Here is a 115,343-nt window from a genome sequence, read left to right on the forward strand (position 1 = left end):
GTACCAATCGACTTATTCCGGCAAGAACATCAACACCATCGGGAAAAAGAACAGTGATTTCCAGGCTGCCACGTTCAACAGCAATTCACAGCCGCTGTATGTGATCGTGGATACCGAAGGAAAGGTGCTGCTACCTCCCACTGGGGCAAACTACGATGTGGATGCCTACAAAGCATATCTTCAACAAGGGATCGCCCTTTTCAACGACAAATAAGATACAATCAATCTATAACATGAAAACGATAAAAAATATTGCGGTCTTAACTTCCGGCGGCGACGCTCCAGGGATGAACGCCGCCATTCGAGCGGTAGTAAGAGCGGGTATATACAATGGGCTTCATGTCTTTGGAGTGCGCCGAGGATATGATGGGCTTGTACAGGGGGATATATTCGCAATGGATGCGAAATCTGTAGCGAATATTATTCAACGGGGTGGCACCGTGTTAAAAACGGCGCGAAGTGACGAGTTTCGGACGTACGAAGGTCGCAAACAAGCGTTTGAGAACATCACGAGACTGCATATTGACGCACTCGTAGTTATTGGAGGCGACGGCACTTTTACTGGTGCATCCAAATTTATTGAAGAATTCGATATCCCAATAATTGGTATCCCGGGCACTATTGATAACGACCTAGCGGGAACGGATTTTACAATTGGTTACGATACCGCAATAAATACCGTTGTTGACGCTGTCGACAAGATTCGGGACACGGCAGAGTCGCACGACAGGCTATTTGTTGTCGAAGTAATGGGGCGCGACTCGGGTTTAATTGCTTTACGATCTGGGATCAGTACGGGTGCCGAAGCGGTGCTCATCCCCGAGTTGCAGGTCGACTACGACGCCATCATGAAGCGTTTGGATAAAACAAGAAAGAACAAATCGTCTCGTATCATCATTGTAGCAGAGGGAGATAAAGAAGGTGGCCTGGTGGTGGCAGAACGCATACAAGAAAATTTCCCACATTATGATGTCCGACTTTCTATCTTGGGGCATATTCAACGGGGCGGAAAGCCGACCTGCATGGACCGGGTTTTGGCAAGCCGGCTAGGTGTTGCATCTGTGGAAGCTTTAATCGAAGGCCGACGTGGCGAAATGGCCGGACTTATCTGCGGACAAGTTCAGTTCACACCATTCAGCAAAGCGATCAAACATATTGACAAGATAAACGAAAACCTAACAAGAATCGTGGAAATCCTTTCTTTGTAAAAGGTGACTATAAGAAAAACGGTTACCCAAATAAGGTAACCGTTTTTCTATTTTATCTAAAATCCTATGCCATTTTTTCAGGACAAGAGATCGGAGATTTACTTTAAAACTTCTTGCAACTTCTCCTCCAATGCAGGTCCGCGAAGGTTGGAACCGATAATTTTTCCTGCGGGATCAATCAAGTAATTTTGTGGTATACCGCGTATAGCATATAACTCAACTACCGGAGACTGCCAGAATTGCAAATCCGATACCTGCGTCCATTGACCGAGTTTGTCATCTGCAATAGCTTTCATCCAATCTTCTTTCTTTCCAGGTCGATCGAGCGAAACGCCTAGCACAGTAAAATTTTTGTCTTTGAATTGGTTAAACGCTGCTACCACATTGGGGTTTTCCTGACGGCAAGGTCCACACCAGCTTGCCCAAAAATCAATTAACACATATTTACCGCGCAACGAGGATAAAGCAACATCCTTACCCGTGGTATCGGGAAGCGTAAAATCTGGCGCCATGGCACCTACAGCGAGTTTTTCCATTGATGCGATTTTCTCACCCAAACGTTTACCTAATGATGTGCTCTTTACGTTGGCGGATAGACCTTCAAAAGTTGGCTTAACAAAAGAGGTGACATTCTCGGGAGAGGCCAATTCATCCAAAATGGTTAAAGCGACATAGCTATTCGGATTGGCCTTTACAAATTCTTGATTTAATGCCTCTTGTCTTTCGTAAATAACAGCAGCTTTTTCTTGTAAACCTTGAATAAATGCCTCATCTTGCTTTTTCTCGTCTGGCGCTGCTTCGTACTCGGCATTTAAAGCCGCAAATCCTTGCTCAACTTCTTGGATAGCCCCTTTATACCGCGCGAAATCATCGTTGATGACATTTCCTTTGGCGACGGCCGATTCGAAATCACCTCCCTCGAAATGGATCACACCTTTCGAAAGATAGACCGTGTTCATCGGCGGACGTTCACCACTCGCTCGTAGCTGCGACATGGATTTCCCATCCGCAGATAAGAACAATCGCGCTTGGGTAGGCTCGGCGACTGTACCTTGATATTTGAATGCTCCATTGGTAAAAACGGCCGAATCAATCGTACCCTGCCCATTATCTTGGTATTGGATAAAAACCTTCGCCCCGTTCGGTGTGTTTCCAATTTTCCCGTTCAGGGTAAACTCCTCTTGCGCAAACAATAGCGCAGGAAACAAACCTACAGACATTAACATGCTCTTTTTCATATATATGTTTATTTAATATTTCTTTATTTGAAACCGCTTATTACGCTGTTACCACCGGCCGCTGGCACCGCCCCCACCAAAGCCGCCACCGCCAAATCCTCCAAAACCACCGCCGCTACCGCCGCTACCGCCGCCAAAACCACCACCGAAGCCTCCTCCTCCTCCTCCGCCTTTCCCAAGGCTACTTAACAATGACCACCAAAAAAGATCAGACGACCCTCTACCCGTGAGCACGCGCCCTCCTCTATTGCCTCCACCTCCGCCATTTTTGGAAATCACAGATATAATCACAACGATAATGATAATGATGACCAATACCGGAACACCTCCTCCATCTTTGGTTCGGCGATCTGCTTTTGGATTGGCCTTATATTCACCTTTGGTGTAAGCTATCAGCGCATCCGTCGCTTTATCAAGACCAGCATAATAATCTCCTTGACGGAAAGAAGGTCTGATTTCATTCTGTATGATGCGATGTGCTATAATATCTGGCACTGATCCTTCTACGCCATAGCCGGTTTGTATAGTGACTGTACGATCATCTAAAGCCGCAAGCAGCAGTAGACCATTGTTATTCGCTTTACTCCCTATACCCCACTTTTTAGCAAGTCTGACGCCATAATCAGCTACATCGTAGGCACCGGTAGAACGCACTAAAGCCACAGCTATCTGTGTAGAAGTTGTATCTTCAAATGCTAAAAGCTTGCGTTCCAAGGCTTGTACTTCTGCCGAACTAAGCGTACCCGTATAATCATTAACCAATCGATTTGGGGTCGCCGGAAATTCTTGCGCTTGAGCAAAAAAGAACGTTGTCAGCCACAGAAGTGCTAACGAAATGATATTTTTTTGGCCTTTAAAAAGACCAGTCGTTATTTGCATGAACCCTTAGTTTTTTCCAAAATGAATTTCGTCCGGAAGTTCGTTTATGTCATCCACTCCGCGGGGGTAGAAACGCTTCAATTGCTCTGCGGTGTGGTGTATGCCCGCGACCAATCCTTCCACCAGCTCCCCTTTTCTAAAGAACGAAGCCATCTGTTCTTTCGTATCGTCCCAAAAATTGGCATCTACCCGACGGCTAATGCCTTCATCGCCAATGATGGCAAATTCATGGTCTTCTGTCGCAAGATAAATTAACACCCCATTTTTTAGACGGGTCTTGTGCATATCCAATTTCCGAAAATAGCCGAGGGCTGCATCGACGACGGATTTGGCAGCAACTTTGCGATCCACTACGAGACGTATCTCTCCCGATGTTTGTCCTTCGGCAACGCTAATTGCTTGCACAATCTTATCTTGATCCGTTGTTGAAAATATTTCCATTGTTAGCAGTAAAAAAATGAATACAAACGCGTATAGCACCGTGAGCCACACATCTTAACAAAAGTGTCCGTTAAAAAGACACGCTTGGCGCTTTATCGGATCCTTCGGCTGCCTTAAATGTGCCTTTTGCCTTAAATCCGAACATGCTAGCCATAATATTATTCGGAAAGCTGCGAACGGTGGTATTGTAATCCTGAACGGCATCGTTATATGCTTTTCGCTCTACGGAAATACGATTTTCGGTACCTTCCAACTGCACTTGCAATTCTTGAAAGTTCGCATTGGCCTTTAGATCGGGATAGGCTTCTACACTTACCAGCAAGCGACCTATGGATTGGGACAGCGCATCTTGCGTTTGTTGAAAGTTTGCTATAGCCTCGTCTGAAAGGTTGGATGGATCGACATTCACAGAGGTCGCTTTTGCGCGCGCCTCTACGACAGCAGTCAGCGTTCCTTCCTCATGCTGTGCTGCTCCCTTAACAGTAGCCACCAAGTTAGGGATAAGATCAGCCCGGCGTTGATACGCATTTTCCACTTGAGCCCATTTCCCTTTCACATTTTCATCCTTGGAAACCATAGTGTTGTATCCACAAGAACTAAAAGAAAGGGCGGTAAACAGCCCAGCTAAAACAACTAGTAATCTTTTCATGTGTAAAGTTTTAATCTATTTTCTATAAAAATAATAAAAATGTTTAACAGTAGAAAGGACTAATCAAAGCCTATACCAAGCTTTCAAAAAAGATACACTTTGACAGACTTTGTGTAACTTTGCACATCCCGGGATAAAAACCCGGCCATATTGTATGCAGAAAGAAATTGAAATCGCTGTAGCACCCGAATTTATTCATGATATCGATTACCTGATCGAAGTGGGAAGCACGCGACTAAAGGTTGCTAAGGAACGTATTAAAGGCCATCACATCCGCAAACGATCGATTGACGCGCGTAGTCGCCAAGTGTTATACCGGTTACGTATTGTTTACTTTATCGACGAGCGTGACACCCCCAACATTCTTTCTACCACGATTAAAAAGGTAGATAATGCCCCTCCTGTGATTATCATAGGCGCGGGTCCGGCGGGGCTATTTGCTGCATACCGTAGCCTCGAGCGAGGTTTCAAGCCAATTGTCATCGAACGGGGGAAATCTGTTCAGGACAGAAGGCGAGATCTTGCACGGATCAACCGCGAAGGCCTGATCAATCCGGAGTCTAATTATTGCTTTGGCGAGGGTGGGGCAGGCACTTATTCAGATGGCAAATTATACACACGATCCAACAAGCGAGGCGACGTGCAAAAGGTCTTACAGATTTTTGTGCAACACGGTGCCACGGAAGACATCCTCGTTGATGCACGCCCGCATATCGGCACCAATAAACTACCGCATATTATCGAGGACATGCGAAACAGCATCCTGGAAAATGGCGGCGAGTTTAGATTTGACACGCGTGTGGATGATATCATCGAGTCGTTTGGACAGATACGCGGTGTGCGTACAGCTAGCGGGGGCATCATTACGGCAAACCACGTTATTGTGGCAACCGGCCACTCCGCACGCGATATATTTACGCTGTTTCAGCAGAAAGGCTGGCTGATTGAAGCTAAACCTTTCGCCTTAGGTGTACGCATTGAACACCCGCAGGCAATCATCGACCAAGCACAGTATCATACTGCTGTACGGCATGAAAACCTTCCTCCAGCCTATTATAGCCTAGTAGAGCAGGTAAATGGACGTGGGGTGTTTTCTTTCTGCATGTGCCCCGGAGGAATTATAGCCCCCTGTGCTACCGCTTCGGAAGAAGTGGTGGTTAATGGCTGGTCGCCTTCCAAGCGCAACAACCCACAGGCCAATTCTGGCACGGTTATTCAAATCAACATCGATGACGTTCCTGCAGCGGCAGCAGATCCACTCGCGCTTTTGGCTTTCCAAAAAGACATCGAACGGAAAGCCTATCAAGCAGGTGGTGGGAACCTTATTGCACCTGCCCAGCGCATGGTTGATTTCGTCGAAAGCCGTGTGTCGAACGATTTGCCCGAAAACTCATACAAGCCTGGCACCCGGAGTACGGACCTGAATGAGATTTTGCCCACCTTTGTTCATCAAGCATTGCGCGGAGCGCTGCCGCTTTTTGGAAAAAAAATGAAGGGGTATTACACAAATGAAGCCATACTGGTTGGGGTTGAATCGAGAACATCCTCCCCTATACGTATCCCTCGCGACAAGTTTAGCTTGCAGCACCCGGAAGTTGCGGGCCTGTATCCTTGCGGCGAAGGTGCGGGTTACGCGGGCGGTATTGTCTCAGCAGCGATCGACGGCATGAACTGCATCGATGCAATTCACATGTAGTGGACAATTGACATTCCTAAGTAGGGACAAGGACCTTAAACATATGGCTCATTGCACTACGAAAGAATTTCAAAAAAATATTGACAGATATTGCCCAAATGATTAACTTTGTACCACAATCAGCGAAAGTAGCTCAGTTGGTAGAGCACAACCTTGCCAAGGTTGGGGTCGCGAGTTCGAATCTCGTCTTTCGCTCCAAAAAAGCGCTCAATTATCGGAGAGCAATGAAAAAACCCCTTACTAGATAAGGGTTACAAAAAAAGGAGTGGGAAACAACGGTTTTCTACTCCTTTTTTTATTGTATATTAAACTACGCTTTAACGGAGATCAGCGATCACCCTATATCATCTCAAGTCCGAATCTTTACAAAATTCTGCCAGATCCTTTTTAGTTTTACGCAAGCTTTACTGTGCTGCTTGACCGAAAAGAGCAAAGATAAACTATAAACAGAAAAGGACAACCTTTCGAGTTGTCCTTTGTGGAGGCTACTGGATTCGAACCAGTGACCCTCTGCTTGTAAGGCAGATGCTCTGAACCAGCTGAGCTAAGCCTCCTTTATTATTCTGTGGAGAATACTGGGTTCGAACCAGTGACCCTCTGCTTGTAAGGCAGATGCTCTGAACCAGCTGAGCTAATTCTCCAAGCCTTTCGCTTATTGCGTGTGCAAATATAGGCGTAAAATCCGATATGCAAAACTATTTTTCAACTTTTTCCATCTACCATTAGCAATTATCTTACTTTCAGGCACATAATTTCATCTCTTAATCGTAGAATTTCCATGAAATTCCGAACCTGAAATTAGCATCGTTCATAGGGTAGCGTCTTACCGTGTAATATCCTTTTGGATAAACAAGTTGGTTGAAGAAATTGTAGGACACAAAGAGATTTACCCGATCGATGTTACCGGTGAACCAAAGGTCTCCAATTGGATAGGTAGAATAGTTGATGCCGACATTGTCATTATAAAACTGGCCGGCATTGATGGCGTAGGACGGAGATCGAAATGGCGTATTGAATCGTACATCCATGCCTAGTCTGAAATCCATCACATTGTAAAGCTTGTTGTTGTAGTAAAAGCTATGCCATGTGTAAAATTCGGGTGTGGCAAGTATATCTGGGGCATCCGTTTTTTGATACACCACCATATTGTCCAGATGGAAACGTCCTAGCCGGAAATTTTGACCAACCGAAACCTTTAACAAATTTAGATTCCCGGATTGATCTGGCGTAATCTGACGAAGCAAAAGTTCATCATTATCCGGATTATCGACTTCCCTGAAGTAGAGAAAATTGTCCATCAAAAAGTATTCAGCTTTTCCTGAAAATCCGATTTTTTTATTCTCGTAGGCGAATGAAAGATTTTGTGTTTTTGTTTTTGCGAAACTATTGCTCCATTGATGGTAGGTGTAATTCATCCTATCGAAAACCATCTCAGGCGATTTGTTCTGCGAATATGCGCCTAAATGAATAATCCCTGCGTTTTCGCTTACATATATATCCGCATTGGCTTCGTACAGGAAATCGCCGGCCTGCTGACCGACAACAATTTGGTTTACTGCCGCTCGCACATCCACGCGATCACTAAATTTGTAGCCCAACCGGCCTTTCACCATACTGTTTTGATAGAAATCTGATGTAAGGCTATCGCGATACCAAATCAAATCATTCTGAAAGGCCAAATCCAGCTTTGCTTCATTTTTGAAGACCCCTTTCCCCCGCAGATAAAAGCTGTAAGTAAACTCATTAGATATGGTGGTAACTGCTGTGGTATCATTAACAAGTTCAACATCACCGATAGGAAATGCACCACGCAAATCTGCTTCGTTTTTAAAAAAAATAAATTTACGCTGCCGTATCGATGAGTTGTGCGCGACCGTGTTGGTTGGATGTATTTCCATTTCGGGCGTGCCCGCATGAACGGTGTCCAAACGACCTAAGAAATAGGATTGACGAATAAACATGCCATTATCACGCCACCTATTATAGGGTCGAGTTGCATTTTGGCCCCTAAGTCTTGTTTCGTAACCCATATTGGCGGTGCTAGTGGTATCTTTAAAGACGTCTCCCCCGACAATGTTCTCATCAACAACGGACCCGTTTTCAGCTGCGTCCAAGTTATTAAACGTGCCATTTACCAATAGATTATAGCGCTTGTCTTTTGATTCATACCAACTAAAGACCGCGGCTTTTCGGTCGCTATAGTCTTGGTTGCGGTAATAGCCGTCCGTATTTGTGGCATGGTATTCCGCACCAATGTTCCACTGTGGTGTTATATTTTGTGCCAAACGAGCGCGGAAAACCTGATCATCGAAAAAGAAGCCCACGGCATATAGCTCCGAGTATCTCGCCCGAGCCCTGAAATATTGTATAGAATCGGGGTGTAGCAGGTATCGTTCCAGTGCATGGAATCCAGCCTGAAAACCGATGCTTTTGTTCGGATTGAATAGGAGATCACGAGTTGCTAGGCCATATGAGCCCAAATTTATGGATGGGTTCCAAGGTAGATTCTGTTTGTTGTAATACTGAAAGTTCACGTGTGAGGTATCGATCTGCACGGTACGTGTCGCCTGTTTCATCATCGCCAGCGTTGTATAGCGCACATACTTCGCAGTGAAGACCACGGAGTCCTTCTTATTGTCTTCTTTCGCACGTGCGGAATCCAGCGCGCTGCTGAATTCCTCTTCCACCTGCGCAGAAAGCCGTGATATCCCGGCCAAGGTTAACACACATAAAAAGAGAAACTGCTTGACGTATCTGTTCATGAATTACCTGCTCATCTTAAAACTATGCCAAAAATAAGGCTAAAATTCCCATTTACTGCAATGCGATCAATTCTTTTAAAATCTTTGTCATTTTTGGTTCTACAGCGGCGGCAACCTCAACAATTTCTTTTAGTGACACGGGCTTCAGGTCAGCATGAAAACCTTCATCTGTGATGACAGAAATGGCAAAGACCGGCAATCCCATGTGGTTGGCTACAATAACCTCTGGAACCGTGCTCATCCCAACGATATCGCCTCCAATAATACGCATGTACCGATACTCTGCACGTGTCTCCAAATTTGGCCCCGGTGCCGACACGTATACAACTTTATGTGCCCTTATTTTATGCTCATCCGCAATATCTAATGCTTGATGGATCATCTGCTTATTGTATGGCTGGCTCATATCCGGAAAACGCGGACCCAGATCGTCATCATTTGGCCCTCTCAACGGATTATCAGGTAGCAGGTTTATATGATCGTCGATGATCCCTATATCGCCCTTGAGCACGCTCGGGTTTAAGGAACCGGAAGCGTTGGATACAAATAGCTTTTGAATGCCCAAAAACTTCATGACGCGTATTGGGAACGTAATCTCCTGCATATTGTAGCCTTCATAAAAGTGTAGACGGCCCTGCATCGCCACCACATTTCTTCCACCAAGCTTACCAAAAATCAACTTCCCTGTATGGAATTCCACCGTCGAGATCGGGAAATTAGGAATATTGGCATACATCAACTGGTACTCAATCTCTATTTCACTGACCAATTTTCCCAAACCGGTACCTAGGATGATTCCAAATTCCGGTGTAAAATCGCCTATTTTACGACGAATAGCGCTAACTGTCTCTGTGATTAAATGATACATGGGTTGATAGATCTGTCTACTCAAACTTAGTTTATTTTTTCTTCTCACACAAGCCGGCGAAACCATCTAGCCGCCTGTTTAACAAAGATTAACCGAAAAACCAATTATTCTTCACGCAAGGGCGTTCTTCACCGAAATAAAAAAACGCTCAGGCAGCCTGAACGTTTTTCTTATTCATGATGAAAAAATCGATTACTTCTTTTCTAAACCTGCTGCAACCAACTCTTCCACATATGTCCTAACATTTTCGTTAGAGAAACGGGAAGTAACATCGAACGCGAAGGCATGCACCAACAGGATCCGAGCAGACTCTTCACCAATACCGCGGGCACGAAGATAAAACAATGCTTCATCATCAAACTGTCCCATGGTGCATCCATGCGAACACTTGACGTCGTCGGCGAAAATCTCCAGTTGCGGCTTGGTAAATACCGTAGACTTATCTCCGATTAGCATATTATTGTTTTGTTGAAAGGCATTCGTTTTCTGCGCATCTTCCCTTACGAAAATCTTCCCGTTAAAAACAGCCGTCGATTCATCTTGTGGAATATTTTTGTACCATTCATACGATTCGCAATGCGGCCTCATATGGTCTACAATAGTATGATTGTCGACAAATTGTCGCCCTGAAGTTAGGTTTATCCCATAGAGGTGAGATTCCACTTGTTCGGCATCCAAACGAACATTGATGTTGTGCCGAACGAAAGAAGCACCCGGCAAATTGCAGTTATAATTATTGTACAAACTATGCTGCATTTGGTAAATTTCTGTATGATGCAGGTAATTACTCGCAGCTTCAGAAACCTGCAGATAATAATGCTGCATTTTCGCCTGCTCGTTCAGCACAATTTCGGTAACCTTATTGTTTAGGTTGTTGGCCGTTCCTTCGAGCGTAATGAACGATTCAACAATTTCCACTTCTGCATTTTGCTCTAATACGATCAGGTTTCGAGTTTGTGCAAAGAAAGAGGCTTCGCTACTCGCTACATGCACAATATGAATGGGCTTTTGAACGACTTTATTTTTTGCAACCGATATGTATACCCCCGCTGTCTGCAGCGCTGTATTCAATTGCACGAAAACATTATCAGATTTATCGGCGTGCTGGGCATAATGTTTCTGAAAATTAGGCTCCGTATGGGCGTCCTCTATGGGCTTTACAACCAAGCCAATTTCATCTTCCAAACTTGAAAAAGCCAACACATATTGTCCGTTTACCAACACGACGCGGTGAGCATCCAAGCCAGGAATATCTGCTTTGCTCAAGTCAATGTCATCAATGGATACATCCGTATTGAGTACATAGTTTTTATTCGTTAAGCTATGTATGTTGGTGTATTTCCATTCTTCATTCTTAACGGTTGGAAAGCCCTCCTTTTCAAAACGAGCGAATGCTGTTTGGCGCATAGCGGTCAAGCTTGCAGGTTCGGGAATTGTTTCTAACGCATTAAATGAAGTAATGACCTGTTGATATAATGATGCTGCAACTGTTGTACTCATGTTATTTTTTATCACTCCGCTGCTTAAATTATCCATAGATAAATCCAATTATGCGGTTTGTGTATCATATTCTTTTAACCAATCGTAACCTTTTTCTTCCAACTCCAAGGCTAATTCTTTTGGGCCCGTTTTGACGATGCGACCATTGTAAAGAACGTGCACAAAGTCTGGAACAATATAATCCAATAGACGTTGGTAATGCGTGATGACAACGAACGCATTGTCGTTTGACCGGAGCTGATTGACACCGCTAGCCACGATACGTAGCGCATCAATATCCAACCCAGAGTCGGTCTCATCCAAAATGGCCAACTTCGGATTCAGCATCGCAAGCTGAAAGATTTCGTTACGTTTTTTCTCACCACCGGAAAAGCCTTCGTTCAACGAACGGTTTGCCAAGTTTGCGGAAAATTCCACAAGCTTTTGCTTCTCTTTCACCGTTTGCAAGAATTCTTTAGCTTCCATAGGAGGCAAGCCTTTATACGCGCGAATATCGTTGACTGCTGTCTTTAAAAAGTTAATATTGGATACACCAGGTATTTCAACGGGATACTGGAAAGCCAAAAACAAGCCCTCGCGCGCACGGTCTTCAGGTGCCAAATCCAATAGATCAACACCGTCTAAGAAGGCCGTACCGTTGGTCACTTCATAAGAATCCCGTCCTGCCAATACATTACCTAAGGTACTCTTTCCTGCCCCATTCGGCCCCATAATCGCGTGCACCTCGCCAGCTTTAACCTCTAAGTTTAATCCTTTTAATATTTGTTTGTCTTCTACAGACGCGTGTAAATTCTTAATTGATAACATGTTATTCCGTATTGCTTACTAACGTGCCAGCGTTCTAGGCTGCACCCGTCAACTATTTATATTTTATCCTACTGAACCTTCTAGGGAGATCGCCAACAGCTTTTGAGCCTCCACGGCGAATTCCATTGGTAGTTGGTTCAGCACCTCTTTTGCGTATCCGTTCACAATGAGCCCAACCGCTTTTTCTGAATCAATACCACGCTGATTGAGGTAAAACACCTGATCCTCACCGATTTTTGATGTCGTCGCTTCGTGTTCCAGCTTCGCCGTCCTGTTCTTGTTTTCAATATAGGGGAAAGTATGTGCTCCGCAGCGATCTCCAATCAACAAAGAATCACATTGGGTAAAGTTTCTAGCGCGATCAGCATGAGGACCAATCTTCACCAATCCGCGGTAGCTGTTGTGGCTAAAGCCTGCTGATATTCCCTTCGAAACGATTTTTGATCGCGTGTTCTTCCCCAAATGAATCATCTTCGTTCCTGTATCGGCAACCTGCTTATTCCGGGTCATAGCAACTGAATAGAATTCGCCCACGGAATTATCACCTTTCAGGATTACGCCCGGATATTTCCATGTAATGGCAGAGCCTGTCTCGACCTGTGTCCATGAAATCTTCGCATTGTCGCCTTTGCAGATACCTCGTTTTGTCACAAAGTTATAGATACCGCCCTTTCCATCTTTATCTCCCGGATACCAGTTTTGAACGGTGGAGTATTTAATCTCCGCATCGCGTTCCGCTATTAATTCAACGACAGCAGCGTGCAGTTGGTTTTCGTCACGCATGGGTGCTGTACATCCCTCTAAGTAAGAGACATATGCTCCTTCATCTGCCACGATAAGTGTGCGTTCAAATTGTCCAGTATTTTGCGCATTGATACGGAAATACGTGGACAACTCCATCGGGCAACGCACCCCTTTCGGAATGTAGACAAAAGAACCATCGGAGAAAACGGCAGAATTCAAGGCCGCGTAAATGTTATCCGTCTGCGGGACAACGGTTCCCAAATGTTTCTTTACAAGTTCTGGATATTCTTGTACCGCTTCACCAAAGGAACAAAAAATCACACCTTGTTCTTTCAGCTTTTCCCGAAAAGTGGTTTTTACAGACACCGAATCAAACACAGCGTCCACAGCAACTACACCCGCTAAAATTTTTTGTTCGTCCAAAGGTATACCCAACTTCTCGAATGTCGCCAACAATTCCGGATCCACTTCATCCATACTTTCCAATAGCTCTTTTGCTTTTGGAGCTGCATAATAAGACAAATCCTGGAAATCGACTTCCGGATTCTCGAAGTTTTGCCAAGTTGGCATCTTCATGGTAAGAAAATGGCGGAAAGCTTTCAAACGCCATTCCAACAACCATTCCGGTTCGTTCTTCTTGGCGGAAATCAAGCGGATAGTATCCTCATTAAGCCCTTTAGGGGCGATTTCCATTTCTATATCGGTTGTAAAACCATATTTATATTCTTCGAGCTCTAGCTCTTTCAGTAATTCGTCGTCTTTGGTACTCATTTCTCTTCCCCTTTAATTTATCGGCGATTCCTACCTCATTTTGGACAACAAAGATACAATTTAATAAGCAATTAACCTTATCACGACGCGCGGTAAGATGGGTATATTTGGCAAAAAAAATGACAAAACTCATTTTCAACCATTTTAACGCTGTGTACGATAAAGGTTTTTTTACATTTACATGATTGCAAATAGGCTAAATTGATAACACATGTCATCTTGTATGATTTTTACCTATAAGTTTATCGAAGACACAAGCCTTTATATTCGAAATAAAATTCCGTATGTTTACTGATTGTAAAATATTATATTCACTTCTAGCGAATAAAAATGCCCTATCAACCCGACAAAACAGATCTAAAGATCCTGAAACTACTACAGGAAAATGGCAGAATAACAAACTTGCAGCTGGCCTCCAGTATCGGTTTGTCTCCTGCTCCAACCCTAGAACGGGTGCGTAAGTTGGAGAATTCCGGCTTTATAAAAAGCTATCATGCGTTTGTGGATGAAGAAAAACTGGGTCTTGGCATCAAATCCTTCATACAGATTTCCTTGGATTTCCATACCCACAACGCCATACCCGAGTTTGTCGAAGCGGTAAAATCTATTCCAGAAGTAACAGAATGCCATCACGTGACGGGCAATTGCGATTTTATCCTGAAGGTTTATGTGAAAGATATCAAGGCCTACGAAGCCGTTATTATGGAAAAGATATCAAAGATTCCGTTTGTTAAGACGTTCCAGACGATGATGATCATGTCCACCAGTAAAAAGGAACCTATCGTTCCATTAGCATATTAAAATCAGCGATCGATGCAATCAAACGATGTAGCTTACGATGACTTGGCGCTGATACTTACTTGGCCGGATGCGACCATTCGAGGTGACGAGAAATGGATGATGTTTTTCAAAAAGATCGGATTTGTCAAAAACTTAAACTTTAAAGTAGGGCACACAGGCATTGTTATCATCAAGCGCGGAACCGGTGAGATGTTGTTTTATGACTTTGGACGCTACATAGCTCCACGTGGCTATGGGCGGGCAAGATCTAAATTTTCGGATCCGAGGCTAGAAATAAAATTCAAGGCAAAATTCGACAAAGATGGCATTAGCAACCTCACCGATCTTGTTTCCCAACTTGATCTGTTGAAGCAAGCCATGTATGGAGAGGGGATTCTCTACTTTTCCATCGCGCGGGGTATAAACTTCGAACAGGCCAAAGCCTATGGTGACGACTGTGTGCATCAAGGCACGTATCCTTATGGGGCCGTGGCAAAAAACAACAACAATTGTTCCCGTTTCATTACGCGTATGTTGATGCGATCATCGAAAGTATATAGCTGGAATCACAGCATCAACTTCCCCGAAACCATCAAAGCTAGCCCCATCAGCAATGTGGTCAATGCGGTACCGGACCGGATGATCTATGCCTTCACAGCCGATGATGGACTTCGACATTTTAAAATGAACCGCTGGCAATCGTTCGGTTTTCTGTTACGAAAACTGCGCGATAACATCAATAGAAAAAAAGCGGCTTTTCTGCCGAACGACTTGATTATTGGGTACATGGACTTTGCCTCTAAGCCCATTTCCGTACCCCTTGATGCACAATATTTAGGCGGCGTAGGCGACGGAGCTTGGTTTTCCGTCCAACCCACTGCCGATGAAAAGGTGCTTATCCAAAGATTTACCTCCAAAGGCGAGTTGGAATATGTCGTTTTAGGTGAGCCAATGGAGCCCGTAGATCTTGAATCCTCCTTCGAGATTACTTACGATAGCCACCTACTGTTTACGCATATACGGCAACAGGGAAGAAAAATTAGAATTAACCATGTGCAGAGACTCTCGCTAGAGAGCTACCAGTATAAAGGTCTCAAAGAGCGTTACGCTTAGCCCAATAGCCAATTTATAGGAGCCTTGCCGACCGAAGTGAGATAGGAATTGGCTTTGGAAAAATGTTTGCATCCAAAAAATCCTCTATAAACGGACAAAGGCGATGGATGGACGGATTTAAGGACCAAATGCCGGTTACTATCAATCAATATCGATTTCTTTTGCGCATAGCTGCCCCAAAGGATAAACACGACATGGTCACAACGCTGCGAAATCGCCTCAATAATTTGATCGGTAAATGTTTCCCAACCTCTTTTTTGATGAGACGCTGCTTGATGGGCGCGAACGGTCAAGGTGGCGTTCAACAACAATACACCCTGCTTGGCCCACGCTGTGAGATCGCCGGCAACAGGAGCCGTAAACCCAGGGATATCTGACTCCAGCTCAGCAAAGATATTTTTTAAGGATGGGGGCAGCGGCACTCCCTGCGGCACCGAGAAGGACAAACCATGTGCCTGTCCATCGTTATGGTAAGGATCTTGCCCAAGAATAACCACCTTAATGCCATCAAACGGCGTAAGTTTGAAGGCGTTGAACACCAAGTGCGCTGGAGGGAATATTTTTGTTGCCTTGCGCTCTTGCTGGACGAACAACGACAAATCCCGCATGAAATCTTGTTTTAAGAGCGGTTTCAATACAGGTTCCCAACTCGGATGATAACGTTCTGACATAACACAAATGTACAATTTTACAATTTTATCCGACGAACAAGTTGTATAAGCTCTAAAATAACCGGATATTTGTGGCGATATTCATTACTAAAGAAAAATTATCTATGTCAAATATCGTTCGCATTATTCTCGCCAGCCTGCTACTTATTGGAACGGTGGTTCTTTTCTGGTTTGGACACTGGGGGTTTGGTATCCTGGGAATTGTTTTCAGTATACTTGCTTGGGTAACCGTTTTCTTTAATGAAAACATGCTTTTGGCCCAATGGTTTTTGCGCAAGGAAAATATGCCGAAAGCTGAGCGCTGGTTAAAGAACATCAGAAATTACGAGAAACAGTTGGTATCGGCACAGCATGGCTATTACCACATGTTACTCGGCATCATGGAGTCACAGCGCGCCCCGTTACAGTCGGAAAAATTCTTCAAAAAAGCACTTTCTTTAGGATTGCATATGGATCACAATGTCGCTTTGGCTAAATTAAGCCTAGCCGGTGTCGCCATGGCCAAACGGAACAAACGGGAGGCAGAAAAATTGTTGGCTGAAGCGAAGAAGGCCGATAAAAACAAACTGTTGGCCGATCAAATAAAGATGATGAAAGACCAGATGTCTATGATGGATAAGCAGCAGTTCCGCTATTCCAGATAAAATATAAATGCGCCAAAGAAGTCCTGTATTTTACAGGACACCGACACACATCCACGCGGGAGGTTCGCTTACAAGTCGATCTCCTGTGTGATAAACTTCCCTTCTTCCGCGCTATCCTCAAAGACCAATAATAACTTTTTGGGTTTTTCCTTTTTCCAATTTGCATATTTTATGGTCAGTGGCACCGGAACATCCTCTTCGAATAAATAGTGTAGGTAATTTTGTTTATCCTCCATATGGATTAAAACCCTGCCCATTTTCAAGCTGGCAAATACATGCTGTTTTCCATCCATATCCATCACCTGCGTCGCAAATGTATTGAGTTTAAATTCCCTTTGATCAAGATGGTAGGAAATCAAAAACAGATCAATCGTTAAGGTATCATTATCCGAATCGATATGCACGGATTTTATATCGACCTGTATGTTATCCAACACATTGCCCGATTCCGCCTGCTGTGCTCGCACGAAACTGTTTGACACAGATAGGAAAGATAAACAAAGAAGCAAAATTCTCCTCATGACTATGACCTTAACCGATCCGCAGATTTAATCAATTTATTATCTTTCCGTATGCCGCTAATGGCCATCCCGAGAAAAATGACCGCTACGGGCAACAAAAAGAATCCCACACCGACATTTCCGGCCTGCAACCGCTGAGAAATTGCTCCCAGTATCGAATTTGCGGAAACAAACATCCAAATGCCCAGTAGCGCAATCAGCACAATTTCTATCCCGATGAAGATCAGTTGTTTCTTTCTATTTTTATAAAAGAAGACAATGACCAATGGGAAAAGAGCCGTTAGTGCGGCCATCAGGGCCTGAGGAATAGCAGCGCTTTCGCGACTCATCTCGTTATTGACCGAAGAGTAGACACCGGTCACAAATATCTGTTTGCCTAGCCCCACCAAGTCAATGAAACTGACGTAAGGAAAAATAAACAATCCTAGCAATGTTATGGTTGCGGCCAATAGCCACAGCGTTTGGATACGTTGAATCATAGTTTAACTTTAAACAGAATAACAAATATACTATAAACAATAATATAACCAATTTGATTGCCCATATACACAATAAAATTTTGTTGGAAACCGCTAGAAGGTATATTTTGGGTAATGAAATTGTTAGATTCTATTTTATGCCAAACAGCTTAACACACTTTTAGCTACCTTTGCACGGTGGAAAATCTCATGCAACGCTTTTTTATGGAGGTCTCGTACGACGGTTCGTTGTACCATGGCTGGCAGGTGCAAAAAAATGCGGTTTCCGTCCAGCAGCGCATCAATGAGGCCTTAGCCAAAATTCTACGGACGACGGTAGAAACTATCGGCGCCGGTCGTACAGATACCGGGGTGCACGCCAAACAGCTGTATGTACATTTTGATATCAAAGCGGGTCTAATCCCCGATGAAGATCGGTTTTTGCATGCTATAAATTCCCTGTTGCCATCAGACATCGCTGCGCTTCGGTTGGTGGAAGTACACCAGGATGCACATGCTCGTTTCGATGCCGTAGAACGTTCGTATGCATATCATATTCATTTTCGTAAAGATCCATTTCTGATCCGTAGATCCTGGCAGCTGCGCGACTATCCAGATGTGGCGAGAATGAACGAGGCTGCACATTACCTTCTGGGTACACAAGACTTTGGTTGCTTTTCCAAAAGTAATACCCAGGTTTTTACCAATATTTGTACGGTGAAACGTGCAGAGTGGGTGGAAAACGAGGAAGGATTGGTTTTCCATATTACGGCAGACCGCTTTCTGCGTAACATGGTGCGAGCAATTGTTGGCACCTTATTGGACATCGGACAGAAAAGGAAAGAGCCGTTATCTATGGTAGCGGTGATCCAAAGCAAAGACCGGGCACAAGCAGGCACTTCCGTACCTGCACATGGGCTTTATTTAACAAGAGTTGTTTATCCTTATATGCAATAGAATCTTGAACGAACAAAAAATTTCAGGTAAAACCTATGACAGCAAGTTGCTGAAACGCATGGCTTTTTACATGCGCCCCTATCAGGGTATATTTTGGGCATCTGTGATTTTGACGATCCTACTGGCCGCTGTGGCTCCAGCACTTCCGATGCTTATCGAATACACCTTGGACAATTATATCCTGAAACCCGATGCTGCCGGACTGACCCACATGCTTATTGCGATGTTGGCACTATTGATCTGCCAAACTATTATCCGCTACTACCATACCTTGGCAACCAACGTGCTGGGCCAAAATGTCATCCGTGATATTCGCATACAGGTATTCAATCACATCACGAATCTCCGTTTGAAATATTTCGACAATACGCCTCTAGGCAAACTCATCACACGCACCATTTCAGACTTGGAAACGATATCAAATATCTTTTCGCAAGGCTTGATACAGATCATCGGCGATTTGCTGCAATTGGTGGTTATTTTGGGGGTCATGTTTTATACAGATTGGACCCTGACCCTGATTGTGCTAGTGCCTATGCCTTTAATGGTATGGGCAACCTATATCTTTAAGGAATCCATGAAATCAGCTTTTGTTGATGTGCGTACCTGGGTCTCCAACCTGAATACTTTTCTACAAGAACATATTAGTGGTATGGCGATTATCCAATATTTCTCGCGCGAACGCCAAGAAATGCGAAAATTTGACCATATAAACCAAAAACACCGGGATGCCCATATTCGCGCGAACTGGTATTTTTCAATTTTCTTCCCTGTACTGGAAATTATCTTAGCCATTGCCACCGGCCTGTTGGTATGGTATGGATCAAAACAAATTCTCGCTAACGCAATATCTCCAGGTGTTGTCGTTGCCTTTCTGATGTACATCAACATGATCTTTAGACCCATTCGGGAATTGATTGATAAGTTCAATACCTTGCAAATGGGTATGGTATCTGCTGAACGCATTTTTGAGGTGTTGGATACAAAAGCGTTTACACCGAACGAGGGCACTTACCGTCCATCACAGATAGCAGGGCGTATTGAATTTCAACACGTTTGGTTCGCTTATAATAACGAGAAATGGGTGCTTAAGGATGTAAATTTCACCGTCAAACCGGGGGAAACGCTAGCTTTGGTCGGCGCAACGGGTGCTGGAAAGTCATCTACAATCAATATCTTGAGCCGCTTTTACGAAATCCAAAAAGGCCATATACTACTGGATGGTAAGGATGTTCGCACCTATGAACTCGGCTATCTCCGGAAGCATATTGCGACCGTCCTGCAAGATGTTTTCCTGTTTGCCGACACCATCTTTCATAACATCACCTTGCACAATCCTTCCATTACCTTGGAAGAGGTGGTGGAGGCGGCAAAGAAAGTAGGTGCTTACGATTTCATCATGCGTTTGCCAGGGGGATTCGATTACCAAGTACAAGAGCGTGGCGCTACCCTGTCTTCTGGGCAGGCTCAGCTTATATCGTTTATCCGTGCATTGGTGCATGATCCCACGATCTTGATTCTGGACGAAGCGACCTCCTCCATCGATACAGAAACGGAACTCTTGATCCAAACGGCGATAGATAACATGATGCAGGGACGTACCGCTATCGTCATAGCCCACCGTCTGTCTACCATTCAGAAGGCTGATAAGATTATTGTTTTTGATAAAGGGGAGATCAAGGAAATAGGAACGCATAGTGAGCTTCTGGCAATTGACGGCTACTACAAAAGGTTATATGATCTTCAGTTTAATTCGTTGAGTATATAGAAAAGTAATGGAGCAGATTGCATGGTAGAACACCATGCCGTTCTGCGCCATGCGTTTCAACTTGTGCCTAGTTAACCTATAGCCATTAACCAACTGCCACAGGTCACTAGGGCTTGATATCGTTAATTCGGGTGCATCATTTCGTGAATTTGGCGCATGTAGAATCCTTCATTCATGGATTTCGTGAAATCCATCCATTCGTCATGTGTGAACGTAAAAACGATCTCCCGTACCGGCGTGTTTAAAACTACCCTTGCCACACCATCTGGAAAACGAAAATATTCCTCAACCCCCATTTTCTCCTTGATGGCCTCCCAAAAGCATCGATATTGATGGGTGTCAAACGTCAAAAGAAAAGTTTGATGCCAGATGTAGCAATTTTTACAGTGTTTACAGTAGCTCACCGTTGTTGTTCCGTTTGTACTCAACATAGTGGATTGACACATATTTATTTTTATTTAAACCAAATATAAATAAGAATAATGGGTTTGCAAATTTTAATAAAAAAAAGGCCACATATTTTATGTAGCCTTTCATCTTTTTATAGATTATTTTAATTTAATCCACGTTTTTTCATCAAAAATTCTGGATCAGGATCTTTGCCACGAAAGGTTCTGTACATTTGAGCCGGGTTACCCGTACCACCCTTTTCCAAAATATTCCGCCTAAACGAAGCCGCTGTCCCAGCATCGTACAATGACTTTTCTTTAAATGCTGCAAAAGCATCGGCATCTAACACCTCTGACCAGATATAGGCATAATATCCTGCAGAATATCCTCCAGAGAAAATATGTTTGAAATAAGTACTTCTGTATCGTGGAATAATTGCATCCATCAATCCTATTTTTTGCATTGATGTTGCTTCGAAAGCATTTACATCATCAGGAATTGGTTTGCTAGCCGCGTGGTAATCCAAATCCAATAGCGATGCCGCCACATATTCTACGGTTGCAAAACCTTGATCGAACGTACCCGCTCTCTCCATTTTTGCAATTAGGGAGTCTGGAATTGCTTCTTTGGTTTTATAATGTTTTGCATATGATTTTAGCACTTCGGGATCTGCTGCCCAATTTTCCATGATTTGCGAAGGAAGTTCGACAAAATCACGCGGTACAGCGGTTCCAGCCAAGCTTCTGTAGCGCACATTGGACAGTAGTCCATGCAATGCGTGACCAAACTCATGAAACAAAGTCGTCGCTTCATCAAAAGTCAGCAACGCGGGTTCATCGCCAACAGGTTTGGTAAAATTACAAACAATAGAGATCACAGGAGCGATGCGCTTACCATTTTTTGTATACTGTGCACGGTATGATGTCATCCAAGCTCCACTATTTTTTGATTTGCGGGGGAAAAAGTCGGCATAGAGCAAACCCAAGTGTGATCCATCCCTATCTTTTACCTCATAAACCTCGACTTCGGGGTGATAAGTGGGCACATTGTTCAAAGCAATAAATGTTAAGCCATAAAGGTTATTGGCTGTTGCAAATGCTCCCTCCCGCACAGCTGGCAGGCTAAAATAAGGTTTTATCTGCGCTTCGTCCAATGCGAATCTCTCCATGCGGATCTTCTCCTGATAGTAGCGCCAATCATACGGTGCCACCGCAAACGTATCTTTATCTGCAACAATTTGCTTTTGAATATCAGCAGCTTCTTCCTTGGCCTTCTTCAAAGCTGGTGTCCATATCTTGTTCAGCAAGGCATACACATTCGCTGGGCTTTCTGCCATAGACTCTTCCAAAACATAGGCCGCATGAGACGCATAACCCAACAGCTTTGCCCTTTCGAGACGAAGATTGGCTATCTTTACCAGAACGCTTTTGTTATCGTGATCATTGCCGTTATTCCCCTGTTGCTGATAGGCTTCCCAAATCTGTTTGCGGAGCAATCGATTATCCGCGTATTGGAGGAACGGCATAACGGACGGGTTCTGTAGGGTAAATACCCACTTCCCTTCTTTTCCCCTCGCTTTGGCTTCGTCAGCTGCCGCGGCTTTCAGCCCTGCGGGCAAGCCCGCTAAATCGGCTTCCTTATCCACAACAAGTTCGAACGCGTTGTTCTCTGCCAACGCATTCTGCCCAAATTGTACCGCTAGCACCGAAAGCTCCGTATTGATTTCTTTTAACTTCTCTTTCTGCTTCACGGGAAGGTTTGCGCCTGCACGAACAAAATTCTTGAACGTTTCTTCCAGCAGCATGCCATCCTCCGCATCCAGACCAAGTGTACCTTTCTTTTCATAAACGCTTTTTACACGGGCAAAAAGCTTCTCGTTCAAAAATATTTCGTCTCTATGCGCAGAGAGTACAGGAGCGATTTCCTTGTCGATGGCCTGCAGGGAGTCATTGGTGTTTGCCCCGCTAACGTTACGAAAGACCGTATTTACGCTGTTTAATAATGTGCCAGCATCTTCCAAGGCAACGATCGTATTTTTAAAATCAGGTTCTTCCGAATTGTTAACAATGGAGTCTATTTCGAGCTTATGTTGGGCTAAAGCTGCGTGAAAGGCCGGCCGGAAGTGCTCATCTTTTATCTTATCAAAAGGAGGAACCTCGAACGGCGTATCATAATGGAGGAGTAACGGATTGTCAGTTTGTGGGGTTTTATCTTGATCTTGACAGCCCACTACAACCGCTGCCACAACCAAACAAAGGGGTAAGAATCTTTTTTTACTCATTACATCTAATTAAATTCCAGACAAAGATAAGGAATAGCTGTTGGTAAACATAAAACTTAGAGAGATTCCAATTTTGGGCATCAATTGACGTTTGTAACAGCCATAAAAGAAAGCTTGGCGTTATTTTTGAAAAGGGTGTTCTGTAAACTTGCTTAACAGGGATACATATAACGCATTAAAATTAAATAATATGATTGGAATAGTAGGAGGTGTCGGCCCACTTGCTGGACTGGACATCGTGCGAAAAGTGATTGACGAAACCATAGCGAACACCGATCGGGATCAGCTGCCGATTTTGCTTCATTCGCATCCGCATCGTATCAGTAATCCCACAGACTATTTGTTGGGAAAAGAAGCGCATAATCCTGCTTATGCTATCGTGGAAATTATCTCGGAATTGGAAAATGCTGGCGCAACTGTCGTAGCGATACCTTCGCATACGGCGCATGCAAAACGCGTCTTTGAGGTAATAGAACAAGAACTTGAACGCAAGAACAGTGCGGTAAAACTGGTACACCTAATCGAAGAGACCGCTTTGTTTATCAAGAGAAAATATGGCCATACCCGAGTTGGGATACTTGCAGGGACGGATTTAAAAAATAATGGTCTGTATCACCATATTTTGGCGAGCCATCATCTCGAAGTGATAGAACCTGATGAAGAGCTACAAGATAAAATACACACAGCTATCCACGACAGCACATATGGTATCCGTGCTGTATCTTCTCCCGTTAGCAATAGGGCGCGCAGCGAAATCATTGAGTCAATTGCAGCATTGAAAGAAAAAGGGGCGCAGTCCATTATTTTGGGAGATTCGTCCCTCCCAGACGCCATACCGGAAAAAGAAAGCGATGGCTTGCCTATCATCGACCCGATACGCATCCTGGCACGCGCCTTGGTGTCGGCATTGGCGCCATCGAAGCTGCAAGACGACGTGGCTAGTTCCCGATTGTAAGCCTTGGCGAATGGGCACTCAGCATTAGAAAAGCCTCTTCCACCAAGACTTGTGAATACCGATGTAAAGCTTCCCGCTATCTACTTTCAGGGGATAGGTAGGAATGAAATTACCCTGTCCTGCGTCGCCCCTACCGGTGGTTAGATCAAATCGATGTCGGTGAACGGGACAGACAATTTTCTTCGCTTCGCACCAACCCTGTGCTAAATCCGCGCCAGCATGGGGACAACGATTGCCAACAGCAAACAACTCTCCATCTTGCTTGACCAAGCAGATGACTTTGCCCGCTACCTTAAGCCTTTGCATTCCGCCTTCTGCCACCTGAACGTCGGATACCAAGTGCCAATCTTCTTTATCCATATTCGCTAAATATAAGGAGAATAGCTTAAGAGCCAAATAGCTAAATAAAAACGGGCTTTCGAATATCGAAAGCCCGTCGTCCATATGATTGCTCAAATTTCCTATTGGAATTTTTTCGCATTGATTTTTCTATCACCTTCTGATAGATATATCTTGCGCAACCGCATAGACTGCGGCGTTACTTCAATATATTCATCCGCTTGAATATATTCCATACATTCCTCCAATGAAAACTTGATTGCCGGAGCAATACGCGTGTTATCGTCAGATCCTGATGCGCGCATATTCGTCAGCTGCTTTCCTTTCGTAATATTGATTGTTAAATCATTATCTCGGATATGCTCACCCAATATCTGTCCTTCGTATATGTCTACACCTGGATCAACAAAGAAGCGACCGCGATCCTGTAATTTATCAATGGAGTAGGCGGTCGTTGATCCCGTATCCAAGGAAATCAATACCCCTGCCAAACGACCAGGGATAGTACCCTTCCAAGGCTCATAACCTTTCAAGCGATGTGCCATTACCGCTTCACCCGCTGTTGCGGTCAGCACGTTGTTACGCAGGCCAATGATACCACGTGAAGGAATAGAGAATTCTAGGTGTTGCATTTCACCTTTTGATTCCATGATCAACAATTCTCCCTTACGCTGGGTGACCAATTCGATAACTTTTCCAGATACTTCAGCAGGTACATCCACCACCAACTCTTCGATCGGTTCGCACTTTACGCCATCTATCTCTTTTACGATAACCTGCGGTTGACCAACTTGAAGCTCGTAACCTTCACGACGCATTGTCTCAATCAATACAGACAAGTGAAGGATCCCACGACCATATACCAACCAAGCATCCGGTGATTCTGTGGGAACGACACGTAAGGCTAGGTTTTTTTCCAACTCTTTCTGCAAACGGTCATAGATATGGCGTGACGTCACGAATTTACCCTCTTTACCAAAGAAAGGTGAATTGTTGATGGTGAACAACATGTTCATGGTAGGTTCGTCAATGTGCATCACCTCGAGTTGCTCCGGGTTTTCAAAGTCAGCAATGGTATCGCCGATCTCGAATCCGTCAATACCGACGACTGCACAGATATCACCGGCGTATACTTCGGAAACTTTTATGCGGCCAAGCCCCTCAAAAACCTGTAGTTCCTTCACCCGTGATTTCACGATCTTGCCATCACGTTTTACCAATGACACAGGTTGGTTTTCTTTGATCACGCCCCGTGCCACACGACCGATTGCGATACGACCAACGAAAGTAGAATAGTCTAGCGAGGTTACCTGCATCTGTAAAGTACCTTCAGAAATCTTAGGAGCAGGGATGTGCTCAAGAATCGCATCTAATAAATCAGTAAAGTCCGTTGTTGGTTTCTTCCAATCTGTCGACATCCATCCTTGTTTAGAGGATCCATACAATACTGGAAAATCCAACTGCTCCTCTGTAGCGCCCAAGTTAAAGAACAGGTCGAAGACATTTTCGTAAACCTCTTCGGGGCGACAGTTTTCCTTGTCAACCTTATTGACAACAACGATGGGTTTGATCCCAAGGCCTAAAGCTTTTCCGGTCACGAAACGCGTTTGCGGCATTGGTCCTTCAAAAGCATCCACCAATAGTACGACACCATCGGCCATTTTCAATACCCGCTCTACTTCACCACCGAAATCCGCGTGACCAGGCGTATCAATAATATTGATTTTGACATCCTTATATTTAACCGATACGTTTTTGGACACGATAGTGATTCCACGCTCACGCTCCAAATCGTTATTATCTAAAATAAGCTCACCTGCATTCTCGTTTTCACGGAACTGGTTGGTGAAATATAAAATCTTATCAACGAGGGTAGTTTTACCGTGGTCAACGTGTGCGATAATCGCGATATTCCTGATGTTTTGCATTGAGCGATACTGTATTATAAAAAATTCGAGGTGCAAAGATAATTATTTTGCACCTCAATTTTTTATTTTTTATATTATTATTTTATTACGTTTAGTTCTTTCCCCACTTTGGTAAACGCGCTGATGGCTTTATCGAGATGTTCCGTATCATGCGCAGCGGAGATCTGCACACGAATCCTCGCTTTCTCCTGTGGCACAACGGGGTAGTAAAATCCGATAACGTAAATTCCTTCTTCCAGCATTTTTGCAGCGAATTCCTGCGCTAACTTCGCTTCATATAACATGACCGGAACAATGGGATGGAAGCCGGCCTTGATGTCGAAACCAGCCTCGGTCATTTTTTCTCGGAAGTATTTTGTATTGGCCTCCAGCTTGTCGCGAAGAGTGGTCGTTTCGCTTAACATGTCTAAGACGGCAACGGATGCTCCAGCGATCGCCGGAGCCAAGGTATTGGAAAACAAATAAGGACGTGAGCGTTGGCGTAGCATATCAATGATCTCTTTGCGTCCGGATGTAAATCCGCCCGATGCACCACCTAACGCTTTTCCTAATGTGCCCGTAATGATATCGACGCGGTCGATCACGTCAAAAAGTTCATGAGTTCCCCTACCGGTCTTGCCGATAAAGCCCGAGCAGTGCGATTCATCAATCATGACCAACGCTTCGTATTTATCTGCCAAGTCACATATTTTATCTAATGGAGCCACCGAGCCATCCATCGAAAATGCGCCGTCGGTCACAATTAGTCGATGTCTTGCCCCTGCCGCCGCCTTCAATTGCGTTTCTAAATCGGCCATGTCACTGTTTTTATATCGAAAACGTTGCGCTTTGCAAAGACGTACGCCATCAATAATCGAGGCATGATTCAGTTCGTCTGAGATGATGGCATCTTCTGCGCCTAGCAGCGGCTCGAAAACTCCGCCATTGGCGTCGAAAGCTGCCGCATAAAGAATGGTATCTTCTGTCCCCAAAAACTTGGAGAGTTTAGCTTCCAGCTCTTTATGCACATCCTGCGTACCGCAAATAAAACGAACCGACGACATACCGTACCCATGACTATCAATTGCTCTTTTTGCAGCTTCCAGCACTGCCGGATGTGAAGACAGGCCCAAATAATTGTTCGCGCAGAAGTTGATCACCTCTTGGCCAGAAGCAACCTTGATGTCCGCACCTTGCGGTGTAACAATAATACGCTCTTGCTTGTATAAACCTGCTTCTTTTATCGCTGCAAGTTCTTTTTCTAATACGGGTTTTAATGTTTTAAACATGATAATTCGAAAGTAAAAATTCAAAAACAAAAAGTAAAACAGCTTTTACGAAACCCACACGATTAAGAAAACTCCTATTAAAGACCTTTCTATTTGCATAGGGAGCGGCTTGCTGTCAGCTAAGCACTTAGCTCTTGATCCATGCGAAGATAAAGCTATATTTCAGAACTACAACAGGAAATCGATTGCTCAAATTTACTCGTAGCGCAAGGCTTCCACCGGATCAAGCTTGGAGGCCTTGGATGCGGGGTAGTATCCAGATAGAATTCCCACGACAATACAGACAGTTAGTCCAAGCCCCATCCACTGCCAAGGAATGATAAAATCTGCTCCTAAAGCGAGTGCCAAGAGATTTCCGATGAGCATACCCAAGAGTATACCCGCAACGCCCCCTAACACACAGATGACGATCGCCTCCATCAAAAATTGTTTGCGGATCACATTGGGCGTGGCACCGATGGCTTTACGGACTCCTATTTCGCGCGTACGCTCGGTTACCGAAACCAACATAATGTTCATCAACCCGATGGATGCTCCCAGCAAGGTGATAAAAGCTATAATGATAGCGCCCATGGTCACATAGCTTAGGTTCTGCATGAGTATCTGCGCCACTGCATCCGACTTAACAATTTCGAAATCGTTGGTTTGTTTGGCATTTAACCCCCTTATTTTACGAAAGGTGGCAATTGCCTCTCCCTCGGCCGCCTCCATTTTAAATGGATCCGTTGACATTACGGTGATGACAAACGAAGGATTTCCGCGAGCCATCATGGCCCGTCCGCGCGAAAGGGGCACAAAACAGGCCTTATCCCCCCCAAAGCCCGCGCTAGACCCCTTGCTTGCAAGTACACCGATTACGGTAAACCGATCTCCTCCCAACGTAATATATTCGCCCACCGGATTCTTGTTGTTCTTAAACAACTTGTCTTTGATTTCCTTACCTATGATCACGACGCTGGCAGCGTAATCTATGTCTTGAACCGTCAAGTTTCGGCCATCTTCCAATTTATAGCCGGATGTCTGTAAATAGTTTTCGTCTGCGCCCAGCACACCGATATTTGGGTTTGTTTTCTCTGTTTTATACTTGGCTGTTGCACCCCAAGTCACATTTGCGTTGATGGAAACCAATGCGCCAAAGTCAAAGTTACGCTTAAAATCGAGCGCATCCTGATAGGTAATTGCCGGAAAGACTTTTGCTTGGCTTCCTGAATCGCCGATCCGCACATTCACACCTCGATTACGGATATTGAACGAATTAGATCCCATGGAAGAAAAAGAGTTTGTGAGCGAGCTTTGGATAGCATCGATTGAAGTGAGCACCCCAATCAAGGCCATAATACCGATAGCGATGATCAATGCAGTAAGAAATGTACGTAGCTTGTTGCTTACAATGGATTGCAAGGCCAACTTTACATTTTCCCGATAAGACATGTTAACCGACATGGCGACTTCTTTCCTCCAAAATACGGGAAAAAGTTAACATGCAGCAAGTAAAAGCAAAAAAGTTAGGGCCGCATCGTGGAAAGATGGGGCCCTCAACTCCGTAATTTACTCAATTCGCTTCCAAGTTTCCGTACGTCCCAATAAAGAAACGCCCATATAGCCACGAATATCCAACTTATCTTTCCCTTTTAAAGTCATCTTGCAGCTGTACGTTTTGCCAGACTTCGGATCGTATATTTGACCATCTTGATAGGTGTCCCCATTTTTGGTGAAATTTGTCAGAATTTCCAGTCCTTGGATCTTCCTGCCCCTTAGGCTAGCATCCGGGTTTTTCTCATCTTTTTTGTTCGCATCCTTTATCCAATACAGCTTACCGAAATACTTATTACCTTTCTTGTAAATCTCAATCTTGCCTTCTCCACTCGGATTTTGCCATTTACCAATGATGGGATCGCTTGCCTGCGCAAAAACGAAAAATGTCAATAATACTGCGAAACATGTTAATGCAATCTTTTTCATACGTGTGTGTGTAAGTTGTGAAAATTTGATGGACATCCGCGATGATCGTGTATGTACATCCCTGCTATCGTTTATAATCTCTACTAAGATACATTATTTTTATATGCAAGCATAGCAAATTACTGATAAAAGTTTCCATTTCCTCAATCCACACCTAACGATCTAAAGTCTGCCGAAATGAACCAGGCTAGAACAGCGTGGAGCACTTAATTTTGGCATTTTTTTTGAAACGATGGAGACGGTTAAATGTAAAAAAATTATGCGATTTATAATTAGTCTTTTGCTTACGGGTGCCATTGTTGCTGTAGCAGCTTTTATTGTGCCAGGAGCGCATGTGGAAGGTTTTGGCTGGGCTATTATCACAGGTCTGGTCATCGGATTAGTGAATGCAATTGTTGGAGGTATTTTGCGTCTGTTCACCTTCCCGTTGAATTGGCTCACATTTGGTTTGGTTTCCTTTATCATCACCGTCCTCATGATTATGTTGAGCGACAGTCTAATGGGCAGCAAATTTGATGTCGACGGATTTTGGACGGCAACGCTTTTTGCCATTGTCGTGGCACTTATCGAAATGGTGCTTGGCAGATTTTCGAGTGAAAAGCGCTAAACGTTGACATAGAAGGAAAATTAGGGCACCTATAAAAAGATCCGACACGCAAAATTGCTGTGCCGGATTTTTTATCGCTCATGCATTTATTGCGCATCCCACCAAACCCTGCTAGATAAAATGCTATTATCGCCCTGCGCGACTACCATTTCATTATTGGTATTGAGCTCCGTTTCAGGATACATAAATCGAAGTGGAAAAGTTGTAGGATTGGTCGCGGTAGCTGAGTTAGGAAATGCAGGATATCCTAATCGGCGATGGTCATTCCAAGCCTGCATATTATTGATCCCGGCTAGTGCCAGCCATTTTTGCGTAATAATTCGTTCTATTTTGTTCGTGGCATTGTTTATATCGACATTCCTGTCCGTGAGGTACGTATCGATATTATAGTTCGAAACGTTAAATAAATAATTGAAGGACGCCTGCACTGCACTCCGATAAACTTGCTCCAGCGAGCCACTAATCCAGCCTCTCGCTATCGCCTCTGCCTGTAAAAAGTTTGCTTCCGACAAAGAGATCATTACGGTGGCTTGACTGAAAGACTTTATAACGCCGGCGGCGCTATTAGCATTTTCGACAGGACCTTTCAGGGCCGATGTATTTTGGGCAGCATAAGCATTATCGATGGTGTTATTACCAAAAATTACACCTTTGAAATCGCCGTCAACCGCTGTGTAAATTTGTGCTAATCGCGGGTCATTACGCTCTTTATACATGCTTATCAAGTAGTTTGTCGGTCTAATATTTGCATAATTTGCAACCGCAACGCCCGCATTATTCCGGTAATAGGTTTCGTACATCGGGTTCATTTTACCCACGGTATTTAAATATCCCGGATTTACCTGGGCATCTTCAAGAATAAAACCTGAGCCCTCTTGCACGATCTTGCTCACTTCATCGGCAATGTAGCTGGACTGCGCTGCTATTTCAGACTGTCGAAGCAACGCCCGCAGCTTTAATGTATTACCGAACCTCGCCCACTTAACCTTATCCCCCCTAAACAAGACATCGTCAGTTGTTGGCAATAATGAGGCGACCTTGACGTCCTCTATCCCGTCGTTGATAAGCTGTATCGATTTTTGGTATACATCCTGTCCCGCTTCATACCTTGGATGTAGCACTGCAGATCCTTTCAACGCGTCATCGAAGGGAACGTTATTGTAAAAATCAACCAGTGTAAAATAATGATGAGCCATCATGATCTTGGCGATACCCGCATAAAATCGAGCATCTTCAGCATTTGCTTGATCGAGGATTTCCTTATAGTAGAGCAGATTATTATATGTCGATTCCCATACCGCTATCCCATCTCTCGTATCTCGTATTGCTGGGCCATTATACATTTTTAACGCAGTAAATGCATTTACACCTTCATTGGAAGTGCCCCAATATCCACCCCACATCCCGCCAATTTGGTTCAATGTTGTCGCCTCATAATGAGCTGAGACGACCAGGGCAGCAGGAAGCTTCGCATGCAAACTAAGGTTTTCTTTCACCGGAGAATTGGGGTCTATATTGACATCCAAAAAATCGTTACAAGATACCGCAGCGGTTAATACGATTGCGAATAATCCTATCTTGAAAATTATGGTTCTCATGTTTCGTTAATTAAAAAGTCATATTAATATTAAATCCAAACGATCGCGATGTGGGTATTTGCCTGAAGCTCGAATATCCGTCGGTTTGGTTATATAGGGCTTCCGGATCACCAATCTGATTAGATGAATGTTTTATAATAAACACGTTATTACCTACCAATCCTATGCTGGCCTTTTTGAATACGCCCTGCCGCTGAACAACGCTGTTCGGTAAAGCATAACCTATATAAAGTTCTCTTAATTTAAGATAATCTGCCTTCGCCGCCGTGGTAGTTTGTATTGCACCATACTTCGTCCACCAGTCTTTATCGCCCTGTGATAACACATTGGTATTTTCTGTGAACGTTCCATCATCTTGCTTGATTACCGTATTAGGCATCAAAAATGGTTGGCGATCATATTTCACCGTTTCGGGATGCGTTCCAGCACTATACATCCTGGGTATGACCTCCGAATACATCCAACTGCCTAAACGAGAATCTACCTGAAAACCTATCGAAAATTCTTTATAGCGAAACTGCGTGTTAAATCCGAACAAGTAGGGCGGCACCATGGTGCCAAGAATCACCTCTTCCTCTGAGGGCAACACATTTCCGGATTGGTCCAATACAATTTTTCCCTCGTGCCTTTCAAAATCAGTCATCCTTAAGGTTGGGTAGGGTTCATCCTTTATGGCATAGGCTTGTCTGAATATGTTAAATTCATTTCCGGCATACAGATCTTTCGCTTTTGTATCTGTAAACGTGAAGTTTATGCCAAATTGCAAATCAATATCTTGTGATCGTATTGCCGAACCGTTTAACATCACCTCCAAGGTATTGTTAATCATCCGGCCAGCATTTACATAGGTCGAGTTGAAGCCCGTAGCTCGCGAAATGCCAGCGTTAAAAATCTGACCATCTGAATCAGAATAGGCATAAGTAATATCGGCATTTAAGCGACTATCAAGAAAGCCTAATTGCAGGCCTCCTTCGTATGACGTAACAAACTCTGGTTTCAATCGGCTATTCGGCTCGATCAGCGAGGGCGTGAAACCGACGAGGCTTCCATAAGGAAATCCATTAGTCTGGCTGTAGGTAAGGTTTAAGCGATAGGGATCAAGTGTCACGTTACCGGTACGATTATATGACCCATAGATTCGACCATAGTTTAGCATTTTCGAATTTTTCGGCCCCGCAATCGCATCTGTGAACACAAACGATGCACTTACGCCCGGCGTGAAATAGCTATTATTCGATGGGTCAAGTGTAGACACCCTGTCGTTTCTACCCACTAGGGTCAAAAATAGGTAGTTTCTGTAGCCCATAGTAAATTCACCATACGTCGAAAGCGAGCGATACTGGGTGATGGTGGAACCTCCGCTCAGTTCTCCAGTACGCGATCCTTGGTTAAAGATATCTTCGAAAAGTAGATTGTTTGCTTGGACATTAATGAGTTTTGCATCATCCATACGGATGTTGTGACCGAGCAGCAATCTCGTCGTAAATTCTCCAAATTCTTTCCTGAAATTTAGCATGAAGTCGTTATTCAAACGCGTAAAATCGCGCCCTGAGTCATTTAGGGTACCATTGATGTTACGTGTAGCTATGTTGGATACCAATTTTTTATTGGTGACTCTGCCGGCCTCGGCTTGTAGATAGTAGCCAGTTCTATTTGTAACAGAAAACCAATCTGTGAAATCATAGGTAAATTCCAACTTCGAGTTTAGGGTATGTTGGTTGGCGGTATTTCGATTGTTATTGGCCATAAAAATCGGATTCCTTGTCCCAGCAACCGGATTATACCAATTCAGAGGATGGTTGGGCGAAGACGGGTCTTCCCATTCCCTTGCTTCATTATAGTCTATATTCGCCGGCTGTGTGTATACAGATAGCCATGGGCCGTCGCTTGTTGTATTATTTTTGAAGAGAACATAGTTTGCATTAAAGGAGGTCGTTAATTTATCGAAGCTTCGAGTGCCGTTAAAACGAACACCGGTACGACTAGACTTGTCATGCGGAATGACACCTTTAAGCCTCACATCCTGTAGGGACAAGAAATAAGAGCTTTTTGCATCTCCTCCGGAGAAGGATAAGTCGTTTTGGACCGTCACCCCTGTATCAAAAAAGTCCAAACGGTTATCTCTAGCCGGCGCAGCATACAACTTAGTAGGCTGGATCCCGTTAATCGGCAGTCCGAAATCGCGCATCTCGCCATTGAAACGATCTCCCCACGACTCTGCACTTACCGCACTATAAACACCATTCTGCCCCTGTCCGAAAGCTTTTTGTGCAGGGGGCAATAGAAAAACATTGGCAAACGTGGTGCTATTTGAGAAATTAACCTCTCCGGCTCCCGTCTTTCCAGACTTTGTGGTGATCATGATCGCACCATTAACCCCTTCAGAGCCATAAAGTGCTGCCGCATTCGCTCCTTTCAAAACAGTGATGTCAGCGATATCGTTTGGGTTAATTCTTGTTATATTTGGAAGCGGTACACCATCGACGACGTAAATTGGATCATTTTTACTTCTATTCAGGGAACGTGTTCCTCTCATACGAATTTGAATACCGGGATCCGTCTTACCCGTCGTTTGGTCTGTAGCATTTATCCTAAGCCCAGCCACTTTACTTGACAAAGCCAATAACGGGTTCACCACTTTCCCTAGATTTAGCTCCTCGTTATTGACAGATTGCGCTGAGGTACCGAGCTCCCTCGATGATCTTTTGATGCCCAGTGCACCTGTGACGACGACTTCAGTCAATTCATTGACGCTTCGATCCAGTTTGATAACCACATCATGGTTTTGCCCATCTATAGGGATCTCTTTATTTGCATAGCCCAACATATTTACTTGCAATATTTGGCCTTGATGCGCACGAATTAGGAAACCACCGGTACTCCCGGAAACAGGCGTTCCTGACCGTGGGTTTTCTTTTATTTTAACAGAAGCTCCTTCCAATGGAGCACCTGATTCCCCGTCGGTAATACGGCCTCGTACTGTCACATGCTGTTGTGCAAACGTTATCCCTACGCAAAGCATCGCGACGAACGACAGACACGATTTTAAATAAAAAACTTTCATTGTATTAGATTAAATTTCTATCTTTATCTATCCTTTAGAATAAGTCTAAATTAACATTACAAAAATAGAATTAATCTAAATAACGAAATGACAGCATTGGAAAATAATCGTGTACATTCGGAAAAATATGCTTTACCACTAGATTTGGAGTCTTTCGGTAGGTTGCAGTTGACGATGCAATATATCGTGTTGGAGGAGGCAAATATCCTAAACATCAGCTTCCCTTCAAATGGCTATTTGAATATCATGTGCCCTCCCACAATGGAGCAGTTTTCCTATACCGTAGACAGCGAAACCTTGTTATTTGAGGCGCCGCAGAATATCATTCACTACGTGAAGGAAAATCAATGTCTTCAGGCGAATGGGCTTTGCGGAGCAAGTCAAGCCATCCTTATCTTCATCCCGGAAACATGTCTATCAAATATGTTTGATAAGGGAGCCGATCATGTCAGGCAAGTCTCCAATAATAGCCGTCTTCTGCTAATCAAGTCGCGCGTCCTGAAAATCTACGCCAGCACAACTGTCGCAAAGAACATCCGTATCCACAGTTTGCTATTGGAGGCATTGGCCTTGCAACTGGATATGTTACACGCACTTAACGCATCTACGATACAGGCCGTATTGTTAGCGAAAATATTGCAGGCGCAGCAACTTATAGAGAACGATCTTGCAAAAACCTATACCATCAGTGAGCTTGCAAAAGCGGTCGGAACCAATGAGCAGTATCTGAAAAAGTATTTTAAGCAGCATCTCGGAAAGACCATTATGCATTATGCATTGGAGGCGAAAATGCTATACGCTAAAAAACTGATAACGACCGGTGATTTCCGGATTGCTGATGTAGCGCGTATGACAGGCTACAAACATGCTACCCATTTCAGTATGAGCTTTAAGAAGTTTTTTGGCTTTCTTCCGACCTCTTTGCGCTATTCTTTGCTTTTTCAGGGAGCTGGGATGGGCATAGCCGAACTAAATGTGCTGGCAGCAATCGAAGCCTGTTGCCCCATGGGGTTCAGCATGGTTTAAAAGCGGAGGGCTTAAACATTAAAAAAGCCCACTTCCGTGGGCTTCTTGAGAGGTTAAGTTTCGTAATTATCTATCAAACTTCCAGCGTACGAATGCTTCAATAGCTTCATAATCCGCCAAGCCCAACTTATGGTACAGTTCAGCGGTTTCGCTGGTCCTATCTTCGGCACGTACCCAAAACTCCCGCGGATCGTCTCCGGGAAAGACAGGGACATCTTTCTGCGACTGGTGCTTAAAAATGGCCAAGCGCTTGCGCTTCACCTCCTGTGGCGAAAGCGGCACGGCCATCTCGATTTCGTGGATAGGATACTCGTGCCAAGCACCACGATATAACCATAGCCAGCAATCTTTTGTCCATTCATCCGTTTTCGAAAGTCGCTTCAGCGCTTCAAACAAGATATCAAAGCAGACTTTATGTGTGCCATGTGGATCGGCAAAGTCGCCCGCTGCAAAAACCTGATGAGGTTTTACTTTTCGCAGTAGCTCCATTGTCTGAACAATATCATCCTCGGTAGATACCTCTTTAGAAAATTTACCGCGATCGTAAAATGGCAAATCTTGGAAATGGATATTTTCATCCGGCAGGCCTACAAATCTTGCGCCAGCTATTGCTTCACCCTTCCGGATCAAAGCTTTGACCGAGCGAATGATTTCCGGATCCACTTGATTAGGTTGTTTTGTTTTAAAAAACTCGCGTGCTTCTTTATAGATCTTCGAGGTAACGCCATTGTCATCATCCACCGCAACGGCAAAATCTTGGACAAACTCCAAGTAACGGAGCACATCGTCGTCCCAAACGGCTGTATTGCCAGAGGTTTGGTAAGCGACGTGTACGTTATGTCCTTGATCCGCCAAACGGATAAATGTGCCACCCATGGAGATCACATCATCGTCTGGGTGTGGCGAGAATAGAATAACATTCTTACGTGCAGGTTCTGCACGTTCTGGACGACTCGAATCGTCTACCCCAGGCTTGCCACCCGGCCAGCCCGTGATTGTACGCTGCAGTTCATTAAAAATCTTGATATTTATATTGTAAGCGGGACCTTGTTCGGTAACCAACTGCGCCATCCCATTATTGTTATAGTCCTCGTCGGTAAGCTTTAATATAGCTTTGCTGAGTTTCAATGATAACCAAACAACGGCCTTTTTAATCAGGGAATCAGTCCACACAACTTCGTGCGCCAACCAAGGCAAATAAAAACGGGTCAATTGCGACGCAGCATCTTCGTCTAGCACAAATTCTACCTTGTCTGATAGTTGAAGGAAGGTAGCTGGAATATCAGAAGAAATATCACCTTCAACGGCTTTCTTCACAATATCGGCTTTTTTCTCATTCCACGCCATTAAAATAATTTCTTTGGCTTTGAAAATTGTTCCTACCCCCATGGTGATGGCTTTGGTGGGCACATTTTCCTTTCCTCCGAAATCACGCGATGCATCGCGGCGCGTCAGATCGTCCAAAATTACGAGGCGTGTACCCGAGTTGGGTGCAGATCCCGGCTCGTTAAAACCAATATGCCCCGTACGTCCAATACCGAGGATCTGGATATCCAGACCACCAAGATTGGAGATTTTCTGTTCATATGCTTCGCAAAAAGCCTGCACAGCATCCTGCGGCAAGGTTCCATCTGGAATGTTAATGTTATCTTTCGGAATGTCAATATGATCAAACAAGTTTTTGTTCATGAAGGTCACATAACTTTGATCCGCATCAGGCTTCATGGGATAATATTCATCCAAATTGAAAGTGACCACATTTTTGAAGCTCAAACCTTCTTCTTTGTGCAGCCTTACCAGTTCTTTATAAACGTGAACAGGGGTAGCGCCGGTCGCTAAGCCTAACACCGCCGTTTCATCTTTCGCTTGTTTTTGTTTGATGATGGTAGCTATGCGATTCGCAACATCCACCGAGGCTTCGCTTTGGCTGGGGTATACCTTCACCGGCACCCGTTCAAAACGTGTTTCCTCTAATAAGTTTAATCTTGCCATTAATAAGGATAATTTATATTGTTAACAACCTGAATAACAAATTTAAAAAATAAAACCATTCAAAATCGAAAAAATCAGGCGAAATCCTGCAAAAAAATGCAGGAGCCGCAAAACAATCGTTTGCCCTTATACCTTTTGAAGTAGTTCGACTGCTCGAGATAGTGTATCTCCATCCTTGGCGAAGCAAATTCGCACCAGTTTTTGCTCGCAAGGAGTGCTGTAAAAAGCGGCGACCGGGACGGTTGCTACCCCATGGTTGATCGTTAAGTCTTGTGCAAATTCCCTTTCTGGCTGTCCACTGATCTGTTGGTAACCCGCTAAAAGGAAATAGGTTCCCTCGCTCGGTACAACCGAAAATCGCGACCGTAGTAATCCCTTCACCAAAAAGTCGCGTTTCTCCTGCATGAAGGCGGGAAGATCCAGATAGCAGCTACTATCCTTCAAATATTCGGCGATTGCCATCTGCATGGGTGTGTTCACGCTAAATACATTAAACTGATGCACCTTTCTAAATTCCTGTGTCAGCAAGGGTGGTGCTATAACATAGCCTAACTTCCAGCCTGTGGTATGTAAAAGTTTACCAAACGAAGCAACGACCCAACTGCGTTCCCGCAGTGCAGGATAAGATAACACCGATTTATGCTTTTGTCCGTCAAAAACAATATGTTCGTAAACCTCATCGCTCAGCAAAAAAACAGCGTTGTCCTGCAATATCTGCTGCAACTGTTTCCAATCGCTATCTGTCCATATTTTTGTACTAGGATTACCCGGGTTGTTTACAATGATCAGCTTCGTCTTCTTGGTGATTGCTGCACGAACCTCCTGCCAGTCAACGGCAAAATCTGGAGCCAACAGACGAACCGGGACCACTTTCCCCCCAAAAACTTCTACGCTGGGCCGATAGGAGTCGTAGGCCGGTTCGAAAATAATGACTTCGTCGCCGGGCTGCACAACGGTTGCCATCGCAGTAAAGAGTGCCTGCGTGGCACCCGCTGTTATGGTGACCTCGCTCTCCGGATGTACCGCAACCGCATATACGTCGCTTACTTTCTGAGCAATCTGCTCCCGAAGCGGCATGCAACCAGGCATCGGCGCATATTGATTCCAACCTTTCTCCATATACTTATCAACTAACGCGATCAAAGCCGCCGATACCGGATAGTTCGGAAATCCCTGCGAGAGATTGACCGCACCGTGCTGCGTTGCGAGTGCCGACATCTGGGAAAATATACTGCCGGAGGTGTTCGGCAGTTTGGAGTGGAAGGATGAGCTTTGAAAGGTTTTTGTCATTTTAGCGTTCAATTATCCTACTAAATTAATAGATTATTTATATTTGTGCTATCACATACGGAAGAAACAACGCATTTATGAAAAAATTAATAGGTATCATTCTTTTGGCATTCCCACTTTTGGTGTTATCGCAGACCAAAGCGGAGCTGATCAAACAGGTTAAAGACAATCCCACAACTGTGGAAAGCTTAAAAACTATACAACGTGTGGGCGGCTACTACCCCGAGTACAAGGAACTTCGTGCCCTATACAACGGGCTAGATAAAGCTGTTCGCAAATCTAAGGAAGGCAAGGCATTCGACTATTACCTGAAAAGACTGGAGAACAGTTCTGTCGGAAAAAAAGCGCCAGGTATTACCCAACTGACTCCTGAAGGCGAGCCATTTTCCTTAACGGATCTGCGGGGCACCTACGTGTTGATTGACTTTTGGGCCGCCTGGTGCCCGGATTGCCGCAGAGAGAACCCCAGTTTGGTAAAGACTTATGCTGAATTTAAGGACAAAAATTTCGAGATTTTAGGCGTCTCATTCGATCGGAAGCTAGAAGATTGGGTAAAAGCCATCAAAGACGATAAGTTAACTTGGAAGCACATATCCGATTTACAGTCTTGGCAGAACGCTGCGGGCACGCTTTATGGCGTGCGCTCCATTCCACAAAATATTTTGGTTGATCCGGCAGGCATCATCATTGCACGCAACCTGCATGGCGAAGCATTGAACGAAAAACTTCGGGAATTGCTTCACTAAAGTTAGCACATGAAGCTCGAAGGATGGAGCGCGCACGCGGCTCATGCCTTTGCCAGCTAATCAATAAATAAGGACATACCGTTCTATCCGAACAACGCTCGAAATAAGTCTTCGAGCGTTGCCAACGGGCGAATAGCGATATTATATTTTTTAGCTTCTAGGCCCTTTGTGTTGTATTTGGAGATGAAAATACCTTCAAAACCCAATTTTTCAGCCTCGGCGATGCGTTGCTCAATTCTATTGACCGCGCGAATCTCACCGGAAAGTCCAACCTCCCCTGCAAAAGTCAATTGGGAAGAAAGAGGAATATCTTGTTGCGAGGAGATTAGCGCGGCTATGACCGCTAGGTCGATGGCTGGATCTTCCACCCTTAAGCCCCCTGCAATATTTAGGAATACATCTTGCGCGCTCAAGCGGAAACCAAATCGCTTTTCCAGCACAGCCAATAGCATGCTCAGTCGTTTGGTATCAAATCCGGTACTGGTCCGCTGTGGGGTTCCGAAAGCCGAGTTACTAACGAGCGCCTGAACCTCAATCATCAGGGGGCGCATACCCTCCAGCATCGCAGCAATAGCGACACCACCTACAGGTTCTTCCCGTTGGGAAAGCATGATTTCCGACGGATTAGAAACTTCCCTTAATCCAGAGCCTTGCATCTCATAGATCCCAATTTCCGAGGACGAGCCGAAGCGGTTCTTTACCGCCCGCAGAATGCGGTAGACATGGTGGCGATCCCCTTCAAATTGCAAAACCGTATCGACCATGTGTTCCAACACCTTGGGTCCGGCAATCGAGCCGTCCTTGGTGATATGGCCTACAATAAAAACCGGTGTACTCGTCTCCTTCGCAAACCGTAGAAGCTCTGCTGTACATTCCCGCACTTGAGAGACAGATCCTGGAGCAGACTCAATCTGTGAGGAATGCAACGTTTGGATGGAATCGATCACCACAATATCAGGTTGTACAACCTCCACTTGCTTAAATATATTTTGGGTAGCAGTTTCTGTCAAGATATAGCAATTGGCTTTTGAGTTTTGTACCAACCTTTCTGCTCGCATCTTAATTTGTTGTTCACTTTCCTCGCCCGAAATATAGAGTGTTTTCACTTGCGGGATGCCCAGTGCCAATTGGAGCATTAGGGTAGACTTTCCGATGCCCGGTTCGCCTCCAATCAGTACCAATGATCCCGGAACAATACCGCCGCCCAATACCCGGTTAAATTCGCGGTCGGGCGTAGCGAGACGCTGTTCGTCCTGGTATACAATCTCGTTGATCACGGCAGCCTTGTTGGTTCGCTTTGTTGAGGTGGGCGCAGCACTGCTCCGCCATTCCGGCACCTTAGAGTTTGTTTTTTCGACGAGTTCCTCCACAAAAGTGTTCCATTGCTTGCAAGAAGGGCATTGTCCCAACCACTTTGCAGATTCATAACCACAATGTTGACAGAAGTATGTTGATTTTGCCTTAGCCATGCCACGAAAATACCAAAATCGAATGAGAATAATTTTCAAAATATGCTACCTCCTTGTAACATCTTCTGCTTACCTTCGACTTATATCCCATATGACTAAAAATCTCGAAATAGACTTTGTCAATCTTTTGGAGAATAACCAAAACATTCTCCATAAGATCTGTCGACTATACGCCGAAGATCTCGAAGCACATAAAGATCTATTTCAGGAGATGGTCATCCAACTTTGGCACTCGTACCCCAAATTCAAGGGCGAATCCAAATTTTCCACTTGGGCCTATCGGGTCGCTCTTAATACCGCCATTTCGCTCTACCGAACGAAAAAGAGACGAGTAGCTACCGTCGAACTGGACCAGTCGTTACAAAACATCCATTACGAAGAATATAACGAGGTGCAGGAGGAACAACTTCGATTTTTATATGCCGCTGTCAGAAAGCTGAGCGACATTGAGAAAGCTTTGGTCTATATGTACCTCGAGGATAAGGATTATCAAGAAATCGCAGAAACGTTAGGCATCAGCGAAGTCAATGCGCGGGTGAAGATGAACCGCATTAAAACTAAATTAAAAACTATGTTAAATCAGCAAGGAGGCATATAATGGACGGATTGGATTTACTGAAAGGGCACTGGAACAAAAACGACGATTTTCCGAAAATAGACAAAGAGCAGATTAAACATATGTTACATAAAAGCTCTTCCTCCATTCTTAAGTGGATATTCCTGATCAGCGTAATCGAACTAGCGGTCGGTATCCTACTCAGTTGTACGATCACAATAGAGAAAGAGCACCACTCCAGTCTCTATACCATCTTTTATGTAGCTTTCGAAGTCCTATTTTATATCGTGGTTTTGTATTTTATGTACCGTTTCTTTTCCAGCTACCGGAACATCAAGAACACCATCAATACCAAGTTGCTTCTGGAGAACATATTGAACACCCGGAAACACGTCAACAACTACATAAAATTTAATATATATTGCATCATCTTCCAGTTTTCGTTGGTGTCTATTGAGAAAATAATACAGGAGGTACAACGTAAACCCGCCGGCGAAGCTATTCTGTTTTCGATGTTTATGGTCGTTTTTGTTTCGCTATTTTGTTGGCTATTTCTTTTGGTCGTGCGCTTCTACTATAAATTACTTTATCGAAGACTAGTGCATAAGCTAGACCATAACTACGAGGAGCTCATCAAGATAGAGGAGTAAATGTGGCACGGTTAGTTTTCGTTCTCCTTCCATATCCGCAGAAAATTAAGTCCCATGATTTTCACCACATCAGCCTTGCTGTACCCTCTCTGCAGTAGGGCATCCGTCAAAACAGGAAATTTAGAAACATCTTCCAAGCCTTGGGGAGCGGATTCGATACCATCGAAATCAGAACCGATTGCTACGTGATCGACACCGACCTTTTTGACGAGGTAATCGATATGGTCCAACAGCGTGGACAAGGGGGCATCTGCTTGGTGCTGTAATGTTTTAGGGAGCTTTTCGTATTGGCGTGTAGCCGACAAGCCATAGTTTCCCTTGTCGCCGAAATGCCGTCTGTAAAGCTTTTTCACACGTCCGGCAAAGCCCGGATCCAAGAAACCCGAATAAAAGTTAACACCAACTACACCACCATTTTTACGCAAAGCTTCGAGTTGCGCATCTTTTAGGTTCCTGTAGTGGGGCATTAGGCTGTAAGCGTTGCTGTGGGAGACCAATACCGGCTTAGTGCTGATAGACAGCACATCGTAAAATGTTTGCTCACCGGCATGCGAAAGGTCGATCATCATGCCCAGCGCATTCATTTTCTTGACAAGCGATTTTCCAAACACGGAAAGCCCTTTACCTTCACGATGTGCTGTCTTAGACTCGATGGCCGCTGCAGTGGCCCACGGTAGGTTATAGTTCCACGTCAACGTTAGGTATCGCGCACCACGTTGATAAAGAGCTTCTAGGTTATCCAATGAGTTCTCAATCATGTTTCCGCCTTCCACACCAATCAACGCAACAATTTTACCTTCATTGACAATCTGCTGCACATCCGCACTGCTCTTGGCCAGCGCAATATCTTTGGCATTTGCCCTTACCATCTTTTCCAACGCATCGATCTGTGCGTTAGCATGCTTAAAAGCTTGGCCTTTTCCGAATTTCTTGTCGTCAGACCAAACGGCAAATACCTGTACATCCACCCCTCCTTTTTTCAATCGTGGTATATCGGTATGTCCAACAGCTAGTCGTTTGCTCAAGTCGCGGCCCTTCAGCAGTGATTCATAAATCACATCGTTATGCCCATCGACAACCATTAAACTTTCATGAAACGCAAGATTACCTTGTGCTATCGCAGCCTGAACGCAAAGAACAGCCGTGCAAAATACGAATGCTTTTCTCATCGAATTACTGTGCTGATTGGATACTTTCATAAATAGCGTCTTGTATACGGCTACGAATATTTAGATCATATAACTTGTTGCTTACCTGTGGATGCACTCGGTTAGAAAGGAAAATATAGATCAATTGATTTTTAGGATCTATCCAGATACAGGTCCCTGTGTATCCCGTATGTCCATAAACGGAGGGGTTAGCCAATTTAGAGGGATATGCTTTTTTTCTATCCGGATCGAAGCGGTCAAAACCGAGTCCTCGTCTACTATGGGCCGACTGGTTGGAAGTAAACAGATCGACGGTTTCTGGACGGAAGTACCTAATGCCCCCATATTCGCCCCTATTCAGGAGCATCTGACCATAAATCGCAAGGTCGTTGGCTGACGAAAACAGACCTGCGTGACCAGCCACACCACCGGCCATGGCGGCACCTTGGTCGTGCACATATCCTTGCAACAACACTTTACGGAAAGATGTATCATGCTCTGTCGGTACCATACGTGTTTTCGGAAAACGGTTTCGCGGGTTATAGCCAGCGGTTTTCATACCGATAGGCCGATAAAGAAATTTTTGCACATATTGATCTATGGGCTCGGCAGTCTCGTGCTCAACGATCTCCTTCATGACGTACATGCTAATGTCGCTATACACATAATTTCCGGGCGGCTTTACAGCAGATTTGAGCATTTCAGGCCACATCACGTCCCGGTAGTAATTGTTCAGCAAATAAGCGCTATCGGCTACCGTTACCTCATGAGTCGCATCTCTTGTGCGCTGCAGGTCGCCCGGTTTTAGCTTCTTGTAGAACGGAATAAACGGCGTAAAGCCAGCTTCGTGCAGCAGAACACTACGCAACGTAATATCTTTTTTATTGGATAGCTTCGCCTGGCCTAAATAATGGCCCATGGTGCTATCCAACCGAATCGTTGCTTCTTCTTGCAGATGCATGACTACCGGCGTGGTACCAACGATCTTACTGATGGATGCCAAGTCGAAAACATCGTTCGTCCTTGTGGCTCGTTTGTTTGCGTAAGTATGGCTTCCGTATGCTTTCTCGAAAATAACCTGTCCATTCTTGACGGCCATCACGACCATTCCAGGCGCTGCATGCTGCTGTATGGCTTCCGTTGCAATTGCATCGATCTTTTTCACCATATTCACCTTATCCAGGCCTGACCCCCACCCATCGGTATACTGTATACGCACCTGCGCTGTCTTCAGTGCTCCTTCTGTTATGGCAAGTCCACCGAATACCGACATCGCAGCAAATTCCTGCGCTTGCTTGTCGAAAGCCGGGTAGCGGATTTCCGAAAACCGGGCATCAATCAAATTATCTGCCCATACGCGTCCACCGCCATCTTTGCCAAAGCGCACTAAGACTACCTGCTTTTTATTGACGATGGACTGTCGAACTTTTAACAGCAGGTCACTGCGCAGATCATCATCCGTACCAGCAACGATTATGGTATTAAAATACTTTGTCTGTTCATCGTATTGTTTGAAGTCGAAAGCTTCGATTTCCGCATAGCGATCGAGCATATCGACAAAAGGACGATAGGGCGATAGAGATGGCGTAACAACGGCAATCTTTCGTTGATCTAGATGCGTTATAGGAATTATATCTTCTGCGTTTTTCAGCAGGATCGCTTGATTGGCAACAGTCTGCTTAAACTGTCCAAAAAGCAAACTTGAATAAAAAAGAAGACTTAAAAATATAAATGAAGACAATTTCTCACTTCTGATGGTTCTTACCATTTGTATGTTATGTTTAGTATTGCTACGTAAATTTATAAATAAAACGCAGAAAGAAGCATGGACGAACGATATAATTTCACAGTGAATCGCCCATCCTCTGCGGTGCGGCGGCCAAATCTTTCATATTGCATATCCACCTAAATTTGACTAAGTTTGATCTATGCCGGAAGTTTTAGCAAGCAAAACCATATTCTCCTTGTTGGAAGTATCACGTAGTATACAAAAAACTATTGCCGATCGGTATAAAAGTCTGTATTGGATCAAGGCGGAGATGAATAAACTTAACCACTATACCCATTCCGGCCATTGCTATCCCGAACTCGTTGAAAAGAAAGATGGTAAAATTGTTGCCGAAATGCGATCCACGTTATGGAAAGCGGACTTTCAGCGTATCAATGCCTTATTTATCAAACAGCTTGGTGAACCTTTGCGCGAGGGCATCACGATGCTTTTCCAAGCCGCTATCAGCTACGACCCGCTTTATGGGTTCAGCTTGAAGATCCTGGACATCGATCCTACTTTCGTGTTGGGCGAGCTTGAAAAAGAGAAACGGGAGAGTATCCAAAAGCTGCGGGAAGAAGGACTATTCGGCGCAAATCGACAACTTCGCTTTCCCCTGCTTGCGAAACGCTTGGCAATTATTTCCGTAGAAACGAGCAAGGGGCTCTCCGATTTCTTCAACATCATTAAACAGAATCCTTGGGGCTATCGTTTTGAGTACAGGCTATTCCCTGCGCTACTGCAGGGGGATAAATCCATTCCTTCCATTATCAAACAACTTGCTGTGATAGCGGAGCAGTCCCATGAATTCGATGCCGTAGCCATTATTCGGGGCGGCGGCGGGGAAGTGGGGCTCTCTTCCTACAATAATTACTTGTTGGCGAAAGCGATCGCTTTATTTCCTATTCCGGTATTAACCGGCATTGGCCATTCAACAAACGAAACTGTCAGTGAGATGGTGGCCTATAAAAATGCGATCACGCCAAGCGAACTTGCCGACTTTTTGATACAGAAATTCCACCAATTCGCCATCCCGGTAGATGAAGCGTTGCGCCGCATTGTCGACGCCACGAATACACAATTTATACAGGAACAACGTAATTTAGAACAAATTTCCCGTGCTATTTCCTGGAGTAGCAAGGCACATTTGGCGAGTCAATCAAACGAACTAAAAACGACAACCAGCCACCTGCAGCTTTTCAGCCGGCAACTTTTACGAGCGCGGATGGTCGAGTTAAGCAATAGTGACCGATTGCTCCGGTTGGCAGATCCTCAGCAACTGCTTATGCGGGGCTTTAGCATCACCCGGCTCAACGGACGCGCCCTTACCGATGCCGCTGTCCTTGCGCCCGGCGACGAGATTGAAACCACCTTCTTATCGGGGTTGACTTATAGTAACATCATAAAAAAGTAAGATCAAGAAAATATGGCAACAGTTTACACCTATGAAGAAGCTTTTCAGGAGCTACAGGCAATTGTCTCCGACATCGAATCCGGGCAAATCAATGTCGACGAGCTCACGGCGAAAATCCAACGCGCGGCGTCCCTTATTGCTATCTGCAAAGCCAAACTTAGCGCCTCTGAAATGGAAGTCGAAAAACTACTGGCGAAGCTACATGCGGCAGACGAAAGGGCTTCATCCCCGGTGGATGAAGAGGAATAGCGGGCACATCACGCATTAATTTTAGCGATTACACTTTTATCACCGGATAGCCACAAAACGGCAAAACCTATTGTCAACCTATTGAAAGCGAACGAAAATATTAGAAATTCGTTACCTTTGCACTGTATGTCAAATAAATCGGAGCAAAACGCAAAATCTCATATCCAAATCAAGGGAGCGCGGGTAAACAACCTCAAAAATATCGATGTCAACATTCCGAAAAACAAACTCATTGTTATCACGGGCATGTCAGGTTCGGGCAAGTCATCCCTCGCTTTTGACACGCTGTATGCGGAAGGCCAGCGCCGGTATGTAGAGAGTCTATCGGCGTATGCGAGGCAGTTTATGGGGCGGATGAACAAGCCGGAGGTCGACTATATCAAAGGTATCGCGCCCGCGATCGCGATCGAACAGCGCGTGATTACTTCCAACCCACGTTCGACGGTAGGTACCTCCACGGAAATATATGACTACCTGAAGCTGCTTTATGCACGCATTGGCAAGACCATATCACCCATATCTGGGAAAGAAGTTACCAAAGATACCGTTTCGTCCATTATCGATGAGCTGATGGCGTATTCCACGGATACCACCGTCACCGTCTTTGCGACCTTATATCCTGTTAACAAACGTAAATTAAAAGAAGAGCTTTCGTTGCTCCTGCAAAAAGGCTTTGTCCGTATCCTTTTTGAGGGCAAAATACAGAAAATTGAAGATGTTATTGACGACAAAACGGTCAAGAATCGTGATTTTAACCCAGACGAGTTACAGATTGTCGTTGACCGGATCCGGTTGGACAAGGAGGAGGACACCTACAGCCGCATAGCCGATTCATTGCAGACTGCTTTTTTTGAAGGGAAGGGCGAATGCTACGTGGATATAGATGGCGTGAAAAAACATTATTCGGATCGTTTTGAACTGGATGGCATGGCCTTTGAAGAACCGACACCCAATTTTTTCAGCTTCAACAACCCCTACGGTGCCTGTAAGCGCTGCGAAGGATACGGTAAGGTTATTGGCATCGACGCGGACCTCGTCATACCGGATAAAAGTAAATCGGTTTACGACGGTGCTATTGCTCCTTGGCGCGGCGAGAAGATGGGGGAATGGTTAGACCGTTTGGTACGGAATGCCTTAAAATTCGACTTCCCTATCCACCGTTCGTATGGAGAGCTTACCAAAGCGCAGCAGGAGCTATTATGGACGGGCAACAAATATTTCTCGGGTCTCCACAAATTTTTTGAGGATCTGGAATCACAGACTTACAAAATACAGTATCGTGTGATGCTTTCGCGTTATCGTGGCAAGACAGATTGCCCGGATTGCAAAGGATCCCGTTTACGGAAAGATGCGACATACGTTAAGATCGCGGGACAATCCATCACAGACATTGTATTGCTACCCTTAGATGAGGCCTTGCATTTTTTCAACAACCTGTCGTTGACGAAAAATGAGCAGACTATAGCCAAGCGATTATTGGCAGAGATTGTCAATCGGCTTCAATTTCTATGCGATGTCGGGCTGCGCTACCTGACGCTAAACCGACTCAGCAACAGCCTTTCTGGTGGCGAGTCCCAACGGATCAATCTAGCAACGTCGCTGGGCAGTTCGCTTGTAGGTTCCATTTATGTGCTGGATGAGCCCAGTATTGGTTTACATCCACGTGACACGCAGCGATTGATTGGTGTATTGAAATCGTTGCGTGATGTCGGCAACACGGTTATCGTTGTGGAGCATGAACAAGAAATGATGGAAGCCGCCGATTATCTAGTAGATATCGGGCCAGAAGCGGGCATCAACGGAGGGGAATTGGTATTTGCCGGTACCTACGATGAAATATTGACCGACAAGCAGAGCTTAACGGGGCGCTACCTTCATGGCGAGCTCACCATCCCCACGCCCTCGAAACGTCGCAAATGGAGCGATTCCATCGTGGTGAAAGGCGCGCGCGAGAATAACTTGCAGGGAATAGACGTTGCATTTCCGTTGAACGTGTTTACGGTCGTTACTGGTGTATCCGGTTCTGGCAAGACCTCATTAGTCAAGCGGATCCTTTACCCAGCTTTGCAGAAAGCCATTGGTAATTATGCTGGCGAACAAACCGGAATTTTCGATGCGCTAGAGGGCGATATAGCGCGCGTTGAGCAGATAGAAATGATTGATCAAAATCCGATTGGTCGCTCGTCGCGCTCGAACCCCGTAACCTATGTGAAAGGTTGGGATGAGGTGCGTGCGGTGTATGCGGCACTTCCTGCTGCCAAGGCGGCAGGCCTTAAGCCTGCAGCGTTTTCCTTCAACGTCGAAGGTGGCCGTTGCGATGTCTGCCAAGGTGATGGCGAAGTAAAGATCGAAATGCAATTTATGGCGGATATTGTACTGCCTTGTGAAGCTTGTGGTGGCAAACGCTTCAAGCAACATGTGCTTGACATAACCTACAGAGACAAATCGGTTTCTGATGTATTGGACTTAAGCGTGGACGAGGCTATACTATTTTTTGACGACCAACCGAAAATCCTTGCAAAGATCAAGCCGCTACAAGATGTGGGATTGGGCTACGTCAAACTGGGCCAGCCATCAAGCACGCTATCAGGCGGCGAAGCGCAACGTATCAAACTAGCCTCTTTCCTTATTAAAGGAAACAATAGTAAAAAAACGCTATTTATTTTTGACGAGCCGACCACCGGACTGCATTTCCACGATATACAGAAGCTGATACATGCTTTTGACGCTTTAATAGCGCTAGGAAACAGCATCTTGGTCATCGAGCATAACATGGAGATGATTAAAACGGCGGACTGGGTTATCGACATCGGCCCGGAGGGGGGGAATAAAGGGGGCAGTCTTGTATATGAGGGAACTCCTGAAGGATTGGCAGCATGTAACGAATCTTATACAGGGAAGTTTCTAAAAAATCACCTACTTTAGTCGCTCGTTCTTAAAACTCAACATAGTATGTGGAAATCATTCTTTACAGGCCTTTTAAGCGTAGCGCTCGCGTTTCCGAGCTTAGCACAGCCTGCACGTCCGAAGTTAGTCGTAGGCCTGATGGTCGACCAGATGCGATGGGACTACCTTTACCGTTTCGCAGATCGTTACGGGAATGACGGTTTCAAACGGCTGCTCAATCAAGGTTTTTCTTGTGAAAACACCATTATCAATTACATTCCAACGTATACCGCAATTGGACATAGCTCGGTATACACCGGATCGGTGCCATCGATTCATGGCATTGCAGGCAATGACTGGATCGTCCAGTCTACCGGCGCGTCTATGTATTGTACGCAGGACGACCTCGTAAAAGGGGTAGGCACCAACGAACGAGAAGGGCAACAATCGCCTCGCAATCTTTTAGCCTCGACAGTAACCGACCAACTTAAATTAGCCACCAATTTTCAATCCAAGGTTGTTGGCATAGCGATCAAAGATCGTGGAGGCATTCTCCCCGCTGGACATTTCGCCGACGCAGCCTACTGGTTTGAGAGCAAATCCGGCGACTGGATAACGAGCAGCTTTTATATGGAGCAACTTCCCTCTTGGGTTGCTCAATTCAATAAACAGAAGTTTGCAGAAAAATACCTAAAACAGGATTGGAACACCTTATATCCCATCGAGACCTACGCAAAAAATAGCATAGCCGACAACAATCCATATGAAGGCAAGTGGGCCGGCGAGGAATCGCCAACATTTCCACGTAAAACGTCGCTGCTGATGAAGGACGCGGGCTACGAGCTCATCAAAACTACCCCTCAGGGCAATACGTTCACCCTAGACTTTGCAAAAGCTGCTATCGAGCACGAACAACTAGGTAGCAACCCGAGCAACAGCACCGATTTCCTTTGTGTCAGTCTTTCGGCAACCGACTATGTAGGCCATCGTTATTCATTATCGGCTGTCGAAATAGAAGATACGTACCTCCGTTTGGATAAAGACATTGCGGATTTTTTAGCCTACCTGGATCGAACAGTAGGTAAAGACAACTATACTTTCTTCCTGACAGCAGATCATGCGGCATCCTACAACCCGATGTATTTTACCGACCAGAAGGGGAATGGTGGATATTTGTTCGGCCGACAGATCCGTCAAAATCTCAATGATGCACTATCTGCGGAGTTTGGCAGTGACAAATTGATCCGTAGTTTAACAAACTATCAAATCCACCTCAACTACCCCATGATCGATTCCTTGTCATTAAATCTCGATGACGTAAAAAAATCCATCATCAAAACATTGAAGAAAGAAGATGGTATAGCATACGTTGTTGATATGGAGGGCGACCAAAATATGTTTATCCCAGCGCCCATTCGGGAAAAGATCATCAACGGCTACAACCGTAAGAACAGCGGAGCCATACAAATCGTTGCAGAACCGCAATGGTATTCCGGTTCGCCACGGGGCACAGGAACGACCCATGGTGTATGGACCGCCTACGATTCACATATCCCTTTGATCTTTATGGGCTGGGGGATAAAACAGGGTGTCAGCAACAAAGAGGTGCACATCGTGGATATCGCCCCGACACTCTCGTCGTTGCTCCATATTATGGAACCCAATGGAAATATTGGGAAACCGATCGTAGAGGTCTTAGGGCAATAGTTTCAGGAGCGAACAAATTTCCGTAGCTTTGTATATTCGTATATAGGATTACTAGATTAAAGGATAATACATGCTTTCTAAGAAAACGAAATACGCCATTAAGGCACTCATGGTTCTAGGACGAAACTATGGAAAGGAACCTATGCAAATTGTGAAAATTGCGGAGGAAGAACGTATTCCAAAAAAGTTTCTGGAACAAATCCTGTTGGAAATGCGGAATGCAGGCATCCTCTATTCCAAGAAAGGTGCCGGTGGGGGATATAGTTTGAATAAAGCGCCGGAAGACATATTTTTGTCGCAAGTGATGCGTTTGATCGATGGACCTATTGCTTTGCTTCCTTGTGTGAGCTTGAATTTCTATCGCTCTTGCGAGGAGTGTGCAGAAGAACATGCTTGCGGCATCCGCGATACATTCGTTGAGGTTAGGAACGCTATGTTGCAGATATTAAACGACACCAGCGTCGCACAGCTCATCAATAAAGAAAAGCAGCTGTCCTTCGACTTGGATACCGAGTCATAATCTTACGGTGTAGGACGAGCGAAAAGCTCCTCCTACACTGTTACAGATGTTCCATTAGTTTTTCAAAGGCCATTCCTCGAGAAGCTTTCAAAAGTACCGTACTGTCCATGATCGGCCGCTCGCGCAGCGCCTGTATCGCGAGATCCGTTGTTTCATAAAACTCTGCCGCATCGCGCTTGTGTTCGGAAAAAGCTTTTCCGACAAAAATAATACGCCCAGCAGGTATAGTGCACGCCATTTCCACTAGCTTTTGATGCTCCACAAAGCTTTCATCACCCATTTCAAACATATCGCCCAAAATGATGGCCTTTTGCTCGGCATCGATAAAAGCAATGTTTGCTAATGCCGCCGCCATACTGCTAGCATTCGCGTTATAGTAATCCGCGATAACAGTATTGGCGGATGTTTTTGTTATTTGAGACCTGTTATTAGTAGGCGTATAACTGTTGATACCACGGTTTATTTCGTCATCGGCTAAACCTAAAAAATTCCCTACAGCGACAGCTGCTAGAATATTCTCTGTATTATAGGAACCCGTGAGTTTGGTATCGACCGTATGTGACACCCCTTGCTGCAAATGCCAAGTGATTTGGAGAAAGGGATTTGCTCGCTCCAGTTTGCCGATAACGGCATTTGAATCCGAAAAGCCGTATCGCACAACCTTATCAACCTTCCGCTGACGCTCCATCTCGATCAGGTGCTGGTTATCGCCTTGAAGAAATAACACCCCATGATTGGCTTTCAAATAATCGTAAAGTTCACCTTTAGCTTTTTTCACGCCTTCGAACGACCCAAATCCTTCCAGGTGAGCCTTCCCCACATTGGTTATCAATCCATGTGTGGGTGCGGCAATTTCAGCGAGGAAGGCAATTTCATGTTGGTGGTTCGCGCCCATTTCTATCACAGCAACTTCGATGCGTTCATCGATGGCAAGCAACGACAATGGCACACCGATATGATTATTTAAATTTCCCTTTGTAGCAAAGGTTTCGTAACGTTGCGACAAAACAGCGTATAATAACTCCTTCGTTGTCGTCTTACCATTGGTTCCCGTAATACCGATAACGGGAATATGCAATTGATGGCGATGGTGACGCGCCAAATCCTGCAACGTCTCCAGCACATCGGCAACCAAAATATAACGATCATCGCGTGCATATTTATCTTCGTCGACCACAGCCAAGCTAGCTCCAGCAGCGATTGCATCTGCGGCAAATGCATTGGCATTGAACTTCTCACCCTTTAATGCAAAGAAAATACTACCCGGGATAATGTTCCGAGTATCGGTAGCAATCAACCGGCTTTTGATGTAGTGTTGATATAACTGCGCTATAGTCATCATCGTTCGTTTTCAACAAAGGTACATATCGTGCTGCTAAAAAGAAGGGCCATTTTCGCTGTATTTATCCTAGTTATCTTTTACGGGGTAGCATGCCGTGCATCTGCAGCCCTTACGTTTAGTTGCATAGGTACGCTTCGGGCTTCTTAGTGCAACTTATACGCTTTGACGCTATTGTTGTTGAAAGTTGGTATAAAAATGGTATTGGATTGAGGGTGATATCCTAAATCGGCCGTATTCATTTCTCCCCGTACATCCAATAACTTATCAAAGGTCCCATCTGCTTTGACATGGTAAATCAAACCTCCCCAGCAGGTGACCAAAAATTCATTATTTCCGATCGGTTCCAGACCATCACCCCCCTGCTCGAAACCTTTGGCGACGATCGTAATTTTCTTATTGCTATCAATCTTCCATAGCTCCGGCCCCACCAAAGCGTAAAGATGACCACTAGAAAACTTGAGTCCATTTACGGAAGGTGTGTTTTCCAAATAAACCGATGGGCGATTGTTGCGCATTTGATAGATCTTACCGGATCGTGTATCAGATACATACACCAATCCATCATCGTCGATGGTTACATCGTTAAGCATGATGGCGCCGGGAAATTCGATCTGGTTAACAACATTACCCGTCACCACATCCACAACCCAGACGGATGTAACATCGGCTACGTACAGGAGATCCCTGTAAAGAGCCAACCCCTTTGGGGCATCCATTTCGGTGATCCAATCCTTCATTTTGATGGAACCGTCAAGGTTTAGGATAGCGACGCCGCCTTTGCCATCCTTGGTCATAGCATCTCCATCAATCAACGATACGTAAAGCAGATCGTTTTTCGCCGAATACAAGACAGATTCCGGTGTAGGTAGATCTTTCGTTTCCCAAAGGGGTTTAAGCTGAAGTTGCGCAAATGCTGTCGCGGACAAACACGTTGCGAAGGCCAAAAAGAATAGTTTTTTCATGTATATCAGTTTTTCTAGGTAAGCTATTCGTATTCCGGAAATCTTGTCCAACGATCCAACCCTACGACATCACGGATTTCCATAAAAATCATTCTACGGGTATAACCTTATTGATAAACGCTGGCGCGTGTGGACTGTTTAAATATCATCCTTTTTAATCCATTTGGTCACTGCCACGGGCTCGTATCGTTCCATTTTTTCTAAAAGCTCCTCTATCGTGTCGGCGATCAACAACATCTCTCGATTCTCTTTTTTAAGCAATCCCTCGCTCACCATATGATCGATAAAATGGATCAGGTGCTGATAGAAATTATTGGTATTGAGCAGTCCTACCGGCTTTTTATGCAACCCCAATTGTGCCCACGTAATCATTTCAAACAGTTCTTCAAGGGTTCCAAATCCACCAGGTAAGGCAATTACACCCTCGGCATAGTCATTCATGATACGCTTTCTATCGTGCATGGTGTCAACCGTAATTAAGGTAGTCACGCCCGTGTGCTCCCGTTCCTTAGAATTTAGAAAATGAGGGATCACCCCCACCACTTTCCCTCCGGCTTCCAGTGCAGCGTTGGCAACCGTGCCCATCAGCCCGACCTTACCGCCCCCATAAACCAGCTGGATGCCTCGCTCGGCAAAAACCTGGCCTACGCGCGCGGCCTGTTCACTGTATGCTATGGAATGACCAAAACTTGAAGCGCAAAAAACAACGATACTTTTTAATTTCATGCACAAGTATAAACAAAAAGCCGCAGGTTTTTACATCCTGCGGCGCTACTGCTCTTTTCCATAACGAGTCAACAGAGATCTTAAAGTGCTCTGCTTTTTTCTTCGGAGTCGGTTGTTGTACGTTTCGTTTGTTGTTTTAGGTTACCGAATTTATAGGTATACGTTAACCGGATCACCCGGTTGTCGTTATACTGTCGGAACTCACTATCGAAAGCCGCAAAATTGGTGGAGACATTATTTTGCTGTGTCCGGAAAACATCCGTCACCGCGAGCTTCAGTGAGTTTCTTTGATCTTTGAAGTTGTAATTCACGCCCAGATCGGTTCCCCAGCGGGTATGGATTTTATATACATTATATAAAAAAGGACTGTTATAGTTGACCGACAATTCTGCGCCAATGCCTTTGCCCAATTTGAAATTGTTGGTACTCCGGCCTTGAAAGAATAGAGAGCCTGCGTTGGCGAAATCTCCCGCAATCTCACCTTTAAAATGCATATATACACCCGTTAGGTTATTGTTCATTGTCCAAAATTGACCAATTTGAGCAGGCGCGTTGATGTTCAAGTAAGAGGTCAACGTCTTCGCTAGGTTTTGTTGCTGGATCCATGATTCGCCGGTTTCCACATTTTGCCCCAAGCTTTCCAGCATGGCATCATTGGTAATATCGGTTCCTAAGGTAAAATTGAACATCTTCATCCATGTATAATTTAGCGTGAATCCGTCTGTGTATTGCGGACGAAGGTAGGGGTTGCCCAGCATAAAGGTAAACTTATCGATATAATAAGGCATAGGATTCAAATACCGATAGTTCGGTCTGGCTATTTTTCGCGCATAGCTTAATGAAACGATATTGTTTTCGTTGAATGAGTAGGAGCTACTTACGGAAGGAAACAAGTCGAGGTAGCTACGCTTATTGATGGTATCCGTTGTGATGGAATGTGCATTCGATTGGGTGTGCTCTGCGCGAAGCCCCAGTTTGATGCTGGCTTTCCCTATCTCCCGGCTGTAGTCTACATAGGCCGCTGCAATCTGTTCGGTATAAACAAAATGATTTTGCCGACGGGGGAAACGTTGCCAGATATCGTCCACATATTCCTCAAAAGTGAGGTCGTTATCCGATTTCACCTGGCTATATTTAACGCCAGATTCAAATTTGCCTTTTCCGATGTTCTTCACGAAATCCACTTTGCCGACATAAATATTGATATTAACCGGCATCGCCGTGCGCCAGTATTCAGGGCTGCGAGCCAACATGCCGTTTGGAAAAGCAGTTTGATAGTCATAGTCAATGTTTGACCGGTTTCGGAAGGCACTCCAATCCAAATCCAAGGTTAGTTTACCGTCCAGCGTATCCAGCCGGAATTCGTTGTTGAAATTAATCGAATAGCGGTTAAAAGGCGTTCTACTGTCTGTGACTGTATGAAGTATTGAATCCACTGCACCTAGCCGTGGCCCGATCTGCGTGCGGCTTGCATTCACAGACTGTTCGTCGTCGTTATCACCAGAAAACTGCAGGAGCATCGTGTTTCGTTTGGAGGTACGTTGTTCAATGCCAATTTTGTAGTTATGCGTTTTATTAGTCTCTATCAAGCTCGCCTCCTGATCGAAAACCCTAGTCAGGTCTTCCGAAGCGATGGTGCGCAGTAAATCGAGATCAAACTGGCGTTTGTTGTGGGTGAAACCGTAGTTTCCAAATAGGGTTGTATTGTTTTTTTTATAATTTAATGTCAAAGAGGAGTTTCCCCGAAAATGCTGCCCATGCGCTGCACTTGCTAAGAATGTCCCATTAAAACCTTCCAGCCTATTTTTCTTTAACGTAATATTTATCGTACCGACCGATCCTTCTGCATCATCCTTTGCACTTCTACCTGTCGTTACCTCGACACTTTTTATCTGATCGCCATTCATCGATTTTAGAAAGGTAGCAAGTTGTTCGCCGCTCATGAAGGTTTGTCGACCGTCGATCGTCACATTGACGCCCTGCTGTCCCATCAGTTGGAGATTTTCATCCTTGTCTACACTAACCCCCGGCGCCCGCTGCAATACCTCCAAGGCATTGTTACCTGCTGCCAGCGTAGAATTCTCCACATTCAAGATAAGCTTTCCATCGCGCTGCTGAACCAGTGGAACACGCCCCTCTACCGTCACAGTCCCTATAGATCGCGCTTCCACAAGCAGCTGAATAGTCTCCATTTTCAATAGGTTATCATCTGTCTGAAATATCGGAGACGTATATGTTTCAAACCCTACCGATGTAGCCTGTAGCATGAACTCCCCTTTAGGCACCTGGTTGATTTGATAGTTCCCTTGTTCATCGGTCAGGCTGGTTTTTATCACGACGGCGGCTTTGGCACTAAGCAGATAAATAGATACATTCGCCACTGGCGCACCGTCCACAGACAGAACTTGTCCAGCTACCGCCCCCTTCGGCAACTGCTGAGCCTGCAGCGTGAGCGCAGTATATCCAAAAAAATAAAATGAAAGCAAGAGGTAGGTGTAGATGTTTTTCATAGGTTGATCATGCTTTGCCCAGCCGACTTTTTACAATATGGCTAAGCAAAGCTTTTAATTTAATACGTTTTTTTAGCTGTGTGAGCGAAGCTATTTATCTGCTTCTTTATCTTTAATTTTTACGCTTTTATCTTTTACTTCAATGGTCACATTAGATCCGTCGATCGTGATGATGGAATCGAGTTTGTTTGCGTGCAGTTCCTCAGCCGATACAGCATCAACAAGGGCGACATGGTCATCATCTTCTTGATCTTCTTTTTTCTCGGCCTGTGCGCAGACCAAACCTGTTGCCGACATCGTCCATTCCGTGAATTTTTGATGATCGTTATCGGCATAGTTATTTAAACATTCCCAATAAGATATACCGCGAAGCTTGTACTCTATGCTTTTCTCCAAGATCACTTTCGCACCTCGTGGAAGATAAACAGTAACCCCCACATATTGATCCCGATCAAGCGCATTTTTTCGTAAGAGAAAATGGCTGGGGAACAAAAGTGTTTTGCCCTCCTGTACAGCCTCGTATACAATGTCTCTCGCACGTTCGGCCGCCAACTGATACGTTTTGCCTTTAGCCGAATAATTATATTGCACATAAGGTTGCGCTAGTGAATCAATGCTCTCAAACGATATCCCGATATCGCTATGCAAATAGTTCCGTAGGTCCTGCCCATCGATCTGTATATTAAATTTTGACCGCAGGGAATCTTTTTCGCTCGCGTCTAGAATCCGTATATCCTTTTCCGTAAAGTGATACACCTTTTGTGCGGTTATGTTACGTTGCACGTTGATTGTACTTTTCTCTCGAAAGTCCTGCGAAGCATAGACACAGTAATAAATAACCCCTGCTAGGGAAACTATCCATGCGGCAAACATAGTCAAAGACAAATAGTTGTTCACTTTATCCGTTTTGAAGAGGACGCGCACCAACCATAGGAATAGCGCAAAAAATGGAATGGTCATCGCCAAAAATCCGAAAGAAAGAGCTATGACAGCATCATCGGTAGAAAGAATCGCCAATGGAGGAAACAAGATCGGGTTTTCCAGGCCGAATAAGTTCATCATATTGAAGATATAGAAAATAAATAAGCCCAATATGTTCAAACCTGTAAATATCAACATCAGCCAGGCAATCATCTTTCCGATAAGACCCAAACATCCACCCAACGCATTTCCCGCTCTCCGCGCACCGCGACCGATATGTTCGCCTGCGCCCGCAAACTCATCTGAAAAAGATTTGACTTCCTCATCGAATGACTTCTTGAAGTTCTGTAAGTTCGGTACCTCACCGCGCATAGCCATCTTATCCGCTCGGGTCTCGGCAAGCGGCATCACAATCCAAAGGATAATGTAAACCAAAAAGCCAGAACCACCAATCAGAACAAAAAGAACCAATAGCACCCGCAGCCATCTCGGCTCCATGCCGAAATAATGTGCCAAGCCGCTACATACGCCCCCCAACACTTTATCTTCAGGATCCCGCATGAGCTTACGGCCAAAATCACCGGCATGTTTACGGGGCTCAGCGTATGCCTTGGTATGTTCTTCACTCGCTTCCTCACTTTGCTCAAAATCACTAACACGGCCCATGCGTGCTATAACCTGTTGCACATCCTCCAGGTTAATAACCTCTTTGCGACCAGATTGAATACGCTCATTGAACATCTCGGCAATGCGGTTTTCGATATCTTCCAGGATTTCTTTGCTCTCTGCGCTGTTGCCAAAATGTTTCTTAATATCAATCATATATGACCGAAGCATCTCGTATGCATCCTCCTCGATGTGGAACACGATACTGTTTATGTTTATGATGATTGTCTTATTCATGACCTTGTTTAATAGTTAAGATTAGTATATTTTTTTTAATTTCTGCCTTGCAATGACGTTTCCACAGCGAATAAAAGCTCTTTCCAAGTCACATCCAGTTTGCTGAGAACCTCTCGTCCTTCGCTCGTGATTTCGTAATACTTACGGGGTGGTCCCGACGTGGATTCTTGCCAATTGTAGCTTAAAAGTCCGTTGTTCTTTAGCCGTGTCAAAAGCGGGTACAATGTCCCCTCGACCACCAAGAGCTGCGCTTTTTTGAGCTCCCCGATTATATCTGATGCATAGATCTCCCCTCGGGAAATAATAGAAAGGATACAGTATTCCAGTATCCCCTTACGCATTTGGGTTTGTGTATTTTCCGCTATCATAACAATACAAAGATATATGCTTTGTATTGTACTATGCAATACATAGTACTATATTTATTCAGTATTTTATTGTAAACCACTGATATTCAGGGTAAATAATTTTTTAAAATCTTACAGCAGCCTGTGCGAACCGAGACATTCTTGACTTTTTTATTAGGAATATTTGAAAGTTGCATAATAAACACGACTTTTATAAACCATGCTGAGATTCTTATACAACTACTCCCTATCCATCTTGTGGGGAATACTGATGCTGCTTTTAATGGGGCTACCATCAACAGATCTACCCGACACGAACTATTTTGAGGGATTTGATAAGTTGGCGCATTGCGGATTTTTCTTTGTTTTTGCCGTGTTATTGCTTAGGGGATTTATTTTGCAAGGAAAAGGTCGTAGTTCGAAGATCAAGACTTTCTTGATCGTATTGTTCATCACCAGCTTCTTAGCTTTTGGAACGGAAGCCATACAGTTGTATTTTTCTGCCGGTCGGATGGCAGATTGGTGGGACATCTTTGCGGATTACATGGGAATTGGCATGGCGCTGTTGGCTTACCTTTTATTGCATCAACGAAAACAAGGTTATTAATGAACGATATGGGAAAACGAACTTTCTTTTTCGGCATTCTTTTATTGCTTTTGGGTATAGGCAGTCTACAATCCTGTGCTGTTTTTAAAAAAGATTGCGGTTGTCCATCTGCGTTGGGAGGCAAACAACGCTAAGCCGTTGTCTTATGCCATCGCCAACACGGCGACAGAGACGCGACAGCCATTCCTATCCAATGTTCGCGCTGCAGATGCGATCGTCGCTCCGGTGGTCAACACATCGTCTACCAATAGAATGTGCTTGCCAACCAACGCCTGCATATTGAGGCAGGCGAAGATGTTCTCCACATTGTCATAGCGATCCATTCTTCCCATAGACGTCTGACTGGCAGTGTTCATGGGCCGGATAAAGTTCACGGTGTCTAACTGCACCTTCAATACCTCAGCAATTCCACGGGCGATGTATTCGCTTTGGTTGTAACCGCGCTTCCTTTGCTTTTTCTTATGTAACGGAATGGGAATAATGAGGTCAATTTGATGGAAATGTGGCGATGCCAACAACTGATGCCCTAGCCGGCGGCCCAAGTACATACCAATCGCTGTACCTTGCCCATACTTCAGTTTGTGGATCATGGTTTGCACCAGGGAAGACTTTGCAAAAGACAGAAAAGCAGCAGCCATCTCCACGGGAGCTTTGTGCTTAATCCGACGCATGGCTTCGTTGTCCAAAAAAAGGTAATGATCGTTTATGGGTAAATGAAATTCGCAATAGCTGCAAAGCAACTCTTCTTGCTGTAGCAGCACCTTTTCACAGGATGCGCATACGGAAGGAAACAGGACAGCGATGAAACTATCCCAATAGCGTCTGAGATGCATAGGCCATATCTTGGTGTATGCAAATGTACTTTATTTTTTATTCGCTTACCAAATCTGTCTTTTCTTCTTTGATTGCGAGTTGCCCACATGCGGCATCAATATCTTTGCCACGGCTACGTCTGACGTTGGTAATCACACCTTGACTGCGTAGATATGCTGCAAACTGATCAATTTTATCGGCTTCCGCGTTGACAAAGTCTGCTAATGCTATGGGATTGTACTCGATGATATTTACTTTGCATGGCACATGCTTACAGAATTTTGCAAGCTCTTTCGCATCTTGTAGCGCATCATTAAAATCATGAAAAACAATATATTCAAAGGTTACCGGATTTTTTGTTTTTGCGTAGTAATACTTCAGCGCCTCCGCCAGTGCCTGTAGCGAATTTTGCTCATTAATAGGCATAATTTCGTTCCGCTTTTGGTCATTTGCAGCATGCAGTGAAAGTGCCAAATTAAATCGCACTTCGTCATCTCCAAGCTTTTTGATCATCTTCGCAATGCCTGCCGTAGAAACCGTTATTCGCTTAGGGGCCATATTTAAGCCATCGGGCGCCGTGATCCGTTCCACAGATTTCATCATACCACTGTAATTCAAAAGTGGTTCTCCCATACCCATATATACGATATTGGTAAGGGGTTGTTGGTATTTTTCTTCGGCCTGCTTGGCGATAAGTACCACTTGGTCATAGATTTCATCGGCCTGCAGATTGCGCTTTCGATCCATGTATCCTGTCGCACAAAACTTACAGGTTAAGCTACAGCCCACTTGTGAACTCACACAAGCCGTCATGCGATCGGGTGTGGGGATCAACACTCCCTCTATCACGTTTCCATCATATAGTGTGAAGCTACTTTTAATGGTCCTATCTGCACTAACCTGTGATTGTCTTACGTTTACCGCACGAATCTCGAAGTTGGCTTTCAGAGTCTCCCGCAGGGGTTTGCTGAGGTTGCTCATCTCATCAAAATTTGTGCACGACTTTACCCACAACCATTCATAGATTTGTTTGGCACGAAACCCCTGTTCACCCATTGCGATAAGTTTATCTTTCAAACCCGACAAACTTAAACTTCTGATATCGATCAATTTACCCTGCTTTTCCACGGTGCAAAGATAGACAAAAAATAATGAAGCCCCTAAGTGCTCTAGGTAGTCCTTTTGTAATAAAGTGATAAATTGGGAATAAATTACCGCGCCCGCAGGCTAATGAAAGCCGTAATCCGCTATTTTTTTCTGTTTTTATAGCTTCGCCAAGCGAACATGGCCACACCTGCCAGCAATATAAACGGCCAAAGACGTAGCACAAAAAGAAACACCTCACCCACGAATAGCCAACCGTCTGCGACTGCCTCCTCCAATTGTATCCAAAAGCTTTGACTCCCAATAGGCAGATTCGCTTGGTATTCAAACAGCTGGATACCCAAGCTGCTATAAGCAATCTGATCCTTCAGACTCCGCATAACAGATTCTTGGCTATCGACTTCTTCTTGCAACCGTCGAATTTGCTCTTGGATTTCCAACAGATCCTTCACGCTCTTTGCCTGCCCCACCATCTCCTGATAACGTTTCAGGTACGCTCTTTTGCTTTGCAATCTAGACTCCGAATCGAAATATCGCAGCGAGACATCCTCGCTACGCAAAGATCGCTCGGTGAGTTTGTCGCCACCCTTTTCGATAGCCAACAGAAATCGGTCGAGATGTGCTGCTGGAATGCGCGCAATGAGGGAATAGTGGCGGTAGGTGCCAGCGCTTGACAAGGTCTCCTGTTCGTAATAGCCACCATAATGCGTTAACAAAGCATCCATCGCCTGCTTGCTTTTCCCGATCGCTTTGGACTCCACCGCAATATTGCCGCTACGGATAATCTTTTTGTTTGGAGATGTTGTTGTGGATAAAGGTGGTGTCGGGTGATCGTCCGCTTGTCCATTGGCGGACGCACGTATTTCAGCCTGTGGGGTGACTTCTTCCGCAGCGTCCGATACGACAGCTTGCTCTTCTATGGCTTGAGCGGTAGTAGCAACCTCGGCTTTATTACAGCCCACCATAAAGCTCAAGGCGAAAAACAGAGAAAAACAATATCCTTTCATAGCGTGCAATTTGTTGGCTAAGATGCATTATTTTCCTCTATTCCATAACGTATCTAAAAATTTTATTCCGCTTTTTTCAATGCCTCTTTAACTTTCGGGATGATTTGCGTGCCATACAGCTCGATCGACTTCATCATATCTGCATGGTCTGGACTGCCGACATCCATATGAGCTGAAAACCGCGTTAAGCCAAACATTTCGATGGTATGCAGGATCTGTTCAACAGACTGATTAACATCTCCAACGACCAAATGCCCGTGCGCCGAACGACCGAAATCGTATTGCGATCGCTGATAGGGTGGCCAGCCTCGCGAGGCTCCAATGCGGTTCATCTGGGCTGCATAAATTGGGTAGTATTTATCCGCCACGTCTTTTGAATTTTCCCCAAAAAATGCATGCATATGCACCCCGACCTGAAAATCCTTGCTATCATGCCCATTGTCCACCCAAGCTTGCTGGTACATTTCAAACAACGGCTTAAAGTTTTCTGGCGCACCCCCGATGATGGCAAACATCACGGGTAATCCAAGACGAGCGGCGCGAATAACCGAGGAAGTTGTGCCACCAACAGCTACCCAAATCGGCAAGGAGTTCTTCACCGGACGCGGGAAAATCTGTTGGTTGATCAGTGGCTTTCTAAATTTCCCGGACCACGTGACGGTATCCTGTTTGTTCAAGCGTGTCAAAAGCTCCAATTTTTCGTCGAAGAGCTCGGCATAATCCTTTAAATCATAGCCAAACAGCGGGAACGACTCGATGAACGAGCCACGGCCAGCCATCAATTCTGCACGTCCATTGGACAATAGGTCCACCGTGGCAAAATCCTGAAAGAGCTTGACCGGATCGGCCGAACTCAACACAGATACTGCACTTCCCAATTTGATGTTTTTCGTGATGGTTGAGGCTGCTGCAAGGATGATTTCCGGCGAAGCCACCGCGTAATCCTCCCGGTGGTGCTCTCCAATACCGAAGAAATCTACCCCAACTTCATCCATCAACTTCACTTCTTCCACGATTTGCTGCATCCGTTCGGCAGCGGGTTGTATTTTTCCTGTTGTGGGATCGATCTGTACATCCCCAAACATGCCTATTCCTAACTCAATCATATTAGTTTTCCTTTCTTGTACAAAGTTAGTGCCCTTCCTTTGGCCAGCCATTGACCTATATCAAGAAATAGCTATCCGTGGATATACTCTTTCGTGCCATAACTTTGGATCAGCTTCCCTTCAAATGTCAACCATTCTTGCCATCGTTTCTCGACATCGACATCGGTGGCATATTTACGTGCGAAATTTAGAAAAGTTGTGTAGTGGTTGGCTTCTGACACCATGAGGTCATGATAAAAGGTCGCCAAAGCCTCGTCTTTGATATTTTTGGAGAGCACTCTAAAACGTTCGCAGCTACGGGCTTCGATCATGGCGGCAAACAGCAAGCGGTCCACAAAGGCTTGGTTTCGCGATCCATCTTTTTTTGCAAACTTCATCAAACGTCCGACATAATCATCCTTGCGCTCTCGGCTCAGGACATAACCTCTTTCTTTGATGATATCGATTACCATTTGGAAATGTTGCATCTCCTCGATCGCAATAGCGGTAAGCTCATGAACCAAATCTTCGTATTCCGGATTTTGCGTGATCAGGGTAATGGCGTTGGAAGCCGCCTTTTGCTCGCACCAGGCATGGTCGCTCAGGATTTCATGCAAATTAGATGCTGCAATATTTGCCCAGCGGGGGTCTGTTAACAATTTTAAACCTAGCATATCAGTCTCCTATCAGTTGGAGCAAAGATACGAAAAATAAGCCTGTGCCATTATCTATTGGCACAGGCTGTATGCGTTTTACCCAAAGAAAGCTTCCGTATCGAAGCCGTAGGTTTGCAGCACGTCGGGAGGCACACCGTTCCATACCCCCGGTCTGTTTCCGGCATAGCCAATATCCTTTACGCCCATTTCGCTGGTAAAAAAGCCCGATGCGGTGAAGTTACGCATCAGCGAAAAGAATGCTACGCCCTGGCGCATTTCCGGTTTGGCCGTTTCGGGGTAAGCTATTTCGTCGATCAGTCCAAGCTGTTGCTCGTTCTTGCAATTTATGAAGGCATTGCCGTAGCGTTTTTGGCATTGGACATCGAGCCATTTCAGGCCTCCACGCATTGGGATTTTATTTTCTGGCAGGTCTTTCACCATAAATTCGATAAAGGCAGGCACGCCAGCCTCCGAAGCGCTGCCCGACGTATCATCCTGTGGGATGATGATATCGGCCAGCACGGTAATCGTTGCCATTTCATGTTCCGTAAAAAACTTTTCTGCTTGCAGCTGCTTGTTGCGTTCATGTTCAAAATCCTGTACGCCTGGTAGTTTATCCGATGCGGTGGCCGTATCGGCTGTTGTCTTCTCTTGCTGACAAGAGCTGGCCGCCAATACGCCCGAACCAGCCGCAATAAGGCCTAATGCCTTTAATGATTCTCTTCTGTTCATCCTGTATGATTAGCCGTTTAACTTTTTCTTTTCTTCCAAAATATATTCCGCGGTGCGCATGGACAAGGCCAAAATCGTCCAAGTCAGGTTTTTATCCCCCTGTTGCACAAAAGGCCCAGCATCAACCACATATAAGTTTTTGCAATCGTGTGCCTGCCCCCATTTATTAAGTACAGACGCTTTTGGATCATTCCCCATGCGTGTAGTACCGCCTTCATGAATGATTTTGCCTGGAGCCTCCAAACCATAAAGGGTGTCTGCGCCCGGAATAGTCGATGTAATGATGGCCCCCATTTCGTGCATAATAGATTGGAATGTCTCTTGCATGTGTTTCGCCTGCGCCACCTCTTCGTTGGCCCACTTGTAATGGAACCGCAGCACGGGAATACCAAATTTATCTACGCGGTTCGGGTCAATTTCGCAGTAATTATCTTTTCGTGCCAACGCTGTTCCACGGCCCGCCATACCGACATTGGCGCCATAGAAACGACGATAATCGTTTTTTAGATCTTTGCCGTAACCGCCTGAAACTTTCTTCTCTCCATTTTGTCCCGCAACCTTTCCGTTTACCTGGGGCACCCAATTGGTAAACCCATAGGAGGGCATACCCAACCCGCCACCATATTCGATATGGTATCCGCGCGGAAATGTCAGCTTGGTATTGTCCTCCCACCAGGGTGAATAAATATGGACACTTCCCACACCGTCCTCGTTATAGCGTTTGCGATCCAGCAGCTGCGGAAGGAATCCGGACAAACTGGCTCCCGTAGAGTCGTGCAAATAACGACCTACAAGCCCACTGCTATTGCCCACACCACCTGGATGTGCTTTAGATTTAGAGTTGAGCATGATCCGTGCACTCTCACACGCACTGGCACCTAGGATGACCGTTTTTCCTTTCACGGCATATTCTTGCATGTCCGTTGTGCTCACATAGGAAACACCGATAGCAATTCCTTCATCGTTGGTCAATACCTCGCGAACCATAGCGTGATCGATCACTTTCAAGTTACCTGTTTTCATAGCCGGCATCACCAAGCAGGAAGATGAAGAAAAATCACCATACACCTTACAGGATCGGCCACATTGCCCGCAGTAGAAACAGGTTCCGCGACCCTTTATTTCTGGGGAAGCCTCCGTCAGCACCGATCCACGGCCAGGAATAACCGGCACGCCGGCCTTTTTTGCGCCTTTAGCAATAAAAAGTTCATTCAAGCGCGGTTTTGGTGGTTTCATAAAGATTCCATCGGGTTCATTCCTAATCCCCTCCACTGTTCCATAGATTCCAATCATGCGGTCCACACGGTCATAAAAAGGTTTTACCTCCTCATAGGTTATTGGCCAAGCTTCGGTTTCGCCATCTGTAGGCTGGAAATCGTCGGGGCCCATGCGCAGGGATATGCGGCCCCAGTGGTTTGTTCTGCCGCCGAGCATACGTGCGCGAAACCACTCGAATTCTGTTCCGCCCACCGTTGTGTATGGTTCACCTTCCAGTTGCCATCCGCCGAATGCAGCATCGAAGTCGCCGAAGGGACGCGTGGTGGAGGCTCCTCTCCGTGGCGACTCCCACGGCCAGCGAAGCTGCAAAGCATCCTTTGCCGGATCGAAAAACGGGCCGGCTTCCAACATCAATACCTTAAGGCCCGCATGGGCCAAGATATAACCCGCCATGCCGCCGCCGGCACCCGAGCCTACCACAATGGCATCATACACTTCTGTACTTTCTTTTATTTGATAATCGGTCATAATCTCTTCTCAATGATTAAACGATAACGGTTTAAATGGCGCAAGGATAATATCTACTAATACCATTTAGCTAGCTAAATATAGAAAAAACATTTGAAGCATTCCGTATACCCCGGCGTATCTTTTTTGATACCCGTATTATTTACGGGCTATTTTGCTTTCCCATATCGCCTGGTTTCTCGACCATACCTATAAAGTAGCATGCGAATGTTAGCCCTAAACGGATTTTTTGTTTTTTGTCTCGATCCAAAGGGACATATATTTGCTGCTACTAAATTGCTGGCTGTGCAAAATTTCTCCAATGAAATGAGCTTGCCGGTGCTCCAACAGGTTCGCTTTTATATCATGCAGTTTTTCGAGAAAGGCCTCCAAGAAATCTGTGCGATTGTAGTTCGTTCGTAGCAGCTCTTGGCCTACCACTTGTGCAGCTTGCCAAATAGCTTTATCGCGGTACAACAGCGTGGCCTTATCCACAAAATCAGCAACATCGTCGGTTACAAAGCCGTTCCACCGATGGTCATCGGTCATTGACTCAGCAGCGACCGTACTGCTTACCGTAGGCGTTCCCGTTTGCATAGCATCTACAATCTTCCCTTTTACGCCTGCTCCAAAGGCTATAGGGGCCAGCAAAACGCGATATTTGCCCATGGTCGCGCGCGCATCATCTGCCCTATCTTTGATCAGGAAACGATCTTTTGGCCGGTGCAACTGGTACACTTTTTCGCTGGCATAGGCCCCGTAAATATGCATCTCTGCCTCGGGCACCCGCTTCTTCAACAGCGGCCAAATCTCTTTGCTTAGCACCTGCACGGTATGCCAATTGGGTTCATGCAGGAAATTGCCGATAAAGATAAAGTCTTTGCGGTCTTCAAAATCGCGCGAAAGTCTACTTGTATTGCCTTCGTTTGGGTTTTCCAAAAATGGCAGATAGTGTAGTAGCCCCGCCGGAACGTGGAATTGCTCTCGCAGGATCTTTACCTCGGCTTTCGAAATCATGATCGAGAGATCGCTCCGCAGAATCGAGGCGATCTCTCGTTTGGCAGTCTCGTTATAAATATTTGTGGAGGTATGCTGTTTTTTTGCCTCTTGTCGCGCTTTACGCAAAAGGTGCAAGTCTTCCGTGTCCAAAACCGTCAGCGCCTGTGGCGCGGACTGGCGCACACGCCAGCCATATTGTTCTTCGATCATAAACCGGTCATAAACGACAATGGCAGGATGAAGCGTTTTGATCAAATCGTCAAAACTACTATCATTCAGCTTGATTTCCAACTCGGTAATCCCCATCTCCCCCAATGGGTGGCTGTACGGCGTTTTCCCAGCTGCTGAAGCGAAGTGGACGGCGTAACCCGACTCCGAAAAAACCTCCAGCAACTGCAGCATGCGTATCCCCGCCGCCGATGATTGTGGTTCGGGCCACACCAAGCCTATAAACAGTACAGTTTGCATGGCACTAAGATACATATTTTATGAGCTGTCGAAAAACAGGCCCTTTGATCTGCCATGTTATAGCGGATTCTGCCTAACAACTCCCAGCGTATAATCAATTTCCAACTGTGGAATCACAAATTGCCAAAGCGCAGAACCTGCGGGCACATCAAATACCTGCGCAATCGTTGCAATATGATTAGCTCCATTTCTATTCAATGATGCGTCGAGTCTTTTCAGGTCGTACCACCGAAACCCTTCTCCCCAAAGTTCTATGCGTCTCTGAATGAGAATCTCTTGGACTAACGTCTCTCCCGTACTGGAGGAACGTTGATATGCAGGATCTCGACTATTAACGAGGGTGTACAATATCGCTGCGGCTTCATCATCTTCTCCTAGCCTGGCTAGACACTCTGCTTCAATCAATAACATTTCAGCTGCACGCATAAAACACAGATCGCCATTGCTGTTCCCCGGATTTTCCAACAGAAATTTTCGAGACATATAGGGTCGCCTAACGCCATTAACGGGATGGGGAAAACTGCTGTTGCTGCCGGTAGGATCCCACAACTGCTTCCGTATATCTGATTCCGAAATCTGATCATAAAGCCACGCATTGATGGCTTTCGGGTTACCTCGGGTATTTGTCGAACTGAAATTTCCTAAATAAGCAAAGAAGGAATAAAAATAGGTAGTTTGATCCTCGCGTTGTTGGATCCCCCAAATCCATTCCCCATTTCCTATATTAGAGAATCCAGCCATATATTCCTGTCTGTTCATCAGCGGAAACCCCTCCCTTGCCTCCTTCGCCATTTGCGCTGCAAGGCGATAACACCCTTGTGTCAACGCGACCCGCGCTTTCACGCCTTTGGCGACGTTCATGGTGAGATGCGATTTATGTGGTCGCATCGTACCGCCCTCAAACAATGACATTGCCTGATCAAGATCGTCGTTGATCTGTTCATAGGTTTGTTCCACGGTGCTACGCGGCACCGCGGCATCATGGGGTTGTGTCACCAAGGACATACCCATTGATGTATTGTTGCCCCCCGCCTCGTAGCGCCTCCCAAACATTTGCACCAAATTAAAGTAGGCCCAAGCACGATAAGTGTAAGCCTGCGCTTTGATAAAATCGCGGTCCTCCTGCGGACCATTAGCTTGATCAATATTTACGAGGATCGCGTTCGCATTGGCAATGAGGGCGTAGAAAAATCCGTAGTTTGCCCGCAACGTACTATTATTGACATCCCGATGGCCCAACCAGCGGTACTGAGCTATCCAAAATCCGTTAGCAATCGCTGTCATCACCATATCCTCTCCGAGCGCATCCATATAAATCATATTGCCGCTCATACCGCCCATTGCTTGGTTGCCATACCACTGGCTATACATCCGCCTGTGCATACCGTTAATAGCGGCATACGCATTACCCGTTGTAGAAAATACGGTTTCCGGCGACAAAATATTTAACGGCGTTTTTTCCAAAAATTCGGTTTTGCACCGCACATTCATTGCGATTAATGCTAGGCCAAGGAATAGGCGTGTAGCGTCTGCATTTTTTATTTTAAATTTTTTCATAACGATTTCTATAAACCAAAGTTGACACCAAAACTGATCGTGCGTTGCGGGCTGTAGCTTCCTGTCCCAGAGGCTCCCGCAAAGTTTGTCATGGTATTTATACCCTTTCGCGCAGTCCAGTAATATAGATTCTCCGCGCTGATAAAAGCTCGAACGCGTCGCAAATAGCATTTTTCCGCAAATGATTCTGGCAATCTGTAAGCTATGTTCAACGCGCTGAGACCAACATGGCTAGCGCTGGTTAGCCAGCGCGATGAAGCGGCGCCAAATTGCGCCGTCTGCGTCATATCCATGCGAGGAATATCAGTTACATCGCCAGGCTTCCGCCAGCCATTCAGGAGATCTTTATGAAGGTTTTGCCCGTTGCTGGGGCCGGGGCTCATGAAGGTAGCGTAACTATTATCCATTGCCCATCCGCCAATACTGTAAAGAATAATAACGTTAAAATCTAGATTTTTGTAGGTAAAATGATTGATGATGCTTCCGTAAGCATCTGCCAACGCCTGCTTCCCTAGCCAATCCTGACGCGCCAAATTGTGGTCGTATGTTACGGTATCCATACCGCCGTTTCCCCGATTGATAATGCGTATCTGATCACTGGTCAGATCGGCTCCTTCCACTACATTCCTGTAAAGTACGCGGCCATTTTCTGGATCAACACCGTAAAAATCCCTCGTGTAAAAGTCGTATATGGAATAACCAACTTCCCTTCTGTAGGGGGAAGAAACAATAGAGGGTGTTTCTGCAGGCATCCGTAGAATTTTATTTTTCAAAGTCGTAATGTTAGCCGTCAAGTCCCATTTAAAATCTTGCTTACGAATCAGTCCGCCTGTGAGCGACAGCTCGATACCGCGGTTTCGCATTCCACCTACATTCTGTTGGACGGAAAAAGCTCCGCCGGTGGTGCTGCCATTGTGAAACGGTCGGGGCACGTCAAACAGCAACCCATCGCTGGTGCGATCATAAAACTCAAAAGATCCGCGTAGACGTGTGTCTAGAAATTCAAAGTCAACACCAACATCAAATGGCTTTTGCGATTCCCATAACAAGTCGGGGCTTCCAAGCCTAGCCAAAGTGGTACCCGGGAAACCTACGTTATTCACACCGACCTGATAGCCTGCTTGATAGGGGTAATAATCCGCGCCAAAATTATTGTTCCCTAGCCGCCCATAAGAGGTGCGAACTTTCAATGCATTGACCCAATCCACGTTGAAAAACGGTTCCTTTTCTAAGCGCCACGCAACTCCTACTGACCAAAATTTTGACCAACGGTTTGCCGGAGGTATTTTCGAATCTCCATCCATTCGGACAGATGTACTTAAATAATAGCGTTGATCGTAGTGATAGTTTGCCCTTAAAAAATAGCTTTCCATGCTAAACTCCCCTAAAGTAGAATTGAGCGAATTGATATCGGTAAAATTGCTGAATACATAAAAATTGGAAAAGCCTTCTCCTTGCCGAAGTCCCGACATAGATTCGTTCTTAAAGTCTACGCTTTCATGCCCTAGGGTCCCGGATACATGATGTTTGTCAAACGATTTTTTTACTTGCAATGTTTGAAAGAAGGTCCACTGTAGCCGCCTATCCCAGTTTTGGCTATAACGGCCTGCAGGTGCTCCATCTCCGACGGTCGGGTTTTGATAAGCTTCTGCCCGCTGGTTCCGTAAATCGAAACTCATCGTTGCATTAAAGGTTAACCAAGGTAAAATATCGACGTCAAGGTAGCCTCTTCCACCGACGAAGTCGCGTGTTTGCACGTTCAGATTCCACAGATTTTCTGCAATTGCATGCCTACCGCTATTAAATGGACGAAAAAGCCCAAATTGTGCAGACAAATCCCCGATATCATATATCCGGTTGCCCTGATCGTCCAAAATATAGGTACCCGTCAAGGGGTCGTGCACATGCACCGGATATATCGGTGCCATTTGTCGGGCAAAATAAAAGGGGTTGCCAACACCACTTCCGAAGGTATTGTTATTTGATTTGTTATAGTTAGCATTCACATTCAATCCTGTTCGCAACCAACCTCTTATTTTCGTATTTGCATTTATCCGCGCACGTATGGCATCAAAATCAGAATTGATTCCCCATCCTTGCTCGTTCAGGTAGTTTAATGATACAAACAAGTCCGTATGTTTGGCGCCTGCGCTGTAGCTCATTCCATATTCATTTCGTCGGCCCAACCGAGCCGCCTGTTCTTCCCAGTTGAGATCGTCTGCATACAATAATCTCGCATCCGGATTCAGTCGTCCATTTGTCGTGATTAATTTATCATTTGCAACATTAAAAGCATTGTAATTGCCCAGCAGCTGGACAAGATCTTGATAAGTACTCCCATTGTATTGTTGTAACCCTTCACTATTTCTAGCTAGTTGCCCCGAGGCTATCTGTGCAGCAATATCAGCGGGGACACGTTGATTTCCGAAAATCATGCTATTTTTGTACGACTCCCACATAAGTTCATAATATTCGCCGGGGCTAACCACATTATATTGCGGCATCATATTGGCATTGGTACCAAAATTCAATTGAAAGTCCATGCTTTGTTGGCCAACATTGCCACGCTTAGTCGTAATCATGATGACTCCATTAGCGCCTCTTGAGCCAAAAATAGCGATAGTAGAGGCATCTTTCAACGTCGTAATTGTCTCTACATCAGCTGGATTTATATTTGCTGTTCCACCTGTATACTCAACCCCATCCACAACAATCAACGGGCTGCTTTCTGCAGAATAGGATCCAAAACCCCGAATACGTATCGTTGGTTGTGACCCGGGCGATCCGGTCGGCGCGGTGGTCTGCACGCCCGGGCCAGCTCCCTGCAGTGCGTTCATTACATTCGTGAGGGGACGCTTTTCAATATCCCTTGCATTTACTGTGACGGCCGCTCCGGTAAAGTCTGCCTTACGGACTGTCCCATATCCTACCACAACCACCTCATCAATTCCAGCCTTGAGTTCCCTAAGCACGATCGCTATGTGCTCGCCCGTTACGGCAATTTCCTGGGGCACGTATCCCGTGGAACTAACCAGCAATACCCCTCGCGCATTGGGCAGTGGCAGCGAAAAACCTCCTGCAGCACCCGTGCGAGTTACCTGTTTCGTTCCCTTTAGCGCAATGTTTACATTTTCTAGCGGACGCCCCACCGTATCCCGAACCGTCCCGGAAACCGTGGTCTGCATCGCCGATGTTCCGGCAGGATGCGAGGGGCTACCCTTTTTCTTCCGGATAACAATGGTTTGCTCTTCCAACCGATAGCTCAGGGGCTGGTTGGAAAAAACAGCTTCCAGACCCTCTGCCAAGGAAACATCACGCAGCGATAAGGTGACGGGACGACTGTCTTTCAATATTTCGCTGTTATAGAAAAGCTTGTAACCGCTCTGCTTGCTGATCGATTTCAAGACGTGCGACAATCTGTCCCCATTTGCGGAAACATCGATTTTCTGGGAGAAGGCGTGCCCCGTCAACTGAAAGAAAAGTATAAGAAATAGCGTGCTAAGGATCTGCGGCATACGGGCTGGACATGCCGCGCTGCGGAGCAGCTGCCGATAAATTCCTTTCACCCCAAACCAAAATTGGATTAGATAAGTAAAAATCATAGTTTAGTAACTGAATGTGTTAATTGATTATTCGTTATGTCGACTAGACACATTTTTCTTTGTCGGCAACGTTGCACCGTTGCCGACATCTTCTTTTTACACTGCTTTATTCTACCATAGGCATGTTGTTTTACGTGTCATCTGCGGGACTGCCGTGCAGCAGCGTTATTTTTCCTTCTTTTAGGCGGTAATCCAAGTCGCCCGTTCGCTTTAGGGTTTTCAGCACCTCGGATAGATTGGCCTGCCGATCGATATATCCATTATAGCGATAATTCGTATTCCCTTCAAAATAGATTTCTACATTGTACCATCGCGCCAATTGCTCGACAATTTCACGTATTGGTGTTTCGTTAAAGACAAAAGCTCCTTCCTTCCAAGCTAGCGTTTCCTCCATATCCGCACTTGATAAGCTGACTTGCCCACCTTCCAACGACACCTGTTGCCCTGGGTGTAATGTTTTCGTTTCTCCCGTTTTCAAAGCCTGTGCCCGCACAGTACCCTCCAGCAGAGTAGTCCGTTCGGTATTAGCATCTTGGTAAGCTTGCACGTTGAAGCTAGTACCCACAACTTCGATAAGCTGCGCTGCGGTATGTACAATAAATGGCAACATCTTATCGCGGTCATCCGCTTGCTTTCTTACCTGAAAAAAGCCTTCTCCAGTCAAGAACACTTCCCTTTTTTCTCGTGCAAAACGGGTTGGAAAAACCAATTCACTTGCCGCGTTTAACATGACCGTTGTGCCGTCATCCAACCTCATTTCGAAACGCCCTCCCTTCGGAACCTGAACGGTATGATAGCTGTTTACAGCATGGGAAGCTCCCTCGTACAGCGTCTTGCCTTGTTGATCCCTGATTTTACCTAAATCGACTTGTAGCACTCCGTTAATGGTATCCAAATGAACGGTTTTCCCATCTGCCAACCGCAGCACTGCCTGATTATGCGCGGGCGGGACATCAACCATAGCTTCCAATTTTAATCGGGCACTACGATGCCAATACAACACGGCACACCCGACGACCAGTATGAGTGCGGCGGCATAACGCAACCAACCAACCATATTTCTCCGATTTTCCATGCTTTTAACCGCCCTTAACTCATCGTCCATCAGCGCTGCAAAAAACCCTTCTAACTCTTCTGACTGCATCAATGCAGACAACAGCAGAAGTTCTTCCTCCGTTGCAAGGCCATCTCGAAATCGGCGTACCAGTTTTCTGTAAAAGATATCGTTATCCATTTCTGTAAATATGAGCTGCCAGCACCCATACCGCCTTCTCTACCCTAAAGACACCGCCGCTTAGCAGAAGGGTACCCGTCGTCAGCTATTTTTTTTTAAATATTAATGAAGGTTTTTAAAGAATGTGGTCAACAAGCACAAATGAACATCGAGCCGCTCTAGCATGATCCGAAGTGTTTTCATCGTGCGCACCATATGCTTTTTTATTGCATGCTTGCTGATCCCCATCTCTTCAGCCACTTCGTCGTAGCTTCGCTTTTCTTCTCGACAGCGTTGGAAAATAAGCTTGCTCGTAGGGCTCAGTTGCCGCAACGCGCGTTGCAAATGATCTTGATACTCTTTGCTGATAACCTTATGGTCGTCGGCAGCCACATTTCGCTGATAGTGATGTAGCACTTCGGCCAATAAGGCTTTTGTACGGAATATTTTCCGCAAATAATTTAGGGTCTGGTTCTTTGCGATAACCAATACGTAAGCTTTGAAGCAACGCACATCCCTTAGCCGTTCACGATCCTGCCATACCTTAACAAAGATTTCCTGCGATACATCTTCTGCCATATCCGGCGATTTTAGATACCCCAATACAAATGGATACACCGTTGCAAAGTATTGGTTATATAATGATGTAAATGCTTTCTCATCCGCCTCGGCGACGGCCATCAGCATTTGCCTCTCCGCCTGATTCATGTTACATTCCTTTCGTTAACTCATAAGCTAAACTAGCGGAAAAACATAACTTACACAAAAATATCACAACCTTATGTTAACCAAAAGCACGAAAAACATAACCGAAAGGGGAATAAGGCAACAAAACAATCGATTGCGTTATTTTAATAAACTAAAGAAAAGCTTAGCCATGAGTCTAATGCAATCAACATGCTGCGACAGCACTTCGGCCTAAGAGAAGATGCAGTTAAGTTTCAAAAATTTCCCGTCGTATTGGAAGGATAAATTCCAAAAAAAAGGTGCACATTAGTGCACCCATTCCCATTATTTAAGTAGTATATAAAATTATCTTCTTCTAAACACAATCGTTGTCTTGATATTACCCTCATTATTCACGAGTGTAAGTCGAGTCACCGTTTGTATAATACTCTCCTGAACCTCATAGGTCTTGCCATCAAAAACCATTCTTTTGTTGGTTTCCAATGTATATGGAAAAGATCGAGTCTGTCCAGCTCCGGCATATACGTAGGCAAAATTATCCGATTTAAACTCTAAGTTCTCGCCATCGGCAACCAAAGTTTCGCTGACATCGGCCTGACCAGCTACGCTGACAGTGCGTACCACATCAAACCACTTGTTTGCTCGAATAATATTGAGCGCCGTATCCCGCCCGATGTTGTCTACCGTATCCTCGCTACAGGAAAGAAAAGCGAAGGACACTAATCCAAAAATCAAGAACATCCAATTTTTGGACAATGCTATAAATCCTCTCATAATATCTCTATTTCTAATAAAGTATGTATCGCTAACCAAGTATAGTGCCAAAGTTCTGCGATAGGTTTGCAGGCACACCGTCGAGCGTCTGTAAAATAAAATTTTTACTTACGATTTTTTCGTATATCTTTGACAACTTCAGAATTGATGTTATGAAAACAACCTTTTTACTTTCCCTGACCATAGTCAACCTCCTATGGACTTTTCGTGTACCAGCGCAAGAAACGCCGAAAGCCCTTGCAAAAGTACACTACACGTTCATCCACGTAAATGATACCACGCAGCGTAGCAAGTCGTTGCGAGACGAGGTGGTCACGTACTTAGGTACGGCTTCGAGTTATTACACAAGTTATTCCAAAACGCGCGCACAAGAAGAAATCGAGCGACAAATGAGTGACCCTGGATTCGACGGGAATCTTACCATTACAAGAAGTACCACGGGAATACCAAATTCTTATCTATTTAACGAGCAGACGCTAACAGAGGTTGTTTCCCTCGGCGGTGACGAATTCGTTTTGGAAGACCGCTATCCCGTACTTGATTGGTCCATTGGCGACGAGATGAAAACAATCGGCGGCTATTCTTGCCAAAAAGCTAACGTAACCTTCAAAGGCCGTGCTTACACCGCTTGGTTTACGAGCGAGCTTCCATTTTCTGCCGGCCCATGGAAATTTCATGGCCTACCGGGGCTTATTTTGGAGGTTGTTGATGCAAATAAGGAAGTGCAATGGATCTATTCCGGTTTTGACACCCTGGACAAAAGTGCAATAGCACTTGCACCGTCCGAAAAAGCAAAGCCGACCACCCGGAAGGAATTGAGCAAATTGCAGGAAGCGTTCCAAGCAAATCCTCAGGCCTACATGGAAGCGAAAAGCAGAATTAGTGCTAGCGTTCCGGCGACATCGCCTGGAGCCGGTGGTCGGGCCACAATAACCATCCGCACCACTGGTACATCCATGGGAGGCAGTTCGGCATCGTCTATAGACGCCAGCCGCATCAAGTCGGTCAATGTAAAAAACGCTGAAAATTACGCCCCGTCCAAAACAACAAATAATCCGGTGGAATTAATTCCTTAAGCCATTGCGTTGCTCTTTTGTTATTTTTTTCCTTTTTTACTGTGCTGTTAGTTTTGCGCAGCAGCCCGCAATATGGGGCAGATTGGTCGACAGCAAGACTGGTCGTGCCATCCCATCGGCCAGCGTACGCATCACATCGGCCGACAGCAAGGTTGTGGCCTTCAAGGGTACGGATCGGACAGGGGCTTTTCATATCCCTTTTGCGAAAGACCGCGCCGGACATAAGCTAGAGGTGCATCATTTAGGCTATAAAAAATACAGTATTTCTTTGCAAGATGTCGTGGATAATTTTGTGATTAGCCTAGAAGAGCAAGCTATATTGCTGGAAGACGTGGAGGTAAAGAGCAAACCTATGATTCGCCGGTTGGGTGATACCTTAGCCTATGACGTAGGTCAGTTTGCCCAGGAAGAGGATCGAAGTATTGGCGACGTCATTAAACGTCTTCCGGGCATGGAGATAACCGAAGCCGGTCGTATTAAGTATCAAGGAAAAGAGATCTCAAATTTCTATATCGACGGCGACGATTTGTTGGATGACCGCTATGCATTGGGTACACGAACTATCCCACACAAAATGGTCAAAGACATACAGGTTCTTAATAACCACGAACACCTCAAGGTACTCAAAAACAAACGATTTACCGATCAAGTGGCCGTCAATCTGGTTATCAAGGCCGACGCCATGCTCAAGGCCACGGCCGAGGCCAAGATCGGCGCCGGACTGCCGCGTCAATATGATGCCGAGGTGAACAACATGTTGTTCAATAAGAAGTATAAAATGTTGAATGTCCTAAGCGGTAACAATACAGGAATTGATCTTAGTAACGAACTAATTGGCTACAGCAGGGAAAACACATTGGCGCGCTTGGGAACCATGCCTATCAACAACTTGCTATCGCTGGGTACGGTGGGTGTCCCACCGCTCGCCAAGCAGCATTATTTCTTCAACAATAGCGGCGCCATCAATACCAATAATCTTTTCAACCTGAAACGTAATTGGCAATTGAAATCCAATATACAAGGGCTTTACAACCGCAGCAACCAAAATTTCAGTGGGCAAACAGACTTTTTCACGCCAACGGAAACTGTTTCCTTTTACGAAACACAAAAAAGCGAATTGGAGGAATTTATTGCAGCCATCCGCTTGTCAGCCAATAAAAATGTTGACAAAAAATTCATCAGCAACGCTTTGTCTTTGGAGTATGAAAAAGAAAACGACTGGGCCTCCATACGCAGCAACGAGCAGGAAATCGGTGTCACCCGCCAGCACCAGATACGTGGGATATCCAACCAACTGGAGTATGTCCCGGCATTAGCAAACGGGAAGGTGATACAACTAAATTGGTTTTTTAATTACGGATCGAAGCCGCAGGCGTTGAAGCTCCAGCCTGGAGTGTTCCCGGCCATACTGAATGAAGGCATCGCTTATGAGGAGACCATCCAACGACTGGATGTCCCCAATTTTTTTACCAGGCTCTCGTCGGGCTATCGCCTCCCGACAGGAGAAATAACCCAGTATTACGGCGTTAATATCAGTCGGGAAAGCCAACAGTTAAGTTCACACATCGAAATCGAACAAAATGGACTACGCCGTTCGGCGCTCCTTGACTCGGCGATCAATGCCATGGGTTGGCAGCGTAGCCAATATATGGCCCACGCAGAATATGGATGGAAGAAGAAGCGTTTGGAGCTAGTCCTTTCGCTACCCTTTGGCTACCAACGCACGACGTATAACGATCCAAACTACGGGTTGGATGAAAGCCAGGGACGATGGCTCTTGTTACCCAACTTCCGTATGAAATACCAAGCTTGGCGGGAAGACGAAGTAGACTTCGGTTACAATTTCACGAACAATTTTGGCAACATACAGGATGTCTACCGTGGGGTCATCATCCACAACTATCGGTCGCTGTCACAAAACACGGCTGAAATCAATGAAAGCAATACGCATACTGTGTCCTTCAACTATCGGTTAAACCGCACGTTCGACATGTTCTTTTCTCATGTTGGCCTGCAGTATAGCAAACAAAGGCGAGCGGCGATGCTATCGCAATTCGTTAACAACGACATCACGCAAACGGTACTGCTCCCGCTCCCCAACGATGTCCACAGCTACAACGCGCAAGTTGGTGTAGATAAATACGTGATACCTCTTTCCGGCACCCTTAAATTGAAAGCCACTTGGGCATATACGGAATTTCAACAACTTTTCAACGACGCTTTGCTTCCTTTTCAAAACACAAGCTACGCGCTAGAACCACAATTGACCATCAAGCTATGGAAACGGATCGACTTTGCCTACCAAGGAAGCTTACAGTGGTCGGTATCCAAGCAGCGTGATTTTCCAGATTTTGAAAATAGCATCTTTTCGGCGACACAGCAGGTCGGCGTCCCATTTTACCCTTTTAAAGGCGCTCTTCTGCGCGTTAGTGGCAGGCATCTTTACACACGTCAATCTGTACAAAGCTATTTCAATTATCTTTTTATAGATAGTTTTGCACGCTACCGTATCGCCAAATGGAAGACCGACTTAGCGCTTCAAATCACCAATTTAGCCAACATCAAAACTTTCCAAACCTACAGCATCTCCTCCAACCAGCAAGCACAGAACAACTATGAGCTCCGGGGCCGAATGGCGATTTTAAAAGTTATCTTCGCGTTGTAAACGGCCTTCAAAATGCTAGCTAAATAACTTAAAAATAGAGAGCAAAATAGTAGTTTACACGATTAGCGAACCTCGAAAACCCCGCGCGCCGTAGTAAGAATCTGCACCATTATGGTAGGTAAACACTTGACCGTAACGACGGTCGCAGAATAGTGCTCCTCCACGCTTTCTGATTTCGTCTGGGGTGGCTACCCAGCTCGACGTTTTCAAATCAAACTCTCCCAGCCCCTGCAGGAATCTGTAGTCATCCTCCGACAAGAGGTTCACGCCTATCTCCTTCGCCACATCCAACACACAGCTTTCCGGCTTATTGGCCTTTCGCGCATCCAGCGCTGCACGATCGTAACACAAACTACGGCGTCCCTTCGGACTTTCGGCCGAACAGTCGTAAAAAATAAATGCTCCACTAGCGGCATCTTTTCCCACGACATCGGGCTCCCCTTCGGTGTGTTCCATCCTCCATAGCACGGCCAGCTGTGCCGGAGAGGCCTCCAAGCGTTTGACGACATCGCTCCAAAGCAGGCCGGCGTGCCGCTCCATATGTTGATGGAAGCGGTCTTCCAAAAGTGTTAATAGTTCGGCTAATTGCGCTGCATGCGGCGCGGTGTTCGTGTTTTTCATAGTATCCAAGTTTAGTGTGAGGCAGTATTGCGGATGATACCGCCAACTGATCGTTACGAACAAAGTTAATTATTCTCGGACTATTTCAACACCCTATGCAGTAATGATTAACAGTTGCCTTTTCTGACGCACTGTATTCAGCCTACCTTTGCGTGCGCCTTAACGGCCACAATAGTTTTCTGCAGTGAAGTTGGCAGTAGGCAGGAAACCCATCGGGAACAGGATAGCCGGATTAACCAAATAAATAAACAGACATCTCCATCGTTTTCGTAATTAACACAAACGATTGCGTTAAACACACCTAATTTTAACGCAATGATTGCACGTAAATTTATTACATAAAATAGAACAGACACCTACACCATTCCGCCCCGGATAGATCAACCGCTAACCCAAAAAATTTATAAACATTAAATAAACACATGATGAAAACGAAACATTTGAACAAACTTAAAAATCGGGAGTTAGGCACGATCCTTCTTACCTCCCTTTTCATTCTTGTCACGTTGGCAAGTTGCGAACGGGATTTTGCAAATATGGGCACGGATGACGCAAATAGGCTTTCCACGCTGGAAGTGCAGGACGCAATAAGCCTACAAAACGATAATAGTTTATGGCACTTCACAGAAAAACCATTGGCCACGACAGAGCAAGGACGACTGAAAACCTCTTTACGTGCGGCAGATTTTGACCCAGTAGGTTTACGCGCCACGGCCAACAGCGCCATCACGGTTGTTGTTACCCACCATTCTATATCCAGCACGATACCGCAGCTCATCGTAGGATCTTATGACCGGGAGACGGTGAGCGTGCATAACCTCGTATCCGGAGTTAACGTCATCACCCCCACGCACAGTGGCGATTTGTACGTGCGATATGCAAGCTCCAATCCGGGAAGTGGTAGGATCAGTGTGTCCTTTTCTGCCGGTGTACATCAGATCCCGATGTATATTTTAGGAAAAACCACCCATCAAGCATGGCTGGATATGCTCGCTACCGATACCACCTCACCCAATGTGATACTGGTCGGCAATCGCTACTTCAGCACGGTATCAAAAAGTAAAGCCATCGAGTTCAAAGATGAAGATCAAGATGCGGTAATCAGCACGATTGATACAACACTATGGTCGATGAGTAATTTTTCGGGTTTGGACGGTAGCAGCACACAGCATGCAGACCGAAAATTAAAGATTATGGTAACGGAGCGCCCCAGCGGCTATATGGATGCTACGGAATTCCGTGTTCGCATCGTGAGCACACAAATAAATCGCGTCCTTCAGCTCTCATCGGTACAGACAAATGGCTGGGGGCTGTACCATGAGTTCGGTCATCACCACCAGATGCATCAATGGACCTGGAACTCCGTTGTTGGGGAGGTCGTTGTGAACAACTATACATTAGCCGCCCGTCGATTGGTGCAGCCGAATGCTCCCGGCCTAAGCGCCGCACAATGGAATGCCGTTACCAATTACCTTGCTCGGCCGGATAACACGCGAATTTATGAATCTTCAGCAGCAAGTCTGATCACCCGCTTGGCCGCGTTTTACCAACTGTACTTGGCTTTCGGAGATGATTTCTATCAACGGTTCCACCAACTGTACAGGACGAGCTCTTTTTCCACGCCAAATGATCAAGCAGAAAAAGAGCTTTTCATGATCAATGCATCCAAAGTAAGTGGATATGATTTGTCCGTATTCTTTAAAAAATGGGGATTTACGGCTCCCCAGTCTGTGTATGATGATATGGCTGCGCTCGGTTTGCCGGCACCAGCGACAGACCTCACCCTGTTGAGGGATTAACCCTACGGAAAAACGAAAAGCACAAAAAACCTGTACGGCGCCATCTCGCGATGGCGCCGTACTCGATTTTACGCGGTATACCGCTGTCTACTCTGCCGAAATTTGCAAACAAAGAGGGCACGCTTACGCGTAAGGGCTCTTTGCTTCGTTGACTTTTCTTTTATTAGCAAGAAATGCCCCTAAAATAGCACATCCTGCGCCAAAAAGTAGGGCAAAAAATGCCCAAATCGCTCCTCGTCCGACCGCATCAGACATCTGCTCGCCAACTTCTTCTGCTTTCTCTCCCGCCGCTCTTAATCGTTCTTTCACATCTTCGGCTGCCTCTACCCAATTTTCGACAATCTGCCGCGACTCTACCTTGGATTTGCCCGATCGTGCAGCCACCACATTGGCCAAAGCATCCTGATCTGCCTCGGATAGTACACCTTCTTTTAAATTGAACAAGCGATCCACAACGGCTTGGATCTCCTCGCCGGTTTGCGTTGGATCTGCTGCAATTTTGCGTCCCGCACCTTCCATTCGATCCTGACCCTCCTCCAAGGTTCCTTCCAAATTTTCCGGTTGCAATTCTTCTTTATCTGTTTGTCGCAGCACGAGCTTGACTTCTTCCTTCAACGATTTGAAACTATCCGCATCCAATCCCAAATGATTGCCCACAACATCTTTCACGTCTGGCGCAACGTCTTTTATCACACTGCCCGTAGCGTTAAGCGTTTTTCCCAGCAACTGCCCCATACTGTTCATGATGCTTGTCAATGAAGCCGTCACGAAATAAAAGCTGAATAAGCTGAATACCGCCCAAACGACGGCGCCATGTAGCATATTATCCATCTTGTTAACTGCCGTGTTTAGCCAACCTCCTATCCAGCCGCCGGCAAACAGCGACAACAACATCGAGATTACCCACCACAACGTTACTCCTGTGCCAAATCCACTAAAAGGACTGGCATCACTTGTTGGAGAAAAATTAACTAAACCGATTCCAACTCCTAATAATGTCAATAGAAGTTGTATGACAACCGCCATGATAACGCCACATAAGATGGCTCCCCAAGAAAACCGGCTTGATTTCCCGGCGACAATTAACTCGCGTGAGTCGATGTTCTTTTGCATAAAATTAATTTTAAATGTAAACCCTCAATAAATAGCAATCGATCTGCAACCTTATAATGTCACAAGACGAACATTTGTTTTTATTTTTTTTATTAAAAGTTCTTTTACACTAAGAACGCCTGTTAAAAAAATCAGAAAATTTAAAAAAATATCCCATAGAGAAATAATTGTCAACACGACACTTGTGAGCTATTTTGCATGAATAACGATACATACTGCACGGCGGTCGTGGTACAAACTTGCGTTTCAGCAAAAAAAGGCGGCTCCACAAAACACCAAATGTCCTAGGTAATTTTTGCTACATATTGTGACCCAAGTTTACCGTCGCCACCCTTTTTCTTTCAGGTAGTGTATGAGTGCCTGCGGGCGATCTGTTTGTATTAAGTCGGCTCCATGCCGAATGACCCAGCCCCAATGCGCATCTGGATCGTCGATAGCGAGATCATCCTGATGACCAGCGCAAAGTTCTGCCCATAATGTATTTACCCAAACGGCTATCCCTTCGCGATTGAGCAATTTGATAACGTCAAATACAGGCGACTCTTCTTTGTTATAGATAACTTCAAATGCTACAGGCCGATAGGCCAGCACAAAATCCTGCACAAATTGCATGGGAGTAGTTGTATCTTCGGTATCGTAGATATGGTAATCCTTCGGCCACACCATCGGCATGTAGGTGATACTATCAACCAACGCACCGATGCTTTGCCGAAGTTCTCCAACCGATTGATTTCCTTTAAAAATGGCCTGTTTAATGGCCCCGGTTTCTTTCAACAAATGATAGACCTGAGGCATATCTTGCCAAGCTTTATCGAGGTTGACCAAAATGGGCTTACCCTTTACGAAGGACATCATCTCACGGAGCGTCGGGACGCGGTGCTGTGTTGGCATCCCTGCTCCGTTTTTAAGAAAAACCCGTCGTATGGAGTCCAAATGCAGATCTGCGATCTTGCCCTTACCCGTTGTTGTTCTGTCGATTGTTTTGTCATGCATCACGATCAATTCTCCATCGGCCGTGCGCTGCACATCGATCTCCACAATTTCGACCCCCATCTTTAACACATTCTCCACCGCCCGTATGGAATTTTCCGGCGCATTTCTCCAATCCCCGCGATGCGCCACGACCAATACATGGGTAGAATCCGGTGTTTTTAAAGCCGCTAAAATTTCTTCAGGATTTTTAAAGATGGATTGTGCAAACGAAGGCAAGATGAAAGCCATACCGAGAACAAGGAGTAAGCCAGCTTTCTTATGATTATTTTTTTTCATGTATATATTTTTTAAAGATGCAACGATGACCTTTTTATCCAGGCCGAATGTAGACCACGCCTATCGTTCATCATCAATGGTAGTGAATCATCGTTCTGGCATTCGCAACAGTAACGCATTACAGACATGATCGTCCGTAACGCGTTAAATGTTAATTATACCCTATATTTTGTATGGTCGCGGGGTCTGCATTGATTTGGCTTTGCGGAATGGGCTGCACCAAATGATTTTCATTGATACGGATCGTTTGGTATCCCGGCGTTCGCTCAAAATAAGCATTCATCACCTCGACAGCTTGGTCGGTGCGGATCAAATCAAACCAGCGATGTCCTTCTCCCACAAATTCCAAACGGCGCTCAAGCGATATGGCATCGCGCAATGCTGCTTGACCCACCGTCGTGGTCGGACTAGTCAGCCCTGCACGTGTGCGCACCATATCGAGGTATTCCATAGCACGTGTTGGATTTCTATTCGGAGCCTCGTTATAGCACTCGGCCAACATCAGCAATACGTCGGGATAGCGCAACACGGCGACATGGCTACCACCATCCACCGGATCAATCGACGTCTGTCTAAACTTACGGCTAAACACCACGCCATTGTTTCTAACAGCAACGTAGGCCTGTCTACGCCGATCCTGTTGACTGTACAACTGGTACATCTCGCGTGTGGGCAAGTTATGTCCCTTTGCACCACCTACCGATCCCGACGGACTGAACAGCTGAAACGCCGAACTACCTTCGGTATTTCCATTTACACCCGAAGCAAACTGTACGCTGAATACCATCTCTTGGTTATTTTTGTTTGCTGGATCGAAAACAGCCTCCGGATCGGGAAGTAAGACATAGCCCAATGGCAGCACCTGATTTAAGGCTGCGATAGCCTCGTCATAACGCTTTAGTGTCAGATAAACCTTTCCCTGCAGCGTCAGTGCTGCACCCAACGCTACCCTTCCGGGACGGTCTGGAGCTTGCGGCAACAAAGCTACACTCTCCGCTAGATCCGAAAGAATCTGCCGGTAAACCTCCGCCCGCGGAGTGCGACCTTGACCGAAATATGCGTTAACATCGGTTGTTTCATGAACCACCAACGGCACATCGCCAAATACCCGCACGAGATTAAAATAAGATAGCGCTCGAATAAAAAGAATCTCGCCTCGACGGTGATTTTTTACCGTCTCATCCATCTCCACGGCAGGTATCCGATTCAGGATGACATTGCATTGCTGGATGCCGCGGTAAGCGTGTGTCCAGGCACTATCCAGCACAGTGTTCAGCGCGATGCTGCTAAAAAGATCCAGCTGTCCATAATTTCCGCCGTCATTTGCTGGAACTTCACTATAGGTATTATCGGATGGGATTTCCCCAAGCACAATAAGACCACTTCCATATTGCCCCTGCCGCTGCAGCAAACCGTAGGCGCCATTGACACCCGCATCTATTTGCGCTTCATTATTATAGAAGTTGGTTAGCGTCCGTTGTGTGACCGGCACCAAATCAAGCACATTTTCTGAACAGGCAGCAAACAAAATCAGCGTAAATGAAAGAAATGACAGGGTGAGCCATTTGTAAACATATTTTTTTTTCATCATCATATCATTAAGTATTACCATCGTCAAGATTCGTTAAAGGGTCAACTGCAGACCAACCAAAAATGTACGCGCAACAGGGTAATTGGAATTGTCGTATCCCTGTGTAAGCGGATTATCGGTCGATGCATCGACACTAAACCCTTTGTAGGGCGTTATTGTAAAGATGTTATTGGCGGAAGCATACACTTGCAAACGTGACAAACCGATCGTCTGCGCCGCTTTTTCCCGAAGCGTATAGGCCAGTCGAACATCCCGCAAACGGAGATAATTAGCACGATCAAAGAAGACGTTCGACGCACGCGTTTCCCGACGGTTGTTCGAAAAATTACCTAAATTGGGGGTGGCATATGTTCCTTCTGGATTATTGACCGGGTGGTAACGATTATCGAAATACTCCTGTGAAGGCACGGCAAAACCTTCGCCTACCGCAATGACGGTGGAACGTACGCGGCTGTAGATCATTTTACCAGCTTCGCCCTGCAGGGTAAAACTTAGCTCAAATTGCCGGTACTTCAAGTTGTGGGTGGTTCCATAGAGAAGTGTTGGAGCACCCGTCCCGAATGTGGTTTTATCTTGTCCATCGATAACACCATCTCCATTGAGGTCGGCAATGATGTAGTCGCCCACCAAAGTGCCGGGCATGGCAGGGCCTTCGTTTATCTCGCTCTGCGATTTGTATACACCAGTTACTTGATAGCCATACATCTGTGCGATTGGTCCCCCTACTCGGGTCAATGCAAAGTTGTTGGCGCCCGTTATAATTTGGGTCTGACCATCCCCCAAAGCCAACACCCTATTTTGGTTTGTAGAAAGGTTTGCCGCAGGCTTCCAGCTCACCGCTCCAATCGACACAGGCTTGTTTGTACCGACCTGCAATTCGAAGCCCCAATTCCGTACGCGCCCAATGTTTTGCAAGGAGCTCGTATATCCCGATTGCCTCGGCACAGGGACAGAGAGCAGGAGGTCATTCGTATTCGTCACATAGTAATCTGCCGAAACATGGAAGAGGTTGCTAGCGACATGCAGATCAACACCGATGTTTGTGGACTCGGCAACCTCCCAAGAGAGATTGGGGTTTGGCGCGGTTCCTAGGCCCACGCCCCCGGCGAGCCCGTCATTGCCATCGAGGTAATTCTCGATTGATAATAACGGATGCGCACCGTAAGCCGGGATTTGGTTATTTCCCGTTTTCCCCCAGCTAGCACGAAGCTTAGCATATGGAACGATGCTGTTATCGGCATTGAAAAAAGGCTCTTCGCTAATTGTCCATCCTGCAGAAACAGCCGGAAAAACACTCCATTTTGTATTGACGCCAAAGCGGGAAGAACCATCTCGACGAATTGATCCCGAGAACAGATACCGGTTATCATAATTGTAATTGAAACGGCCAAAGTAAGACAACAAGGTCCATTCTGTCTGCGGTTGCAGCACCTGAAAACTTGTCCCGCCCATTATATTCCGCAATTGATCATCTTGAAAGTTAAATGCGTTAACGGCAGTCATGCTCAAGTGCTCATATTGATACGAGTGGCCGGCAATGGCTTCCACGTTATGCGCCCCGAATGTTTGCACATAGGAAAGAATATTTTCGGTCAGCACATTTTTGCGCAGGTTCAGCCCGCTTGCTGCCCGCGTGGCGTCAGGGGCCGCCTGCCTGTAGGTACCCACACCTGATGGATCGAAAAATCGGCTGTTGATAACCGAATAGTCCCCTCCCAGTGATGTTTTAAAGCTCAGTCCTTTCCATAGATCGACCGACAAATAGGTGTTTCCAAACAACTTAAACTCATCTCTTGTGTTATCGATCAGCTGTATCATGGCTACGGGATTTTCTGCTAACGCACCGTCGGTCGGCGTGTTCTCACGGATCTGTTGCGATATATTTAAATTACCGGCAGCATCATACGGTGCAAAAAATGGGTAGCTGATGTTGGCAATCGCCAAGGGATCGGTTTCCCAGGACCCATTGTTGTTGAAAAGATTCCGCTTGTTGTACGACGGATTTGCCGTTAAACCAAACTTGATGCGCTTAGATAGGTTGCTGCGCAGGTTAAAATTGCTCGAATACCTTTCATAATCTGAGCCTATAATAATGCCATCCTGTTTAAAATAGTTGCCGATGACCGCATAGTTGGTCTTTTGATCACCGCCCATGATGGTCAAGGTATGGCTGGTCATGGGCGCGGTGCGGAAAATCTCGTTCAGCCAATTTGTATTGGTCAAACCCTGCTCTCCCGCTAGATAAGGTCCTAAATAGCTTGGGATCAATTCGCGGAGCGATGCGCCCCTGCTTCGGCGTGTCTCAGTATCATCCGACGCGCTACGATTCGACGGATCGCGTGATACGTAGCCGGTATTTCGCGCCTCATACATAAACTGCGCCATATTATAAGCGTCCACAAACTTGACCGGATCAGCCCGCTGTTGGTAGCCTAGAAAGGAGTTGAAGCTAACGGTGAGCTTGTCGCTACTGCCCTGTTTTGTTTCGACCATGATAACGCCATTGGCACCTCTCGAGCCATATATTGCTGTCGAAGCAGCATCTTTTAAGAATTCGATGGACTTTATCGTATTGGGATCGATGGCGTTGAGCCCTGTTCCTTCCGTCATCGGAAATCCATCGATAACGACTAGGGGGTCTGTTCCCGCTGTTAACGTTCCGGTGCCCCTTAGCTTGATTTTACTGTTTACACCAGGCATGGCAGAGCTTTGAACCACTTGTACACCGGCTGCCCTGCCCGAAATAGCCTCTGCGATAGTTCCGCCCGCATACGCCGTGACATCATCCGACTTTAAAGAAGCTATTGCTCCCGTGACGCTCGACTTCCGCTGGGTACCGTAGCCTACAACAACCACATCGTTCAGCAAATTCATCTCTTCTGCTAATCGTACCGTTATCGGTGGCATACCAGGATGAAACGATACCTCTTGGCTTACGTAGCCCAGAAAACGTACATCAATCGACCCACTCGGCCGGGATGTCTTTAGTTCAAATTCTCCTTTTTCGTTGGTCCGCGTTGCCGACGCGCCCCGCGTTTCCATGATGGTCACCGCGGCCAATGGTTTGCCGTTCACGTCTTGAACAACTCCCGAAACTTGATGCTGCTGTTTACCATGATTGGCCACAACCTGAACCGCGACACTCCGCTCTCCCTTTTTAAATTGCAGCGGCAATTGATCGCTTAGGTAATCGAGCACTTGCTCGAGCGTTTGCTCTCGTAAATCGATTCGGTTGAGATACATGGATGCAATTTGTTGTTCTGATACGATAAAGGAAAAGTCAGATTGCTTCGATAGCTCATGCAGGATGACGGCCAACTTTGTGCGGCTTTGAAAATGCAGGGTAATCGGTTTTGGATTGATTTCTTGGACAATATGGGTTCCTGATAGCGCCCTTGCCTGCATACCGTTATTCCCTAGGTATAGGCAAAGGAGGCCTATCATACAATAATTTTTCATACATTTGAAAAGTTAAATTACGAATAGTAAGATTTGTCAACATTTCGCAGATGTTGCACGCTAAAATTTTACTGGAGGGCATCACACTTTGTGATGCTTTCTCGCTTTTACATCGATTACTGTTTGCTTAATTCATAGGTCTTCTCGTTTACTTGATTAACAGTCAATCCAAATGGAAAAGCCAATTCATCCAGCGACTGCTGCGCTGTACTGTAATAAAACTTTCCACTTATGTCCGGTATTGCAGCGCTGTCGGGCAGCTTGTTCACAATCTGTATCTGATATAGCGTTTCAATCTGCGCGATCGCATCCGTCAATGGCGTATTGTTGAATGTAAGATATAAATCGAGGCGTTTTGCACTGTTACTACGGACCTCGACCTCGTTTGTCGCCGTGTCAAACAACCAGAGGTCGCCAGGCTTCAGCAGACTACCTTGACCTTTTCGCTTGCGCACGTTAACTTTCCCTTCATACAGCGCCACTTGGCGTTTTGCGGATTCTTTTCTTGCCGTCACCTTAAATACGGTACCTAGCACTTCCGTTTCAACATTACCGGACACCACGACAAATTCCTGCCCGGTGTGTTTAACACGAAAAACAGCCTCTCCAGCAAGCGAGACATGACGACGATCCAATCCATAGAATGATTCCGGGTACCGCAACGTGCTATGTTGGCTCAAGATCACCGTACTACTATCCGGCAACATGACGGTTTTGGATGCGTCGCCCGACCGAACGGTGAGTAGATTGTTCATCTTTCCGCTATCCTGTTGGCCATAGCGCCAGTACGCGACGCCCAAAGCGATGAATACGGCGACACTCGCCGCAACAAGCGCATTCCAACGCAGAAAACTTACCTGTGTCGCACGTTTTATCGCGCCCCAAATCAGCTGTTTTCCCTTATCCGTGAGCGTGTCATCGGCCGTTGGTTCCTCCTCCCACAAAAAGCGCAATTCTTCCTCTTCGTACTGATCTAATTTCTTTTTTTTCATCCTGCTTATACTAAATCAAACGGTTGTAAGGCGCTTGCTTTCAGCCGTCCGTTATATATACGTTTGACAAATACAATCTACCACCTGCAAATAGCAGATGTTGAATAATTAACAATTTATTCATAGTGGAGGAAAAAAGGGGGCTATTTAACCGCGGTACGATTGCGTCTGCTCGCGAAGGAATTCGCTCGCGAGATAAAGATGGTTGCCGACCGCACTGATCGATATATTAAGGTATTGTGCAATTTCCTGATAGGACAGTCCTTCATGATGGTATAATGTAAAAACCTCTCGTCTTCTTGGGGGCAACCGATTCACACACTGGCTTAATATTTTCTTGCGCGCTGCTAAATGATGCGTGGCGTCCTGCTCCTCGTACTCTTCAGCAGCAGGTATACTGTCTTCATCCAGTGGCTCCTCGCGATGTTTTCGATACCAATTTGATAGTTGCTGTTTGCTCGTATTGAACAATAGGGCGTCCAATTTAACGTCCTCCTTGATGGCATGGCGTGTTTTCCAAATATGTATAAAAACGTCCTGCACGATATCATCGGCCTGATCGTCGTCAGCGAAGCGCGTGGCGAAGCGATATACTTTTTTATGGTACAGTTCAAACAGTTCCTTAAACGCCTGATGGTCGCCTCGCTTGATGCGAGTCAATAGCAACTCCATAAACGACAATATTATAAGACCAAAGTTAATTAGTAACGTTCAACATTTGGCTAGCTACTGCACAAATTAATAAAAATTTAACGCAGAGCATAACTATTTTAAGGAAAATATTTGTGCGATCTGAAGTGCCAAGGAGCTATTTTCGCTGCTAAACGGGCAATGCGGGCTCCCAACCCAACTCCTCTAAGCTTTTAAAAAGTCAGCATACCATTTCCCGGATGCCTTCACCGTGCGCTTCTGACTTTCAAAATCGACATGTACAAGTCCAAACCGCGGGTAATAACCTTCTGCCCACTCAAAGTTGTCTAAAAATGTCCAAACGAAATAGCCGTTCACCGGTACCCCTTCCCTTTTTGCGCGCAGCACTTGCGCCATCGCCTGTTGTAGATAGGCGGTTCTTTTGGGGTCATCCACTTGATCCGCCAAAACCAGATCGGGAAAAGCTGCTCCATTTTCAGTGACGAGTAAAGGCGGCATATTCGGATATTTCCCGAATTTGTGCAGCATATGGTAGATAGACTCGGGGTAGACCTCCCAATTCATGGCCGTCATCTCAACCCCTCTTTTCTTAGCACTGACAATTTTTGCCTGAAGAAATGGAACAAACATCGCATAGCGGATGACCTCGCGCGTGTAGTTTTGAATACCGATAAAGTCCATGTCAAATCGAAGATCGGTATCGTCATTTTGATGCATATACCTCTCTATCCTATTGAGGATTTTAATTTCTTTGGTTGGGTAGCCCATGCCGAGCAGAGGTTCGATAAAAAACCGATTGAGCAACACGTCGGCTTTGCTGGCAGCGATAACATCCTTTTCACGTGTGGTAAAGGGCTCTACATGCGAACAAGAAAATGTTGTCCCTACGTAGCTATCCTGCTGCAGCGATTTGATGATCCGTGCGCCGTGTGCTTGCGCAAGCGCTGCGTGGTGGGCGGCAGCCAAGAAATTCTCCAAACCTTTGCGCCCTGGGGCATGCACCCCAAAAAAATAGCCCGCTGCGCAGAAAACCGTGGGCTCATTAAGTACCATCCAATTTTTCACCCGGTCACCAAAATGCAGCACACAGATCGCAACATATTCGCCAAACCATTCTTTGACATCGCGATTTGCCCATCCTCCTTTTTGTTCCAGAGCATGCGGTAGATCCCAGTGGTAGAGCGTGATCCACGGCGTGATGCCCAGCGCGAGCGAAAGATCGATCAGCCGGTTGTAAAAGTCTATTCCCGCTTGGTTGATTTCGCCAGTTCCTTGCGGTAATATACGCGTCCAAGCAATAGAAAATCTATAGTTCCGAATATGCAGGCTACGCATCAAGTGCAGATCCTCCTCATAGCGGTGGTAGAAATCACAGGCTACATCGCCGCTGTGGCTTTCCCGTATCTTTTTCTTCTTTTGTACGAAAACATCCCAAACAGAAGGTCCTTTTCCGTGATCGCGATGTGCACCTTCGATCTGATAAGCAGCGGTAGAAACACCCCATACGAAATCATCCCCAAAGGCATCCTTGGTTATATGCATGTGCTTTTGCTAAATGTACAGATGTTTATTCCTTCTATAAACATCGTTGCTCCCGTAATGTTTTTATGCTTAGATTTTATGTGACCTAAGCGGAGAATAGAAGGAGCTGAATTGGTCCAAGAAGAGGTGAAAAACCATTCGCTGGAAGAAATATGTAATCTTTTTCATGGCACTTTTCGTTAAGGTGGACAAACAATCATCATGATTAAAGGTAAGGATATAAATACAAAAGCCTCCAAAAGAGGTATTAAGTTTGTGTGAATTATACCTACCTATAAACCAAACTGAACCGACCCATAAATCAATGGTTAATTTTAAGCAATCGATTGCGTTTACTCAGCGTTTCAAACTTAGAAAACAAGATGTTAATTTACTTCCCAAAACATCATTTTAATCGCAATAACAAAATGAGCCTAAAAAAATTAACCGACAAGCAGCTCATGATGGTATTTCCCGAAGAACAGGGGGAACTGGTGATGCAGGAAATTTACAATCGCTACTGGAAGAAGCTATTGGGGGTGGCTTATAACCACCTCGGAAACAAACAAGATGCAGAGGATGTTGTACAGGATGTGTTGCTTTCCCTTTGGAAACGGCGTAACAGCCTGCAGGTGGCAGTACTCGAAAACTACTTAGCTATCGCCGTCAAATACCGGGTTTTTCATTACCTAAAAAATCGAAGAAATGATGTTTTTCAATCCGATAGCGATGGGCTACTCGAGCGGCACACCGCGTCTGATGAGCACGAAAAGATTTACGCAAATTTTATCGAGCAACAGATCCGAGGCGTTGTGGCACACCTTCCGGAAAAATGTAAACTGGTATTTGTCCTCAGCAGGCAGGAAGGAAAAACAATACCGGCCATTGCGCAGACATTGAATGTTGCGGAAAAAACAGTAGAGGGACATCTCACCAAAGCGCTGAAGGCTATCCGCCTATATCTAAAAGCCACCAACTCCGCTGTCCTTCTTTTTATTATCCTACTTCTCTAATTTTTTTTCAAGCCGAGCAAGGGTAAAACAACGATCTGGTATACTATCATGAAGACTGCCAATATGATCGTATGGACCCAAAAAGAAAGCAAGTACTCCTCGACAAATATCTTAACAACAACTTGTCAAAGGGGGAGGAACAAGAACTAAGCGCATGGTATGATGCCATTTCTAACGGAAATGGCAGGTGGCATAGCAATAACCCGAAGGAAGAAAGGGATCTACAAGACCGCATGGAGCAGAGGTTGAAGCATGCTCTCGCTCTGCAATCGATGCAACGAGCAAAAAAGAATATATTATACGGGCTCTGCCGAGCAGCGGCACTTTTAATCGTATTAGCAACCGGTGGCTATTTATACCGACTGCACACTGCACCTCATCAAACCTTTCATTTCACAAATCCTACTGAAGAAAACAGGTATATCGTCTTACCAGACAACAGCAAAATCATTATCAGGCCAAGGGGCTCCATTACCGTGGATTTTGGAACGAGCTATCGCGCCGTCGAGCTGTCGGGCCAAGCATTTTTTGACGTCACAAAAGACCCAAAAAGGCCTTTTACGGTAAACGCAGGACGATTTCAGACATCGGTCTTGGGCACCAAATTCTATATCCAAGCTACCGAAGGAAAGGCCTTTCTAGTTGCGGTGAAATCCGGAACGGTGGCCGTTAAAGATCAAGTAGATCATCTATCGCTCGCAGTGTTGAACAAAGACGAGGGCATTAAAGTGCCCGTAGTCAAGCAGGGGAACACGTCTACTGTCAATCCGCCGATAATCCCTTGCAGCAAGGAAGAGCAACTACAGGAACGGGCTTGGTTGGAAAACGAGCTCGTGTTCCAAAATGTACCATTGGAAAATATTATAGACAAACTCGCGAAACGGTACGGCAAAGCGATTGATATCGCTACGCCCGAGTTGCGTCAACGAAAAATAAGCGGACGCTTTGACGGCGCCGAAACGTTAGAAAATATACTAAAAACCCTCGTGACGGTCGCCGAAGCAAACTACCGCACCGATACGGATCGATACCTGATCCACCATTAACAAAACGCACTTAAATACGATGCCTATGATAAAAAAAAGCCTATAAAAGACGAGCTGCAACACGTTGTGGTGCAGCTCGATACTTCCTGCCAATCGCCAAACTGAACAGGAAGCTTACACTAGATCCGTTAAAAATCTAATCTGATTAAAAGTAATGAAAAAAAACAAATGGAAAAATTTCTGTCACCCTACGCGCATGCTGCGTGGGTTGATTATCCTAATGGCAATGATCGACAGCAGGGGCCCATTGCAGGGTGCTGCTGCGGGCCACCAAAACCTAAAGCATGTGCCGATTGAGATCAACCTTCAAAAGGGGGAAAAGCTGCAAAGCGTACTGGAGCGACTACAAGAAAAAACAGACTTCAACATATTTTACGCCAATGCGCATATTGCCGATGTTACCACCAGCATAACCCGCGATCAGCTTTTCCATGGCGATGCCCATCAGCTATTGACCATGATTCTCCGGAACACCGACCTGACTTTCAAAAAGGAAGGAAATGAAATTATCATAACCCGCTCGACATCAACCCAAGACAGAGAGGTGTCCGGCAAGGTCGTATCTGCAGAAGGAGAGCCTTTGTCTGGTGTTACCGTATCAAGCAAAGAGCGGCCATCCCTGTCCACATCAACCGACGATCGCGGAAACTTCAGACTTACCGTACGGCAGGAAGATACGATATTAATCTTTAAATCAATCGGTTATAAAGCTCAAAATCTGCTCATCGGCAGAAGCAATGTGTATCGCATCGTATTAGAGCGCACAACCGGCAATCTGGAAGAGGTTGTCGTTGTAGGCTACGGCACGCAGCGCAAAGCATCATTGACAGGTTCTGTCGCACAGGTCCGTGGAGACGACATCCGGAGAACACCGACTGCAACCCTATCCAATACCTTGGCGGGTCGGGCGCCCGGAATTATTGCGCGGCAAAACAGCGGGCAGCCTGGTGCCGATCAAGCCACGATAAGCGTACGCGGCAAGAGCACGTTCGGAAATAACAACATGTTGATCCTCGTGGACGGCGTGGTTAGAAACTTCGACCAGATCAACCCTGCTGAAATTGAAACGGTTAGTATATTAAAAGATGCATCTTCTGCTGCTATCTATGGCGCACGGGCAGCCAACGGCGTTTTGCTGATCACGACCAAAAGGGGACTTCTTGGCGAACCTTCTATCTCGTACAATGGCTACACAGGTATACAGCAACCTGCTGTTCGAGCACACTTGCTAGACGCTGTTCAGTACATGGAGATGTTCAATGCCGGGCTGGCATCCACCGGTCAAAACCATTTATATACCCCGGAAGACATCGAAAGGGTACGCAACTACCCAGAGCAGCTTCCGGGGCGAGCCAATACCGATTGGTGGAAAGAAACTATGCAGCCTTGGGCACCCATGAGCCAGCATGATCTCAACCTCAGTGGCGGCAGCGAAAAAGCAAAATACTTCGCCTCGCTAGGCTACCTCGACCAGGGTTCGCTTTACCGCACATCAGATTTCAAGCGGTATAATTTTCGATCCAATATCGATGCGAAGATAGGACGAAACATCTCGGCTACTTTGGATGTGGCAGGCCGCTACGAGGACCGCCAAAATCCCTCTTCAAACATGGACATTATCTTTGGCGCCATTATGGCCGCCCGGCCTACCGATCCCGCTTATTTCTCAAACGGACTTCCCGCTGTATCAAATGGTCGAAGCCCCATTTTGGAAGCTACGCAATCCGGCACAAACCGAGACAACTGGACCGTTTTTCAGAGCAATGCCTCCCTGAAATACGATGTACCGTTTCTCGAAGGTTTATCGCTAAAAGGTGTTGCGGCCTTTGACATTTCTTATAATACAGGAAAAAACTTTTACACCCCTTATAGTTATTACAGCTACCAGGCAGAGCGTGGCGACTACGAGCAGCGAAGAATCGACGGCACCATCAATCTGAACCAACGGTCTCATCGCCAAGTGGCCATCACAACACAGGCAATTGCGAATTATACCAAAAAACTTGATCGGCATGCGATAGATGCCACAGCAATCTATGAAACCTACACGTTGAACGGTTCAACATTTTCAGCCTATCGCGAGCAATACCTGAGCGCGCTGATGCCACAGGAATTGTTCGCCGGCTCGGAAACGGCAATGCGGAACGATGGTAGCTCCAGCGTGGACGCCCGTGCTGGCTGGGCAGGGCGTTTTGACTACGGTTTTGACGAACGATATCTATTGAGCACCACCTTTCGATATGATGGATCCATGCGCTTTCCTAAAGGGAGGCGTTGGGGTTTTTTCCCGGGCGTCTCTGCCGGATGGGTACTTTCCAAGGAGTCATTTATGCAAGATGCCATCGCCGCACTCGACTTTTTCAAGTTTAAAATCGGTTATGGACAGCTAGGAAATGATCAAGTGGCGCTCTTTCAATTTCTACCTGCCTATCGCATCGGCTCCCGCGCGACATCCAGCTCTTTCGCCTACATTGTCGATGGATTGCCTGTTGTAGGCATCTTTCCATCCAACTACCCAAATCCCGATATCACTTGGGAGCGTGCCAATGCTTTCGACGTAGGCTTTGAGTCTGGGTGGTGGAATGGAAAACTAAGTCTAGAGGCCGGTTATTTCAGAAAAAAAACCACCGACATCTTATTACAACGCACAGCGGCCGTCCCGGGCACCTTCGGCGAGTTGCTGCCTTCTGAAAACATTGGCATAACACAGAACCAAGGTATAGAACTAGACCTCGGGCATCGAAGCACGATGGGCAAAGTCAATTTCAATGCTCGAGGCACCTTCACCTATGCGCGCAGTAAAGTACTGTACATGGATGAAGCCGCTAATGTACTGGAGACAATTCGACAGACAGGCCGTCCATTCGACCAGTACAGGGGATGGCAAGCGATAGGCCTATTCCAATCTCAAGAGGAAATCGAAAATGCTCCACGGCAGATGTTTGGAACGGTAAGTCCTGGAGACATCAGATACGCCGATATCAATGGGGATGGTGTTGTTGACGACAAGGATCGCACGGTCATCGGCCGTAGCAATGTCCCAGAACTGGTGTTTGGCCTCTCGTTGGGTGCTAGTTGGAAAGGATTCGATATCGATATGCTCTGGCAGGGTGCTGGTCGTTTCAATACTTACTTAAGCGGTAGATTTGCACACGCTTTCTCCAATGGTGCCAATCCCTACCGGTACATGCTCGATTATTGGACACCTGAAAATCCAAACGCTGCTTTTCCACGTCCCGTTGCTGGCGGAACAGGCAACAATCAGCGGTTTTCTTCCTTTTGGCTTGCAGACGCCACCTATCTACGGTTGAGGAGTATGCATCTCGGCTATACCATACCTGCCACTGTGCTAGCTCCTATAGGGGTTAAGCGATGTCGTGTTTTTGTGGGAGGATCCAATTTACTGACCTTCTCCAAAATGTATGGCCTAGATCCCGAACAGCCCAGCGAATCGCGTGGATATTATCCACAACAGCGAATCGTCAACTTAGGGCTTAACGTCAATCTTTAATCATTTTAATATAGCATGTCATCATGAAAAAAAAATATCTATATCCTATTTTATGGCTTGGCTTTATGGTATTGAGCACGCAATGGGGCTGCGTCAAACTGGACCACTCTCCACCAGACCGTCTTGCCGAAGACGCACTTTGGCGTGATGCCAATCTTATGCGTTCGTACATTGCCGATCTCTATCGGCGCTTGCCTATTGGCTTTGCTGTCACGACGGCCCTACCGATCTACTGCGACGAAGCCCGTGGCGGGTATTTTTGGTTGGGAGCAAATACCACCGTTATCAATGGGGCATACACGGCTGCAAATGCACCATTAAATAGCTGGGATGATCTATACACAAGCATCCGAAGAGCGAATATCTTTTTAGATCGCGTGCAAACGGCCTCTGGCGTTACGGATGAGATCCGTGGAAATTTGTCTGGACAGGCACACTTTCTTCGTGCATTGCTTTATTTCGAGCTGGCAAAGCGTTATGGTGGTGTCCCGTTAATTACGACGGCGCAGACGCTAGCGGAAGATCTGATGGTTAGACGCAACACGGCAGCAGAAATTTACGACTTTATTCGCAGCGAGTGTTTATCCGCCGCCGCGCTGTTGCCGAACAGGGGGCCGGCAGGATTCGCCAACCGCTGGGCAGCAAAAGCGCTGGAAGCTCGAGCGATGCTGTATGCTGGCAGATGGGAAGATGCGGCGGCGCCCGCATTGGATATTATTGGCAACGCGGGCTACAGTCTAGCTACCGACTATGCATCGATTTTCCATACCAAACGGGCCCCATCCAGCGAGAGTATTTTCGAAATCCAATATCTTGACCCAACCCGCGTACACAATCACGATGCACTCAATGTTCCCTATGGGGATAATCCGGGCAACTATACCAGCTGGGTTACGCCACTGCAAGAAATAGTGGATGCTTATGAGATGCAAAGCAGCGGGTTATCAATCCATGATCCAAACTCGGGCTATGATCCTCAACACCCCTACATAGGCCGTGATCCACGCTTCTATGCAACAATCCTCTATGAAGGTGCGCCTTGGAAAGGACGACACATTGAGACAAGAGTTGGCGGACGCGACGGGATTGTCGATCGCAACGCTAACCAAGATCCTACAAAAACGGGTTATTATCTGCGGAAATATTTGGACGAATCACTCAGCCTGGAAAAGCTTTGGTTTAGCACACAAAGTTATGTTGAGTTTCGCTTAGGCGAGATTTATCTGATTGCGGCAGAGGCCTTAAACGAAGCTAGACAAAGCGAGCAAGCCAAAATATATGTTGATGTAATCCGTCAACGTGCACAGATGCCAGCAATAGCAACAGGCTTGGACCAGGCGACAATGAGACGCACTATCCAGCACGAACGTCAAATCGAACTTGCCTTTGAAAATCATAGGTATTGGGATTTAAGGCGTTGGGGAATTGCCGTTGAAACACTTCACAACAAGATATTCACAGGGATGCGGATTACGCTCGATAATGGCATATATACGTATGATCGCGTCCCGGCGGATTGGCAGTCATCTTCTCCTCGGGTGTTTTTGGAGAGGCAAACTTTACTCCCTATCCCGTTAGCGGAAATCGAGAAAAATCCCAAATTGACTCAAAATCCAGGCTGGTAAACATGTTCAGCCAAAATGCAGGCACTTCCTGTTGAGGTGCGTGGAGCGCGAGACGATAGATACGCCCAATAAGCGTCAACGGCAAATCGATATGCTGTTGACGCTATGTTTAGGACTTGCTATGTTAAAGGGACACGGGATCTACTGCACCCACCACGGTTTGTTACGGATATTATCATTTCCGTTGAACTGGCTTTGAATGGCGGCCGCCACGTGTGCACTGTTGATGTTGTACTCCTCTTGTGGGTACATCCAGCGATAGGCCGTTTGTACATTGGCCGATTTGCGCAATGTTGGATACCCGGTGCGTAGATGATCAAAATACGCCGAATAGCCCCCCTGATGAAAGGACCGCAGATATTTCTGCATCATGATTCGCGCAATCTTTTCTTCATTGCTACTCACCGCATCCAAGCGTACGTTGGCCTGTTGCAGATAGGTATCAACCTTCGCTGCATCCACGAAGCTGGATAGCCCTTTTGCATAGGTTTCATAGAATCTAAAAGCCGAGCGAACACCTTCATTGTACAAAGCATCCGCATCTCCGCTTATCCAGCCACGCACGACAGCCTCCGCTAAAATGAACTGTTGTTCCGCATGACTCATCAGCTGCAGGGGCTCGGTGGTGGCATCTTGCGTGTAGCGCTCAAGCACCTTGGATAGTTTGCCACGCACCGCTTTGGCATTTACCTGCGCATACGGCGCGATAGGATCACCTCCTTCATACGCTGCAAAATTATCCAAGGCCAAACCCTGTTCCTGCGCTTCCCTGGTACGGGTGGCCAGCACAAAAAGTCTAGGGTCATCGTGATCCTGCAATCTTCGGATAAATGTAGAGTCCATGTACATCCCGGAGCCATAGCTGCTGGAATTGAATTCTGGATATCGGTTTCCATCTTGGTTCAAGAACTGCAACTGCGCATCGTCACCTTCACCGATAAGGGCTTCGTCTCGATAGATCGAAGCAAATCGACTCTTGACATCTAGGCTTGCGTCTCCCGCTTTCATCGAAAGCGTCATCAACACCTTTAGGCGGAATGCATTGACTGCCTTGGCCCACTGCGAAGCTTGCTCATCGTAGATGATATCACCTTTGATAATTCCACCTTCCTGTTCCTTCAGGATATCGTTAGCTTCTTCGAGTTCCGTCAGAATACCCATAAAAACATCTTTTTGGCTGTCATATTTCGGTGTATACACCTGCAATGCTTCTCCTTGCAAAGCTTCCGAATAAGGGATATCGCCGAAAGTCAGCGTCAGGTTGTAGAAATAGTAAGCGCGGAAGAATTTTGCGAGTGCCAAATAACCCGGATCTGCGATCCGCCTAGCCTCTTCCTCCATCTTGGTCACGTTGCGCAGCTGGCTGTAGGGATCAAAGCTTCCCCGTTGCCAGTTATAGATTTGGTTTGCATTTTCGCCATCCGTTTGGACGATCATCTTTAAAGCGTATAGCGGTGCCGTGCCACGCCAAGCACGGAAAGCATCCCATTCAATTTTCGGGAGCAACGCCTGCGGGTGCGCGCTGGCAGCAGAATTCGGGTTTTCGTTGATATCGGTTAGCTTTTGGCAGGAGAGCAGCACCGAAAAGGCTGCAGTGACCAAAAATAGCTTCGTTGTTCTTTCTGTTATGTTCATGTTTATTCTTTTCTATTACAGCAGCTTGGCTTGGTTAAAATTTAAAATTCAAGGATACGCCAAGGTATCGTGTCGACGGATCCTGCAAGTTTACATCGTTGCCAATGCCAAAGTCAGGATCGACATACGGGATGTTTTTCCACATCAACAGATTATATCCGAACACCGAGGCATCAAGACCGCTAAGAGCCTTCGATTTGATGATTTTGTTGATATCGTAGCTTACTGCCAGCCTTCTGAGCTTCACAAAAGAGCGGTCGAACACGTTTGCGAACAATGGGCTTTCCTCTTCCGTAACGCGTGCCTGATAGGGATAATTTTGACTCCACGACTGCCAACTAACGGTTCCGCTGTACGGCGCATAGGTGCGTGTATCGGATGTCACCTGACCATTGGTATCACGGATAAGCTCGCCTCCGGTGACGATAACGCCAGTAGGTTGATAGGCATTTTGGCCTGATTCATATTCCTGATCGCGATATAGCGTAGATGAAGGGTGCTTGCCCCCCCACCACATTTTTTCGATGGTTTGCGAATTCATCACACCACCGATCGAACCGTCTATATCCAAGTTGATCGTAATATCCTTTACCTTAAAAACCTGGAGAAACCCGAATTGCCAATCGGGATTAAGGTGTCCCAGCATCTTGGGATAGGGATCTCGGATGGGCATGCCTGTATTTTCGTTGAGAATCAAATCGCCGTTAGCCGATTTTTGCCAAGTTGTGGCATAATAGGCATCGGCACGATCGCCCACCTTGCGATTTTCCAAGACATTCACCCCGGGATAGATGCTCTCGATCTTGCGTACCGAGGTGCTCCAGTTCAGGGTTGTATGCCAAGTAAATTGATCCCGCTTGATGATGCCCGCCGTTAACATCAGCTCGAAACCCTGGGTTCGGTTTTTAAAGCCGTTTACCTTACGGGAGCTAAAACCAGAAGCCTGCGAAGCAGGTACATTCAAAATGGTATTGTCATCAATGATATTATAGTAGGTCAAATCCAACGACAAGCGGTTTTTGAAAAAACCAAAAGCGGTACCCATCTCGTAAGATTGAGTGTTTTGCGGCATAATGCTCGCATTGGCCAACACGTTGGGGTAGACAACAGAGGGTGTGGTGCCATAGTTGAAATCTTTTTCATAGAATGCCTGCAAGCTATAAGGCGACAGGTCGTCCGATGCAGACGCCCACGAGCCATATACCTTCCAATAGTCGACCTGCGGCGCAATGTTGAAATAGTCAGAGAGGATGGAGCTGACCGATACCGACGGATAATTGTAGGAACGGTTGCTTTCTGGCAGCGTAGAAGACCAGTCGTTTCGCAAGGAGAAGTTCACGAAGGTCGACCGGAAGATATCCAGATTCAAGGCAGCATAGGCGCTCCGGATTGCCTTCTCTCGGATGTAGTTGTTCGATTTATCGTCGCCCGAGATCAGGGTTTTAATCGGCCCTTGACTATTGCCGATATTATAGATAAAGGGCGCGACCAAGCCGTCTGTAGAAATGAAGGCATTGCGAATATCTCTTTTAAAGGTCGAGCCGCCGGCGTTCAACGTTAACCCAAAATTATCCGAAAACTGCTCTGAATAGGTCGCTAAGACATCGGCATCGAAATTCAGCTGTCTATTGTCCCATGTTTTATAATCCCCGTTTCGCGAGTCCCCATAATTCATGTAAGACTTGGGCACTTGCATATCTTCAAAAAGCGTCTTTTGACGCGCAGAAACCCTTCCCTGCACCATAAAACGGGAAGATATCTTCCAGTTCAATGTGCTTTGCCCGTGCAACACATCCAAATCGTGCAGCTGGTTTAGCTCATTTGCTGCAAAATACGGGTTATTGTACCACGCATAATTATAATTCGCTTGGCGGAAACCCTCTTGGCCGGGGATGTAATAGTGCTCGGCTAGTTCCTTTCCGTTCACATCGTTCCCCATCCACAGCAGGATGGTATACATATGGTTTTTCGGTCCGTAGCCATAACGCGGATAATTGGGGGATTTTACCTTGTTGTAAGATAAATTAAGGTCAAACTGCAGATTTGGGGTGAAGCGATACGAGGAGTTGATGTTTGCGCCGCCCGTTGTGAGTTGTGAATTAGGAACTTGCCCCTGCTGAAAAGCATATTTGCCGGAGGAAAAAATGCTAAGTTTATCATTTTTATAGGAAATTGTCGCATTGTTCTCCGTGACAAAGCCGGTACCTAAAAAATCGCGCAGGTTGTCATGCGCCACCCAGTCGATCGGAACCCGCTCGTAGCGTGATTTGTCATCATAGATCGTTCCGCTCACATCCCCCCACCACGGAATAACCGCTCCGGTCTGTCTGTCGCGTATCGGGCTATTCCATTGCGGCAGCTGTATACCCGTATTTAATTTAGGACCCCAAGCCATATCACCGTCAGAGATACCGCCATCCGCACCGTCCCAAAATTCGTACTGCCCGTTTGATCCACTCCCGTATTCCATTTGCGACTCCGGGAATACCGTAAATCCAGCCGAGAACATGTTGGTCGTCCCTACCGTAAACTGTAGCTTATCGGCTTTGGCCTGCTTCGTAGTAATCAGGATAGCCCCTTCCTTACCTCGCGCGCCATACAGCGAGGAGGCTGTTACGCCTTTCAGAACATTGATATTTTCGATGTTCTGGCTTGGTATATCATAAAAATTGGTTTCCACCGGAATGCCATCTACCACGATCAACAAATTGGTCTTTCCGCGCAAGTTGAACGTAGGCGCTTGAAAGATCCCCGTCGGATTGTTAACAATTAATCCGGCAACCTGCCCCGTGAGCGCATTTCCGATGTTCATCGTTCTTGATTGCTGCAGCACTTCGGGATTAACTTCCTGCGTGGCATATCCGACTTTTTTCTTTTGTTTTTTAATACCGATAGCGGTTACCACCACCTCTTCAATAGCCGATTCTTCTTTCGTCAATTGAAGTGCCATATCCTTGCCCGCATAAACCTGCTGATACACTTTATAGCCCATCGCTCGGATTTCCAGCACGTCACCTTGTTTCGCATCAATAGTAAATTTTCCAGTAAAATCCGTCGATGTCATCTGCTGTGTGCGCAGGTTCGTTACCGTCGCTCCGAGCAATGCCTCGCCAAGCTCGTTGTTAATTTGGCCCGTTGCCATTTGCTGAATAAAAACAGCGTTCAGCAGAAGAGCTTCCTCGGGAAGCAGGCTTGGAAAAGACCGAGCTTCCTGCATGCACAAAGTCACGGATAGGCCAAGGGCTAGGGTCAATTTTGTCATAGGCTTTACTGACCCAATCTTTAATTCATTCATTTTTCTTTCGTGGAGTTAGCAATCGATCTATCTTTTAGATCGATGCAAAGCAAGAGAAATGCTATTAAGCCACCGTTATCAGAATAAGAAATATCCGAGAAATCCGAGCTATCTCCTTTAATTGTTTATTAAGTGTTGCCGGCCACCTGCTCCACATTAGGCGCACAACGTCATGATCTATGAAATCGTTTTTTGACACACGGAGTTGCAGCGTCGGTCTCGCGTTGCGCCTCGCAGCAACATATGTTAATTCTTTGTTAAATCGTTATAGCAAATTTGGAATACCTGAAATTTGCTTTACCTTTGGGTATTCATAATTAGGTTTATAATTGGTTAGTTAGTTAAAACATCCTAGAGCTCCCCGCTTTAGGATGTTTTTATTTTGGAGCATATGTTCTACAGGAAAGCGTCCCTTTACAAGCTGATAATCAGTATCCACGCAGGCGTTCTTAGCTCGTAGCACTCCGATTGGGTACCGTCCTTTTTTTTTCCTTGCACGTTCTTTTTATTTGCTATCTGCTCGCATGCCTAGGTGTCTGCAGGCCTACATCAACAGAGAGCCGCAGCACAGCGATACCAAAACACAAGCTCCTATTCACCGAATAGTTACCGCTATTCACCGAGAAAGAAAGGCCGCCGATCTAATCGTCCTGCAAAACGGTTCAAAAGGCTGCTACTTTTGAAATAGCAAATGAGTTATATAAAAACATAAAAAAATCAACACATAAAACATCTCCCAACCATGAAAAAGACATGCGCAACCATCGCCACAGCACTGCTCCTGATCAGCTCCTGTTTTGCATTTTCTGCCGACAAAAAAAATCCGTTGAAAAACCTGGAATCGGCAAAGATTATTACCACCTACCTAGAGGCCACGACATTAGGCAGCATCGAATTAAACAAATACCTCTTTGCCGAGGATTTTCAATACCGTAACAGTATCAACAAGGATGTTTACAACAAAAAGCAATACCTCGAATTCCTAAAAGCACACAAAGGCGTGACATTCAACTGCAAAACAAGCTATGAGATCTTGGATCAAAGCGGCAAGGCTTGCGTGGCCAAGGCCACGATGCAATTCAAGCACTTTACCCGTGTGGATTACATCACGCTCAATCAAGATGAAGATGGTTGGAAGGTAAGCAAGGTCGTCACAACCTATCCTTAAGATTTTACAGACTGACGCTGTATATGGGCGTGCCAAGACTGGTAAAGACCTGTACACCTCGGCCTCTCCGAAGAAGGGCCCACCGAAAAATAAGCGCCAATTGCAACATAGTTGTTAACAAATTACATACTATCGGCCACAAGCAAAGTTTGGCATAAGATTTGAACACTTATTTGTATTCATAATTTAGGTTAATAATTGGTTAGTTAGTAAAAATCCTGAAGCTCCCCGCTTCAGGATTTTTTGTTTATCACTTCTTAGGATCCGATTTGTAGCTATAAACCAACTTGGTATCATAAGATGTTACGACAATCTTTGATCGCTTCATTTCTTGCAAAGTAAACAATTCTTATTGTATATATTTGCAGAAGCGTGAGCTTGCCCGCTTTGGCTGCTTCCGCGGAATAGCACTACCGAAAAAATGAATTGTACACACTGCACCACCGAGGTTAACCAAAACTACTGCCCGAGCTGTGGGCGGGCATTAAAACTGAAACGTATCAATGGGCATTACATCGTCCACGAAATCGAGCACATCCTCCATTTCGAGAAGGGTATTTTGTACACCGTCCGCGAATTACTGATCCGTCCAGGGAAGAACATCCGACAATTTATTACGGACGACCGCAGCCGGCTGGTGAAACCGGTGATCTTTATTATTATCACCTCTTTAATCTATTCCCTGATCAATGGCTTTTTCCATATTGAAGATACCTATATGACATACGATGGTGCGGCAGACAGCAGCATGATGTCTATCTTTGCATGGATACAAAGCCATTATGGCTATGCTAATATGATTATGGGTGCCTTTATTGCACTATGTTTAAAGCTCTTTTTCCGGAAGTATCCCTACAATTTTTTCGAAATCCTGATTCTGCTCTGTTTCGTGATGGGTGTCGGGATGTTGATATTCGCCCTATTTGCACTGATCCAAGGCCTCCTGCATTACGAATTGATGGGAATTGCCGGCATGTTGGGCTTCATCTATTGCACCTGGTCCATCGGTCAGTTTTTTGATGAGAAAAAGGCAGCAAGCTATGTCAAGGCATTGGCCGCTTACCTCTTGGGAGCGCTCCTGTTCATGATCGCCGCCCTTATCTTGGGTATCACGATCGATGCATTTATCGGGCATTAACATCCCAAGAACCATTGTCCACCCTACCTAGCCGACTGCCAATAAGCACAGTTATGGCAGTTGTTGACAGATGGAGGTATAGATCAATTGACAGCAATTAAACGAAACGATACCCTTTCTATTGCTCCTAAATCCTATTGCGGAAGTCCTTTCTTGGATTTTGCATAAAATTGCTTTGGATCGTTCCCGGTAAAAACTCCCTCGAGGAGGAACAGTCCATTTAGGCTCCCAAGTATTAACGAGTTCCTCCGTTTGCTCATTGAAGCAATGTCTATTATTACTCAGAAAGCTTAAAAAGCGCGCTTTTTAAGCTTTCTGAGCGTTAGAATATGGTCCGCAAGCTAATGCGGCACTAAGAATTATTCCGCCGAAACTTTCACGACATAACGTGTCCTTATATTGCTCGCTGAGATGACGAGTGTATCCGTGCCTACAGCAAGTCCCGTGAACATATTATCTGCAGATACCGTCGCTATACCACCTGCTGAAAAACTATATTGAACTTGGGTATTAGGATAGTTCCGCGGCATAAATATCGGGGTGATCTGTATGGACTTACCCTTTGCTACGGTCAATTCCATTTGATTTGCTGCTGTATTGAGTGTGGATTCTTTGATACTCAAGGAAAGCAGCGCGTTTGAGTCGCTTTTTTTACATTGCACAAAAATCCAGGAGGCGAGCAAAGCCCACACTAAACAATAGGTGTGTTTTTTAATAATTTTAAATTTCATAACAATCTAATTGCTGCATGATTAACTAATTAATTGGCTCCCTGCCAGCCATCATTTTGTATTAATTTGGGATTTAAGGTAAGATCGTCCAAAGGCAGTGGCCAATAATACCGCTTGTTATCCCATGGAAGCGTTCCGTTTGCGATATTTGGGCTTCTTGGGTAAGCAATAATAAAACCTTCAGCATCTAGAAAAACATCTCTGTTAAGTACTTCCTGTACAGCGATGATGGGTTTGGCCGTATTTGTTCCGTTGTACAAAGCCTGCTTCTGTTCTGTGAATTTAATACCGCGCAACGGAACAGTAAACAGATTTCCGGCTTTCCAGCGCATTAAATCTTCATATCTACGTCCTTCTACAGCTAGCTCCACACGTCGTTCCCGTCTGATTTCTCGAAGCAGCGGTGACACCGTGTAGTCCAATTTTTGGCGGTAAATGTCATCCAACCGCGGATCTGCAGGTTCATTGCCTAGCACCAATCGACTATTCGGGTATGCGGAGAAGTCGAATCCAGCCCGCGCACGCAACAGATTGATCGTGTTGTCAATATCCGCTTGAGTGATCGTCCCCAGTATAGCTTTTGCTTCCGCGTACATCAACAGCACCTCCGCATAACGAAACTCGATGGCCGTCTGACGACCCAAAGTGACCGCTTCGTTCTCTGTACGATCCGCCATGAAATGCTTGACAATGGCGTAACCAGTAACAGTAGATTGCCCGACGTTATATCCAAGACGTGGATACATCACGCCGTTTTCCTCTATATCGCTAATGCCCGTATTTGGGTTAAAAATTGTTCTGTACTCTCCTGGGTAATTGACCGTTTGTTTCAATCGTGGGTCCCGATTGTTTAGTTCTCGCCAATCCGCTCCTTCATAGCCCAAGAACAGTGGATTGGAAACGTAACTGCCGGGAGAACCACCGGTGTATATCGGCCTTCCATCTATACATAGGTATTCATCAATCATCCCCTTGGTTGCTCCACCAGCGGGACGAGAACCGACGTTATTGTTTTGACTCCAGTAGCGCTGCGTAGCGTGTCCGACGATAACACCGTCATATGTACGGGCCAAGATTGCCTCTCTATGATTATCAGCAATTGGATTTTGCTTGAATGTAAACAACCGATAGTAAGGGTTATCCCCTTGGTCGTACAATGCATAACGCCCCGAGGATATCAAAAACTGACAAGCTTCGACGCACTCCTGCAGCAACGACCGCGCCGACGAGGAGAGACCCAAATCGCTATGGTACGTTCTGAAGGATCCCTCAAATAACGCTATTCGAGCTTTCAAGAAGGCTGCCATGTCTTTATTTACGCGACCGTGTGGTTGATTTTCTACAATGGGTAGCTTTTCAAATGCTTCATCGACTATTTTCATCAGCGAATCCACAACAACCGTACGACTATCCCGCGCTCTAAACAGATCTTCGCTGTTTACGTTTAAATCTGTGGTAAGCCACGGCACATCGCCAAACAACACCAATTTTTTGTAATAATCCATCGACTTAAAGAACAGCGCTTCACCAACATATCTGTCCAATCTCCTGATATCGTTATTGACAGCAGGCAAGGCATTGATGTAGTTTCGCAAGAAATAATTGACGGCTCTGAGGTCTTGCCAAGCCCAGCCCACGCTAGATCCTGTAGCCGGTGTCTGGAAGGAGTTATCCAGCCGTCCATTGACATTCCCGCGCGCCACCAAATTGTCGCTCATAAAATCTCCGGCTAAGATTGGGCTACCGTTTAAGGTCCAAGGTGCGACATTCGCATCAGCCCAAGCGTTCAAATGTCCTTTAATGTACCTATTGTACATCCCGTTGAGGTAAATATTCAATTCGCTTTCTGAGGTCAAATCTGATCCCTCAACGATGTTCTGCTGGGGATTTTGCTGCAAAAAATCGCGATCACACGACACGAATCCGATAGATCCGATCAGCAGGCTTCCTATTATATGGTTAATTTTCATTTCGTACTGATTGTTTTTAAAATGCTAATTGTGCACCAATGGCAACTGTTCGCTGTAGGGGATATTGGGCAGATATCTGCTCGACGTCAAATATTCCCGGAATCTCGGTGAACTCAAATAGATTATATCCCGATAGGGTAAATCGTAGTCTATCCAGCCCAATTCTTCGCGTGATATTCTGATTCATTGTATATCCGAGGATGGCCTGTTTTAACCGAAAATAAGCTCCGTTAACCAAATAGTGGGTTTGAGGCTGAATAGGCGACATATACATGGGGTATTCAGCGTCCGTGTTGTCAGGCGTCCACGATCGGTCATACATCCAACGTGAGCCAGCACCTCCTCCCCAGTAAATGTTATGTGCGTTATTTCCAACGACACCATTTCCTATCCAAAGATCCCTATGCAAGATCCCTTGGAACATCAAGTCTAGGTCGAAGCTTTTGTAACGGACATTGCCCATCACGGCAAATCGATATCGCGGTGTGTTGTTACCAATGACACGCATATCACCACTGTTTTCTAAGGTTCTCGTGCCCCGATCTACCAATCCGTCTCCATTAATATCGCGATACCACACATACCCGGGAAACAAGTTGGGATTGATCCGGGTTTGGTTTGGGCCTGCAAAACTCCAGCTGCCATTTGGATTTTGGCTTTCAAAGTCGTGCTCTTGCAAAATGCCGCCCGTCTCAAATCCCCAAATTTCACCGATAGTCTTCCCCGTGTAGAGCAGTTCATTGCTACCGCGTACCAAAAGGTTAATATTATTGCCACCAAAGAATTTGACGGTCGTCAGATGGTCGGAAAGGTTGACACCAACCGAATAATGGATACCCGATTGTGTTTGGTTTCTGTATTGCAACTGCAACTCCATACCGCGTGTTTGCAATTCTCCTGAATTTACTAAAGGTGGTGTTGCTCCTAACAAGGAAGGATAAAGGGCGTCTTCGGTGGTCAGAATATCCCAAGTAGTTCGCTCATACCATTCGAATGTTGCGGACAGCTTTCGATTGAGAAAAGCAGCGTCAACACCGAAGTTTATACTCCTTGCTTTTTCAAACGTCAATTGCGGATGAACCAAACTTGGTGGGTTCAAAACGGTAACCTGTTGGCCGTTGATAAGATAGGTCGATTTCTCCGAACTCAATTGAGGCTGATAAGGATAAGCCTCACTAGGTTGATTGCCAAGTATACCATAACTGCCCCTAAATTTTAAATCATCTAACCAATTACTCGTAAACTTCATGAAATTTTCGTCTGCAATACGCCAAGCAGCAGAGATTGATGGGAACGTCACGAAGCGCTCTCTTGGTGTAAATTTCGAATGCCCGTCATACCGAATGTTCATTTCGATTAAGTAACGTTCCAAAAAATTATAACCGAGGCGTCCAAAAACAGCCCTTCCCGCTAGTGTGTAGGAGTCCGCACTGACCAAATGTAGGGTAGGATCTTCCGCTGCGTTTGGATTTTGCACATTAGGATTGATCAATCCACGGAAGGTATTGTTCAACGATTGGTAATCAACACGCTCCTGAAAAATCCCTACGATGGAGGAGAAATTATGCTTGTTAGCTATCGATTTTTTAAAATCAAAATAGATATTGGCCGTATACATATTCCGATTGGCGTTTTCGAAGTATGCCCTATGCTCTGCGGCTTCTGCTTGCTGTACAGTAGGTGTCCACGAATCGACCACTTGCGTAATCTTTGGACTGAACCTGTTCAACCGGTAATTTTGTGGCAAATAACCGATGTCGGCGCGTAGCTTTAAGGTATTCTGAATGATATTAAACTCAGGTGACACCACCAAGGACAATCGGCGGTCGTAGGACCTGTTTGTGGCACCATAAGATATCCAAGCCAAGATATTGTCGGTGTAGGTGTTCGGCAGCGGATCGTTGGGCCCGGTCCTGATGGGCATGTTAATGTTCTTGTTCGGCTCACCCATCATGGCCTGCCACAGGTTCCCCTTTCCTCCGACCAAATACGGTGCCGTATAGTTAGACTGATCGAAGGCAAATTTGAAATCGACATTGAAGTATTCTTTGACCCTGGCCGATACATTGATCAAAGCATTGTACCGTTTGAACTCATCCGTATTGATATTGAACATCCCTTCCTGATCCTGCAACCCTAGAGAGGCATAGTAGTTGACATTGCTACCCCCGCCACTCGTGCTGACCGTATGTTTTTGCATGGGTGTCCAGTTGCGCACCACTTCGCGGAACGGATTCATGTCACCTACCCACACAATGTTATTCCCGTCTAAAAACCAAGCATTTTCGGGCGTAGGGTTTTGCTGATACTTTTCAATCATCTCCAGTTTGCGAATCGCTGCAGTATTCGGCTGACCGCCGGTCCAAGTCGTGAAGTCCATCCCTGCCTTTTGCTGGGTGTATGCATCCAAAATATCCGGTAATGCAAGCGGCGTGTTAAAGTTGGCATCCGCGCTATACATGATCCGACCCTCTTGATTGAACTCACCACGTTTTGTTCGAACCAATATGACTCCATAAGCAGCCTTAGTCCCGTAGATTGCCGCGGCAGAAGCATCCTTAATAAACGACATGTCTAAAATATCGTTAGGATTAATTTGATTCAACTGCCCTGTGGTTGACTCTACACCATCAATCATGACTAGCGGTTCTCCCATTGCCGAACGATATTCCGTCGTGTTTGGTATACGTTCCATAGATGTGCCCCCCCGAAGGTTAAAATTTGGCGTAGTGTTTGGCGCTCCATTGCTAAAATCGACATTAAGGTTGGGAACAACCCCCTGAAGTGCCTGACCGATATTTGCGATCGGTCGATTTTCAAACGTTTCTTTGCCCACATGCGATACCGCGCCCGTGAGATTCACCTTTTTCTGTGTTCCAAACCCAACAACAACAACTTCTTCTAAAGAACCTGCTTCTGCGTTTAATTGCACCAAAGTAGCTTTTCCTACGGGAACCTCCTTGCTTTCAAAACCAACTGAAGTAAAGACAATTCGCGCATTTTGATCGGTTATGGTCAATGAATAATTTCCCTTAGCATCACTCATCGTACTATTTGATGTTCCTTTTTCCGTAACGGTCACACCTTCTATCGGTTTACCTTCGTTGGTTATCACGCGGCCATTGATGGTCGTTTGTATGCCGACTGAGATCGGAAGCGATGTGTGTATAGTCTTTGTCTCTGCATGTGATTGAGCCAAGGCGAACAGCGCGAGTGGGTAACAAAGAACACATCGCCAGCGCAAAGACTGGAATAACATAATTTTCTTTTCCATTTGATGATCTGTGTTAGTTACAATCCTTTATGTAAATAATAGCCATGAGGTATTAGGCCAAAATGGCGGGGACATACTTTTCTTAATTTTTTGTGCATCATATCTAGTTCTTAGTTAGTTCAATTATGTATCATCTGTCAAAGCACGATCGCTCGTGCAGTGTCACAGTACCAAACTTAGCCTTAGGCCCAAAGTCAAGCGGTGATAAACGCTTCCATTCTACTAGCGAACTCTTGTTGACAACTTGTAGGTTGTACAGGCTGCTTGTCCACTCGATTTATTTCGGTTACCGAGATAAAGCTGAAGAAAAATATTCAATAGCAAAACACCTGAAAACGAAGCAAACGATTGCACGCATAACGAAATCGTTTTCGCTCAAAACAAAAATTCCATCGAAAGACAATGGATCACTTTTCATCATATAACATAAACTTCATCCCTCCCTGTTCAAATTTTCGTAATCGAAACAGCCATGACAACGGTGCCAAGGGTCTCCTAAATAATAAGAGAAGATCAGGTAACGCATATCGAAAACAGGCAAAGCTGCATAAATCAAAAAAAGTAGCAGTAACTGGCACATTATTTGTAGCTGAATCGGTATTCATAATTAGGTTAATAATTGGTTAGTTAGTAAAAATCCTGAAGCTCCCCGCTTCAGGATTTTTTTTTAGCCCATCGCCTTCTGCGCAAAATGCCACCAAAAAAATATGATAAGCAATCGGCGAGATCATACACTTCATTATATTCTTCAGCAAGTACCGTTGAGTTTGTCGCCTCATTTCAGCGAGATCCACTTGTTCGAAGATGGACAATCTTTTGTCCGGTATCGGACAGCTAGCCATACCAACAAAAAACCTAACCAACTCTTAATCCGTCGGTTACACTTTTTGGCAAGGCCGTTGCATCCTTCTTTGCAGATGGACGATACGCCCAATGCATGCGGAGCCCAGCGGTAGAGATTTCACCGACGAAAGCGCCGCATTGACCGAGAAACAGCGGCAATCCATCTAATAGGTCTTCATCAGCAGGCGGCAGCGCAGTACTTTTGAGGTATCAACTAAGAAATAAAACAATTAAAAATAAAATAGAAACATCGCCATGAAAAAAACATTAACAACCATCGCAGCAGCCATCATCATGATCAGCTCATTC

General features: G+C 45.6%; 88 protein-coding genes, 3 tRNA genes and 1 pseudogene (1 of these 92 running past the window's edge). 32 read left to right on the top strand and 60 right to left on the bottom strand.

The features are described from left to right. Nucleotides 1-214: pseudogene (locus IE165_RS04165) on the top strand (hypothetical protein); the annotation flags it as partial. A 19-nt stretch (nt 215-233) separates the two neighbouring features. Further along, nucleotides 234-1,208, top strand: coding sequence for a 6-phosphofructokinase (gene pfkA / locus IE165_RS04170; RefSeq protein ID WP_189625353.1), 975 nt, complete (start codon nt 234-236; stop codon nt 1,206-1,208). 98 nt (nt 1,209-1,306) lie between these two features. Here pfkA and IE165_RS04175 read toward each other — a convergent pair whose 3' ends face one another. The 4 genes from IE165_RS04175 to IE165_RS04190 all read right to left on the bottom strand — a co-directional run bounded on the left by IE165_RS04175 (nt 1,307) and on the right by IE165_RS04190 (nt 4,415). Continuing rightward, the gene (locus tag IE165_RS04175; protein WP_189625354.1) at nt 1,307-2,446 is read right to left on the bottom strand and encodes a TlpA disulfide reductase family protein; all 1,140 of its coding nucleotides are present in this window, start codon (nt 2,444-2,446) and stop codon (nt 1,307-1,309) included. A 48-nt stretch (nt 2,447-2,494) separates the two neighbouring features. After that, nucleotides 2,495-3,325: a TPM domain-containing protein gene (locus tag IE165_RS04180; protein WP_189625355.1), complete on the bottom strand. Its 831-nt coding sequence runs from the start codon at nt 3,323-3,325 to the stop codon at nt 2,495-2,497. 6 nt (nt 3,326-3,331) lie between these two features. Then, a complete protein-coding gene (locus IE165_RS04185) occupies nt 3,332-3,766 on the bottom strand; it encodes a TPM domain-containing protein (RefSeq protein ID WP_189625356.1) in 435 nt (144 codons plus the stop codon). Between the two features lie 70 nt (nt 3,767-3,836). Beyond that, nucleotides 3,837-4,415 (bottom strand): LemA family protein, encoded by a 579-nt coding sequence (locus IE165_RS04190; RefSeq protein ID WP_189625357.1) that lies wholly within the window; start codon nt 4,413-4,415, stop codon nt 3,837-3,839. Between the two features lie 154 nt (nt 4,416-4,569). Here IE165_RS04190 and IE165_RS04195 point away from each other — a divergent pair, with 154 nt between their 5' ends. Next, a complete protein-coding gene (locus IE165_RS04195; RefSeq protein ID WP_189625358.1) occupies nt 4,570-6,111 on the top strand; it encodes an NAD(P)/FAD-dependent oxidoreductase in 1,542 nt (513 codons plus the stop codon). Between the two features lie 122 nt (nt 6,112-6,233). Further along, nucleotides 6,234-6,309 (top strand) — tRNA-Gly (locus IE165_RS04200). 281 nt (nt 6,310-6,590) lie between these two features. Here the strand turns inward: IE165_RS04200 and IE165_RS04205 are convergent. The 7 genes from IE165_RS04205 to sufB all read right to left on the bottom strand — a co-directional run bounded on the left by IE165_RS04205 (nt 6,591) and on the right by sufB (nt 13,563). Further along, nucleotides 6,591-6,665 (bottom strand) — tRNA-Val (locus IE165_RS04205). Between the two features lie 12 nt (nt 6,666-6,677). After that, nucleotides 6,678-6,752 (bottom strand) — tRNA-Val (locus IE165_RS04210). Between the two features lie 120 nt (nt 6,753-6,872). Next, nucleotides 6,873-8,873, bottom strand: coding sequence for a putative porin (locus IE165_RS04215; RefSeq protein ID WP_189625359.1), 2,001 nt, complete (start codon nt 8,871-8,873; stop codon nt 6,873-6,875). A gap of 52 nt (nt 8,874-8,925) precedes the next feature. After that, complete coding sequence (locus IE165_RS04220) at nt 8,926-9,741, bottom strand: purine-nucleoside phosphorylase (protein ID WP_189625653.1); 816 nt, start codon at nt 9,739-9,741, stop codon at nt 8,926-8,928. A 192-nt stretch (nt 9,742-9,933) separates the two neighbouring features. Further along, complete coding sequence (gene sufD, locus IE165_RS04225) at nt 9,934-11,241, bottom strand: Fe-S cluster assembly protein SufD (RefSeq protein ID WP_229826342.1); 1,308 nt, start codon at nt 11,239-11,241, stop codon at nt 9,934-9,936. A 48-nt stretch (nt 11,242-11,289) separates the two neighbouring features. Continuing rightward, complete coding sequence (gene sufC / locus IE165_RS04230; protein WP_189625361.1) at nt 11,290-12,048, bottom strand: Fe-S cluster assembly ATPase SufC; 759 nt, start codon at nt 12,046-12,048, stop codon at nt 11,290-11,292. A gap of 63 nt (nt 12,049-12,111) precedes the next feature. Next, entirely contained in the window at nt 12,112-13,563 is a 1,452-nt protein-coding gene (gene sufB / locus IE165_RS04235) for a Fe-S cluster assembly protein SufB (RefSeq protein WP_189625362.1), read from the bottom strand. Nucleotides 13,564-13,893: 330 nt separating this feature from the next. On the opposite strand from sufB, the gene IE165_RS04240 reads away from it, so the two are divergent. Together IE165_RS04240 and IE165_RS04245 are read left to right on the top strand one after the other, a co-directional pair. Next, nucleotides 13,894-14,364, top strand: a complete 471-nt coding sequence (locus IE165_RS04240) for an Lrp/AsnC family transcriptional regulator (protein ID WP_189625363.1) — start codon at nt 13,894-13,896, stop codon at nt 14,362-14,364. Nucleotides 14,365-14,376: 12 nt separating this feature from the next. Beyond that, complete coding sequence (locus IE165_RS04245; protein ID WP_189625364.1) at nt 14,377-15,456, top strand: DUF6695 family protein; 1,080 nt, start codon at nt 14,377-14,379, stop codon at nt 15,454-15,456. Here IE165_RS04245 and ung read toward each other — a convergent pair. Next, complete coding sequence (gene ung / locus IE165_RS04250) at nt 15,453-16,127, bottom strand: uracil-DNA glycosylase (RefSeq protein WP_189625365.1); 675 nt, start codon at nt 16,125-16,127, stop codon at nt 15,453-15,455. The genes IE165_RS04245 and ung overlap by 4 nt on opposite strands. A gap of 104 nt (nt 16,128-16,231) precedes the next feature. On the opposite strand from ung, the gene IE165_RS04255 reads away from it, so the two are divergent. Further along, a complete protein-coding gene (locus tag IE165_RS04255; protein WP_189625366.1) occupies nt 16,232-16,771 on the top strand; it encodes a tetratricopeptide repeat protein in 540 nt (179 codons plus the stop codon). A gap of 68 nt (nt 16,772-16,839) precedes the next feature. Here IE165_RS04255 and IE165_RS04260 read toward each other — a convergent pair whose 3' ends face one another. Both IE165_RS04260 and IE165_RS04265 read right to left on the bottom strand, forming a co-directional pair. After that, the gene (locus IE165_RS04260; protein ID WP_189625367.1) at nt 16,840-17,292 is read right to left on the bottom strand and encodes a hypothetical protein; all 453 of its coding nucleotides are present in this window, start codon (nt 17,290-17,292) and stop codon (nt 16,840-16,842) included. A 2-nt stretch (nt 17,293-17,294) separates the two neighbouring features. Beyond that, nucleotides 17,295-17,771: a DUF4293 domain-containing protein gene (locus tag IE165_RS04265; protein WP_189625368.1), complete on the bottom strand. Its 477-nt coding sequence runs from the start codon at nt 17,769-17,771 to the stop codon at nt 17,295-17,297. Nucleotides 17,772-17,960: 189 nt separating this feature from the next. Here IE165_RS04265 and truA point away from each other — a divergent pair, with 189 nt between their 5' ends. Together truA and IE165_RS04275 are read left to right on the top strand one after the other, a co-directional pair. Next, nucleotides 17,961-18,707, top strand: coding sequence for a tRNA pseudouridine(38-40) synthase TruA (truA, locus tag IE165_RS04270; RefSeq protein WP_189625369.1), 747 nt, complete (start codon nt 17,961-17,963; stop codon nt 18,705-18,707). A gap of 4 nt (nt 18,708-18,711) precedes the next feature. Continuing rightward, entirely contained in the window at nt 18,712-20,475 is a 1,764-nt protein-coding gene (locus tag IE165_RS04275; protein ID WP_189625370.1) for an ABC transporter ATP-binding protein, read from the top strand. 122 nt (nt 20,476-20,597) lie between these two features. On the opposite strand, the gene IE165_RS04280 is transcribed toward IE165_RS04275, so the two are convergent. Further along, on the bottom strand, nt 20,598-20,906 hold the full coding sequence (locus IE165_RS04280) for a hypothetical protein (protein ID WP_189625371.1): 309 nt from the start codon (nt 20,904-20,906) through the stop codon (nt 20,598-20,600). Between the two features lie 122 nt (nt 20,907-21,028). After that, nucleotides 21,029-23,146, bottom strand: a complete 2,118-nt coding sequence (locus tag IE165_RS04285; protein WP_189625372.1) for a M3 family metallopeptidase — start codon at nt 23,144-23,146, stop codon at nt 21,029-21,031. Nucleotides 23,147-23,336: 190 nt separating this feature from the next. On the opposite strand from IE165_RS04285, the gene IE165_RS04290 reads away from it, so the two are divergent. Then, entirely contained in the window at nt 23,337-24,101 is a 765-nt protein-coding gene (locus IE165_RS04290; RefSeq protein ID WP_189625373.1) for an aspartate/glutamate racemase family protein, read from the top strand. A 24-nt stretch (nt 24,102-24,125) separates the two neighbouring features. Here the strand turns inward: IE165_RS04290 and IE165_RS04295 are convergent, their stop codons facing one another. The 5 genes from IE165_RS04295 to IE165_RS04315 all read right to left on the bottom strand — a co-directional run bounded on the left by IE165_RS04295 (nt 24,126) and on the right by IE165_RS04315 (nt 29,598). Further along, a complete protein-coding gene (locus IE165_RS04295; RefSeq protein WP_189625374.1) occupies nt 24,126-24,461 on the bottom strand; it encodes a Rieske (2Fe-2S) protein in 336 nt (111 codons plus the stop codon). Between the two features lie 101 nt (nt 24,462-24,562). Beyond that, entirely contained in the window at nt 24,563-26,368 is a 1,806-nt protein-coding gene (gene typA / locus IE165_RS04300) for a translational GTPase TypA (protein WP_189625375.1), read from the bottom strand. Between the two features lie 77 nt (nt 26,369-26,445). Then, on the bottom strand, nt 26,446-27,636 hold the full coding sequence (gene kbl, locus IE165_RS04305) for a glycine C-acetyltransferase (RefSeq protein ID WP_189625376.1): 1,191 nt from the start codon (nt 27,634-27,636) through the stop codon (nt 26,446-26,448). A gap of 195 nt (nt 27,637-27,831) precedes the next feature. Beyond that, the gene (locus tag IE165_RS04310; RefSeq protein ID WP_189625377.1) at nt 27,832-29,079 is read right to left on the bottom strand and encodes an ABC transporter permease; all 1,248 of its coding nucleotides are present in this window, start codon (nt 29,077-29,079) and stop codon (nt 27,832-27,834) included. A 105-nt stretch (nt 29,080-29,184) separates the two neighbouring features. Further along, nucleotides 29,185-29,598, bottom strand: a complete 414-nt coding sequence (locus tag IE165_RS04315) for a DUF2147 domain-containing protein (RefSeq protein ID WP_189625378.1) — start codon at nt 29,596-29,598, stop codon at nt 29,185-29,187. Between the two features lie 259 nt (nt 29,599-29,857). Between IE165_RS04315 and IE165_RS04320 the strand changes: the two genes are divergently transcribed. Next, the gene (locus IE165_RS04320; RefSeq protein WP_189625379.1) at nt 29,858-30,205 is read left to right on the top strand and encodes a phage holin family protein; all 348 of its coding nucleotides are present in this window, start codon (nt 29,858-29,860) and stop codon (nt 30,203-30,205) included. Between the two features lie 86 nt (nt 30,206-30,291). On the opposite strand, the gene IE165_RS04325 is transcribed toward IE165_RS04320, so the two are convergent. Next, nucleotides 30,292-31,803 carry a SusD/RagB family nutrient-binding outer membrane lipoprotein gene (locus tag IE165_RS04325; protein WP_189625380.1) on the bottom strand — a complete coding sequence of 504 codons (1,512 nt, stop codon included), beginning with the start codon at nt 31,801-31,803 and terminating at the stop codon, nt 30,292-30,294. A 10-nt stretch (nt 31,804-31,813) separates the two neighbouring features. Continuing rightward, nucleotides 31,814-34,867: a SusC/RagA family TonB-linked outer membrane protein gene (locus IE165_RS04330; protein WP_189625381.1), complete on the bottom strand. Its 3,054-nt coding sequence runs from the start codon at nt 34,865-34,867 to the stop codon at nt 31,814-31,816. 87 nt (nt 34,868-34,954) lie between these two features. Here IE165_RS04330 and IE165_RS04335 point away from each other — a divergent pair, with 87 nt between their 5' ends. After that, nucleotides 34,955-35,893, top strand: coding sequence for a helix-turn-helix domain-containing protein (locus IE165_RS04335; protein ID WP_189625382.1), 939 nt, complete (start codon nt 34,955-34,957; stop codon nt 35,891-35,893). Nucleotides 35,894-35,959: 66 nt separating this feature from the next. On the opposite strand, the gene nagB is transcribed toward IE165_RS04335, so the two are convergent. Continuing rightward, entirely contained in the window at nt 35,960-37,885 is a 1,926-nt protein-coding gene (nagB, locus tag IE165_RS04340; RefSeq protein WP_189625383.1) for a glucosamine-6-phosphate deaminase, read from the bottom strand. Between the two features lie 126 nt (nt 37,886-38,011). Continuing rightward, the gene (locus IE165_RS04345) at nt 38,012-39,175 is read right to left on the bottom strand and encodes a methionine aminotransferase (protein WP_189625384.1); all 1,164 of its coding nucleotides are present in this window, start codon (nt 39,173-39,175) and stop codon (nt 38,012-38,014) included. A gap of 77 nt (nt 39,176-39,252) precedes the next feature. On the opposite strand from IE165_RS04345, the gene IE165_RS04350 reads away from it, so the two are divergent. Beyond that, entirely contained in the window at nt 39,253-39,921 is a 669-nt protein-coding gene (locus tag IE165_RS04350) for a peroxiredoxin family protein (protein ID WP_189625385.1), read from the top strand. A gap of 83 nt (nt 39,922-40,004) precedes the next feature. On the opposite strand, the gene radA is transcribed toward IE165_RS04350, so the two are convergent. Continuing rightward, nucleotides 40,005-41,390, bottom strand: coding sequence for a DNA repair protein RadA (radA, locus tag IE165_RS04355; RefSeq protein ID WP_189625654.1), 1,386 nt, complete (start codon nt 41,388-41,390; stop codon nt 40,005-40,007). Between the two features lie 91 nt (nt 41,391-41,481). Here radA and IE165_RS04360 point away from each other — a divergent pair, with 91 nt between their 5' ends. Next, nucleotides 41,482-41,988 (top strand): RNA polymerase sigma factor, encoded by a 507-nt coding sequence (locus IE165_RS04360; RefSeq protein WP_189625386.1) that lies wholly within the window; start codon nt 41,482-41,484, stop codon nt 41,986-41,988. Beyond that, nucleotides 41,988-42,596, top strand: coding sequence for a DUF8845 family protein (locus IE165_RS04365; RefSeq protein ID WP_189625387.1), 609 nt, complete (start codon nt 41,988-41,990; stop codon nt 42,594-42,596). The genes IE165_RS04360 and IE165_RS04365 overlap by 1 nt, the downstream gene beginning before the upstream one ends. A gap of 11 nt (nt 42,597-42,607) precedes the next feature. Here IE165_RS04365 and IE165_RS04370 read toward each other — a convergent pair whose 3' ends face one another. Together IE165_RS04370 and IE165_RS04375 are read right to left on the bottom strand one after the other, a co-directional pair. Then, on the bottom strand, nt 42,608-43,765 hold the full coding sequence (locus IE165_RS04370) for a dipeptidase (protein WP_189625388.1): 1,158 nt from the start codon (nt 43,763-43,765) through the stop codon (nt 42,608-42,610). A 4-nt stretch (nt 43,766-43,769) separates the two neighbouring features. Further along, on the bottom strand, nt 43,770-45,512 hold the full coding sequence (locus tag IE165_RS04375; protein ID WP_189625389.1) for a serine hydrolase domain-containing protein: 1,743 nt from the start codon (nt 45,510-45,512) through the stop codon (nt 43,770-43,772). 160 nt (nt 45,513-45,672) lie between these two features. Here IE165_RS04375 and xseA point away from each other — a divergent pair, with 160 nt between their 5' ends. The 5 genes from xseA to IE165_RS04400 all read left to right on the top strand — a co-directional run bounded on the left by xseA (nt 45,673) and on the right by IE165_RS04400 (nt 52,288). Further along, entirely contained in the window at nt 45,673-46,926 is a 1,254-nt protein-coding gene (gene xseA / locus IE165_RS04380) for an exodeoxyribonuclease VII large subunit (RefSeq protein ID WP_189625390.1), read from the top strand. A 12-nt stretch (nt 46,927-46,938) separates the two neighbouring features. Next, on the top strand, nt 46,939-47,175 hold the full coding sequence (xseB, locus tag IE165_RS04385) for an exodeoxyribonuclease VII small subunit (RefSeq protein WP_189625391.1): 237 nt from the start codon (nt 46,939-46,941) through the stop codon (nt 47,173-47,175). A 126-nt stretch (nt 47,176-47,301) separates the two neighbouring features. Continuing rightward, nucleotides 47,302-50,100, top strand: a complete 2,799-nt coding sequence (gene uvrA, locus IE165_RS04390; protein WP_189625392.1) for an excinuclease ABC subunit UvrA — start codon at nt 47,302-47,304, stop codon at nt 50,098-50,100. Nucleotides 50,101-50,127: 27 nt separating this feature from the next. After that, a complete protein-coding gene (gene pafA, locus IE165_RS04395; protein WP_189625393.1) occupies nt 50,128-51,768 on the top strand; it encodes an alkaline phosphatase PafA in 1,641 nt (546 codons plus the stop codon). A 70-nt stretch (nt 51,769-51,838) separates the two neighbouring features. Then, a complete protein-coding gene (locus IE165_RS04400; protein ID WP_189625394.1) occupies nt 51,839-52,288 on the top strand; it encodes an RrF2 family transcriptional regulator in 450 nt (149 codons plus the stop codon). A 40-nt stretch (nt 52,289-52,328) separates the two neighbouring features. Here the strand turns inward: IE165_RS04400 and IE165_RS04405 are convergent, their stop codons facing one another. The 6 genes from IE165_RS04405 to IE165_RS04430 all read right to left on the bottom strand — a co-directional run bounded on the left by IE165_RS04405 (nt 52,329) and on the right by IE165_RS04430 (nt 60,020). Further along, nucleotides 52,329-53,630, bottom strand: coding sequence for a UDP-N-acetylmuramoyl-tripeptide--D-alanyl-D-alanine ligase (locus IE165_RS04405; RefSeq protein WP_308434290.1), 1,302 nt, complete (start codon nt 53,628-53,630; stop codon nt 52,329-52,331). Between the two features lie 143 nt (nt 53,631-53,773). After that, a complete protein-coding gene (locus IE165_RS04410) occupies nt 53,774-54,592 on the bottom strand; it encodes an SMP-30/gluconolactonase/LRE family protein (RefSeq protein WP_189625395.1) in 819 nt (272 codons plus the stop codon). A gap of 138 nt (nt 54,593-54,730) precedes the next feature. Next, nucleotides 54,731-55,318: an LOG family protein gene (locus tag IE165_RS04415; protein WP_189625396.1), complete on the bottom strand. Its 588-nt coding sequence runs from the start codon at nt 55,316-55,318 to the stop codon at nt 54,731-54,733. 80 nt (nt 55,319-55,398) lie between these two features. Continuing rightward, entirely contained in the window at nt 55,399-57,828 is a 2,430-nt protein-coding gene (locus IE165_RS04420; protein ID WP_189625397.1) for a TonB-dependent receptor domain-containing protein, read from the bottom strand. 90 nt (nt 57,829-57,918) lie between these two features. Continuing rightward, the gene (locus tag IE165_RS04425; protein WP_189625398.1) at nt 57,919-59,652 is read right to left on the bottom strand and encodes a PspC domain-containing protein; all 1,734 of its coding nucleotides are present in this window, start codon (nt 59,650-59,652) and stop codon (nt 57,919-57,921) included. Nucleotides 59,653-59,687: 35 nt separating this feature from the next. After that, complete coding sequence (locus IE165_RS04430) at nt 59,688-60,020, bottom strand: PadR family transcriptional regulator (RefSeq protein ID WP_189625399.1); 333 nt, start codon at nt 60,018-60,020, stop codon at nt 59,688-59,690. A 199-nt stretch (nt 60,021-60,219) separates the two neighbouring features. On the opposite strand from IE165_RS04430, the gene IE165_RS04435 reads away from it, so the two are divergent. After that, the gene (locus IE165_RS04435) at nt 60,220-60,606 is read left to right on the top strand and encodes a VanZ family protein (protein WP_229826343.1); all 387 of its coding nucleotides are present in this window, start codon (nt 60,220-60,222) and stop codon (nt 60,604-60,606) included. A 143-nt stretch (nt 60,607-60,749) separates the two neighbouring features. On the opposite strand, the gene IE165_RS04440 is transcribed toward IE165_RS04435, so the two are convergent. The 13 genes from IE165_RS04440 to IE165_RS04500 all read right to left on the bottom strand — a co-directional run bounded on the left by IE165_RS04440 (nt 60,750) and on the right by IE165_RS04500 (nt 77,028). Further along, complete coding sequence (locus IE165_RS04440) at nt 60,750-61,439, bottom strand: ComF family protein (RefSeq protein ID WP_189625400.1); 690 nt, start codon at nt 61,437-61,439, stop codon at nt 60,750-60,752. Nucleotides 61,440-61,476: 37 nt separating this feature from the next. Next, on the bottom strand, nt 61,477-62,547 hold the full coding sequence (gene rlmN, locus IE165_RS04445) for a dual-specificity RNA methyltransferase RlmN (RefSeq protein ID WP_189625401.1): 1,071 nt from the start codon (nt 62,545-62,547) through the stop codon (nt 61,477-61,479). Nucleotides 62,548-62,666: 119 nt separating this feature from the next. After that, on the bottom strand, nt 62,667-63,530 hold the full coding sequence (locus IE165_RS04450) for a DUF4349 domain-containing protein (protein ID WP_189625402.1): 864 nt from the start codon (nt 63,528-63,530) through the stop codon (nt 62,667-62,669). A gap of 62 nt (nt 63,531-63,592) precedes the next feature. Further along, complete coding sequence (locus IE165_RS04455) at nt 63,593-64,636, bottom strand: LLM class flavin-dependent oxidoreductase (protein WP_308434291.1); 1,044 nt, start codon at nt 64,634-64,636, stop codon at nt 63,593-63,595. A 71-nt stretch (nt 64,637-64,707) separates the two neighbouring features. Then, on the bottom strand, nt 64,708-65,289 hold the full coding sequence (locus tag IE165_RS04460) for a MiaE family protein (protein WP_189625403.1): 582 nt from the start codon (nt 65,287-65,289) through the stop codon (nt 64,708-64,710). Nucleotides 65,290-65,367: 78 nt separating this feature from the next. After that, entirely contained in the window at nt 65,368-66,003 is a 636-nt protein-coding gene (locus IE165_RS04465) for a gluconate 2-dehydrogenase subunit 3 family protein (RefSeq protein WP_189625404.1), read from the bottom strand. Between the two features lie 9 nt (nt 66,004-66,012). After that, nucleotides 66,013-67,749, bottom strand: a complete 1,737-nt coding sequence (locus IE165_RS04470) for a GMC oxidoreductase (protein ID WP_189625405.1) — start codon at nt 67,747-67,749, stop codon at nt 66,013-66,015. A 216-nt stretch (nt 67,750-67,965) separates the two neighbouring features. Beyond that, nucleotides 67,966-69,195, bottom strand: coding sequence for a glycosyltransferase (locus tag IE165_RS04475; RefSeq protein WP_189625406.1), 1,230 nt, complete (start codon nt 69,193-69,195; stop codon nt 67,966-67,968). Between the two features lie 57 nt (nt 69,196-69,252). After that, a complete protein-coding gene (locus IE165_RS04480; protein WP_189625407.1) occupies nt 69,253-70,752 on the bottom strand; it encodes a RagB/SusD family nutrient uptake outer membrane protein in 1,500 nt (499 codons plus the stop codon). 8 nt (nt 70,753-70,760) lie between these two features. Continuing rightward, nucleotides 70,761-74,354 (bottom strand): SusC/RagA family TonB-linked outer membrane protein, encoded by a 3,594-nt coding sequence (locus tag IE165_RS04485; protein WP_189625408.1) that lies wholly within the window; start codon nt 74,352-74,354, stop codon nt 70,761-70,763. Between the two features lie 130 nt (nt 74,355-74,484). Further along, on the bottom strand, nt 74,485-75,588 hold the full coding sequence (locus IE165_RS04490) for a FecR family protein (RefSeq protein WP_189625409.1): 1,104 nt from the start codon (nt 75,586-75,588) through the stop codon (nt 74,485-74,487). Between the two features lie 102 nt (nt 75,589-75,690). Next, complete coding sequence (locus IE165_RS04495; RefSeq protein ID WP_189625410.1) at nt 75,691-76,275, bottom strand: RNA polymerase sigma factor; 585 nt, start codon at nt 76,273-76,275, stop codon at nt 75,691-75,693. Between the two features lie 324 nt (nt 76,276-76,599). After that, nucleotides 76,600-77,028, bottom strand: coding sequence for a hypothetical protein (locus IE165_RS04500; RefSeq protein ID WP_189625411.1), 429 nt, complete (start codon nt 77,026-77,028; stop codon nt 76,600-76,602). A 152-nt stretch (nt 77,029-77,180) separates the two neighbouring features. On the opposite strand from IE165_RS04500, the gene IE165_RS04505 reads away from it, so the two are divergent. Both IE165_RS04505 and IE165_RS04510 read left to right on the top strand, forming a co-directional pair. After that, nucleotides 77,181-78,104, top strand: a complete 924-nt coding sequence (locus tag IE165_RS04505) for a GLPGLI family protein (protein WP_189625412.1) — start codon at nt 77,181-77,183, stop codon at nt 78,102-78,104. Between the two features lie 82 nt (nt 78,105-78,186). Continuing rightward, nucleotides 78,187-80,769 (top strand): carboxypeptidase-like regulatory domain-containing protein, encoded by a 2,583-nt coding sequence (locus tag IE165_RS04510; RefSeq protein ID WP_229826344.1) that lies wholly within the window; start codon nt 78,187-78,189, stop codon nt 80,767-80,769. Nucleotides 80,770-80,823: 54 nt separating this feature from the next. Here IE165_RS04510 and IE165_RS04515 read toward each other — a convergent pair whose 3' ends face one another. Beyond that, nucleotides 80,824-81,390 carry a DUF4256 domain-containing protein gene (locus tag IE165_RS04515; protein ID WP_189625414.1) on the bottom strand — a complete coding sequence of 189 codons (567 nt, stop codon included), beginning with the start codon at nt 81,388-81,390 and terminating at the stop codon, nt 80,824-80,826. A 422-nt stretch (nt 81,391-81,812) separates the two neighbouring features. Between IE165_RS04515 and IE165_RS04520 the strand changes: the two genes are divergently transcribed. Beyond that, complete coding sequence (locus tag IE165_RS04520) at nt 81,813-83,189, top strand: M60 family metallopeptidase (RefSeq protein WP_189625415.1); 1,377 nt, start codon at nt 81,813-81,815, stop codon at nt 83,187-83,189. Nucleotides 83,190-83,312: 123 nt separating this feature from the next. On the opposite strand, the gene IE165_RS04525 is transcribed toward IE165_RS04520, so the two are convergent. The 7 genes from IE165_RS04525 to IE165_RS04555 all read right to left on the bottom strand — a co-directional run bounded on the left by IE165_RS04525 (nt 83,313) and on the right by IE165_RS04555 (nt 93,806). Continuing rightward, the gene (locus IE165_RS04525; RefSeq protein ID WP_189625416.1) at nt 83,313-84,302 is read right to left on the bottom strand and encodes a hypothetical protein; all 990 of its coding nucleotides are present in this window, start codon (nt 84,300-84,302) and stop codon (nt 83,313-83,315) included. 318 nt (nt 84,303-84,620) lie between these two features. Next, nucleotides 84,621-85,571, bottom strand: coding sequence for a glycerophosphodiester phosphodiesterase family protein (locus IE165_RS04530; protein ID WP_189625417.1), 951 nt, complete (start codon nt 85,569-85,571; stop codon nt 84,621-84,623). A gap of 151 nt (nt 85,572-85,722) precedes the next feature. Next, the gene (locus IE165_RS04535) at nt 85,723-87,165 is read right to left on the bottom strand and encodes a RagB/SusD family nutrient uptake outer membrane protein (RefSeq protein WP_229826345.1); all 1,443 of its coding nucleotides are present in this window, start codon (nt 87,163-87,165) and stop codon (nt 85,723-85,725) included. A 30-nt stretch (nt 87,166-87,195) separates the two neighbouring features. Then, the gene (locus tag IE165_RS04540) at nt 87,196-90,621 is read right to left on the bottom strand and encodes a SusC/RagA family TonB-linked outer membrane protein (RefSeq protein ID WP_189625418.1); all 3,426 of its coding nucleotides are present in this window, start codon (nt 90,619-90,621) and stop codon (nt 87,196-87,198) included. 116 nt (nt 90,622-90,737) lie between these two features. Then, a complete protein-coding gene (locus tag IE165_RS04545; protein ID WP_189625419.1) occupies nt 90,738-91,613 on the bottom strand; it encodes a FecR family protein in 876 nt (291 codons plus the stop codon). A gap of 147 nt (nt 91,614-91,760) precedes the next feature. After that, nucleotides 91,761-92,285, bottom strand: coding sequence for an RNA polymerase sigma factor (locus tag IE165_RS04550; protein WP_189625420.1), 525 nt, complete (start codon nt 92,283-92,285; stop codon nt 91,761-91,763). A gap of 183 nt (nt 92,286-92,468) precedes the next feature. Then, nucleotides 92,469-93,806, bottom strand: coding sequence for a GH1 family beta-glucosidase (locus IE165_RS04555; protein WP_189625421.1), 1,338 nt, complete (start codon nt 93,804-93,806; stop codon nt 92,469-92,471). 407 nt (nt 93,807-94,213) lie between these two features. Here IE165_RS04555 and IE165_RS04560 point away from each other — a divergent pair, with 407 nt between their 5' ends. The 4 genes from IE165_RS04560 to IE165_RS04575 all read left to right on the top strand — a co-directional run bounded on the left by IE165_RS04560 (nt 94,214) and on the right by IE165_RS04575 (nt 100,980). Then, complete coding sequence (locus tag IE165_RS04560; protein ID WP_189625422.1) at nt 94,214-94,798, top strand: RNA polymerase sigma-70 factor; 585 nt, start codon at nt 94,214-94,216, stop codon at nt 94,796-94,798. 71 nt (nt 94,799-94,869) lie between these two features. Beyond that, the gene (locus IE165_RS04565; protein ID WP_189625423.1) at nt 94,870-95,844 is read left to right on the top strand and encodes a FecR family protein; all 975 of its coding nucleotides are present in this window, start codon (nt 94,870-94,872) and stop codon (nt 95,842-95,844) included. Nucleotides 95,845-95,998: 154 nt separating this feature from the next. Then, nucleotides 95,999-99,355: a SusC/RagA family TonB-linked outer membrane protein gene (locus tag IE165_RS04570; RefSeq protein ID WP_189625424.1), complete on the top strand. Its 3,357-nt coding sequence runs from the start codon at nt 95,999-96,001 to the stop codon at nt 99,353-99,355. 23 nt (nt 99,356-99,378) lie between these two features. Beyond that, nucleotides 99,379-100,980, top strand: a complete 1,602-nt coding sequence (locus IE165_RS04575) for a RagB/SusD family nutrient uptake outer membrane protein (RefSeq protein WP_189625425.1) — start codon at nt 99,379-99,381, stop codon at nt 100,978-100,980. Between the two features lie 141 nt (nt 100,981-101,121). Here IE165_RS04575 and IE165_RS04580 read toward each other — a convergent pair whose 3' ends face one another. Next, nucleotides 101,122-102,615 (bottom strand): SusD/RagB family nutrient-binding outer membrane lipoprotein, encoded by a 1,494-nt coding sequence (locus IE165_RS04580; RefSeq protein ID WP_189625426.1) that lies wholly within the window; start codon nt 102,613-102,615, stop codon nt 101,122-101,124. Between the two features lie 34 nt (nt 102,616-102,649). Then, nucleotides 102,650-105,910: a SusC/RagA family TonB-linked outer membrane protein gene (locus IE165_RS04585; protein WP_229826346.1), complete on the bottom strand. Its 3,261-nt coding sequence runs from the start codon at nt 105,908-105,910 to the stop codon at nt 102,650-102,652. Nucleotides 105,911-106,652: 742 nt separating this feature from the next. On the opposite strand from IE165_RS04585, the gene IE165_RS04590 reads away from it, so the two are divergent. Both IE165_RS04590 and IE165_RS04595 read left to right on the top strand, forming a co-directional pair. Beyond that, nucleotides 106,653-107,078 (top strand): nuclear transport factor 2 family protein, encoded by a 426-nt coding sequence (locus IE165_RS04590; RefSeq protein WP_189625427.1) that lies wholly within the window; start codon nt 106,653-106,655, stop codon nt 107,076-107,078. A gap of 421 nt (nt 107,079-107,499) precedes the next feature. Continuing rightward, nucleotides 107,500-108,216, top strand: coding sequence for a DUF3667 domain-containing protein (locus tag IE165_RS04595; RefSeq protein WP_189625428.1), 717 nt, complete (start codon nt 107,500-107,502; stop codon nt 108,214-108,216). Between the two features lie 359 nt (nt 108,217-108,575). Here the strand turns inward: IE165_RS04595 and IE165_RS04600 are convergent, their stop codons facing one another. The 3 genes from IE165_RS04600 to IE165_RS04610 all read right to left on the bottom strand — a co-directional run bounded on the left by IE165_RS04600 (nt 108,576) and on the right by IE165_RS04610 (nt 114,191). Continuing rightward, complete coding sequence (locus IE165_RS04600; RefSeq protein ID WP_189625429.1) at nt 108,576-108,839, bottom strand: Ig-like domain-containing protein; 264 nt, start codon at nt 108,837-108,839, stop codon at nt 108,576-108,578. Nucleotides 108,840-108,976: 137 nt separating this feature from the next. Next, on the bottom strand, nt 108,977-110,917 hold the full coding sequence (locus IE165_RS04605; protein WP_189625430.1) for a RagB/SusD family nutrient uptake outer membrane protein: 1,941 nt from the start codon (nt 110,915-110,917) through the stop codon (nt 108,977-108,979). Between the two features lie 16 nt (nt 110,918-110,933). After that, nucleotides 110,934-114,191, bottom strand: a complete 3,258-nt coding sequence (locus IE165_RS04610; protein ID WP_189625431.1) for a SusC/RagA family TonB-linked outer membrane protein — start codon at nt 114,189-114,191, stop codon at nt 110,934-110,936. 707 nt (nt 114,192-114,898) lie between these two features. On the opposite strand from IE165_RS04610, the gene IE165_RS04615 reads away from it, so the two are divergent. Together IE165_RS04615 and IE165_RS04620 are read left to right on the top strand one after the other, a co-directional pair. Beyond that, the gene (locus tag IE165_RS04615) at nt 114,899-115,147 is read left to right on the top strand and encodes a hypothetical protein (RefSeq protein ID WP_189625432.1); all 249 of its coding nucleotides are present in this window, start codon (nt 114,899-114,901) and stop codon (nt 115,145-115,147) included. 142 nt (nt 115,148-115,289) lie between these two features. Beyond that, a protein-coding gene (locus IE165_RS04620; RefSeq protein WP_189625433.1) for a nuclear transport factor 2 family protein crosses the window boundary here: on the top strand, nt 115,290-115,343 show its 5' end (the start). It continues 372 nt past the right edge of the window; the window shows 54 of its 426 coding nt (coding positions 1-54); its start codon is at nt 115,290-115,292; its stop codon lies beyond the right edge, outside the window.

This window comes from Sphingobacterium griseoflavum (genome assembly GCF_014653155.1).
GTDB classification, from domain to species: domain Bacteria; phylum Bacteroidota; class Bacteroidia; order Sphingobacteriales; family Sphingobacteriaceae; genus Sphingobacterium; species Sphingobacterium griseoflavum.

Bases quoted from the DNA above. Each gene is read 5' to 3' on its own strand.
- pfkA (WP_189625353.1), top strand. From the start codon at position 234: ATGAAAACGATAAAAAATATTGCGGTCTTAACTTCCGGCGGCGACGCT.
- IE165_RS04175 (WP_189625354.1), bottom strand. From the start codon at position 2,446: ATGAAAAAGAGCATGTTAATGTCTGTAGGTTTGTTTCCTGCGCTATTG.
- IE165_RS04180 (WP_189625355.1), bottom strand. From the start codon at position 3,325: ATGCAAATAACGACTGGTCTTTTTAAAGGCCAAAAAAATATCATTTCG.
- IE165_RS04185 (WP_189625356.1), bottom strand. From the start codon at position 3,766: ATGGAAATATTTTCAACAACGGATCAAGATAAGATTGTGCAAGCAATT.
- IE165_RS04190 (WP_189625357.1), bottom strand. From the start codon at position 4,415: ATGAAAAGATTACTAGTTGTTTTAGCTGGGCTGTTTACCGCCCTTTCT.
- IE165_RS04195 (WP_189625358.1), top strand. From the start codon at position 4,570: ATGCAGAAAGAAATTGAAATCGCTGTAGCACCCGAATTTATTCATGAT.
- IE165_RS04215 (WP_189625359.1), bottom strand. From the start codon at position 8,873: ATGAACAGATACGTCAAGCAGTTTCTCTTTTTATGTGTGTTAACCTTG.
- IE165_RS04220 (WP_189625653.1), bottom strand. From the start codon at position 9,741: ATGTATCATTTAATCACAGAGACAGTTAGCGCTATTCGTCGTAAAATA.
- sufD (WP_229826342.1), bottom strand. From the start codon at position 11,241: ATGAGTACAACAGTTGCAGCATCATTATATCAACAGGTCATTACTTCA.
- sufC (WP_189625361.1), bottom strand. From the start codon at position 12,048: ATGTTATCAATTAAGAATTTACACGCGTCTGTAGAAGACAAACAAATA.
- sufB (WP_189625362.1), bottom strand. From the start codon at position 13,563: ATGAGTACCAAAGACGACGAATTACTGAAAGAGCTAGAGCTCGAAGAA.
- IE165_RS04240 (WP_189625363.1), top strand. From the start codon at position 13,894: ATGCCCTATCAACCCGACAAAACAGATCTAAAGATCCTGAAACTACTA.
- IE165_RS04245 (WP_189625364.1), top strand. From the start codon at position 14,377: ATGCAATCAAACGATGTAGCTTACGATGACTTGGCGCTGATACTTACT.
- ung (WP_189625365.1), bottom strand. From the start codon at position 16,127: ATGTCAGAACGTTATCATCCGAGTTGGGAACCTGTATTGAAACCGCTC.
- IE165_RS04255 (WP_189625366.1), top strand. From the start codon at position 16,232: ATGTCAAATATCGTTCGCATTATTCTCGCCAGCCTGCTACTTATTGGA.
- IE165_RS04260 (WP_189625367.1), bottom strand. From the start codon at position 17,292: ATGAGGAGAATTTTGCTTCTTTGTTTATCTTTCCTATCTGTGTCAAAC.
- IE165_RS04265 (WP_189625368.1), bottom strand. From the start codon at position 17,771: ATGATTCAACGTATCCAAACGCTGTGGCTATTGGCCGCAACCATAACA.
- truA (WP_189625369.1), top strand. From the start codon at position 17,961: ATGCAACGCTTTTTTATGGAGGTCTCGTACGACGGTTCGTTGTACCAT.
- IE165_RS04280 (WP_189625371.1), bottom strand. From the start codon at position 20,906: ATGTTGAGTACAAACGGAACAACAACGGTGAGCTACTGTAAACACTGT.
- IE165_RS04285 (WP_189625372.1), bottom strand. From the start codon at position 23,146: ATGAGTAAAAAAAGATTCTTACCCCTTTGTTTGGTTGTGGCAGCGGTT.
- IE165_RS04290 (WP_189625373.1), top strand. From the start codon at position 23,337: ATGATTGGAATAGTAGGAGGTGTCGGCCCACTTGCTGGACTGGACATC.
- IE165_RS04295 (WP_189625374.1), bottom strand. From the start codon at position 24,461: ATGGATAAAGAAGATTGGCACTTGGTATCCGACGTTCAGGTGGCAGAA.
- typA (WP_189625375.1), bottom strand. From the start codon at position 26,368: ATGCAAAACATCAGGAATATCGCGATTATCGCACACGTTGACCACGGT.
- kbl (WP_189625376.1), bottom strand. From the start codon at position 27,636: ATGTTTAAAACATTAAAACCCGTATTAGAAAAAGAACTTGCAGCGATA.
- IE165_RS04310 (WP_189625377.1), bottom strand. From the start codon at position 29,079: ATGTCGGTTAACATGTCTTATCGGGAAAATGTAAAGTTGGCCTTGCAA.
- IE165_RS04315 (WP_189625378.1), bottom strand. From the start codon at position 29,598: ATGAAAAAGATTGCATTAACATGTTTCGCAGTATTATTGACATTTTTC.
- IE165_RS04320 (WP_189625379.1), top strand. From the start codon at position 29,858: ATGCGATTTATAATTAGTCTTTTGCTTACGGGTGCCATTGTTGCTGTA.
- IE165_RS04325 (WP_189625380.1), bottom strand. From the start codon at position 31,803: ATGAGAACCATAATTTTCAAGATAGGATTATTCGCAATCGTATTAACC.
- IE165_RS04330 (WP_189625381.1), bottom strand. From the start codon at position 34,867: ATGAAAGTTTTTTATTTAAAATCGTGTCTGTCGTTCGTCGCGATGCTT.
- IE165_RS04335 (WP_189625382.1), top strand. From the start codon at position 34,955: ATGACAGCATTGGAAAATAATCGTGTACATTCGGAAAAATATGCTTTA.
- nagB (WP_189625383.1), bottom strand. From the start codon at position 37,885: ATGGCAAGATTAAACTTATTAGAGGAAACACGTTTTGAACGGGTGCCG.
- IE165_RS04345 (WP_189625384.1), bottom strand. From the start codon at position 39,175: ATGACAAAAACCTTTCAAAGCTCATCCTTCCACTCCAAACTGCCGAAC.
- IE165_RS04350 (WP_189625385.1), top strand. From the start codon at position 39,253: ATGAAAAAATTAATAGGTATCATTCTTTTGGCATTCCCACTTTTGGTG.
- radA (WP_189625654.1), bottom strand. From the start codon at position 41,390: ATGGCTAAGGCAAAATCAACATACTTCTGTCAACATTGTGGTTATGAA.
- IE165_RS04360 (WP_189625386.1), top strand. From the start codon at position 41,482: ATGACTAAAAATCTCGAAATAGACTTTGTCAATCTTTTGGAGAATAAC.
- IE165_RS04365 (WP_189625387.1), top strand. From the start codon at position 41,988: ATGGACGGATTGGATTTACTGAAAGGGCACTGGAACAAAAACGACGAT.
- IE165_RS04370 (WP_189625388.1), bottom strand. From the start codon at position 43,765: ATGAGAAAAGCATTCGTATTTTGCACGGCTGTTCTTTGCGTTCAGGCT.
- IE165_RS04375 (WP_189625389.1), bottom strand. From the start codon at position 45,512: ATGGTAAGAACCATCAGAAGTGAGAAATTGTCTTCATTTATATTTTTA.
- xseA (WP_189625390.1), top strand. From the start codon at position 45,673: ATGCCGGAAGTTTTAGCAAGCAAAACCATATTCTCCTTGTTGGAAGTA.
- xseB (WP_189625391.1), top strand. From the start codon at position 46,939: ATGGCAACAGTTTACACCTATGAAGAAGCTTTTCAGGAGCTACAGGCA.
- uvrA (WP_189625392.1), top strand. From the start codon at position 47,302: ATGTCAAATAAATCGGAGCAAAACGCAAAATCTCATATCCAAATCAAG.
- pafA (WP_189625393.1), top strand. From the start codon at position 50,128: ATGTGGAAATCATTCTTTACAGGCCTTTTAAGCGTAGCGCTCGCGTTT.
- IE165_RS04400 (WP_189625394.1), top strand. From the start codon at position 51,839: ATGCTTTCTAAGAAAACGAAATACGCCATTAAGGCACTCATGGTTCTA.
- IE165_RS04405 (WP_308434290.1), bottom strand. From the start codon at position 53,630: ATGATGACTATAGCGCAGTTATATCAACACTACATCAAAAGCCGGTTG.
- IE165_RS04410 (WP_189625395.1), bottom strand. From the start codon at position 54,592: ATGAAAAAACTATTCTTTTTGGCCTTCGCAACGTGTTTGTCCGCGACA.
- IE165_RS04415 (WP_189625396.1), bottom strand. From the start codon at position 55,318: ATGAAATTAAAAAGTATCGTTGTTTTTTGCGCTTCAAGTTTTGGTCAT.
- IE165_RS04420 (WP_189625397.1), bottom strand. From the start codon at position 57,828: ATGAAAAACATCTACACCTACCTCTTGCTTTCATTTTATTTTTTTGGA.
- IE165_RS04425 (WP_189625398.1), bottom strand. From the start codon at position 59,652: ATGAATAAGACAATCATCATAAACATAAACAGTATCGTGTTCCACATC.
- IE165_RS04430 (WP_189625399.1), bottom strand. From the start codon at position 60,020: ATGATAGCGGAAAATACACAAACCCAAATGCGTAAGGGGATACTGGAA.
- IE165_RS04435 (WP_229826343.1), top strand. From the start codon at position 60,220: ATGCTGAGATTCTTATACAACTACTCCCTATCCATCTTGTGGGGAATA.
- IE165_RS04440 (WP_189625400.1), bottom strand. From the start codon at position 61,439: ATGCATCTCAGACGCTATTGGGATAGTTTCATCGCTGTCCTGTTTCCT.
- IE165_RS04450 (WP_189625402.1), bottom strand. From the start codon at position 63,530: ATGAAAGGATATTGTTTTTCTCTGTTTTTCGCCTTGAGCTTTATGGTG.
- IE165_RS04455 (WP_308434291.1), bottom strand. From the start codon at position 64,636: ATGATTGAGTTAGGAATAGGCATGTTTGGGGATGTACAGATCGATCCC.
- IE165_RS04460 (WP_189625403.1), bottom strand. From the start codon at position 65,289: ATGCTAGGTTTAAAATTGTTAACAGACCCCCGCTGGGCAAATATTGCA.
- IE165_RS04465 (WP_189625404.1), bottom strand. From the start codon at position 66,003: ATGAACAGAAGAGAATCATTAAAGGCATTAGGCCTTATTGCGGCTGGT.
- IE165_RS04470 (WP_189625405.1), bottom strand. From the start codon at position 67,749: ATGACCGATTATCAAATAAAAGAAAGTACAGAAGTGTATGATGCCATT.
- IE165_RS04475 (WP_189625406.1), bottom strand. From the start codon at position 69,195: ATGCAAACTGTACTGTTTATAGGCTTGGTGTGGCCCGAACCACAATCA.
- IE165_RS04480 (WP_189625407.1), bottom strand. From the start codon at position 70,752: ATGAAAAAATTTAAAATAAAAAATGCAGACGCTACACGCCTATTCCTT.
- IE165_RS04485 (WP_189625408.1), bottom strand. From the start codon at position 74,354: ATGATTTTTACTTATCTAATCCAATTTTGGTTTGGGGTGAAAGGAATT.
- IE165_RS04490 (WP_189625409.1), bottom strand. From the start codon at position 75,588: ATGGATAACGATATCTTTTACAGAAAACTGGTACGCCGATTTCGAGAT.
- IE165_RS04495 (WP_189625410.1), bottom strand. From the start codon at position 76,275: ATGAATCAGGCGGAGAGGCAAATGCTGATGGCCGTCGCCGAGGCGGAT.
- IE165_RS04500 (WP_189625411.1), bottom strand. From the start codon at position 77,028: ATGAGAGGATTTATAGCATTGTCCAAAAATTGGATGTTCTTGATTTTT.
- IE165_RS04505 (WP_189625412.1), top strand. From the start codon at position 77,181: ATGAAAACAACCTTTTTACTTTCCCTGACCATAGTCAACCTCCTATGG.
- IE165_RS04515 (WP_189625414.1), bottom strand. From the start codon at position 81,390: ATGAAAAACACGAACACCGCGCCGCATGCAGCGCAATTAGCCGAACTA.
- IE165_RS04520 (WP_189625415.1), top strand. From the start codon at position 81,813: ATGATGAAAACGAAACATTTGAACAAACTTAAAAATCGGGAGTTAGGC.
- IE165_RS04525 (WP_189625416.1), bottom strand. From the start codon at position 84,302: ATGCAAAAGAACATCGACTCACGCGAGTTAATTGTCGCCGGGAAATCA.
- IE165_RS04530 (WP_189625417.1), bottom strand. From the start codon at position 85,571: ATGAAAAAAAATAATCATAAGAAAGCTGGCTTACTCCTTGTTCTCGGT.
- IE165_RS04535 (WP_229826345.1), bottom strand. From the start codon at position 87,165: ATGATGATGAAAAAAAAATATGTTTACAAATGGCTCACCCTGTCATTT.
- IE165_RS04540 (WP_189625418.1), bottom strand. From the start codon at position 90,621: ATGAAAAATTATTGTATGATAGGCCTCCTTTGCCTATACCTAGGGAAT.
- IE165_RS04545 (WP_189625419.1), bottom strand. From the start codon at position 91,613: ATGAAAAAAAAGAAATTAGATCAGTACGAAGAGGAAGAATTGCGCTTT.
- IE165_RS04550 (WP_189625420.1), bottom strand. From the start codon at position 92,285: ATGGAGTTGCTATTGACTCGCATCAAGCGAGGCGACCATCAGGCGTTT.
- IE165_RS04555 (WP_189625421.1), bottom strand. From the start codon at position 93,806: ATGCATATAACCAAGGATGCCTTTGGGGATGATTTCGTATGGGGTGTT.
- IE165_RS04560 (WP_189625422.1), top strand. From the start codon at position 94,214: ATGAGCCTAAAAAAATTAACCGACAAGCAGCTCATGATGGTATTTCCC.
- IE165_RS04565 (WP_189625423.1), top strand. From the start codon at position 94,870: ATGGACCCAAAAAGAAAGCAAGTACTCCTCGACAAATATCTTAACAAC.
- IE165_RS04570 (WP_189625424.1), top strand. From the start codon at position 95,999: ATGAAAAAAAACAAATGGAAAAATTTCTGTCACCCTACGCGCATGCTG.
- IE165_RS04575 (WP_189625425.1), top strand. From the start codon at position 99,379: ATGAAAAAAAAATATCTATATCCTATTTTATGGCTTGGCTTTATGGTA.
- IE165_RS04580 (WP_189625426.1), bottom strand. From the start codon at position 102,615: ATGAACATAACAGAAAGAACAACGAAGCTATTTTTGGTCACTGCAGCC.
- IE165_RS04585 (WP_229826346.1), bottom strand. From the start codon at position 105,910: ATGAATGAATTAAAGATTGGGTCAGTAAAGCCTATGACAAAATTGACC.
- IE165_RS04590 (WP_189625427.1), top strand. From the start codon at position 106,653: ATGAAAAAGACATGCGCAACCATCGCCACAGCACTGCTCCTGATCAGC.
- IE165_RS04595 (WP_189625428.1), top strand. From the start codon at position 107,500: ATGAATTGTACACACTGCACCACCGAGGTTAACCAAAACTACTGCCCG.
- IE165_RS04605 (WP_189625430.1), bottom strand. From the start codon at position 110,917: ATGAAAATTAACCATATAATAGGAAGCCTGCTGATCGGATCTATCGGA.
- IE165_RS04610 (WP_189625431.1), bottom strand. From the start codon at position 114,191: ATGGAAAAGAAAATTATGTTATTCCAGTCTTTGCGCTGGCGATGTGTT.
- IE165_RS04615 (WP_189625432.1), top strand. From the start codon at position 114,899: ATGATAAGCAATCGGCGAGATCATACACTTCATTATATTCTTCAGCAA.